The sequence below is a fragment of the Pseudomonas sp. XS1P51 genome, from assembly GCF_054897845.1.
In genome coordinates, this window is the sequence record NZ_CM142707.1 from 910,996 (window position 1) to 1,023,701 (window position 112,706).

Annotated in this window: 107 protein-coding genes and 3 pseudogenes (2 of these 110 only partly in view); 58 read left to right on the forward strand and 52 right to left on the reverse strand. The window is 59.9% G+C overall.

Annotation, left to right across the window (positions count from 1 at the left end; genetic code table 11):
• Positions 1-1,834: the 3' portion of a potassium transporter Kup gene (locus ACYZUD_RS04285; RefSeq protein ID WP_462022762.1), read on the forward strand. Its footprint begins 68 nt before the window's first position; only the last 1,834 of its 1,902 coding nucleotides appear in the window; the start codon falls outside the window, past its left edge; it ends in the stop codon at positions 1,832-1,834.
• Positions 1,835-2,117: 283 nt separating this feature from the next.
• Here the strand turns inward: ACYZUD_RS04285 and katG are convergent, their stop codons facing one another.
• The 6 genes from katG to ACYZUD_RS04315 all read right to left on the reverse strand — a co-directional run bounded on the left by katG (position 2,118) and on the right by ACYZUD_RS04315 (position 9,610).
• A complete protein-coding gene (gene katG, locus ACYZUD_RS04290) occupies positions 2,118-4,373 on the reverse strand; it encodes a catalase/peroxidase HPI (RefSeq protein WP_462022763.1) in 2,256 nt (751 codons plus the stop codon).
• A 430-nt stretch (positions 4,374-4,803) separates the two neighbouring features.
• Complete coding sequence (locus ACYZUD_RS04295; protein WP_462022764.1) at positions 4,804-5,817, reverse strand: proline racemase family protein; 1,014 nt, start codon at positions 5,815-5,817, stop codon at positions 4,804-4,806.
• 36 nt (positions 5,818-5,853) lie between these two features.
• The gene (locus ACYZUD_RS04300; protein ID WP_462022765.1) at positions 5,854-6,642 is read right to left on the reverse strand and encodes an ABC transporter permease; all 789 of its coding nucleotides are present in this window, start codon (positions 6,640-6,642) and stop codon (positions 5,854-5,856) included.
• Positions 6,639-7,481 (reverse strand): ABC transporter permease, encoded by an 843-nt coding sequence (locus ACYZUD_RS04305; RefSeq protein WP_462022766.1) that lies wholly within the window; start codon positions 7,479-7,481, stop codon positions 6,639-6,641. The genes ACYZUD_RS04300 and ACYZUD_RS04305 overlap by 4 nt, the downstream gene beginning before the upstream one ends.
• Complete coding sequence (locus ACYZUD_RS04310; RefSeq protein WP_462022767.1) at positions 7,478-8,545, reverse strand: ABC transporter ATP-binding protein; 1,068 nt, start codon at positions 8,543-8,545, stop codon at positions 7,478-7,480. Before ACYZUD_RS04310 ends, ACYZUD_RS04305 begins: the two co-directional genes overlap by 4 nt.
• Positions 8,546-8,560: 15 nt before the next feature.
• A complete protein-coding gene (locus ACYZUD_RS04315) occupies positions 8,561-9,610 on the reverse strand; it encodes an ABC transporter substrate-binding protein (RefSeq protein WP_462022768.1) in 1,050 nt (349 codons plus the stop codon).
• A gap of 108 nt (positions 9,611-9,718) precedes the next feature.
• Between ACYZUD_RS04315 and ACYZUD_RS04320 the strand changes: the two genes are divergently transcribed.
• The gene (locus ACYZUD_RS04320; protein ID WP_462022769.1) at positions 9,719-10,786 is read left to right on the forward strand and encodes a GlxA family transcriptional regulator; all 1,068 of its coding nucleotides are present in this window, start codon (positions 9,719-9,721) and stop codon (positions 10,784-10,786) included.
• 24 nt (positions 10,787-10,810) lie between these two features.
• Here ACYZUD_RS04320 and ACYZUD_RS04325 read toward each other — a convergent pair whose 3' ends face one another.
• From ACYZUD_RS04325 to ACYZUD_RS04335, 3 genes are read right to left on the reverse strand one after another with little or no spacing between them, the layout of a single operon-like run.
• The gene (locus ACYZUD_RS04325) at positions 10,811-12,847 is read right to left on the reverse strand and encodes an LTA synthase family protein (RefSeq protein WP_462022770.1); all 2,037 of its coding nucleotides are present in this window, start codon (positions 12,845-12,847) and stop codon (positions 10,811-10,813) included.
• Between the two features lie 31 nt (positions 12,848-12,878).
• On the reverse strand, positions 12,879-13,490 hold the full coding sequence (locus ACYZUD_RS04330; protein ID WP_462022771.1) for a hypothetical protein: 612 nt from the start codon (positions 13,488-13,490) through the stop codon (positions 12,879-12,881).
• A complete protein-coding gene (locus tag ACYZUD_RS04335; RefSeq protein WP_462022772.1) occupies positions 13,487-14,785 on the reverse strand; it encodes a sialidase family protein in 1,299 nt (432 codons plus the stop codon). Before ACYZUD_RS04335 ends, ACYZUD_RS04330 begins: the two co-directional genes overlap by 4 nt.
• Positions 14,786-15,321: 536 nt before the next feature.
• On the opposite strand from ACYZUD_RS04335, the gene ACYZUD_RS04340 reads away from it, so the two are divergent.
• The 4 genes from ACYZUD_RS04340 (at position 15,322) to ACYZUD_RS04355 (ending at position 24,847) form a co-directional block, all read left to right on the forward strand.
• A complete protein-coding gene (locus ACYZUD_RS04340; protein WP_462022773.1) occupies positions 15,322-16,404 on the forward strand; it encodes a hypothetical protein in 1,083 nt (360 codons plus the stop codon).
• Positions 16,405-16,492: 88 nt separating this feature from the next.
• Positions 16,493-19,531 carry a porin gene (locus ACYZUD_RS04345; protein ID WP_462022774.1) on the forward strand — a complete coding sequence of 1,013 codons (3,039 nt, stop codon included), beginning with the start codon at positions 16,493-16,495 and terminating at the stop codon, positions 19,529-19,531.
• 10 nt (positions 19,532-19,541) lie between these two features.
• Complete coding sequence (locus ACYZUD_RS04350; protein ID WP_462022775.1) at positions 19,542-23,447, forward strand: beta strand repeat-containing protein; 3,906 nt, start codon at positions 19,542-19,544, stop codon at positions 23,445-23,447.
• An 8-nt stretch (positions 23,448-23,455) separates the two neighbouring features.
• Entirely contained in the window at positions 23,456-24,847 is a 1,392-nt protein-coding gene (locus ACYZUD_RS04355) for an argininosuccinate lyase (RefSeq protein WP_462022776.1), read from the forward strand.
• 113 nt (positions 24,848-24,960) lie between these two features.
• Here the strand turns inward: ACYZUD_RS04355 and ACYZUD_RS04360 are convergent, their stop codons facing one another.
• Positions 24,961-25,701: an SDR family oxidoreductase gene (locus ACYZUD_RS04360; protein WP_462022777.1), complete on the reverse strand. Its 741-nt coding sequence runs from the start codon at positions 25,699-25,701 to the stop codon at positions 24,961-24,963.
• Between the two features lie 99 nt (positions 25,702-25,800).
• Between ACYZUD_RS04360 and ACYZUD_RS04365 the strand changes: the two genes are divergently transcribed.
• The gene (locus ACYZUD_RS04365) at positions 25,801-26,703 is read left to right on the forward strand and encodes an AraC family transcriptional regulator (protein WP_462022778.1); all 903 of its coding nucleotides are present in this window, start codon (positions 25,801-25,803) and stop codon (positions 26,701-26,703) included.
• Between the two features lie 43 nt (positions 26,704-26,746).
• Here ACYZUD_RS04365 and ACYZUD_RS04370 read toward each other — a convergent pair whose 3' ends face one another.
• Positions 26,747-27,577: an alpha/beta hydrolase gene (locus ACYZUD_RS04370; protein ID WP_462022779.1), complete on the reverse strand. Its 831-nt coding sequence runs from the start codon at positions 27,575-27,577 to the stop codon at positions 26,747-26,749.
• A 110-nt stretch (positions 27,578-27,687) separates the two neighbouring features.
• Between ACYZUD_RS04370 and ACYZUD_RS04375 the strand changes: the two genes are divergently transcribed.
• On the forward strand, positions 27,688-29,127 hold the full coding sequence (locus ACYZUD_RS04375; RefSeq protein ID WP_462022780.1) for an HD domain-containing phosphohydrolase: 1,440 nt from the start codon (positions 27,688-27,690) through the stop codon (positions 29,125-29,127).
• Between the two features lie 3 nt (positions 29,128-29,130).
• On the opposite strand, the gene ACYZUD_RS04380 is transcribed toward ACYZUD_RS04375, so the two are convergent.
• Positions 29,131-29,640 (reverse strand): Lrp/AsnC family transcriptional regulator, encoded by a 510-nt coding sequence (locus tag ACYZUD_RS04380; RefSeq protein ID WP_462022781.1) that lies wholly within the window; start codon positions 29,638-29,640, stop codon positions 29,131-29,133.
• A 166-nt stretch (positions 29,641-29,806) separates the two neighbouring features.
• Between ACYZUD_RS04380 and ACYZUD_RS04385 the strand changes: the two genes are divergently transcribed.
• The 9 genes from ACYZUD_RS04385 to ACYZUD_RS04425 all read left to right on the forward strand — a co-directional run bounded on the left by ACYZUD_RS04385 (position 29,807) and on the right by ACYZUD_RS04425 (position 37,447).
• Positions 29,807-30,823 carry a 1-aminocyclopropane-1-carboxylate deaminase gene (locus ACYZUD_RS04385; RefSeq protein ID WP_462022782.1) on the forward strand — a complete coding sequence of 339 codons (1,017 nt, stop codon included), beginning with the start codon at positions 29,807-29,809 and terminating at the stop codon, positions 30,821-30,823.
• 144 nt (positions 30,824-30,967) lie between these two features.
• Positions 30,968-31,432, forward strand: coding sequence for a transketolase (locus ACYZUD_RS04390; RefSeq protein WP_462022783.1), 465 nt, complete (start codon positions 30,968-30,970; stop codon positions 31,430-31,432).
• Positions 31,433-31,484: 52 nt separating this feature from the next.
• The gene (locus ACYZUD_RS04395; protein WP_462022784.1) at positions 31,485-31,904 is read left to right on the forward strand and encodes a hypothetical protein; all 420 of its coding nucleotides are present in this window, start codon (positions 31,485-31,487) and stop codon (positions 31,902-31,904) included.
• On the forward strand, positions 31,901-34,600 hold the full coding sequence (mdeB, locus tag ACYZUD_RS04400; protein ID WP_462022785.1) for an alpha-ketoglutarate dehydrogenase: 2,700 nt from the start codon (positions 31,901-31,903) through the stop codon (positions 34,598-34,600). Before ACYZUD_RS04395 ends, mdeB begins: the two co-directional genes overlap by 4 nt.
• Positions 34,601-34,640: 40 nt before the next feature.
• On the forward strand, positions 34,641-35,924 hold the full coding sequence (locus ACYZUD_RS04405; protein ID WP_462022786.1) for a dihydrolipoyllysine-residue acetyltransferase: 1,284 nt from the start codon (positions 34,641-34,643) through the stop codon (positions 35,922-35,924).
• A gap of 213 nt (positions 35,925-36,137) precedes the next feature.
• Complete coding sequence (locus ACYZUD_RS04410; RefSeq protein WP_150643097.1) at positions 36,138-36,338, forward strand: YbdD/YjiX family protein; 201 nt, start codon at positions 36,138-36,140, stop codon at positions 36,336-36,338.
• 158 nt (positions 36,339-36,496) lie between these two features.
• On the forward strand, positions 36,497-37,003 hold the full coding sequence (locus tag ACYZUD_RS04415; protein ID WP_462022787.1) for a GNAT family N-acetyltransferase: 507 nt from the start codon (positions 36,497-36,499) through the stop codon (positions 37,001-37,003).
• On the forward strand, positions 36,994-37,242 hold the full coding sequence (locus ACYZUD_RS04420) for an NUDIX domain-containing protein (RefSeq protein ID WP_462022788.1): 249 nt from the start codon (positions 36,994-36,996) through the stop codon (positions 37,240-37,242). Before ACYZUD_RS04415 ends, ACYZUD_RS04420 begins: the two co-directional genes overlap by 10 nt.
• Before the next feature lie 16 nt (positions 37,243-37,258).
• Positions 37,259-37,447 (forward strand): hypothetical protein, encoded by a 189-nt coding sequence (locus tag ACYZUD_RS04425; RefSeq protein WP_462022789.1) that lies wholly within the window; start codon positions 37,259-37,261, stop codon positions 37,445-37,447.
• Between the two features lie 5 nt (positions 37,448-37,452).
• Here the strand turns inward: ACYZUD_RS04425 and ACYZUD_RS04430 are convergent, their stop codons facing one another.
• The 3 genes from ACYZUD_RS04430 to ACYZUD_RS04440 are packed head-to-tail and all read right to left on the reverse strand — an operon-like array spanning position 37,453 to position 38,736.
• Complete coding sequence (locus tag ACYZUD_RS04430; RefSeq protein WP_462022790.1) at positions 37,453-37,731, reverse strand: Rho-binding antiterminator; 279 nt, start codon at positions 37,729-37,731, stop codon at positions 37,453-37,455.
• A gap of 4 nt (positions 37,732-37,735) precedes the next feature.
• Entirely contained in the window at positions 37,736-37,996 is a 261-nt protein-coding gene (locus ACYZUD_RS04435; protein WP_462025182.1) for a DUF2024 family protein, read from the reverse strand.
• The gene (locus tag ACYZUD_RS04440) at positions 37,996-38,736 is read right to left on the reverse strand and encodes a hypothetical protein (protein WP_462022791.1); all 741 of its coding nucleotides are present in this window, start codon (positions 38,734-38,736) and stop codon (positions 37,996-37,998) included. Before ACYZUD_RS04440 ends, ACYZUD_RS04435 begins: the two co-directional genes overlap by 1 nt.
• A 132-nt stretch (positions 38,737-38,868) precedes the next feature.
• Here ACYZUD_RS04440 and ACYZUD_RS04445 point away from each other — a divergent pair, with 132 nt between their 5' ends.
• From ACYZUD_RS04445 to ACYZUD_RS04455, 3 genes are all read left to right on the forward strand, one after another.
• Entirely contained in the window at positions 38,869-39,429 is a 561-nt protein-coding gene (locus tag ACYZUD_RS04445; RefSeq protein ID WP_462022792.1) for a MarR family winged helix-turn-helix transcriptional regulator, read from the forward strand.
• Between the two features lie 224 nt (positions 39,430-39,653).
• Positions 39,654-40,874 carry a helix-turn-helix domain-containing protein gene (locus tag ACYZUD_RS04450; protein WP_462022793.1) on the forward strand — a complete coding sequence of 407 codons (1,221 nt, stop codon included), beginning with the start codon at positions 39,654-39,656 and terminating at the stop codon, positions 40,872-40,874.
• 35 nt (positions 40,875-40,909) lie between these two features.
• Positions 40,910-41,542 carry a Vgb family protein gene (locus ACYZUD_RS04455; RefSeq protein ID WP_462022794.1) on the forward strand — a complete coding sequence of 211 codons (633 nt, stop codon included), beginning with the start codon at positions 40,910-40,912 and terminating at the stop codon, positions 41,540-41,542.
• A 28-nt stretch (positions 41,543-41,570) separates the two neighbouring features.
• Here ACYZUD_RS04455 and ACYZUD_RS04460 read toward each other — a convergent pair whose 3' ends face one another.
• Positions 41,571-42,482 carry a LysR substrate-binding domain-containing protein gene (locus tag ACYZUD_RS04460; RefSeq protein WP_462022795.1) on the reverse strand — a complete coding sequence of 304 codons (912 nt, stop codon included), beginning with the start codon at positions 42,480-42,482 and terminating at the stop codon, positions 41,571-41,573.
• 147 nt (positions 42,483-42,629) lie between these two features.
• Here ACYZUD_RS04460 and ACYZUD_RS04465 point away from each other — a divergent pair, with 147 nt between their 5' ends.
• The 7 genes and pseudogenes from ACYZUD_RS04465 to ACYZUD_RS04495 all read left to right on the forward strand — a co-directional run bounded on the left by ACYZUD_RS04465 (position 42,630) and on the right by ACYZUD_RS04495 (position 49,387).
• Complete coding sequence (locus ACYZUD_RS04465) at positions 42,630-43,436, forward strand: citryl-CoA lyase (RefSeq protein ID WP_462022796.1); 807 nt, start codon at positions 42,630-42,632, stop codon at positions 43,434-43,436.
• A gap of 77 nt (positions 43,437-43,513) precedes the next feature.
• A complete protein-coding gene (locus ACYZUD_RS04470) occupies positions 43,514-44,665 on the forward strand; it encodes a CaiB/BaiF CoA transferase family protein (RefSeq protein ID WP_462022797.1) in 1,152 nt (383 codons plus the stop codon).
• Between the two features lie 5 nt (positions 44,666-44,670).
• Complete coding sequence (gene leuC / locus ACYZUD_RS04475; protein ID WP_462022798.1) at positions 44,671-46,080, forward strand: 3-isopropylmalate dehydratase large subunit; 1,410 nt, start codon at positions 44,671-44,673, stop codon at positions 46,078-46,080.
• Positions 46,077-46,715, forward strand: coding sequence for a 3-isopropylmalate dehydratase small subunit (gene leuD, locus ACYZUD_RS04480; RefSeq protein WP_462022799.1), 639 nt, complete (start codon positions 46,077-46,079; stop codon positions 46,713-46,715). Before leuC ends, leuD begins: the two co-directional genes overlap by 4 nt.
• Before the next feature lie 242 nt (positions 46,716-46,957).
• Complete coding sequence (locus ACYZUD_RS04485) at positions 46,958-48,307, forward strand: MFS transporter (RefSeq protein ID WP_462022800.1); 1,350 nt, start codon at positions 46,958-46,960, stop codon at positions 48,305-48,307.
• A 640-nt stretch (positions 48,308-48,947) separates the two neighbouring features.
• Positions 48,948-49,139, forward strand: coding sequence for a type II toxin-antitoxin system RelB family antitoxin (gene relB / locus ACYZUD_RS04490; protein WP_462022801.1), 192 nt, complete (start codon positions 48,948-48,950; stop codon positions 49,137-49,139).
• Positions 49,129-49,387 (forward strand): annotated as a pseudogene (locus ACYZUD_RS04495) (type II toxin-antitoxin system RelE/ParE family toxin). Before relB ends, ACYZUD_RS04495 begins: the two are co-directional and overlap by 11 nt.
• Positions 49,388-49,551: 164 nt before the next feature.
• Here ACYZUD_RS04495 and ACYZUD_RS04500 read toward each other — a convergent pair.
• Positions 49,552-50,454 (reverse strand): LysR family transcriptional regulator, encoded by a 903-nt coding sequence (locus ACYZUD_RS04500; RefSeq protein WP_462022802.1) that lies wholly within the window; start codon positions 50,452-50,454, stop codon positions 49,552-49,554.
• 107 nt (positions 50,455-50,561) lie between these two features.
• Here ACYZUD_RS04500 and ACYZUD_RS04505 point away from each other — a divergent pair, with 107 nt between their 5' ends.
• Both ACYZUD_RS04505 and ACYZUD_RS04510 read left to right on the forward strand, forming a co-directional pair.
• Entirely contained in the window at positions 50,562-51,956 is a 1,395-nt protein-coding gene (locus ACYZUD_RS04505) for an MFS transporter (protein ID WP_462022803.1), read from the forward strand.
• Positions 51,953-53,227 carry a glucarate dehydratase family protein gene (locus ACYZUD_RS04510; protein ID WP_462022804.1) on the forward strand — a complete coding sequence of 425 codons (1,275 nt, stop codon included), beginning with the start codon at positions 51,953-51,955 and terminating at the stop codon, positions 53,225-53,227. Before ACYZUD_RS04505 ends, ACYZUD_RS04510 begins: the two co-directional genes overlap by 4 nt.
• On the opposite strand, the gene ACYZUD_RS04515 is transcribed toward ACYZUD_RS04510, so the two are convergent.
• Positions 53,211-53,519, reverse strand: coding sequence for a DUF7693 family protein (locus ACYZUD_RS04515; RefSeq protein ID WP_462022805.1), 309 nt, complete (start codon positions 53,517-53,519; stop codon positions 53,211-53,213). The genes ACYZUD_RS04510 and ACYZUD_RS04515 overlap by 17 nt on opposite strands.
• 211 nt (positions 53,520-53,730) lie before the next feature.
• Positions 53,731-54,012: pseudogene (locus ACYZUD_RS04520) on the reverse strand (phage infection protein); the annotation flags it as partial.
• A gap of 222 nt (positions 54,013-54,234) precedes the next feature.
• On the opposite strand from ACYZUD_RS04520, the gene ACYZUD_RS04525 reads away from it, so the two are divergent.
• Entirely contained in the window at positions 54,235-55,275 is a 1,041-nt protein-coding gene (locus ACYZUD_RS04525; protein WP_462022806.1) for a GGDEF domain-containing protein, read from the forward strand.
• Between the two features lie 15 nt (positions 55,276-55,290).
• On the opposite strand, the gene ACYZUD_RS04530 is transcribed toward ACYZUD_RS04525, so the two are convergent.
• The 4 genes from ACYZUD_RS04530 to ACYZUD_RS04545 form a co-directional block, all read right to left on the reverse strand.
• A complete protein-coding gene (locus ACYZUD_RS04530; RefSeq protein WP_462022808.1) occupies positions 55,291-55,890 on the reverse strand; it encodes an LOG family protein in 600 nt (199 codons plus the stop codon).
• A 124-nt stretch (positions 55,891-56,014) separates the two neighbouring features.
• Positions 56,015-57,433, reverse strand: coding sequence for a MocR-like pyridoxine biosynthesis transcription factor PdxR (pdxR, locus tag ACYZUD_RS04535; RefSeq protein ID WP_462022809.1), 1,419 nt, complete (start codon positions 57,431-57,433; stop codon positions 56,015-56,017).
• A gap of 24 nt (positions 57,434-57,457) precedes the next feature.
• Positions 57,458-58,297: an alpha/beta fold hydrolase gene (locus tag ACYZUD_RS04540; RefSeq protein ID WP_462022810.1), complete on the reverse strand. Its 840-nt coding sequence runs from the start codon at positions 58,295-58,297 to the stop codon at positions 57,458-57,460.
• A 16-nt stretch (positions 58,298-58,313) separates the two neighbouring features.
• Positions 58,314-58,922: an FMN-dependent NADH-azoreductase gene (locus ACYZUD_RS04545; RefSeq protein WP_462022811.1), complete on the reverse strand. Its 609-nt coding sequence runs from the start codon at positions 58,920-58,922 to the stop codon at positions 58,314-58,316.
• Positions 58,923-59,148: 226 nt separating this feature from the next.
• Here ACYZUD_RS04545 and ACYZUD_RS04550 point away from each other — a divergent pair, with 226 nt between their 5' ends.
• From ACYZUD_RS04550 to ACYZUD_RS04560, 3 genes are all read left to right on the forward strand, one after another.
• Positions 59,149-59,604, forward strand: a complete 456-nt coding sequence (locus tag ACYZUD_RS04550; RefSeq protein WP_462022812.1) for a carboxymuconolactone decarboxylase family protein — start codon at positions 59,149-59,151, stop codon at positions 59,602-59,604.
• Between the two features lie 82 nt (positions 59,605-59,686).
• Positions 59,687-60,007 (forward strand): DMT family transporter, encoded by a 321-nt coding sequence (locus ACYZUD_RS04555; RefSeq protein WP_462022814.1) that lies wholly within the window; start codon positions 59,687-59,689, stop codon positions 60,005-60,007.
• 101 nt (positions 60,008-60,108) lie between these two features.
• Positions 60,109-60,438 carry a hypothetical protein gene (locus tag ACYZUD_RS04560; RefSeq protein ID WP_462022815.1) on the forward strand — a complete coding sequence of 110 codons (330 nt, stop codon included), beginning with the start codon at positions 60,109-60,111 and terminating at the stop codon, positions 60,436-60,438.
• Between the two features lie 23 nt (positions 60,439-60,461).
• Here ACYZUD_RS04560 and ACYZUD_RS04565 read toward each other — a convergent pair whose 3' ends face one another.
• Positions 60,462-61,250, reverse strand: coding sequence for an alpha/beta hydrolase (locus ACYZUD_RS04565; RefSeq protein WP_462022816.1), 789 nt, complete (start codon positions 61,248-61,250; stop codon positions 60,462-60,464).
• A 118-nt stretch (positions 61,251-61,368) separates the two neighbouring features.
• Between ACYZUD_RS04565 and ACYZUD_RS04570 the strand changes: the two genes are divergently transcribed.
• Positions 61,369-62,313, forward strand: coding sequence for an aldo/keto reductase (locus ACYZUD_RS04570; protein ID WP_462022817.1), 945 nt, complete (start codon positions 61,369-61,371; stop codon positions 62,311-62,313).
• A gap of 13 nt (positions 62,314-62,326) precedes the next feature.
• On the opposite strand, the gene yghX is transcribed toward ACYZUD_RS04570, so the two are convergent.
• On the reverse strand, positions 62,327-63,214 hold the full coding sequence (gene yghX, locus ACYZUD_RS04575; protein ID WP_462022818.1) for a YghX family hydrolase: 888 nt from the start codon (positions 63,212-63,214) through the stop codon (positions 62,327-62,329).
• Positions 63,215-63,426: 212 nt separating this feature from the next.
• Between yghX and ACYZUD_RS04580 the strand changes: the two genes are divergently transcribed.
• The 4 genes from ACYZUD_RS04580 (at position 63,427) to ACYZUD_RS04595 (ending at position 68,593) form a co-directional block, all read left to right on the forward strand.
• Positions 63,427-65,964, forward strand: coding sequence for an S-type pyocin domain-containing protein (locus tag ACYZUD_RS04580; RefSeq protein ID WP_462022819.1), 2,538 nt, complete (start codon positions 63,427-63,429; stop codon positions 65,962-65,964).
• Positions 65,961-66,437: a DUF6392 family protein gene (locus ACYZUD_RS04585; RefSeq protein ID WP_462022820.1), complete on the forward strand. Its 477-nt coding sequence runs from the start codon at positions 65,961-65,963 to the stop codon at positions 66,435-66,437. Before ACYZUD_RS04580 ends, ACYZUD_RS04585 begins: the two co-directional genes overlap by 4 nt.
• A 108-nt stretch (positions 66,438-66,545) precedes the next feature.
• The gene (locus ACYZUD_RS04590; RefSeq protein WP_462022822.1) at positions 66,546-66,980 is read left to right on the forward strand and encodes a DUF6392 family protein; all 435 of its coding nucleotides are present in this window, start codon (positions 66,546-66,548) and stop codon (positions 66,978-66,980) included.
• A gap of 122 nt (positions 66,981-67,102) precedes the next feature.
• The gene (locus ACYZUD_RS04595) at positions 67,103-68,593 is read left to right on the forward strand and encodes a bacteriocin immunity protein (RefSeq protein ID WP_462022823.1); all 1,491 of its coding nucleotides are present in this window, start codon (positions 67,103-67,105) and stop codon (positions 68,591-68,593) included.
• Positions 68,594-68,632: 39 nt separating this feature from the next.
• Here the strand turns inward: ACYZUD_RS04595 and ACYZUD_RS04600 are convergent, their stop codons facing one another.
• Genes ACYZUD_RS04600 through glcD form a run of 4 tightly spaced genes read right to left on the reverse strand, consistent with a single transcriptional unit; the run spans position 68,633 to position 72,839 of the window.
• Complete coding sequence (locus tag ACYZUD_RS04600; RefSeq protein ID WP_462022824.1) at positions 68,633-69,034, reverse strand: heme-binding protein; 402 nt, start codon at positions 69,032-69,034, stop codon at positions 68,633-68,635.
• 20 nt (positions 69,035-69,054) lie between these two features.
• A complete protein-coding gene (gene glcF, locus ACYZUD_RS04605) occupies positions 69,055-70,272 on the reverse strand; it encodes a glycolate oxidase subunit GlcF (RefSeq protein WP_462022825.1) in 1,218 nt (405 codons plus the stop codon).
• Between the two features lie 3 nt (positions 70,273-70,275).
• Entirely contained in the window at positions 70,276-71,340 is a 1,065-nt protein-coding gene (gene glcE, locus ACYZUD_RS04610; protein WP_462022826.1) for a glycolate oxidase subunit GlcE, read from the reverse strand.
• Positions 71,340-72,839 carry a glycolate oxidase subunit GlcD gene (gene glcD / locus ACYZUD_RS04615; RefSeq protein WP_462022828.1) on the reverse strand — a complete coding sequence of 500 codons (1,500 nt, stop codon included), beginning with the start codon at positions 72,837-72,839 and terminating at the stop codon, positions 71,340-71,342. Before glcD ends, glcE begins: the two co-directional genes overlap by 1 nt.
• 233 nt (positions 72,840-73,072) lie before the next feature.
• On the opposite strand from glcD, the gene glcC reads away from it, so the two are divergent.
• A complete protein-coding gene (glcC, locus tag ACYZUD_RS04620; RefSeq protein ID WP_462022829.1) occupies positions 73,073-73,840 on the forward strand; it encodes a transcriptional regulator GlcC in 768 nt (255 codons plus the stop codon).
• Between the two features lie 123 nt (positions 73,841-73,963).
• Here glcC and ACYZUD_RS04625 read toward each other — a convergent pair whose 3' ends face one another.
• On the reverse strand, positions 73,964-75,727 hold the full coding sequence (locus ACYZUD_RS04625) for an L-lactate permease (protein ID WP_462022830.1): 1,764 nt from the start codon (positions 75,725-75,727) through the stop codon (positions 73,964-73,966).
• Between the two features lie 169 nt (positions 75,728-75,896).
• Here ACYZUD_RS04625 and ACYZUD_RS04630 point away from each other — a divergent pair, with 169 nt between their 5' ends.
• The 3 genes from ACYZUD_RS04630 (at position 75,897) to map (ending at position 77,281) form a co-directional block, all read left to right on the forward strand.
• Positions 75,897-76,133 carry a hypothetical protein gene (locus tag ACYZUD_RS04630; protein ID WP_462022832.1) on the forward strand — a complete coding sequence of 79 codons (237 nt, stop codon included), beginning with the start codon at positions 75,897-75,899 and terminating at the stop codon, positions 76,131-76,133.
• A gap of 87 nt (positions 76,134-76,220) precedes the next feature.
• A complete protein-coding gene (locus ACYZUD_RS04635; RefSeq protein ID WP_462022833.1) occupies positions 76,221-76,487 on the forward strand; it encodes a ParD-like family protein in 267 nt (88 codons plus the stop codon).
• Complete coding sequence (gene map / locus ACYZUD_RS04640; RefSeq protein WP_462022834.1) at positions 76,484-77,281, forward strand: type I methionyl aminopeptidase; 798 nt, start codon at positions 76,484-76,486, stop codon at positions 77,279-77,281. The genes ACYZUD_RS04635 and map overlap by 4 nt, the downstream gene beginning before the upstream one ends.
• A gap of 5 nt (positions 77,282-77,286) precedes the next feature.
• Here map and ACYZUD_RS04645 read toward each other — a convergent pair whose 3' ends face one another.
• On the reverse strand, positions 77,287-78,852 hold the full coding sequence (locus ACYZUD_RS04645; RefSeq protein ID WP_462022835.1) for an aldehyde dehydrogenase (NADP(+)): 1,566 nt from the start codon (positions 78,850-78,852) through the stop codon (positions 77,287-77,289).
• 6 nt (positions 78,853-78,858) lie between these two features.
• Complete coding sequence (locus ACYZUD_RS04650) at positions 78,859-79,485, reverse strand: cysteine hydrolase family protein (RefSeq protein WP_462022836.1); 627 nt, start codon at positions 79,483-79,485, stop codon at positions 78,859-78,861.
• Between the two features lie 99 nt (positions 79,486-79,584).
• On the opposite strand from ACYZUD_RS04650, the gene ACYZUD_RS04655 reads away from it, so the two are divergent.
• Complete coding sequence (locus tag ACYZUD_RS04655) at positions 79,585-80,094, forward strand: winged helix-turn-helix transcriptional regulator (protein WP_462022837.1); 510 nt, start codon at positions 79,585-79,587, stop codon at positions 80,092-80,094.
• 13 nt (positions 80,095-80,107) lie between these two features.
• Here the strand turns inward: ACYZUD_RS04655 and mug are convergent, their stop codons facing one another.
• Positions 80,108-80,626 (reverse strand): G/U mismatch-specific DNA glycosylase, encoded by a 519-nt coding sequence (mug, locus tag ACYZUD_RS04660; protein WP_462022838.1) that lies wholly within the window; start codon positions 80,624-80,626, stop codon positions 80,108-80,110.
• Positions 80,627-80,634: 8 nt separating this feature from the next.
• Positions 80,635-80,739 (reverse strand): annotated as a pseudogene (locus tag ACYZUD_RS04665) (TetR/AcrR family transcriptional regulator); the annotation flags it as partial.
• Positions 80,740-80,845: 106 nt separating this feature from the next.
• On the opposite strand from ACYZUD_RS04665, the gene ACYZUD_RS04670 reads away from it, so the two are divergent.
• On the forward strand, positions 80,846-81,748 hold the full coding sequence (locus ACYZUD_RS04670) for a LysR family transcriptional regulator (RefSeq protein ID WP_462022839.1): 903 nt from the start codon (positions 80,846-80,848) through the stop codon (positions 81,746-81,748).
• Positions 81,749-81,757: 9 nt separating this feature from the next.
• On the opposite strand, the gene ACYZUD_RS04675 is transcribed toward ACYZUD_RS04670, so the two are convergent.
• A complete protein-coding gene (locus tag ACYZUD_RS04675; RefSeq protein WP_462022840.1) occupies positions 81,758-82,162 on the reverse strand; it encodes a RidA family protein in 405 nt (134 codons plus the stop codon).
• Positions 82,163-82,506: 344 nt separating this feature from the next.
• Here ACYZUD_RS04675 and ACYZUD_RS04680 point away from each other — a divergent pair, with 344 nt between their 5' ends.
• A complete protein-coding gene (locus ACYZUD_RS04680; RefSeq protein ID WP_462022841.1) occupies positions 82,507-83,607 on the forward strand; it encodes a polyamine ABC transporter substrate-binding protein in 1,101 nt (366 codons plus the stop codon).
• 16 nt (positions 83,608-83,623) lie between these two features.
• Here the strand turns inward: ACYZUD_RS04680 and ACYZUD_RS04685 are convergent, their stop codons facing one another.
• The gene (locus ACYZUD_RS04685) at positions 83,624-84,571 is read right to left on the reverse strand and encodes a Dyp-type peroxidase (RefSeq protein ID WP_462025183.1); all 948 of its coding nucleotides are present in this window, start codon (positions 84,569-84,571) and stop codon (positions 83,624-83,626) included.
• Between the two features lie 144 nt (positions 84,572-84,715).
• On the reverse strand, positions 84,716-85,252 hold the full coding sequence (locus tag ACYZUD_RS04690; RefSeq protein ID WP_462022842.1) for a P-loop NTPase family protein: 537 nt from the start codon (positions 85,250-85,252) through the stop codon (positions 84,716-84,718).
• Positions 85,253-85,575: 323 nt separating this feature from the next.
• Between ACYZUD_RS04690 and ACYZUD_RS04695 the strand changes: the two genes are divergently transcribed.
• The 4 genes from ACYZUD_RS04695 (at position 85,576) to ACYZUD_RS04710 (ending at position 91,241) form a co-directional block, all read left to right on the forward strand.
• Positions 85,576-86,082, forward strand: coding sequence for a sigma-70 family RNA polymerase sigma factor (locus tag ACYZUD_RS04695; RefSeq protein ID WP_462022843.1), 507 nt, complete (start codon positions 85,576-85,578; stop codon positions 86,080-86,082).
• Positions 86,083-86,105: 23 nt separating this feature from the next.
• Positions 86,106-87,104 (forward strand): FecR family protein, encoded by a 999-nt coding sequence (locus ACYZUD_RS04700; RefSeq protein ID WP_462022844.1) that lies wholly within the window; start codon positions 86,106-86,108, stop codon positions 87,102-87,104.
• Positions 87,105-87,276: 172 nt separating this feature from the next.
• Positions 87,277-90,081 carry a secretin and TonB N-terminal domain-containing protein gene (locus tag ACYZUD_RS04705; RefSeq protein WP_462022845.1) on the forward strand — a complete coding sequence of 935 codons (2,805 nt, stop codon included), beginning with the start codon at positions 87,277-87,279 and terminating at the stop codon, positions 90,079-90,081.
• Positions 90,082-90,245: 164 nt separating this feature from the next.
• Positions 90,246-91,241 carry a cytochrome-c peroxidase gene (locus ACYZUD_RS04710; protein ID WP_462022846.1) on the forward strand — a complete coding sequence of 332 codons (996 nt, stop codon included), beginning with the start codon at positions 90,246-90,248 and terminating at the stop codon, positions 91,239-91,241.
• A 21-nt stretch (positions 91,242-91,262) separates the two neighbouring features.
• Here the strand turns inward: ACYZUD_RS04710 and ACYZUD_RS04715 are convergent, their stop codons facing one another.
• Positions 91,263-91,682 (reverse strand): hypothetical protein, encoded by a 420-nt coding sequence (locus ACYZUD_RS04715; protein ID WP_462022847.1) that lies wholly within the window; start codon positions 91,680-91,682, stop codon positions 91,263-91,265.
• A 285-nt stretch (positions 91,683-91,967) separates the two neighbouring features.
• Positions 91,968-92,204: a hypothetical protein gene (locus ACYZUD_RS04720; protein WP_462022848.1), complete on the reverse strand. Its 237-nt coding sequence runs from the start codon at positions 92,202-92,204 to the stop codon at positions 91,968-91,970.
• Positions 92,205-92,530: 326 nt separating this feature from the next.
• Between ACYZUD_RS04720 and ACYZUD_RS04725 the strand changes: the two genes are divergently transcribed.
• On the forward strand, positions 92,531-92,872 hold the full coding sequence (locus ACYZUD_RS04725) for a hypothetical protein (protein ID WP_462022849.1): 342 nt from the start codon (positions 92,531-92,533) through the stop codon (positions 92,870-92,872).
• A 308-nt stretch (positions 92,873-93,180) separates the two neighbouring features.
• Here the strand turns inward: ACYZUD_RS04725 and ACYZUD_RS04730 are convergent, their stop codons facing one another.
• From ACYZUD_RS04730 to ACYZUD_RS04740, 3 genes are read right to left on the reverse strand one after another with little or no spacing between them, the layout of a single operon-like run.
• Entirely contained in the window at positions 93,181-93,609 is a 429-nt protein-coding gene (locus ACYZUD_RS04730; protein WP_462022850.1) for a nuclear transport factor 2 family protein, read from the reverse strand.
• A gap of 41 nt (positions 93,610-93,650) precedes the next feature.
• Positions 93,651-94,829 carry a trans-sulfuration enzyme family protein gene (locus ACYZUD_RS04735; protein ID WP_462022851.1) on the reverse strand — a complete coding sequence of 393 codons (1,179 nt, stop codon included), beginning with the start codon at positions 94,827-94,829 and terminating at the stop codon, positions 93,651-93,653.
• On the reverse strand, positions 94,826-96,202 hold the full coding sequence (locus ACYZUD_RS04740) for a pyridoxal-phosphate dependent enzyme (RefSeq protein WP_462022852.1): 1,377 nt from the start codon (positions 96,200-96,202) through the stop codon (positions 94,826-94,828). The genes ACYZUD_RS04735 and ACYZUD_RS04740 overlap by 4 nt, the downstream gene beginning before the upstream one ends.
• Before the next feature lie 232 nt (positions 96,203-96,434).
• Between ACYZUD_RS04740 and ACYZUD_RS04745 the strand changes: the two genes are divergently transcribed.
• Positions 96,435-96,836, forward strand: a complete 402-nt coding sequence (locus ACYZUD_RS04745; protein ID WP_462022853.1) for a DUF1801 domain-containing protein — start codon at positions 96,435-96,437, stop codon at positions 96,834-96,836.
• A gap of 23 nt (positions 96,837-96,859) precedes the next feature.
• Here the strand turns inward: ACYZUD_RS04745 and ACYZUD_RS04750 are convergent, their stop codons facing one another.
• From ACYZUD_RS04750 to ACYZUD_RS04770, 5 genes are all read right to left on the reverse strand, one after another.
• A complete protein-coding gene (locus ACYZUD_RS04750; RefSeq protein WP_462022854.1) occupies positions 96,860-99,301 on the reverse strand; it encodes a TonB-dependent siderophore receptor in 2,442 nt (813 codons plus the stop codon).
• A 101-nt stretch (positions 99,302-99,402) separates the two neighbouring features.
• Entirely contained in the window at positions 99,403-100,371 is a 969-nt protein-coding gene (locus tag ACYZUD_RS04755) for a FecR domain-containing protein (protein ID WP_462022855.1), read from the reverse strand.
• Positions 100,368-100,874 carry a sigma-70 family RNA polymerase sigma factor gene (locus ACYZUD_RS04760; RefSeq protein WP_462022856.1) on the reverse strand — a complete coding sequence of 169 codons (507 nt, stop codon included), beginning with the start codon at positions 100,872-100,874 and terminating at the stop codon, positions 100,368-100,370. Before ACYZUD_RS04760 ends, ACYZUD_RS04755 begins: the two co-directional genes overlap by 4 nt.
• Before the next feature lie 96 nt (positions 100,875-100,970).
• Positions 100,971-102,293 carry an NTP/NDP exchange transporter gene (locus ACYZUD_RS04765; protein ID WP_462022857.1) on the reverse strand — a complete coding sequence of 441 codons (1,323 nt, stop codon included), beginning with the start codon at positions 102,291-102,293 and terminating at the stop codon, positions 100,971-100,973.
• Positions 102,294-102,317: 24 nt separating this feature from the next.
• Positions 102,318-103,244 (reverse strand): aldo/keto reductase, encoded by a 927-nt coding sequence (locus tag ACYZUD_RS04770; RefSeq protein ID WP_462022858.1) that lies wholly within the window; start codon positions 103,242-103,244, stop codon positions 102,318-102,320.
• A 216-nt stretch (positions 103,245-103,460) separates the two neighbouring features.
• Here ACYZUD_RS04770 and ACYZUD_RS04775 point away from each other — a divergent pair, with 216 nt between their 5' ends.
• Positions 103,461-103,709, forward strand: a complete 249-nt coding sequence (locus tag ACYZUD_RS04775) for a hypothetical protein (protein ID WP_462022859.1) — start codon at positions 103,461-103,463, stop codon at positions 103,707-103,709.
• A gap of 173 nt (positions 103,710-103,882) precedes the next feature.
• Positions 103,883-104,344, forward strand: coding sequence for a cupin domain-containing protein (locus tag ACYZUD_RS04780; RefSeq protein ID WP_462022861.1), 462 nt, complete (start codon positions 103,883-103,885; stop codon positions 104,342-104,344).
• A 22-nt stretch (positions 104,345-104,366) separates the two neighbouring features.
• Here ACYZUD_RS04780 and ACYZUD_RS04785 read toward each other — a convergent pair whose 3' ends face one another.
• Positions 104,367-105,797, reverse strand: coding sequence for an MFS transporter (locus tag ACYZUD_RS04785; RefSeq protein WP_462022862.1), 1,431 nt, complete (start codon positions 105,795-105,797; stop codon positions 104,367-104,369).
• A 135-nt stretch (positions 105,798-105,932) separates the two neighbouring features.
• Between ACYZUD_RS04785 and ACYZUD_RS04790 the strand changes: the two genes are divergently transcribed.
• Together ACYZUD_RS04790 and ACYZUD_RS04795 are read left to right on the forward strand one after the other, a co-directional pair.
• Positions 105,933-106,823, forward strand: a complete 891-nt coding sequence (locus ACYZUD_RS04790; protein ID WP_462022863.1) for a LysR family transcriptional regulator — start codon at positions 105,933-105,935, stop codon at positions 106,821-106,823.
• Positions 106,824-106,957: 134 nt separating this feature from the next.
• A complete protein-coding gene (locus ACYZUD_RS04795; RefSeq protein ID WP_462022864.1) occupies positions 106,958-107,560 on the forward strand; it encodes a pyridoxamine 5'-phosphate oxidase family protein in 603 nt (200 codons plus the stop codon).
• A gap of 6 nt (positions 107,561-107,566) precedes the next feature.
• Here ACYZUD_RS04795 and ACYZUD_RS04800 read toward each other — a convergent pair whose 3' ends face one another.
• Positions 107,567-107,827, reverse strand: coding sequence for a hypothetical protein (locus tag ACYZUD_RS04800; protein ID WP_462022865.1), 261 nt, complete (start codon positions 107,825-107,827; stop codon positions 107,567-107,569).
• Between the two features lie 444 nt (positions 107,828-108,271).
• Between ACYZUD_RS04800 and ACYZUD_RS04805 the strand changes: the two genes are divergently transcribed.
• Positions 108,272-109,339: a hypothetical protein gene (locus ACYZUD_RS04805; protein ID WP_462022866.1), complete on the forward strand. Its 1,068-nt coding sequence runs from the start codon at positions 108,272-108,274 to the stop codon at positions 109,337-109,339.
• Positions 109,340-109,355: 16 nt separating this feature from the next.
• Complete coding sequence (locus ACYZUD_RS04810) at positions 109,356-109,709, forward strand: DUF1428 domain-containing protein (protein WP_462022867.1); 354 nt, start codon at positions 109,356-109,358, stop codon at positions 109,707-109,709.
• A gap of 14 nt (positions 109,710-109,723) precedes the next feature.
• On the opposite strand, the gene ACYZUD_RS04815 is transcribed toward ACYZUD_RS04810, so the two are convergent.
• Complete coding sequence (locus ACYZUD_RS04815; RefSeq protein ID WP_462022868.1) at positions 109,724-109,918, reverse strand: hypothetical protein; 195 nt, start codon at positions 109,916-109,918, stop codon at positions 109,724-109,726.
• A gap of 60 nt (positions 109,919-109,978) precedes the next feature.
• Between ACYZUD_RS04815 and thpR the strand changes: the two genes are divergently transcribed.
• Positions 109,979-110,515, forward strand: a complete 537-nt coding sequence (gene thpR / locus ACYZUD_RS04820) for an RNA 2',3'-cyclic phosphodiesterase (RefSeq protein ID WP_462022869.1) — start codon at positions 109,979-109,981, stop codon at positions 110,513-110,515.
• A 280-nt stretch (positions 110,516-110,795) separates the two neighbouring features.
• Here thpR and ACYZUD_RS04825 read toward each other — a convergent pair whose 3' ends face one another.
• Both ACYZUD_RS04825 and ACYZUD_RS04830 read right to left on the reverse strand, forming a co-directional pair.
• Positions 110,796-111,893 (reverse strand): polyamine ABC transporter substrate-binding protein, encoded by a 1,098-nt coding sequence (locus tag ACYZUD_RS04825; RefSeq protein WP_462022870.1) that lies wholly within the window; start codon positions 111,891-111,893, stop codon positions 110,796-110,798.
• A 204-nt stretch (positions 111,894-112,097) separates the two neighbouring features.
• Positions 112,098-112,706, reverse strand: partial view of an ABC transporter permease subunit gene (locus ACYZUD_RS04830; protein WP_462022871.1) — the 3' portion only. It continues 276 nt past the right edge of the window; the window shows 609 of its 885 coding nt (coding positions 277-885); the start codon falls outside the window, past its right edge — the gene reads right to left on this strand; the stop codon is at positions 112,098-112,100.

The window sequence follows — 112,706 nt, forward strand, 5'->3', positions numbered from 1 at the left end:
CGCTGCTGTCGGCGTGGTTTACGGGGACATCGGCACCAGCCCCCTCTACACGCTGAAAGAAGTATTTTCCGGCCACTACGGAGTCCAGGTGAACCACGACGGAGTACTGGGCATTCTGTCGTTGATTTTCTGGTCACTGATCTGGGTCGTCTCGATCAAGTACGTGCTGTTCATCCTGCGTGCCAATAACCAGGGTGAAGGCGGCATTATGGCGTTGACGGCGTTGGCCCGCCGCGCGGCAGCACCTTATCCGCACATGAGCAAGGTACTGGTTCTGCTCGGCCTGTTCGGTGCGGCACTTTTTTACGGGGACAGCATGATCACCCCGGCTATTTCGGTGCTCTCGGCGGTTGAAGGATTGCAACTGGCGTTTGACGGAATAGAGCACTGGGTTGTGCCCTTGTCAGTGATCGTGCTGGTGGCGCTGTTCCTGATACAGAAACATGGCACGGCTCGAATCGGCATCCTGTTTGGCCCGGTCATGGTGCTGTGGTTTGTGGTGTTGGGTGCGCTCGGGATCTACGGTATTTTTCAGCGCCCCGAAGTGCTGCAAGCGCTCAACCCCGCGTGGGCCGCGCAGTTCTTCGTGGCTCATCCAGGAATTGGGGTGACAATTTTGGGCGCTGTCGTGTTGGCTCTGACCGGTGCTGAAGCGCTGTATGCCGACATGGGCCACTTTGGTCGCAAACCGATTTCTCGTGCTTGGTTCATTTTGGTGTTGCCGGGGCTGGTACTCAATTATTTTGGCCAGGGCGCCTTGATCCTGGAGAACCCCGAGGCCGTGCGCAACCCGTTCTATTTGCTCGCGCCTGGCTGGGCACTGCTGCCGATGGTCGCGCTCTCCACCCTGGCCACCATCATCGCTTCTCAAGCCGTGATCTCTGGCGCTTTCTCCCTGACGCGCCAGGCCATCCAGTTAGGGTACGTCCCTCGCATGTTTATCCAGCACACCTCCAGCCAGGAACAGGGGCAAATTTACATCGGCACGGTCAACTGGGCGTTGATGGTTGGTGTCGTGCTGCTTGTTATCGGCTTTGAGTCGTCCAGTGCGTTGGCCGCTGCCTATGGGGTCGCCGTGACGGGCACCATGCTGATTACCACGCTCTTGTCTTCGGCTGTCGTGCTGCTCCTTTGGAAAACGCCGCGCTGGCTGGCCATCCCGATGCTGCTCGGTTTTCTGCTGGTAGACAGTCTGTATTTCGCGGCCAACGCGCCGAAGATTTTTCAGGGCGGTGCCTTCCCGGTTATCGCCGGCATTGGTCTGTTCATTTTGATGACGACCTGGAAGCGGGGCAGGAAGATCATTGTTGAGCGGCTGGATGAAACCGCGCTTCCACTGCCACTGTTCATCGCCAGCATCCGTACGCAGCCTCCCCATCGCGTGCAGGGCACGGCGGTTTTTCTGACGGCCAGGGCAGATGCTGTTCCGCATGCGCTACTGCACAATCTGCTGCATAACCAAGTGTTGCATGAACAAGTTGTGCTGCTCACCGTGGTGTCCGAAGACAGTCCTCGCGTGAGTGCTGACAGGCGGTTTGAGGTTGAAACCTATGGTGAAGGGTTCTTCCGAGTCAGTCTGCACTTTGGTTTTATCGAGGAACCTGATGTGCCCCAAGCGTTGAGTCTCTGTCACTTGAATGAGCTGGACTTCAGCCCGATGCGCACGACCTATTTCCTCAGCCGGGAGACGGTGATCCCAACCAAGCGCATGGGTATGGCGCGCTGGCGTGAGAGTTTGTTCGCGTTTCTACTGAAAAACGCCAACAGCAACCTGAAGTATTTCAACTTGCCACTGAACAGGGTGATTGAGCTGGGGACTCAGGTGGAGATGTAGGGATCTGATCCGTATTTTCCTTCGCCATCTGCATCTGTAATGCACACAGCCTTCGCCTCACAATGACAGCACGGTCGGCAGTTCCATAAACAACTGCACCGCCAACTCATTATTTCGGAGGCCCCATGGCTAAGATGGCAATTTTCCTGGGTGGATTTCTGGTGTTGACCATTTTGATTGGTGTTCTTGCCACGATCTCGCCCGTTTAGCCACTTCCAGCGATCAGCAAAAAGCACAACGCCTCCACAGGGAGGCGTTGCGGGTTTCAGCAGTATCGCCTGCGTTACTTGAGATCGAAACGATCCAGGTTCATCACCTTGGTCCAGGCCGCTACGAAGTCTTTAACGAACTTCTCCTTCGAGTCGCTGCTTGCATAGAATTCGGCCAATGCCCGCAACTGCGAATTTGAGCCAAAAACCAGGTCGACACGCGTACCGGTCCACTTCACTTCACCGGTTTTGCGATCCCTTCCTTCAAACTCTTCATTAGCCTCCGATACAGGTTTCCATTCCACACCCATGTCCAGCAGGTTCTTGAAGAAGTCGTTGGTCAACGCTTCCGGCTGCTTCGTGAACACGCCGTGTCTGGTCTGTCCGATGTTGGTGTTCAGCACGCGCAGGCCGCCAATCAGCGCCGTCATTTCTGGTGCCGTGAGTGTCAGCTGTTGCGCCTTGTCGATCAGCAGTTGCTCGGCGGGGACGCGGTAGCGGGTCTTGAGGTAGTTACGGAAGCCATCGGCGATAGGTTCGAGGAACCCGAAAGATTCAACGTCCGTCTGCTCCTGACTCGCATCCATCCGCCCCGGTGTGAAAGGCACCGTGACGGTGTGACCGGCATTTTTCGCCGCCTGCTCGACGCCGGCACTACCGGCCAACACGATCAGGTCTGCCAGGGAGATTTTCTTGCCGCTGTTGTTGAACTCGCTCTGAATGCCTTCGAGTTTAGCCAGCACGTTCGCCAATTGATCAGGCTGGTTGGCTTGCCAGAATTTCTGCGGGGCCAGACGCAGGCGGCCGCCGTTGGCACCGCCGCGTTTGTCGGAGCCGCGGAAGGTGGAAGCCGCCGCCCAGGCAGTAGACACAAGCTGCGAGACGGTCAGGCCCGAAGCGAGGATTTTGCTCTTGAGTGCGGCGACGTCGCTGTCGTTGACCAGAGGATGGTCGACCGCTGGAATCGGGTCTTGCCACAGCAGTTCTTCGCTCGGCATTTCAGGGCCGAGGTAGCGCGAGAGTGGCCCCATGTCGCGGTGGATCAGCTTGAACCAGGCGCGGGCGAAGGCGTCGGCCAACTGATCCGGATTTTCAAGGAAACGCCGCGAAATCGGCTCGTAGATCGGGTCGAATCGCAGCGACAGATCGGTGGTCAGCATGGTCGGATTACGACGTTTGGACGGGTCGTGAGCGTCGGGAATGATGCCGGCACCGGCGCCGTTTTTCGCGATCCACTGGTGCGCACCGGCCGGGCTTTTGCTCAGTTCCCACTCGAAGCCGAACAGGTTTTCCAGGTAGTTGTTGCTCCACTTGGTGGGCGTGGTGGTCCAGGTCACTTCCAGGCCGCTGGTGATCGTGTCGCCGCCCTTACCGGTGCCGAAGGTGCTCTTCCAGCCCAGGCCCTGCTGTTCGAGGCCCGCCGCTTCGGGCTCGGCCCCGACGTTGTCGGCAGGCCCTGCGCCGTGGGTCTTGCCGAAGGCGTGGCCGCCGGCGATCAGTGCCACGGTTTCCTCGTCATTCATTGCCATGCGCGCGAAGGTTTCGCGGATGTCCTTGGCCGCAGCGACCGGGTCCGGGTTGCCTTCCGGGCCTTCCGGGTTCACATAGATCAAACCCATTTGTACTGCGGCAAGCGGATTTTCCAGATTGCGCCCCTGGTCGGTACGGCTCTCCTCATTTTCCCCTGGCTCAGCCACCAGTGGACCTTCGCCGGGCTCTTGCATGGGTTTGTTTTCTTTGCCGTAGCGCGTGTCGCCACCCAGCCATTTGTTTTCCGAGCCCCAGTAAACGTCTTCGTCCGGTTCCCAGACGTCCTTGCGACCACCGGAAAAACCAAAGGTCTTGAAGCCCATGGACTCCAGCGCGACGTTGCCGGTCAGGACGATCAGGTCGGCCCAGGAAATCTTGCGGCCATATTTTTGCTTGATCGGCCAGAGCAGCCGACGCGCCTTGTCGAGGCTGACGTTATCCGGCCAGCTGTTGAGCGGCGCGAAGCGCTGTTGACCGGAGCCTGCACCGCCACGGCCGTCACCGGTGCGATAGGTACCGGCGGCGTGCCAGGACATGCGAATGAACAGCGGCCCGTAATGACCGAAATCTGCCGGCCACCAGTCTTGCGAATCGGTCATCAGCGCATTCAAGTCTCTCTTGAGTGCTTGAAAGTCCAGGGTTTTGAATTCTTCGGCATAGTTGAAGCCCTCGTCCAAGGGATCAGTCAGGGACGAGTGCTGGTGCAGGATCTTCAGATTCAGTTGGTTCGGCCACCAATCGCGGTTCGTCGTGCCACCGCCAGCGGCGTGATTGAACGGGCATTTCGATTCATTTGCCATGTGTGAGCTACCTTTGGTCGTGTTCATCCGGCTATCCGGCCCGGGATGGGCGTTGAATAGCAACGAGTGGAATCAATGACATAGGCTGCAGGGCCAGCAGTTTGATCAACTGATTGTTTTGACCACACGGGAATTCTGAACAGCGGCAATCGAGTTGCCTGCGCGGTGGCCCACGGAAGGCCTAGTCAAGCTTCGGACTCATTCCTGTCTCCTTATCAGCACTAAACCGGCCAGCTTATGACGCCAGCGCTGGATTAAGGTTAGACCCCAGTAGGGGAGTCAGCTAATAGGAGGAGTATTGGAGCCTGATAGGCAGAATCTTTTACTCGTGCGCTCGGGATTGGCGCAGAACAAAACGCCCGATGCGCTGCAGCGGGCGTTTGGGTACAGCCAATAAGATTTTAGTCGAGGATCAGCCGTTCAGTGTCGATCAGTTGACCACGAAGCCTGCCCCAACCGGGTCATTACGCTCAATCACCCAGCGTGACGTTCCCAGGATGCTGGCCGTGCCCTTGACGGTCGGGCGCACCGCACGTGTGCCGTTCAGGTCCACTTCACCCAGCAGGCAGCCTTCGAAGGTGCCGCTGCCCAGCAGGCCTTCGGACAGAATGGGTTGATTCAGGCCCAGTTTCCCGCGTGCCTCGAACATCGCCATCATCGCGCTGGTGCCCGTGCCGCCAGGGGAGCGATCGAGCTGGCCGGCGCTGAAGACGTGAACGTTCTTGTAGAACGCGCCTTCGATGGTCGCTGGGTGCCAGAACGTGATGAAGTTGAGGTCGTTGATGTGCGCCTCGGTGGGGTGCTGGATTTTCAGCTGTTTCTGGATCTGGTCGCGGGCCAGCAGGCCGAGGCGCGACAGCTCGCTGCCGTTTTCCGGGCTGATACGCAGGTCGCAATTGGTCAGGTCGACGATGCCGAAGTAGTTGCCGCCCCAGACCAGGTCGGCTTTCAGGTCGCCGTAGCCGGGCAGATGAACCGGAATATCCTGCGCGGCAACGTAGGCCGGCACGTTTTCAAAGCGGGTCCAGAGTACGTTTTCACCTTCCGAGGCGACCTCGGCCACGACGAGCCCGGCGGTGGTTTCGAAGCGGATTTTGGTGATGCCATCGGCGCCGCGTGGCACCAGGCCCAGGGCGACCATCGCCATGCTCACGGCGATGGTGCCGTGACCGCACATGTGCGAGTACACGCTGCCGTCCATGTAGATCAGGCCGGCATCGAACTCACTGCTTGAAGGCGGGGTGAGAAACACGCCAAACATGTCCTTGTGCCCGCGAGGTTCCTGCATCAGCGCCTTGCGCAGCCAGTCATAGTTCTGCTCCAGAAAGGCACGCTTGGCCAGAATGCTGGAACCGGCGGGGTAGGGAATACCGCTGTGCACGATGCACAGTGGTTCACCTTCGGTGTGGGTATAGATGACATCGAACGTGTCTTGCATGCGCATGACTGAACTCCTGGCTTACGGGATGTACGAGGGGGGTTATTTGCGTTCTGACAAAAGGTCGAGACCGATGCACAGATCGAGAATGATCACGGCAATCACGACGACGACGATGGTTGCGCCGGAGGCGGAGGCGATGGTCGGGTCGACGGTGTACTGCACGTAGTTGAAAAGCTTTACCGGGATGGTGTTCAGGTCCGGGGTCGTGTTGAAGATCGACAACTCCACGTTGATCCAGGACGAGATGAAGGCAAAAATCGACCCGGTGACGATCCCCGGCCGGATCTGCGGCAATACCACAAAGAAGAAGGTGGCCCAGGGTGTGCCGCCCAGATCGCTGGAGGCTTCTTCCAGTGCGCGCTGCTCCGGCGTCAGCATGGACAGCACCGAACGCAGCACGAAGGGCGAGATAATGACCGTGTGGCCGATCAGCAGCGCTAGAAAGCTGCGGGTCAGGCCGAAGTAACCGCCGAACTGCAAGAGTGCCGCGCCCAGTACGATGTGCGGAAACACCAGCGGTGAAGTCAGGGCGGCGAGGATCGCGCCTTTACCGGGAAAGTTGTAACGCGCCATCGCCAGGGCGGCCGGTACGCTGAGCAGCACCGCAACGCCTGTCGCCGCCAGGGCCAGCACGGTGCTGGTGGCGAACGAGGCCACATAGCTCGGGTCGCTGAGCATTTTGCCGTACCAGTCCAGCGTCCAGCCTTGGGGCGGAAACGCGAGGAATGACGAGGCGGTCAAGGAGGTGCCGAGAATCACCACCAGTGGCAGCAGCATGTAACCGAGCACGGCCCAGGCAATCAGTCGAACCAGCATTCGAGTCATCATTGGTTGCTCCCTCGGATGCTGCCGACACGTCCGGCCAGCCCGACCATGACCAGGGTAAAGATCAGCAGCACGACACTCAGTGCGCCGCCGTAGTTGAAGTCGAAGACCGAACTGTATTGCTGGAAAATCAACATCGAGAGCACGGAAATGCGGCCCCCCGAAAGCAGGGCAGGCGTGACGTAGGCACTGGCCGCCAGGGTAAACACCATGATTGAGCCGGAGATGATCCCGGGCATGGTCAGCGGCAACACCACATGAAAAAAGGTGGCCCGAGGACTGGCGCCGAGATCCTCCGAGGCTTGTTCGTAGGCCGGGTCGACCTGCGCCAGAGCGTTGCCGGCTGCCAGCACGATGAAGGGCAGCAGGATGTAAACCATACCGATCAGGATGCCCAGTTCAGTGCCGAGGAAACGTACCGGTGTGTCGATCAGGCCTGTTTCAAGCAGGCTTTGGTTCACCAGCCCCTTGCGTCCCAGCAGCACCATCCAGCCGAACGAGCGGACGATGTTGCTGGTGAACATCGGCACCACCAGCAAGATCACACAGGCCCGACGCCAGGCGCGCCACTTCACGACGCGCACCAGGTACCACGCCAACGGGTAGCCGAGCAGCAACGAGATCAACGTGGTCAGCGCGGCGATGCGGAAGGTCACCAGAATCACATCCCAGTGATATTGATCGCCCAGCACCCTGATGTAGTGGTCCAGCGTGAAAGTCTGATCGGCGCCCTGGGTCAGACTGGCGAAGATCACCACGGCGAACGGTGCAAGAAAGAACGCCGTGAAAAACGCCAATGCTGCAAAGAGCATCAGCAGCGGAGCCAGCGTCTTGCGTTTCATACTTGTTCCCCGATCAAGTGCAGATGAGCGGGATTGAAGCCCAGGCGCACGACACTGCCGGCCATCAGGTCGGCGCTGGGGAAGCCCATGGTGCGAGCCACGATCGGCTGCCCGTCAATCTGCGTATGGATCAGGGTGTGGCTGCCCACGGTGACGATATCGGTCACGGTCCCGTGGATTTCGTAGCAGTTGGCGGTCTCGGGACTCGATGCATCCAGCACCTGCAGATGCTCGGGGCGCAGCACGGCCACCCCGCGTGGCAACAGATTCTTTGCGCTGCTCAACATCGGTTTGTGCCGGATCGCCAGGCGAATTTCACCGTTGTCGCTGGCCTGATAGCCGATCAGGTTGGCCTCGCCGATGAAGTCCGCCACGAAGCGCGAAGCGGGTGCGCTGTAGATCTCGCTGCTGGAGCCCGTTTGTTCGATGCGCCCCGCATTCATCACCACGATGCGGTCGGCGATGGTCATCGCTTCTTCCTGATCGTGGGTGACAAAGATGAACGCGATGCCGAGCTTCGCCTGAAGATGCTTGAGTTCCAGCTGCATGCGCTTGCGCAGTTTCATGTCCAGCGCCGAGAGCGGTTCGTCGAGCAACAGCAGTTTGGGTTTGTTGACGATGGCGCGTGCCAGCGCCACACGCTGCTGCTGTCCGCCGGACATGCCGCGCGGAAAGCGATCTTCCAGCGCTTCCAGACCGACCAGCGCCAGTGCCTCTCGTGCCTGTTGCCGTGCTTCGCTGCGATTGACGCCCTGGCGCCGTGGTCCGTAGGCCACGTTTTCCAGTACGGTCATGTGCGGAAACAGGGCGTAGTTCTGAAACACGGTATTCAGCGGTCGACGGTACGGGGGCAGTCGGCTGACGTCCTGACCATCGATCGCTATCGTGCCGGAGTCGGGCTGCATGAAGCCGGCGATCGAGCGCAGCAAGGTGGTCTTGCCACAACCGCTGGGGCCGAGCAGGACGATGAACTCGCCCTGCTCGATATCCAGATGGATGTTGTCCAGTGCCTGGAACGGCCCAAAGCTTTTGCAGACGCTGTCTATGCTCAACAAAACTGACATTGCAGACCTCTTGAGCTAGTTGGCGGAGACTTTGCGGTTCCAGTCGTTGGTGATGCTCGCGCGCTGCGCGTTGATTTGGGCCCAATCGAACAGGCGCAAGTCGGCAACCGAGCCACCCGCGCCCCACGGCAACTTGCGGGCCACGTCTGCGGAGACTTCCACGCCTTTGACCGCCGGCCCCAGGTAAAGCTTGCCGGCCAGGCAGGACGCCGCTTCCTTGGTCAGCGCGGTATTGATGAATTGCTCGCCGGCCTTGCTGTTACGCGCGCCCTTGATCAGATGCAGGCGAGCGTCAGTGGCCCAGGCGCCTTCCTTGGGAATGGTGAAACCGATGGGCGCGCCCTTATCGATCAAGTCCCAGGCGCCGACGTTGAAGTGCGCGCCGATGATCGCTTCGCCACTCTGGAAGGCATTGGTCGCCGCGCCTGAGCTGTCGAAGAAGAGCGCGGTGTCCAGTGCGCCCAGCTTGGCGTAGACCGGCGCCAGATCGGCTCGGTCTATGCCCCACACATCAGCCATGAAGAATACGAACGGCACCCCGGAGGAGTTGGCCGGCGAGGGCAGGGCAATGGCTCCGGCGTACTCCGGCTTCCACAAATCCTTCCAGCTGGTGGGCGCTTCCGGGACTTCCTTGGTGTTGTAGGTCAGTCCAAGGGAGTAGTAGCCGCTGCTGACGGCAAAGGTGTGGCCCGCATCGGAGTACACCGCTTTATCCACGACGTTCTTCAGGTTGGGAATCGCAGCCGGGTCTAGATCGGCGAGAACGCCGGCGGCATAGGCGAGTTCGCTGATGCCGCCGTCCATCCAGGCTACGTCGATTGTCGGGCTGGATTTTTGCTGCTGGAGTTTGGCCAGGGTGGTGGTTGCGGTGCCGACTTCCGCAGCCACGGGAATCCCGGTGGCTTTCGTGAAAGGTTCTGCAACACAACTGAGGAACGCCTCACCCCAGTTGCCGCCATACAACGCGACGGTCAGCTTTTGCTGTTCCGCCATGGCGCCTTGTGAGGAGATGCAGCCGGCCAGTGCGAGCGCGACTGTGATTTCATTACGAGTCTTCGTTCTCATCTCATGTCCTCTTGGGGCGTTGTTTTAATGTTCCCCGTGTCTGCATCTTGCTCGTAAGGTCGATGCGAGCGCTTGCACTCTGGGGTCTTAAAGTTGAATAGTTAGGTCATGCCCAAAATGACTCAGAACCATCACGACTTCCACGTTGCACCCGATCGGCCCGGAGCCGAGGCGGGTAGTCGTCCGCAATTGTCGGTAGGTTTGGTCCTGCTGGATCAATTCACGCTGGCAGCGTTTTCAGGTTTTGTGGATGTCCTGCGCTTGTCCGGTGACCTGGGGGGCGGCAGTCGGCAGATCCATACAGCATGGCGTGTGATGAGTGTTGACGGATTGCCGCGAACTTCCAGCGCGGGCATCGTGCTTGAGGTGTCCGGGGGGCTGGCGGAGAACCTCGGGGAGTTCGACTATGTGGCCATTTGTGGCGGCAACGATTACCCCAATACCCATTTGCCGAATAACTTGCGTGATTGGTTGCAGCGCGCAGCGAACAGCCGCACACGGTTATTGGGCATCTGCACGGGCACGTTCGCGCTGGCGCAAGCGGGGGTGGTAGGCAATCGTTCGGTGTGCGTGCACTGGAATGTGCTGGATGCGTTCCGCGCACGCTTCCCGAAGACGCCTGCGGCGGTCGATCATCTGTTTATCGACGAGGGTGACCTGATTACCTGCGCCGGCTCAACCGCCGCGATCGACCTGGGCCTGTATCTGGTGGCCCGGCATTGCGGGCGTGAAAAAGCCCAGCAGGCGGTGCGGCACATGATGTTGCAGGGGATTCGCCAAGGGCGGCAGCCACAGGCGCATTTCTATGCAAACCTGGCGGATATCAAGGATGAGCGCGTTCGACAGGCCGCGCACTATATCGAGCAACGCATGGACAGTTTGCCCACGCTGGACGCGATTGCGCGGTATGTAGGGCTTGGGCGGCGGCAGTTGACACGCGCATTCCAGCAGTCGCTGGGGATATCGCCCATGGAGTTTCAACGTTCGTTGCGCGTTGAGTACGGCGGCTGGTTGCTGGTGAACAGTCACAGCAGCATCACTCAGATCGCCATGGATTGCGGCTTTTCTGATGGTGCGCATTTCTCTCGTGAGTTTCGCGCCCGATTTGGCGTGTGCCCGCGTCAATTTCAGCGCCAGGCCGGTTCGTCAGAGGCACCGCGTCTATCTGAACCCTAGACGCGGCCTCGCTGGAACAAGCCGTTACTTGCGCACGTTCTGGTACAGCATCAACCGTGAGGTTTCATGCATGGCCCGGGTCAGCTGGGTCAGGCGCTTGAACTCTTCCGGGTTTTTCTCGGCGACGTTGTCCAGCGGTGTCATCGAGGCCAGGTCGTGCAGGGTCGGCGAGCTGCCGTCGTGCTGCATCTGCACCATGTAGTGCTGAGTAACACCGGCAATGATCGGGAACGTACCTTCACGCAGTACCAGCGGCACCACGCGTTCGCCCTCGGGCGCTGGCTGCTGAATATCCCGGCCCATACCGCTGTTGCGGAACTCAAGGCCGGCCATGCCCGCCACGGTTGGCAGCAAGTCCACCAGGCCGACCGCTTCCTTGACCGTACGCGTGCCGAGCAAGGCCGGTGCGTGGATGATCATCGGTACTGCGTTGCTTTCCAGACCCAGCTGTTCATAGGCCGGTGCCAGGAACGGGATCTGCGCGATACGGGTGTTGTGGTCGCCGAACAGCACGAAAATCGTGTTTTCGTACCAGCCGCCTGCCTTGGCGATTTCCATCAGGCGTCCGATGTTGAAGTCCAGCAGGCGCACGGCGTTGTACTGCTCGACACTGCGCGACCCGGCGGCCTGGACTTCCGCCAGGGTAGGGTGCTTGACCTCGAATCCATCATTGGTCTTGGGAATCGTGAAGGGGCGATGGTTGCCGGCCGTCTGTACATACGCGAAGAACGGCTTGTCCTTGGGCAGCGTTTGCAGGATCTGGTCGGTTTCTTTGAACAGATCCAGATCTGAAATCCCCCAGACGTCCACCACCGGGGATTTCCAGTCCCGCTCGTCGAACAGGCGAACCCCGTCGATGCTCTGCCGGATCAAGGCATTCATGTTGGCCCAGCCGGAGTTGCCACCAATGGTGTAGAGCTTCTCGTAACCGGTGAAGGCATTGATCAGCGTGTGCTGCTGGGTGATCAGCGGATTACGCGTCGCGGTTTCCTGGCGCGTGACGTCCGGGACTCCGCTAATGCTGGCCCAGACGGTTTTTGCCGTGCCGGTCACCGGAACATAGAAGTGCTCGAAGAACCAGCTCTGGGTGGCCAGGCGATCGATATTGGGCGTCGGATTGATCGGGTTGCCATAGGCCCCGACGGCGCTGGTGCCCAGCGATTCAAGCATGACGAACATCACGTTCGGCGGACGGTTACCCGGAACCATGTAGGGTTGTGGCGCCTGGTGACGGACGAAATTGAGGGTTTGCGGATCGGGCTGGTCGACGCCCAGGTAGTTGGCCATGACCGGATAGAGTTCGCGCACTTGCGCTTCGTCATAGCGCGACTGGCCGACCTTGACCGTGTCGTAGAGGAAAATCACCGGGTTCAGGCCCAGCGCGGCAATCTGGTTATTGCCCGAGAAGAATGCATCGCTCCAGCGCAACGGCACAGGGTTTTCAAGGTTCATGTTCTCGACACGACCCAAAATGCCCAGCAGCACCACCACGACCATCACCACGCCACCCCACGTCGCGGCGAGTGGGTGAATGCGTTTGCGGGGGCGGTCCAGCGTCAGGCGTTCCCAGCGCACCAGCGCCAGGGTCACCAGCGCGACCGTTGCCAGCCAGCCCAGTGAAATCCAGATGACCGGGTAGGTTTGCCAGACCATGTCACGGGATATCTGCGCATCCTCGATGAAGCGCAGCACCGTGGCGTTGATCCTCACGCCCAGGTAGGCGTAATGGCCGAAGTCGATGATATAGACCAGCAGCAGGACGCTCAGGATGGCCAGCAGATACACCCGTGTGATGCGGCGAAGCAGGCGGCTGCCGATAAGATTCCAGCGAGGGATCCAGGCCAGCAACGCCAACGGCAGCATGACGAGGATGGCCAGGCGAAGATCGAAACGAAAGCCGATGCCCAGGGTTTCCATGACGGCATTTTCGTCAGTCAGGGCTTTGGCGTCGAAACCGGAAAAGCCGAAAAAGAACACCACCCGCAGCAGGGCAAACAGCGCAAACGCAATCGCTGTTGCGCCTAGCCAGTAATGCAAACGTCTCGAGTGCAGCCAACCCATCCATGTTCCCCTGTCAAAAAGTCATTAAATCTTAAACGGATCTGTGGCGCGCCGAGCCGAGCAGCGTGCTTAGCCGACCATAGGTCCAGCGCGTGGCAAGCACCAGCAATGCCAGGCAGCAATACAGACCCAGCAGCGGATCAACCAGGTAATCCCAATAGTTGTGCGAAGGTTTTATCCCGGCGATGAAGGCCAGGGTCGCGCAGGCCAACATCACCACCGCCAGGCCGTTGCGCAGGTAAAACAGGCCCAGCGTGAGCAGTGCGACGACAATCAACAGGGGGCGTGGGCTGAAACCAAACCGGTAAGGGTCCAGGTCACTCAAGCCCAGGGTCGCCGGGTACAGCACCAGGGCCATGACCGCGAAGATGATCAATACGCCGGTGTGACCTTGTTGCGCCGGCGGGAGGAAACCCAGCCGATACAAACAGCCCCACACCATGAACACCAGGGTGGTGACCGCAAGGTCATCAATGTGGCTACGCAAGTAAGCGGCCAACGACAACCCGTCCAGCGGTATGAAGCTGGCGGCCAGCAAGGCGGCCAACAGCGCGATACGCAAGGCCTTGTTCAAACCGAAAGAGGGCAGCAACAGGAAAATGATCATCGCGAAGCTGACGTGGGCTTGCCATAGATTAATCATTTGAGACGCTCGGACAGCCACGCATCGTTGAAGGTGACGTGCTTGATGAAAGTGTTGTTCCAGGAATAAACCAGGTGATACATCCCGTCGGGACTGCGGATGAAGTAGGGATACTCAAATTCAAACTCACACCCTTGGCTTTTACAGACACGGCCGTCGAGGTTGTTCAGGAACTGTGCCTCCAGCGGTTGGCGCAATGCGCCACTGGAACCGCGGAATTCATTGCCGATGATTTCCTTATAGGCCTCGGGTGAAAACGGAGCGCCCAGCGGATCGGGTGATTTGTCCAGGTCCCGCAACGAGCGCCAGTCATCCATTTTGGCGTCGGTGCCATAAAGACTCAGCTTGAAACGCCCTTCCTGCAGGTCATTGAGCGCCACCAGCAACCCATGTTCCGGCGTCGCGACGGCTGCCAGCGAGGAGTTCGGATTCGATGGATCAAGCGGGTAGGGCTCGCTCCAGGTTTGCCCGGCATCTTCAGTGCGGGTCGCCAGCACACGGTGGTGGATGTTGCCGGCATAACGCAGCAAGGCAATGCCGCGCTGCCCATCCAGCGGAACGACCGTGGGTTGCAATGAGTTATTGCCATGGCTGATGCGGTATTTGTCGATCACATCACCGTCTGCGCTCAAGTACAGGTACTCGGCAAACTTGCCCAGAAATTCGTGGTAGACCGGCAAGCCGATGGAGCCGTCGGCATGAAACACCGGTGCCGACCGGACCAGGGTGCTGATGTTCAGGAAGGGGGACGTGATCAGCTGGCGCGGAGCGGACCAATGGCCACCAAAGTCGTCTGAAACCATCACATTGACTGCGCTACCGGCCCAGCCGCCCATGGACACGGATACATAGAACAGCCACAGGCGATTGTCCGGCGCGAGTGCAACGACCGGGTTGCCCAGTTTCCGGATGTATCGTCGAGTGCCTTGTTGGGTCGAATCCCGAGTCGCCAATACCTGTTCCGCTCCCCACTCGCCGCTGCTTGCGTCGAAACGTGCGGAACGCACCTGAACATCGGCTGCACCTTCGCGTGTGCCGGCGAACCAGACCGCCATCAGGCTACCGTCAGGCAAGGCGGTTACCGCTGAGGAGTGCACGAAGTCCACCAGCCCGGATGAGGCGAAACGGCTGGTATAAATAGGCTTGGCCACCTTGTCAGCCACGGCCATCACCGGACTCATCAGGGCAAAGGAAGAATGCACAGGGGCAGGGTGGGTGAACCAGGCAGCCGCAAAGAGGCAGGAAAGGGCGAGGTATGCACCGAAGGCAGGAAGGCTGGCGAGTGTGATGCGCATAGTTAAGACTGAACATCTCATGGCTCGATCAAGCCGCGTAACGTAACACTCGGTAGACCAATATCGGGTTTTATGACTGCCTAATTTGTAAGCAAATGTGTGTAGCTCGTTGCGGCGTCGGCGAGCAACATCCGATTGGGAGGCTGAGGCGGCCGCATTAGACGGATTGCGTTTCGAATTCTGCGGAATTTATCGGTCATCGCGCCGCTGGTCGCAAAGTCGGGCCCGAACAGAGGCGAGCGGCTGCAGTCCCTGATGCCTTCGACGCAGCAATCCCTGCAATGCGTCGAAACTCGATATTTTTAAAGTATCGAGATCGTTTTTTTATGTATTTTTCATCGATTGGCACCGCTGTTAGGATTCAAAAAAAACAAGAGAAGTGCCTGGCTTCGCGACCGGGAGATCCCACAAACAGTGGGGTGATAACGCTCCGCCGCGAACACATGCCCATCCTGTTTCCGAACAGCCGTACAACGAAAGGGTTAGTTGCATCGAACCGATGCCGCACCGTTCGGAGTATTAGCGCAGAGGGTGCCATGTTCTGTATTTTCAAAAGCCAGCAATCGTCGTTCACCTTTACCAAATCCCTGGCCTCAGTGCTTGGCACCGTGACCCTGGTCGGGGCGATCACATCCTCTCCTATCTCTGAAGCCCAGGGCGAAGTCGTCGGCAAGCGCGTTGACGAATCCTCGCAGATTCTGCGACTGGGCCGCGACAGTGGTGCCTATCCCTTCCGGGTCTACGCCAACGCTGATCTGTATCAACCACCGAAAAGCATCGAGCGCGCGGTGGTGATCCTGCACGGTGTGCAGCGTGATGCCGACAAGTACTTCGAGACCGGCCGCAAGCTGCTGGACAATGCCGGGCTGTCAGCCGACCGGACGCTGTTGCTGGCGCCCAATTTCCTGACCCCGACCGATCCGGGTGTTGGCGATGACATGCCCATGTGGCCTCGTGATAAATGGATGCATGGCATCGAATCACAGTCGGGGCATACCGGTATTTCGGGTTTTAAAGTGCTGGACGATCTGGTCGGTTACTTGTCCGACCGCCAGCGTTTCCCGGCGCTGAAAGAAATCGTCATGGTCAGCCACTCGGCCGGTGCGCAACTGATGCAACGCTACGCGGTGGTCAACAATCTGGACGCCGGGCTCAGGATCAGTGGCATCCACATTCGTTACATCATCGCCCGCCCGTCCAGCTATCTGTACTTCGATGACAACCGCCTGCAAGCAGGGGGATTTTCACCGGTGGTCACGGTGATCTGCCCCAGCTACGGTCGCTATCGTTATGGCCTGGAAGGTGCCCCGGCGTACTTGCAGGCACAGCACTTGTCGGATCAGCAACTGTTCGCCCGGTACGCCGCTCGCGACGTGACTTATCTGGTCGGGGCAAAGGACAACAACCCCAATAGCCGGGTGATGGACAGTTCTTGTGGCGCCAATTTCCAGGGGCAGACACGGGTCGAACGCCAGCTCGTGTACATCGCCTACGAACGCTTCCTGGCGAAAAAATGGCAAACGCCCATCAACCATCCACAACATTCGATCCAGGGGCTGGGGCATAGCGCGCCTCAATTGTTTCGCGACGAAAAAGTCGCCCGCATCATTTTCCCCTGAACACGCGGCTTTATTGATTCAACGCTGACTCGTCACGGCTGTGCGAGTCGGACATGCACGTCCTCGATAAAAATAATAAGAGTGATGTATGAGCAAAAACGATCTGTTCAGCAGGGCGTCGCGGGCCTTTGGGCCCGGCCGTCTGACCTTTCTCGCGGCGGCCTTGATCGCCGCCCAGGCCCAGGCCGATACGCTGCCGTCCTCCGGCACCCTGTTCGATGCCAACCGCGACGCCCTGCGGCCGACCGATAGCGCGCAGCCCGCGACACCAGGCAGCGTGCGTATCGAAAGCCAGGACGCTGAGCCGCAAACCCAGGCTGACGCGGGTGCCGCCTCATCGATGAAGCTTGAGGTTAAAGGATTTACCTTCAGCGGCAACCGTGAAGTCAGCGACGCTCAACTGCAAGCCCAGCTCAAGCCCTACACCCAACGGGTCATGGACCTCAACGGCCTGCGGGAAGCGGCGGCGCAGGTCACTGCGCTGTACCGTGCCCGTGGTTATCTGGTGGCCAGGGCGTATCTGCCGGCCCAGGAAATCCAGAACGGTCAGGTCACTATCGGTGTTCAGGAAGGCGTGATCGGCTCGGTCGTCGCCATGCCGGGACCGAACGTACGCCTGCGCCCCGGCATGCAGCAGCGCTTCGTCGATGCCTTGCAGCCGGGCACGATCATTCGCGAGCAGGACCTGGAGCGGGTGCTGTTGCGTCTGTCCGACATCGCCGGTGTCTCGGTGCGTGCCATTTTACGACCGTCACAGCAGCCGGGCGCTGCGGACATCGTGCTTGAACTCAGTGAGATGACGGCCTTCACTGCTCGCGCGGCCATCGACAACTACGGCAACTATTTCACCGGCTCCAATCGGCTGACGTCCAGCGTCAACCTCAACGATGCCTTCGGGCTGGGTGAAACCTTCACGGTCAACTCGCAGAACTCGTTCGAAGGGCTGGAGATCAAGGGTGTGGGCTTCCAGCAACCGCTGGGTGCCAGCGGCGTGTCCATCGGGGCCAATTACGCGGAACTGGAATACTCGATCGGCAAGAACCTCAAAGCCATCAATGCCGACGGCACCGCCAAGGTGTCTTCGGTATTTCTCAACAGCTCGCTGCTGCGTTCGCGGGATACCAACATCAGCCTCAACCTGTCCGAGGAACATCGTCATTTCGAGGACGAGGCGGGTGATTTCATGGTGAAGAAGTCGGCAGTGTTCCGCAGCGCCGCGCTTTATGGCAATTGGAATGACGGTTGGCACGGCAGCAACCTGTGGAGCCTCGCCTTCGGTGTGGGTGATCTGGAAAAGAACACCGCCGTCGATGCTGCGCTGGACGATTTCACGGCAAAAGCCGCCGGCACCTACAAGAAAACCAACGCATCGTTCAGCCGCCTGCAGACCCTGGGTTACGGCTATTCGCTGTACGGCTCCATCGCCGGGCAGTGGGCCGACAAGAACCTCGACTCTTCGGAAAAACTCAGCCTCGGCGGACCCAATGGCGTGCGTGCCTACCCGGTCGGCGAAGCAGCGGGGGACGAGGGAGTCCTGGGGCGTCTGGAGTTGCGTAAATTCCTCGGCACGTTCCACGGCGCGATTGCCGAGGGCGCGTTGTTCGCCGACGGCGGCAAGGTCCGCGTCAACAAGAATCCCTGGGACAACAGCGAAAACGACCTGACCCGCTACGGCTATGGCGTGGGCGTGAACCTGTATCACAAGGAGTTGGTGATGAACGCCAGCCTGGCGTTTTCGCCGGGGGACAATCCGACCAGCGACGACCGTGCGGCGCGACGCCTGTGGTTCTCGATTTCCGGCTCGCCCCAGGCCTTCGCCGGGCTGGCCAGCGACCTGGGTTCCAAGGGCGAGGATTTCGGCGTGGCCGAAACCCAAACGGTGTTCTACGGCTCGCTGGGTATCGTCCCGGAATACGTCGCCCACCACGGCGCGACAGCGGCCGCGCCCGCCAACCAGAGCCGGTTGGCCACCCCCAACGGGCGCAACATGGCCAGCTACTGGCGGGCTCGCGACAATGTGTCCAACGTCGGTGTGCACAGCGGTTATGCGCTGACCGACGACTGGAACCTGCTGTGGCAGCTGGAGTACGGGATTTCCCTCAACTACACCGGCAGCGACGACCCTTCGGTGGTGCAGTCGGCGTCCCCGAGCGCCAAGCTGCGCAACTCCGGCGCGGCGTTCAACAATGATCAGTTCGGTACGTTGCTGTACGGCATCTGGGACATGCCATTGAAAGAAAGCACCACCGACCTGGACCCGTTCCATGGCAAGACCAGTGCTGCGTATTACAACATCATCGGCTCTCCCGGCTTCAGCACCAGCCTGGCCACCAACGTCAACGGGCCGGCCGGCACCGCTGATGAGTCGAACAACGATGACGCCGCGTTCAACCGGCGCCAGGCCGGTGTCGTGCAGTACTGGACGCCCGAGTGGTATGGCCTGCAACTGAAACTGGCGTACTCCAACAACGGCACCCGTTCCGCCGCCGATGTCGGCAACGGCTACATCTATGGCGGCAGCCTGACCTACACCCATGGCGGCTTTACCGCGATTGTCGCCGCCGAACGGCACGTCGATTATTTCGGCGTCGCTTCGCTGGGGCGCAATGCCCGGGGGGTGGGCAGCACCACGCATGTCACCGACGGTACTTCTTCAGACGACTTCAGTTTGCGTTATGGCCTGGCCTACGACTTCGGCGACACCAAGCTGTCGCTGATCGCCGACGACTTGTCCTATTCCGAAGACGGCGTGATCAACAACAGCACCACCTCCAGCGACCTGTCCGAATACCGCCGCCGCGCCTACCTGGTCGGTATCTCCCACAACATCGGCGCGTGGCAGTTGCGGGCCAGTTACGCCAAGGCGTTGCCGGGCGAGTGCTCGATGATCGCCGCCCGCGAAATCGACTGCGACACCCACGGCATGGGCGCGACCCAATACGCCGTGGGTGCCACTTACAAACTGACCAAGAACACCGATCTGTTCGGTCAGTACGTGGTGCTGAAAAACCAGTCCCTGGCCAACTACAACTTTGCGCTGACCGGGGTTTACGCCGCCAGCGGTTACGCGCCTGGCGCCGGCACCACCATCAGTGCCATCGGCACCGGCATCAACTATTCATTCTGAGGAGAAGGCTGTGAGCAACGTTCGATCAAACCGCACCAGTCGCCAGAGGCTGCCGCGTCTCAAACCCCTCAGCCATGCCGTGCTGTGCGCGATTTACAGCCTGGCGCCGTTGCCGGCCCTGGCGCTGGACAGCAACGCGCTGCCCACGAACGGTCAGGTCGTTGCCGGCAGCGCCACCGTCAGCAGCAACGGCAACGTGATGAACGTCAACCAGGGCAGTGATCGCGCGATCATCACCTGGAATACGTTCAATATCGGCAGTGGTGCACAGGTCAACTTTTACCAGCCGGGTACTTCGTCGGTAGCCCTGAACCGGGTGACCGGCAGCGATGGCTCGCAGATCCTCGGCCAGTTGAATGCCAACGGCCAGGTGTTTCTGATCAACCCGTCCGGCGTGCTGTTCGGTGCCGGTTCGATGGTCAACGTTGGCGGGTTGGTGGCCAGCTCGCTGGACATTTCCAGCAGCGATTTTCTGGCCGGACGCAACGTGTTCTCCGGCAAAAGCCAGGGGGCCGTGATCAACCAGGGCGTGATCACCGCCGGTGACGGCGGCAGTGTCGCACTGCTCGGTGCCCAGGTGCGCAACGAAGGCACCGAGGTTGCCCGGTTGGGTTCGGTGGTGCTGGGCGGCGGTGAAAAAATCACCCTGGACCTCAATGGCGACGGCTTGATCAACCTGGAAGTCAACGACCCGGCAATCGGTGCCAGTGTCGTTAACCGGGGGCTGTTGCAGGCCAACGGCGGGTTGGTGGCCCTCAGTGCCCGCGATTCCCAGGCCATGCTCAGCAACGTGGTGAACAACGAAGGGGTGATCGAGGCCCGCAGTCTGCAGCAACGCAATGGCCGTATCGTGCTCGATGGCGGCAGCCACGGCGTGGTGGTCAACAGCGGCACCCTGGACGTGTCCGGGCGCAACAGCGGCGAGCGGGGCGGCAATGTCAGCATGACCGGTGAATACGTCGGCCTGTTCGACAGCGGCCGGATCAACGCCGATGGTGATGTGGCGGGCGGCACCGTGCTGCTGGGCGGCGACTATCAGGGCAGCAACGGCGTTCACCAGGCAACGTCCACCTTCGTGGGCAGCGACGCCCGCATCAGTGCCGATGCCCTGAGCAACGGCAATGGCGGTAAAGTCATTCTCTGGTCGCTGGACAGTACGCAGTTCCATGGTGGCATCAGCGTCAAAGGCGCTGGCAGCCAGGGCCGTGGCGGGTTGGTGGAAACCTCCGGGCATGCCCTGGAAGTCACCGGCATCGTTGACCTCAGTGCGGTGTCGGGCAAGGGCGGCACCTGGCTGATTGACCCGTTCAACATCAATATCACCGCGCCCGCCAGTGCTGGCGGCGCCACCAGCACCAGCCCGTTTACCTCAAGTGGCGCCAGCAGTTCCAACCTCAGCTCGGCGGTACTGAACGCGTCGTTGTCCGAAGGGGCGAACGTTATTGTGCAAACGACATCGGTGGGCGGTACGTCCGGCGATATCAACGTGCTGGACAACGTCAAGGGCGTCGGCAACGCGACACTGACGTTGCAGGCCCACCGCAACATCGTGATGACCAATACCAGCATCAGTAACGGCAACGGCAAGACGCTGAATGTGTCGCTGTATTCGAACTACAACAACACCGGCAACGGCTCGGTGGCGTTGAGCAATGCCACCATCAGCACCAACGGCGGCAACCTCACCATCAGCGGTGCGGTGCAGCCGAACCAGTCCTGGGCCAGCACCAACGTCAGCAATGGCAACGGTATTTCCCTGAGCAACGGCACACGCATCACCACCAGCGGCGGCAACGTCACGCTGCGCGGCGCCACATCGTCGACCCTGGCGGCCGGCTCCACCGCGACGGCGGTGAACATTCGCGGCAGCAGCATTGATGCCGGTGGCGGCAACATCAGCATCACCGCGCTGCAAGCGAGCACCAGCGGAACCGGCGATGCGTTTGTCCTGACCGCTGGCAGCAGCCTGCTCACCACGGGCATCGGTTCGATCACGGTCGACAGCACTAACCTGGGCAGCGGCAACGCGACACGAATTTTCAGCACCAACAACAGCATCGCCGCCACCGGTTCCGGGGATGTGACCCTGCGCGGCAATGCCTCCTCAGGTTATGGCGTGCTGGTCTGCGCGACGGGCGCGTCCTCCACGCAGAGCCTGAGCGTCGGCACGGGGACGCTGACGGTCCAGGGCAATAGCGCAACGGGCCGGGGCGTTTACCTGGCCGCGTCGGGTGACGGCGCCGTCAACCTGAGTTCCGCGCAGGGCGGCGATATCGTTCTGGACGGCCACAGCAACGCGAGTTACGGCACGATCCTCAACTCCACCGGCGCCACGTCGTCGATCAACCTCACCACCGATGGCAACATCACTCTTTCCGGTACCACGGAGGGTGGCACCACACCGGCCCTGGCGCTGATCGCATCGGGCAGTGGCACGGCGACGACGCCGGGCGCGGGTATCAACATTGCCAGCAGCAGTGGTGATGTCCTGCTCAAGGCCAATCACAATACCGTGAGCACCTCGAGTGGCTCGTTCAAGGCCTTGTCGCTGGATGCCGGTGGTGATTATTCGACGATCCGCGTCTCGACCCAGACGGGTAACCTGACCCTGGATGGCACCAGCGTGTCCGGGCGTGGTGTCGACATTGCGCCGTCGGGCGCCAACGCCTCCATCGACCTGTCGACCGGCAGCGGCGACATCAACATCATCGGCAAAAGCACCACGTCCTTCGGTGGCTACGGGATTTTCTTCAACTCCACCGGCAACTCCAAAGGCGTCAACGTCAGCAGCGGTTCCGGCGACATCACCTTGCGCGGTGATTCGGTGGGGACCTCGGATGCCATCGCGCTGGGCGGCAGCACGGGTAAGGGTGTTTCCAGCAACCGGATTACCTCCCAGGGCGGCGACATCACCCTGATCGGCAACTTCCACTCGCCCAACAGTGCGGAGCTGGACCACGGCATCGCCATCCTCGCCGTCAACAACATCCTGCAAACCACCGGCGACGGCAACCTGACCCTGATCGGCAATGCCACCGATGCGGGCAGCGGCGTCGAGGTCTACGGCAATGGCAAGGCGCAGCTCAGTGTCGAAAACGGCGCATTGAGCATCACCGGCAGGAGCGGTGCGGGCGATGGCATCGGCTTGTTGACCGGGCAAAACGTGATCCAGGCAACCGGCACCGGTTCGGTCGCACTCACCGGGCAATCCCGTGGCGGGGTCGGCCTCAATATCTACCCGTCAGGCAGTAGCAGTTCGCTGACGCTGTCGACCGTCAGTGGTGATCTTTCCCTGACTGGCACCAGTGCGGCCACGTCCTCTGGGGCTGGCCTGAGTATTCGCAGCGGCGCCTCGGGGCCGGCCAACGGGGTGAAAATCCTGTCCGGCAGTGGCGACATTCGCTTGTCGGGGACCGCGCAAGGCAGCGGCGACGGGATTGCCTTCAGTGCTTCCAGTGCCAACGGCTACAACAGCGTGGCCACGGGGGCCGACGGCAACCTCAGCCTCATCGGTAGAAGCGCCAGCGGCGCGGCGTTGAGCTTCGACGACGGCAATAACAACCTGCAGGTCGCCGACGGTTTGTTGCTGGTGGATGTTGATACGCCGACCGGCAACTACATCACCCACACGGACGACACCACCAACCTGTCCGCCAGCGGCAGCGGCGCCGTGGTGATTTCACGCGGTGGCCTGGTCAACAGCAGCCTGTTCGACGTCGCCACCGCGCCGACCACCCAATACATGCAAATGCAGATGGCCCAGGGCGTCTGGAGCCAGCCGCTGAACCCCGATTACCACCTCACAGCCATGGGCAGCGTTGCCGACCAGGTGAATATCGATGTTGCGCAATGGCCCGACATCGCTGCCGCCGACACGGCCGGTCCCCGTTCTTCCAGCAAAACCGAGCGAGAGTAACCCCCCCAATGAACTATTCCCAAACCCCTCTGCGTCTGGCTATTCGCATGGCCCTGTTGCCGCTGGCGTTGAGCATTTCCCTGGGCAGCGTCCAGGCAGCCGAGAAGAAAGAAGTCCACGACTACTTCTACTACCTGGGCGAAATGAACAAGGCGTCCACGGTGATGGTCATCGAAAACAACATCGTGCCCAAGGACCTGGGCAAGAAGATCGTTTCGGCGGTCGATCAGGTGATCAAGGACGGCGACAAGCCCGGGGCCGAGCGTCCGGCGGACTATCTGGACTACGAGCCGCTGATTCTCAAACTGGCCGGCCCCGATGGCTCGCGCATGCATTCGGGCCGCAGCCGTCAGGACATCCTATCGACGACGCGTCGCCTGATGCAGCGTGAGCGTGCGCTGAACCTGCTGGAGTCGATGAATCAGACGCGGGCCGCGTTCCTCGATCTGGCGCAGAACCACATCGACACCATCGTCCCGGCCTACACCAATGGCGTTCAGGCGCAACCCACCACCTATGCCCATTACCTGCTGGGCTTCACCTCGGTGTTCGATCGCGACACCGAGCGGCTGCAACAGGCCTATGCGCGCCTCAACCTGAGCCCGCTGGGCAGCGCGGCGCTGGGCACTTCCAGTTTTCCGGTGGACCGCAAGCGGTTGTCGGACCTGCTGGGTTTCGATGCGCCGGTTGAAAACTCCTATGACGCAACGCAACTGGCGGCCCTCGACACCGGCATGGAGCTGACCGGCGTGTGCAGCAGCGCCGCACAAACCATCGGCCTGATGGTGCAGGACATGCACATCCAGTATCACCAGCCTTATCCGTGGATCATGATCCAGGAAGGCCATTTGACCGGCACCAGCAGCATCATGCCGCAGAAGCGCAACCCGTATGTGCTCAACCGCCTGCGCCTGCAAGCCAGTGACATCGTCGGTGGAGCGGTCACGTACGAATTTGAAGGCCACAACGTGTCGTCGGGCATGCCGGACTACAAGCGTGACCAGGTGGAGAAAACCCTCGACCAGACCACCCAGGCCTTCGACTTGATGACTGATATGCTGGGCAACCTGATCATCGACAAGAAGCGCGCCTTGCAGGAAGTCGACGCCGACTACTCGACCACCACCGAGCTGGCCGATACGCTGCAACGCGAGTCTGATGTACCGTTTCGCGTAGGTCATCACTTTGCCTCGGACCTGGTCAGCTACGGGCGTCTGAACAAGATCAAGCCTGCCGACATCCCGTTCGACCAGGTGCGCGTCATCTACGGCAAAGCGCTGCAAGCGTTTAACATGCAAGGCTCGCAGTTCCCGCTGACCGAGGCCCGGTTCCGCGAGGCACTGACGGCGCAGAACATGGTCGGTGCCAGCAAGGGGCTGGGCGGGCCTGGCGTTCTCTGACTCGTGTGGCATGCCGGCCAGCTTCGCCAATGGCGTGTTCGTCGGCGAACACGGCTCGTGGAACCGTAACCTACAGGCGGGCTACAAGGTGATGTTTATCCCGTTCGGCGTGGCTAGCGCAATTCGCTTAGCGCGATTGCGTCTGCACCGGCCGGGAAGCGCAGTTGTCCCGTCGTATCGTTTGCCGCACGCCACACGGCCTCGGCCACGTCACCCTCAGTGGTGACCGCCGAACCACCGAGCGAACTGAAGATACCTTGCGCAATCGGCGCATAGCGCTCCGGAATCAGCCCCGCCATGCGTGCCTCGCCGTTGGCAGTAAAGCGTGTGGTCGGGGCATAACCCGGTTCGACCAGTTTTACCTGCACATTGAAAGCCTCGAGTTCGAGGGCCAGTGAACCGGTAAACCCTTCGATGGCCTGCTTGCTGGCCGTATAGACGGCGACCATCGGCATCGGCGCGAGCGTCGCGCTGGAGGTGACATTGATCACGACACCGGAACGCCGGGCACGGAACAGGGGCAGTACGGCCTGAGTCATGGCCATCACCCCAAAGGTATTGGTTTCGAACAGCTCGCGCGTGGTCGCCATGGGCGTAGCTTCGAACGCACCGAACAGGCCGATGCCGGCGTTGTTGACGAGCACGTCGATGGGGCCGCTGGCTTCGAGCACGGCAGCAATGCTTTCAGGTTTCGTCACGTCCAGCGCCAGCACTCGCAGGCGATCGGACTGAGGCAGGACGTCTTCGCGCGGCGTGCGCATGGTGGCGATCACGTTCCAGCCCTGGGCATGGAAATGACGCGCAGTCTCAAGGCCATAGCCGGACGAGCAACCGGTGATCAGAACAGTCTTCATTGGATATCTTCCGGGTGGTTTATGTGGCAGCCACGATAGCGACCGTAGGCAGGACTCTCTATAATCGCCAGTCCATCATTCATTCGTGTTAGTCCATACATGAGCGATCCTCTGTCCGATGTCATCGCATTGCTCAAGCCTCGGGCCGTGTTCTCCAAGGGCATCAGCGGCGCCGGTCTTTGGGGTGTGCGTTACTCGGCGTTCGGCCTGCCGAGCTTCTGCGCCGTCCTCGAAGGAAGCTGTCGTCTCGCCGTAGACGGGCAAGAACCCCTGACCTTGGAAGCGGGTGATTTCCTGCTGTTGCCGAAGACACCCGGATTCACCCTGTCTGGCTTCGATCCGGTCGAGCCCGTGCCTATCGATCCGCTGCAAGGTGCCACGCAGACCGCCGAGCTGCGCCACGGCAACCCTGAAGGGCCGCCCGACGTGCGCCTGCTCGGTGGCCATTTCGTCTTCGAATCCGCCGAAGCCGATTTGCTGGCGGCGATGCTGCCGGCGCGGTTGCATGTGCGGGGCGTCGAGCGTCTTTCGACACTGGTGCGGCTGGTTCGCGAGGAGTCGATGGAGCAAGGCTCCGGGCGCGAACTGATCCTCACCCGCTTGGTGGAGGTGCTGCTGATCGAAGCGCTGCGTTCGACATCCAATGAGCACACGCCGCCGGGGCTTCTGCGCGGGCTGGCTGATCCGCGTCTTTCGGCGGCCCTGCGGCAGATGCATGGCAATATTTCGCAGGCGTGGACGGTGCCTCAACTGGCGGACATCGCGGCGCTTTCGCGTTCGGCTTTCTTCAAGCGCTTCACGTATACCCTCGGCCAGGCGCCGATGGAATATCTGCTGGCCTGGAGGATGGTCGTCGCCAAGGATCTGCTGCACCGCACGGAGATCGGCATGGACGAGGTGGCCGAGCGGGTCGGTTACCGTTCAGCGAGTGCATTCAGTACGGCGTTCAGTCGGCATGTGGGCCTGCCGCCGAGTCATTATGCAAAAAGGCGCGCGCCATAACGGCGCGCGCCTTTTTCGGTTTTAGGGTATTTGGGCGGTCGGCTCAAACCCCGTTCTTGGTGTTTTGCGGGCCGCGTGGCTGCGACGTTGCATCCGCCACGTCCGGGGTCTTGTCCTGGGTCTTGTGGACCGCCTGGATGATGACCTTGGCCACGTCGCCAGGGCGCGACTGCTGCGGCACATGGCTGGCCTCGACTTCGGTGACTTGTGCACCGATTTTCTTGGCGAGCGCACGTTGCAGATCGGGTTGGATCATGCGGTCCTCGCGGGCGACGACGAACCAGCTCGGCTTGTTCTTCCAGGCCGCGACGGTGGTTTTGTCGTCGAATGCCGAGGCGCGGATCGGTCCTTGTGTGGCGGCCATGACGGCGGTTTGTTCAGGCGGCAGATCCTGAGCGAAGCCGGTGGCCATGCCTTTGGCGGTCATGTATAGATAGCCGTTTTTGTCGGGGGCGATTTCGCTCACGCCGGACGGCGCGGGGTAGTCCTTGCCCACCTCTTTGCTGGCTTGACCGGCATCCGGGGCGAAGGCGGCGACGTACACCAGGCCACGGACTTTCTTGTCGGTGCCGGCCTGACTGATCACGGTGCCACCCCAGGAGTGTCCAACCAGCACGACGTCGTTGTCCTGGTTATTCAAGACGCGCTGAGTGGCCGCCACGTCGTCGGCCAGGGAGGTCAGCGGGTTCTGCACCACGGTGACCTTGATGCCTTCGGCCTGCAACAGCGGTACGACCTTGGCCCAGTCGGAGCCGTCGGCGAAGGCGCCGTGCACGATCACCACCGAGGGTTGCGGGGTGGCGGCATGGCTGGCGACGGTGAACAGTGAAGTCGTCATGGCGAGTGCGAGGGCGATAGCCTTGGGTTTGAACATGGTGAGATCTCCTGTGTTTGGTGAGCCCAGTTTCAGCAATACTCGGATGTTCCGGTATCGGTCGTTTATCCGAGGCCAGGCAAAATTCACGCGAAGGGATGGAGCGCTTTATGGTGGGGAATGACGGCATCGAGCTGGAGAGTGCGATCCTGGCGTTGTCCATGGTGGGCGACCTGAGCATGGGGCAGCCCTTCGACCAGTCACGCCGCACGGCGCGGCTGGTGCAGTTGCTCGCACAATCCTGCAACGGTGCGGGTGAACACACCGAGGTCGCGCGGCAAGTGGCCTTGCTGCGCTGGTCGGGGTGTACCGCCAATGCCGAAGGCTTCACCCGTCTGCTGGGCGATGATGTCGAGGGCCGCAACGCCATGCTCAGCCAGACGCTGGGGGCAGCCGGCCTGCGTGCCATGCGCAAGTCGGCGCCTCTGGCTCAGGTGCATTGCGAGGTGTCGGGTGACATCGCGCATACGTTGGGCCTGAGTGCGCCGGTCGAACTGGGGCTGCGGCATGTGTTCGAGCAGTTCGACGGTGAAGGCAAACCCTTTGGTTTGCGCCATCCCGAAGTGCCGGAGGTGGTGTATCAGGTGTTGCTGGCGGGGGACCTGGAAATCCTCTCGCGGGTTCACGGACTCGACGCTGCACTGGAATGGATTGCGACCAAGGGTAATCGCCGTTATCCGGCATCGCTGGCCGCCGAGCTCTCGCGAAATGCCGAGGACTGGTTGCAAGCGTTGCGTGAGCCAGACGTTGCTCTTGCCGAGCCCCGTGAAGACGCAGTGAAAGTACCGCTCACGCTGGTAGGCGACGTGATCGACCTCAAGTTGCCCTGGCTGGCGGGTTACTCGCGTCGGTCGGCCGAGCTTGTACGGGAAGCCGCCAGGCTCTGGGGGCTTTCGGAGCAGTCAGCCGAGCAGACAGGGAAGGCTGCGCTGGTGCATGGCATCGGTCGGGCGGCGGTTTCCAACCGAATCTGGAACACGGCAGGCGCTCTGCTGGATGGCGATCTCGAACAAGTACGCCTGGTACCTTACTGGACGTCGCGCGCATGCAGCCAGATACCCGAGCTGGCGGTACCGGGGCGACTGGCTTCCAACGCTTACGAACGACTGGATGGCAGCGGCTACTTTCGCGGTCTCGATGGCGACGCCCTGCAACCCGAACATCGTTTGCTGGCGGCAGCCCTGGCCTGGCAGGCGTTGTGCTCCGGGCGCCCTTGGCGACCGGCCTTCAGTGAAAATGACGCGGCGCGTGTCTTGCTCGACGAAGCCGCTCAGGGGCGCTTCGACCCTCGGGCCTGCCAGGCGGTCATCGCTGCGGCGCGAGGCGAGAGCGCTGTGGCGGCCTGTAAGGAAAGCAGCAGCCCGTTGACCGAGCGTGAGACGCAAATCCTGCGCGGCATCAGCATGGGCGGGAGCAACAAAGAGGTGGCGCGCCAGCTCGGCATCAGCCCGAGCACGGTGCGCACCCATGTCGAGAGCGTGTTCCGCAAATTGCAGTGCACCACCCGCGCGGCTGCGACGCTGAAGGCGCTGACCCTGGGGCTGATATGAGCCTCAAATGGGTATGTGTGGTGTCGACACGACCTGGCGCAAACCCATGAACGAACGGATCTGCCGAACCCCGGGCAAGTACAGCAACTGCTCCGCGTGCAGCCGGTTGAAACTATTGCTGTCCTTGGTTCGCAACAACATGAAGTAGTCGAATTCCCCCGTCACCACATGGCATTCCATGCAGCCGGAGACCTTTTGTGCCGCTGCTTCGAAGGCTGCGAAGGATTCTGGCGTGGAGCGATCCAGCACCACGCCGATCAACACCACCATTCCCGCATCCAGCGCTTGATTGTCCAGCAACGCCACGATGCCCTTGATCAGGCCCACCTGTTTGAGGCGTTCGACGCGCCGCAGGCAGGCCGGTGCACTCAGTTTGACCTTCTCGGCGAGCGCCACATTGGAGATGGAAGCATCGCGCTGCAGGGTCTTGAGAATGGCGCGGTCGGTCCGGTCAAGCGGGTGCGGCTCTGCGGCTGAGGCGCCGGATTTTTTATGTGTGTTTGTTGCTTTCATATGGGTTTCTACACAATAAAGTTATGTTCTGATTCTTATATTCGAAATTATGCTTCTTTAATTGATGGAAACTTGCAACACATATTTTCAGGTTTCTTCTTAATATTGGTTGCATCGAAGCCCCCCTGAAAGAGCTTGGATATCCCACCATTTAAGGAGCAGCGTCATGAACCTGAATCGTTTTAAACGTTATCCGTTGACCTTCGGTCCTTCTCCCATCACCCCCCTGAAACGCCTCAGTGAACACCTGGGCGGCAAGGTCGAGTTGTATGCCAAACGTGAAGACTGCAACAGTGGCCTGGCCTTCGGCGGGAACAAGACGCGCAAGCTCGAATACCTGATTCCCGAGGCGATCGAGCAGGGCTGCGACACCCTGGTCTCCATCGGTGGCATCCAGTCGAACCAGACCCGCCAGGTGGCGGCCGTCGCCGCTCACCTGGGCATGAAGTGCGTGCTGGTACAGGAAAACTGGGTGAACTACTCCGACGCCGTGTATGACCGGGTAGGGAACATCGAGATGTCGCGCATCATGGGCGCCGATGTACGACTTGACGCCGCCGGGTTCGACATCGGCATCCGACCTAGCTGGGAGAAGGCCATGAGCGACGTGGTGGAGCGGGGCGGCAAGCCGTTCCCGATCCCGGCGGGTTGTTCCGAGCATCCCTATGGCGGCCTTGGCTTCGTCGGCTTTGCCGAGGAAGTACGGCAACAGGAAAAAGAACTGGGCTTCCAGTTTGACTACATCGTGGTCTGCTCCGTGACCGGCAGTACCCAGGCGGGCATGGTCGTCGGGTTTGCTGCGGACGGCCGTTCGAAAAGGGTGATCGGCGTCGATGCCTCGGCCAAGCCCGAGAAGACCAAGGCACAAATCCTGCGCATCGCCCAACACACGGCTGATCTGGTGGAACTGGGCCGCGAGATCACGGAGGACGACGTGATTCTCGATACGCGCTTCGCCTATCCGGAATATGGCTTGCCCAACGAAGGGACGCTGGAAGCGATTCGCCTTTGCGGCAGCCTTGAGGGCGTGCTGACAGACCCGGTGTATGAGGGCAAATCCATGCACGGGATGATCGAGATGGTGCGTCGTGGTGAATTCCCTGAAGGCTCGAAAGTGCTTTACGCGCACCTGGGCGGGGCGCCTGCGCTGAATGCCTACAGCTTCCTGTTTCGCAACGGCTGAAAAACTGTGGGAGCGAGCCTGCTCGCGAATGCGCTATCACAGGCAACATTGATGGCGACTGATCCACAGCTTTCGCGAGCAGGCACGCTCCCACAGGGGCCATGACATCAGGATCAAACCCTTCAAACCGCCGGGAGTACCGCCATGCAGGCGACATCGCAATCCGCAGTCTGGATCAAGGAACCCTCGGCGGATGCCGGGGTGGTCATCGTGACCAGCGCCGCGTTGCCCAAATACATGATCGACAAGCTGCACGTGGCGATCGACGACTGGGACCAGGTGGCTTACCTGGTCGTCACGCAATCCAGGGCGTTGATGCTCGACTGGTTGCGGGTCGGCTCCAATCCGGAGCAATCAAGTCTGGTCGATGGGTGTGATGCCAGCCAATTGCTGTGCTCCGTCTCCAAAGGCAGCTTTTTACTGGATGTCGAAGTCGGCGCGGTGCCTGGCCTGACGTGGCTGGGGTCCGTCTGCGGCCACCCGTTGCGCGTCGTCGAACTGGGAACAGTCGCGTCATCCAGCGCGGCGATGGATCGACAGGTTGAAGAAGTTTTATCGGTGACCCGACGTCTGGCGAAAAGCGTGCTGCAGGAGCGCGGTGTCATTTAGTGAATGTCCTTGTCCTGCTGAATCAACCACTCCAATAAGAAAGGCAACGCCTATGAGCCAAACTGCCGACCGTCGTAACACCGCCCGGAAGTGGATGCGCGAGCCGTCAAGTTGCACGCGCATCGTTGTGATCGCCGCAGGACTCGACAGTGAACATATCGATTTGATTCACCACAGTTTCAGTTGTTTTGAAAACATTGCACTGATGCAGATTGATGCTGCGCCTATTAACGTCGGAGTGTTTGAAGCGCCCATAGCCACGTGTGATTACTGTCTGGTCGTGGTCGGCGAACTGGATAAACGCTACTTACGCCATTTGCCCAAGCGCAGAATCAGTATTTACCCGATCGCCGAGGACGCCACGACCGAGCGTTCGGTCATTGAAGCGGTGGAGCACGTTAAAAGCCTTGCCCGAGCTACCCCGCCACCTCGCGGTGATATCGAAACAGCCCTTTGCAGGAGATGCCCATGAACCCGTCCGATCTTCACGCCCACTTGCCGGGCCAGACAACGGAAGACGCCCAGGAAATCGCTGAATGGCGCGATGCGTTGCTATCCGTCATTGCCCATGGTGGAGCCGGGCAGGCCAAGCAAATCATGGACATGCTGGTCACGCTGGCAAGCGCCTCCGATATGGGCTGGCGGCCCAACCACGGCACGCCCTACATCAATACGATCAGTGTCGAGCAGCAACCGGTGTTTCCGGGTGATCTGGCCATGGAAGAACGCCTGGCCTCGATCATGCGCTGGAATGCCTTGGCCATGGTTGCCAGGGCCAATCAGGCCTATGGCGAACTGGGCGGTCACATCGCCAGTTATGCGAGCGCCGCCGACTTGTTTGAAGTGGGCTTCAACCACTTCTTCAAGGCACGCACCGAAACCAGCGGCGGTGACCTGGTGTTCTACCAACCGCACTCGGCGCCAGGCGTCTATGCGCGCGCCTTTCTTGAGGGACGCCTTGAGGAAAAAGATCTGCAGCACTATCGGCAAGAGATCGGTGCGCGTGCCAATGGCGCCCGGGGATTGTCGAGCTACCCGCACCCCTGGCTGATGCCGGACTTCTGGCAGTTCCCGACCGGTTCCATGGGCATCGGTCCGATCAGTTCGATCTACCAGGCGCGCTTCATGCGTTACCTGGAGCATCGCGGCCTGCAAAACACCGCCGGGCGCACCGTTTGGGGGGTGTTTGGCGACGGTGAAATGGACGAACCGGAAAGCATGTCGGCCCTGACACTGGCGGCCCGAGAAGGGCTGGATAATCTGGTGTGGGTGGTCAACTGCAACCTCCAGCGCCTGGACGGTCCGGTGCGTGGCAATGGTCGCATCATCGACGAACTTGAGGCGCTGTTCGGTGGTGCTGGCTGGAACGTCATCAAGCTGGTCTGGGGCTCCGACTGGGATGGACTGTTTGCCCGGGATAAAGACGGCGCGCTGGTCCAGGCCTTGTCCGCAACCGTCGATGGCCAGTTCCAGACGTTTGCCGCAAAAGACGGGCGCTTCAACCGTGATCAATTCTTTGGCCAGAACGAAGCATTGGCGCATTTGGCCCAAGGCCTGACCGATGAGCAGATCGATCGCCTCAAGCGCGGTGGCCACGATGTGGTGAAGATCTTTGCGGCGTATCAAAGCGCGATGCTTGAGGGCAAAAAGCCCACCGTGATTCTGGCGCAAACCAAGAAAGGCTTCGGCATGGGTGACGCCGGGCAGGGCAAGATGACCGTGCACCAGCAGAAGAAGCTCGACAGGGAAGCGTTGATCGCGTTCCGCAACCGTTTCAACCTGCCGTTGACCGATGAACAGGCCGCCTCGCTGAGCTTCTTCAAGCCCGCCGACGACAGTGCCGAAATGCGTTACCTGCATGAGCGCCGCCGTGCGTTGGGCGGGTATATGCCATCGCGGCCCGTCACTTCCGAGTCATTGGCCGTACCTGACGTCAACAGCTACGCCGGGTTTGCCATCGCCGCCGAAGGCAAGGAAATGTCCACCACCATGGCCTTCGTGCGGATGCTCAGCGGTTTGCTCCGGGACAAGCAACTGGGGCCGCGCATCGTGCCGATCGTGGCGGATGAGGCGCGCACCTTCGGCATGGCCAGTTTGTTCAAGCAGATCGGCATCTACTCCAGCGTGGGGCAGCGCTACGAGCCAGAGGACATCGGCTCGATCCTCAGTTATCGAGAGGCACTGGATGGCCAGATTCTCGAAGAGGGCATCAGCGAGGCCGGCGCCATCAGTTCCTGGGTAGCGGCCGCGACCAGCTATTCGGTGCATGGCCTGCCGATGTTGCCGTTCTACATCTACTACTCGATGTTCGGCTTCCAGCGCATCGGCGACCTGATCTGGGCGGCGGCGGATCAGCGGGCGCGGGGGTTCCTGCTCGGCGCCACGGCCGGGCGCACGACGCTGGGCGGCGAAGGCTTGCAGCACCAGGATGGCAATAGTCACTTGATGGCTTCGATGGTGCCCAACTGCCGCGCCTACGACCCGGCGTTCGCCGGTGAGTTTGCGGTGATTCTGGATCACGGCATGCGCCAGATGCTGGAGCGTCAGGTCGACGAGTTTTATTACGTCACCTTGATGAACGAAAACTACCCGCAGCCCAACCTTCCGGAAGGCGTTGAGCAAGCGATTATCAAGGGCATGTATCTGTTCGCCCGGCATGAAGTCGAAGACGCACGGGGCAGCGTCCAGTTGCTGGGCTCCGGCGCCATCCTCGGTGAGGTGATCGCCGCCGCCGAGTTGCTGGCCAGCGACTGGAACATCGACAGCGAGGTCTGGAGCGTCACCAGCTTCACCGAGCTGGCGCGTGATGCCCGTGAAGTGGAGCGCTGGAATCGCCTTCATCCAGAACAACCTGCGCGGCGCAGCCATGTGCAGGAGTCGCTCAACGACTCGGCACCGATCATTGCCTGCACCGATTACGTCCGTGCCTTGCCGCAGTTGATCTCAAGTTACCTCAAGGCCCGTTACACCGTGCTCGGCACCGACGGTTTTGGACGCAGCGATACCCGCAGCCAGCTGCGCAGGTTTTTCGAAGTGGACCGCTATCAGATTGTCTTGAGCGCGCTGACCTCGCTGGTTCACGAAGGGCGCCTCGACGCCAGTGTCTGTGCCGAGGCGATTGCACGGTACGCCATCGACATTGACACCGCGGCCCCTTGGGAAGCTTGAAGCCGGATTCGCGGCAGAGTCGAATTTTCAGGAAATGGTTATGAAGAATGTGCATGAAGTTCGTATGCCCGACATCGGCGATGCCAAGGATGTCGGTGTCATAGAAATCCTCGCCAGGGCGGGCGATGCGGTGGTCGAAGGGCAGACCCTGATCATTGTCGAGACCGACAAGGCGTCCATGGAAATTCCGTCGCCGCAAACGGGCGTCCTGCAATCGTTGGCGGTGAAGCTGGATGACAAAGTCAGTGAAGGTTCGCCGATTGCCTTTATCGAGTGCGTTCAGCAACCGTTGGAGCCCGCGCAATCGGCGGTTCCTGTGCAACCTGTTGCGGCGCCAATCGCCGAACCCGTTGCACTACTTGCCGAACCCGAGCGGGTCGTTTCAGCGCCGTCGCCCACCGACACGAATGATTCACCCACGGAGTCGCCGCTGGCATCGCCCTCGGTGCGCAAGTTCTCTCGGGAACTGGGTGTTTCGCTCACGGCCATTCAGGGCACAGGGCTGCGTAATCGCATCACCAAAGAGGATGTGTTGGCCCATGTAAAACGTGCGCTGACCTCCCAGGTGCCCGCCGCAAATGCTCAGCCGCTGGGCGGGTTGCTGCCCTGGCCGGTGGTTGATTTCGCCAAGTACGGGCCGGTGGAGCGCAAGGCACTTTCCCGGATCAGGAAAATCAGCGGGGCCAATCTGCATCGCAACTGGGTGATGATCCCTCACGTCACCAATCACGACGACGCGGATATCACGCTGCTCGAACAGTTCCGCGTGCAGGTGAACAAGGAAAAAGCGGACAGCGGGGTAAAGCTGACATTGCTGGCGTTATTGATGAAAGCCTGTGCGGCGGCGCTGCAAAAATTTCCGGAGTTCAATGCCAGTCTCAATGGCGATGAACTGGTACTCAAACGGTACTTCCATATCGGTTTTGCCGCCGATACGCCAGAGGGATTGGTCGTCCCGGTGATCAAGGATGTGGACCAGAAAGGCGTGCTGGCGATTGCCCGGGAAATGTCGGAGCTGGCGGCCAAGGCCCGTGCGGGCAAGTTGAGCGGTGCCGATATGAGCGGCGGGTGCTTTTCCATCTCATCGTTGGGCGGGATCGGCGGGACTTATTTCACGCCGATCATCAATGCGCCCGAGGTGGCGATCCTGGGGGTGGGTAAAAGTGTTGAGAGACTCGCGCTGGACGGCGGGCAAGTCGTTGCGCGGACCGTTCTGCCACTGAGCCTGAGTTGGGATCATCGCGTCATCGATGGTGCCGCAGCGGGGCGGTTCAATGCCTATCTGAGCAGTGTCCTGGCGGATTACCGCAGGCTCGCCCTGTAGGAGCTGACGAGTGAAACGAGGCTGCGATCTTTTGATGTTGTGTTTAAAGAGCAAGATCAAAAGATCGCAGTCTCGTTTCACTCGACAGCTCCTACACAGCTCCTGCAGTTCTGCCGGGGATACTTGGGAATACAAATTGCCCGGGCGCTGACACATTGCAGATACATGAGCGCGGTTACATGGGACCGTCCAACACCACAGAGAGACACTGCCATGTACCGCAAACTGCAGCATGCCGCCAAGTTCCTCAGCCAGAGCGCGCGCTTGATGGTGGGCGTCCCGGATTACGACAACTACGTCGCGCAAATGGCATTGAATCATCCAGACCAGCCGGTCATGAGCTATTCAGCGTTTTTCCGTGAACGTCAGGAAGCACGCTACGGCAACCGGACCTGCACGACGCGGTGCTGCTGAACGCCGGTTGATCGGCAGCCACCCAAAAAGCCCCGTCCCTTTCCAGAGGGCGGGGCTTTTTTCGTTTTCGAGACCGGAAGGCCGTCCGGATGCGACCGCTTTTATCCGGGGCCTGCAATCAGTAATCTGTCACACCGACATTTGGATGGAGCCAAATCATGCTACTCACCCACCGCCCTGTCAGGGCTGAAGATGTTCTGGCGATCTGCAACTTCCCTCAAAACCCTCAAGAGCTGTTTTTTATGTTTCCGAAGGCGCAGTACCCGCTGACGGACGCCCAACTGCTTGCATCGATTGCCCAGCGTTCTGACTCAACGGTGGTTGAGGAGAACGGTTCCGTTGTTGGTTTTGCGAACTTTTATAAGGTTGAGCGTGAGGGTGTTTGCGCGATCGGCAACGTGATCGTGTCCCCCAGGGCCCGGGGAAAGGGAGTGGCGAAGTTTTTGGTGGAGACGATGGTGGCGCTGGCGTTTGACCGTCACCGGGCCAGTGAAGTGCAGCTTTCGTGCTTCAACGAGAACACGGCGGGGTTGCTGTTGTATCCGCAGCTCGGGTTTGTGCCGTTTGGGATTGAGGAACGGCTGTCGTCAGACGGTCGTCGGGTAGCGCTTTTAAACATGAGGTTACTCACCCAAGCCCAGCCGATGGACATTCCATGCGCGTAGACAAGGCTTGTCCGGTAGTGCTGCGCAACATCGAGCAGCTGGAGATCTTGGCGTTCCGTCATCCGTTGGCAGGTCTGCAACTGGTCAAGGGCAGTGTTGAGCCGGGAGAGTTGACTGGCGCAGCGGCTGTCCGGGAGTTGTTCGCGTTCTTCTGGCATCCGTTGGCGAGCGAGCCCAGTGAAGAATGGCATCAGATCTTTAAGGATGCCCTGGCGTTTTTAAGGCAGCGCATGCGTTGAGCGTGCGGTGTTTTAAATGGCCTCTGGACTGTTCTCGCCCACCAAGGGGATTCTCGGGCGTTTTCATGACGCGACCGGCCACAACTTCAGCCGCTCGTTCGACCAGTCGGCCGCGATGGCCCTGCCTTCGGCCAATGTCCAGCAATGGCAAAAAAGCCTGATGCAACTGGCCGCCACGGCGGACGTGATGCTCGACCCCAACTGACAGGGCTAGAAAGAGCAGGCCGCACCTTGAAGCACGACGCGTCCAAACTGCGCATTATCGTCTAGCGGCGTCACGGCCAGTAGTTGATCCAGGCGGATCTCCTGTTGGCCGTTTGCCGTTTCAACGACAAGGAATTCTTCCTTGGTGCTAGCGGTTCGCGTCGTCAGCGCTTTGGCGACCAGGCGCTCACCGTCGATCAACTCGACATCCAGTCGATATCCGCGCAGGCAGGCGATCTCCAGATAGTCGTGCAGATCGCAGTTCAAAGGCTGATACGCGTTCATGTCGTTACTCCTGGCAACCTTGCAGTTTGATGATGTAGTGACCTTGCTTGCTGATCGCCTCGGCCACCACCGGGTTCGTCGGTTCAACGTGGCAGAACCGGCAAATATTCTGAGAAATATCTTCGTCCTGAACGCCCTGTTCATCAAGGAACCGGCGTGCGTACGACTTCGCCAGTTCAGCGTCGTTGCTGTCGATCAGCACATCGAAATGCAGGTAACGTCCGTCTTTGGTGCGCACGTGGGTGTCGAATATTTTGATGGTCATCATTTGCTCTCCTTCAGTTTCCAGGTGCCGGGCAGGGACAGGTCACCCGAGGCGATGTCATAGACGCTGCTGACGCACAGCAGCGGGTTGTGCAGGTCGGCGTTGACCTTCAGTGCAGCGGTGACGCCGTCGTAGTTGAAGCTTTCGGGGAAACCCACGGCCGCCAGTGGCACACGAATCTGCGCGGCGTTTTTTGCGACGCTCAGGTCGTAGCCGGGGGAGTCGATGTAGATGGGCGCGCCCGGCCACGTCGCTGGCAACTTGGGTTTCGCATCCTTAGGGATGTCACGCACTTTCAGGCCACCGGGCCCGCAGCTTTCGTCCTTGGTCAGGACCACCCAGTGGGAATGCCAGAGGCCACCGTCGTTGTCCTTCTTGCCGTCCTTGTTTTCGTCCAGTTGCGGGGTGTCATCGAAGTCCGGGTGCGACGTCAGCGCCAGGGCGAGAATGCCCGATTTCGCTTCAAACCCGACCGCCGAGCTGTCCAGGCTGGTCGGCCAGACATAGCTGTAAACCTCGGCACCGGCGAAAGCCCCTTTGGGGGCAGGCACTCGACTGCCGGCCTTGCCGTCGACCAATTGTTCAAACACCAGGTTGCTGCCGTCCTTGAAGACGCGGGTCTGCACGAGGTCGAACGCGGCGTCGGCTTTGCCTTTCTCGCTGTGAATGCCTTCCGGGCCGTGAGCCCACGCCTGTGAGGCGAGAAGGGTGCTGATGGTCAGTGCCAGTGCGGTTTTCATGGATGCCTCCATCTCAAAATGCGTTGAATTGTTGTTTCGAATCGATACCACAAAGCCTACGGTAAAGCCGGCCTTTGTCAATATGGTTTTTATTCGATACTATTTATCAACGCTCTTGATCAGGAAATACCCGTGTTATTTGATCTGCTGGAAAGACTGTCGAGCCTGACGCGCGTCTGGTTCCGCGAGCACCCCAAGCTGACGGATCTGCAGCCGATTCAGTTGAGTGCCCTGATGTATCTGGGGCGCTGCAATCGCTACTCCAATACGCCGTTGGCGGTCACTGAATACCTGGGGCTGACCAAGGGCACGGTGTCGCAATCGCTCAAGGCCCTGGAAAGCAAAGGCCTGCTGATAAAAACCCAGGACGCCAAGGACAAACGCAGCGTGCACCTGGAGTTGACCGCACCGGCCCGAACGCTGCTGGATGCCGTGACACCACCGGATTTCCTGGTCGCCGCCGCCCGGCGCATGGGCGCGCGTGCACAGGATCTGGAAGGGCTGCTGCTGGAGCTGTTGAGGAACATTCAGCAAGGGGAAGACGTGCCGGGTTTCGGGCTTTGCCGAACCTGCCGTTTTCATCAGAAGGTGGCAGGGGCGGCTTTTTGTGGGTTGACCCAGGAACCGCTGAAGTCGAGGGAAATCGATTTGATTTGTCGGGAGCATCAATTGCCCCAGACCACAGAGGATTGAGTAAAGCGGTGTTTGATAGGGCCTCATCGCGAGCAGGCTCGCTCCCACAGGGATTTGTGTTTTGGATCACTATCGCGCGAGCTACACAAAACCTGTGGGAGCGAGCCTGCTCGCGATGGGGCCCTATCAAACGCAGAAAACCCCGGCCCAGTCCTCATCCTGCCACGTGACTAGACTACCCAGAGTTACCCAACGGCAGGAGCAACAACCGTGACGCCACTCCTATGGACTCATTGATCACCGCAGCGGCACGAGCCCTCGCAGCCGGCGATCCGCTCGGCGCACTGGACCGGATCGCCTTGCGCGACGACGCACCGGCGCTCGCGCTGCGGGGCATCGCGATGGCGCAGCTCGGCGATCTGGTTCGGGCGACGGCGCTGGTGAAACGTGCGGCGCGGGCGTTTGGCCCCAAAGAGGCATTGGCCCGGGCGCGGTGTGTGGTCGCCGAGGCCGAGATCGCACTGGCCTCGCGGGATCTGGGCTGGCCGGTGAAGGCGCTTGAGTCGGCGCGGTTGACGCTGGAGGCTCACGGGGATCGGGTGAACGCCGCTCATGCGCGCTATCTGCAGATTCGGCGATTGTTGCTGATCGGACAGCTCGACGAGGCAGAACAAAGGCTGGCCGAGCTCGACCCCGCCCCCTTGCCACCGGCATTGCGCGCTGCTCATGAACTGGTCGTGGCAGGTATCGCCATCCGACGCCTGCAATCGCAAGCGGCACGCGATGCACTCACGAGGGCCGAGCATGCTGCCGGTCTGGCCGGTATCCCGGCACTGACCGCCGAGGTCGAAAACGCGGCGCTCATCCTGGACACTCCCGCGGCGCGCCTGATTGCCCATGGCGAAGAGCGGCCAGTGTTGCTGGATGAGGTTGAAGCGTTGCTCGCCTCCAGGTCGTTGGTCGTGGACGGGTGTCGGTACTGCGTGCGAGGCGCCGGTATGTCGATTTCCCTGGCCACGCGCCCGGTGTTGTTCGTCCTCGCACGGATGTTGGCCGAAGTCTGGCCCGCCGACGTATCGAGGGAAACGCTGATCGCCCGGGCCTTCCGATTGAAACTGTCTGATGAGTCCCATCGCGCACGGTTGCGCGTCGAAATAGGACGGCTGCGCGCGGCACTGAAACCGTTGGCCGGCATCATCGCAACCCAACACGGCTTTGCGCTGGTGGCATTGGTTTCGTCCGATGTTGTGGTGCTGGCGCCACCCGTCGACGAGAAGCATGCGGCGGTATTCGCTTTCCTCGCGGAGGGTGAGTCGTGGTCGAGTTCGGCCCTGGCGCTGGCCCTGGGTGCCAGCCAGCGAACCGTGCAACGGACACTCGATACACTGGCGGCTACGGGCAAGGTGCAGTCGTTCGGCCGTGGGCGTGCGTGTCGCTGGATGACGCCGCCGGTGCCGGGTTTCGCGACGACCTTGTTACTCCCGGCGCCACTGCCGAGTGACTAGGATGAACGCCACTACCCCCTGACGAGGAAGCCCACATGAAACGTTCAACCGCTGAAGTCCTCCGTGAGTATGGCCCCTTTGCCGGTGTCGACAACGTGCACGGCGTGACCTGGGACGGTCAGCGCGTCTGGTTCGCCAGTGGCGAAAAACTCAACGCCCTCGACCCGGCGAGCGGCAAGACCCTGCGCTCGATCGACGTCGCCGCCGATGCAGGCACGGCCTTCGATGGTGAACACCTGTTCCAGATCGCCGAGGCGCGTATTCAGAAAATCGACCCGAGGACGGGGCGGGTGATCAACAGCATCCCGGCACCCGGTGGCGGCAACGATTCGGGACTCACCTGGGCCGAAGGCACGCTCTGGGTCGGCGAATACCGGAGCCGGAAGATTCATCAGATCGACCCCGAGACCGGGGAGGTGCTGCGCACGATCGAGTCCAACCGCTTTGTCACCGGCGTGACCTGGGTCGAAGGACAACTTTGGCATGGCACCTGGGAAGGAGACGAGAGCGAGCTGCGGCGGGTCGATTCGAAAACCGGGGAGGTTCTTGAGAGCGTCAGGATGCCGGCCGGTGTCGGCGTTTCGGGTCTTGAATCGGATGGCCGTGATCGGTTCTTCTGCGGCGGCGGTGGCAGCGGGAAGGTGAGGGCGGTTCGCCGGCCCTCATGAAAGAACGGTCAGGTGCCGGATCAGCCTCTCAGGATTTTGCCTGAGGTTTGACACCCCCGGCACCTGACTCCGTTGCCCGGCGCACAATCGCGGCAAACTGTTTAATCGCCAGGTCGTCCGAGCCGCCCCGTTTCCACAGCAGCCCCGGTGTGCGGATCGGGGTCGGGTTTTCCAGCGCGACGACACTCAGGCCCTCGGGCAACTGGATGGATTTCTCCCCGACGATCCCGGCCAGGTCTGTCTGCCGGATCAGTTCGATCATCGGCATGATCGTGTTCATTTCCGCGACGATCAGCGGTTCCGCACCTGCCGCACGGAAACATTCATCCAGCTGCTGGCGGGTGCTGAACGTCTTGGGCAGCAGCGTCATGCGCACGTTATGCAGCTCGAGCATGCGCACACAACGACGCTTGGCCAGCGGGTGTTCGTTGTTCACCACCAGCACCATTTCCTCGTTGTAGAGCGGCTCGAACCAAAGTTCATGCTCACCCTCGGGGCGGTAGGCGATACCGAGATCCAGATCCCCCGATTCAAGCCTTTCGACAATTTTGGCCTGGGACAGCTCTTCGGCAGTCACCCGTATTCCGGGGTTGCGCGATAGAAAGCTCGCCACACACTGAGGCACCAGGCGTGTGTTGAAGCTGTAAGTCGCACCGATGCGCACGCTTCCCACCATCGAACCCGCTGGCGTGCTGAGTGAGTTCACCGCGATGTCGATCTGCCGGAGTGCCGGTGCGACTTGTGCCAGCAGCGTATCCCCAGCCTCGGTGATCACCACGCGTTTGCCGACACGATCAAACAGCCGAACCCCCAGCTCATCCTCCATTTGCTTGATCTGATGGGACAGCGTCGATTGCGTGACGTGTGTCCGGTCAGCAGCGCGAGTGAAGTTCAGTGTTTCAGCCAGGGCCGAAAAGTAACGCAGGTGACGGAGTTCCATGGGTGACCTAACCAGTGATGGCATCGATGGTTTTTATGGGAATTTATCATTTTTACGCAACGTTGATAGTCATTAACCTGAAATCACTCAAGCCACTCTCGCCTTCGCTCAAGGGCTTTTTTGCTCAACCGCTTTTAGGACAACCCCATGAAAATCGGTAAAGAAACGATTCCACGCAGTGCCATTTGCACCTCCAACGAAGAGACCATCGTCGTCCGTGGAATGGACCTTTGTCGCGACGTGATCGGCCAGTTTTCCTTCAGCGAATACTTCTTCACGCTGCTCACCGGTCAGAAACCGAGTGCGGCCACGCTGGCGGTGCTGGACGCGACACTGGTTGCCATTACCGAGCACGGCCTGGTGCCCAGCGTGCAAGCCGCGCGCATGACCCTGGCCGCTTCGCCGGAAGCCATGCAAGGCGCCGTCGCTGCCGGCTTGCTGGGGTGTGGGTCAGTGATCCTGGGGGCGTCCGCCGATGCGGGTATGCTGCTGGAACAGGTCAAGCAGCGTATCGATCAGGGCGAATCGATGAAGGCCGCCGCTCAGACCGTCGTGTGGGACTACCGGTCGGCGAAACGTCCACTGCCGGGTTACGGCCATCCGCTGCATAAAGAGCGTGATCCACGGGTGGCGGCGTTGTTCAGCGTGGCTGAAAAGGCCGGTTCAGGCCTGACCTACGTAAACATTGCCGAGGCCATAGAAAGCGTCATTCCGGACATTGTCGGTCGGGAGTTGAAACTCAACGTCTCCGCCGCCATCCCGTCGGTGCTGCTGGGCGCAGGCTTCCCGCTCCAGGCGCTGCGCGGCGTTCCTATCCTGGCGCGCAGTGCCGGTCTGGTTGCTCACCTCTACGAAGAGATCAACACGCCGATCGGTTTTGCCCTGTCTTACCAGGCGACTCGCGAATACCAGTACACCGGCGACGTTCCAGCCGGGTTCAAAACCCACGATTGAACCGTAGTGACCCCGCTGCGAGACACACGCCTTTCAAGATTTTTGCGTCCCGTCGGGCCGCGCCAGGAGTTTTAACAATGACCAAGGTTCTCTCGGGCATTCGCGTCATCGAGCAAGGTACGTTCATCACCGGCCCGAACGCCGGCATGCTGCTCGCCGATCTGGGCGCGCAGGTGATCAAGGTCGAGCAGCCCGGTAGCGGCGACCCGTTCCGCGCCTTCCAGGGTGGGCTCTACAGCCCTCACTTCCAGACGTATAACCGCAACAAGCGCAGCGTCACGCTCAACACCAAACTGGAAGAAGACCTGGCGATTTTCGACCAGATGATCCGCGATGCCGACGTGTACATTCAGAACTTTCGGCCAGGTGCAGCGGAACGCCTGGGGGCGGGCGAAAAGCGCCTGCGCGAGATCAACCCCCGGCTGATCTACTGCGCGATCAGCGGTTTTGGACAGGACGGGCCGGCCTCCAAACGTCCTGCCTACGACACCGTCGCACAAGCCGCGAGCGGCTTTTTGAACTTGCTGATAAACCCGGCCAACCCGCGAGTGGTCGGCCCGGCCATGGCAGATTCGCTGACTGGTTTTTATGCCGCCTACGGCATCCTCGGCGCATTGTACGAACGCAACATGACCGGCGTCGGCCGCACTGTCGAAGTGTCGATGCTGGAGTCGATGTGTCATTTCAACCTGGATGCTTTCACCCATTACTTCGCGGCCGACGAAGTCATGGGGCCCTACAGTCGTCCCAGTGTTTCCCAGTCCTACGTGTTGCAGTGTGCCGATCACAAATGGGTGGCGTTGCACATGTCGTCGCCGGAGAAGTTCTGGCAGGGGCTGGCCAATGCCATTGAGCGCCCGGACCTGTTCCAGGACCCGCTCTATTGCAACCGGGACATGCGCATCAAGAATCAGGAGCTGCTGATTGATCTGCTCGGGGAGGCATTCAAGCAGTTCCCCCGTGCCGAATGGTGCCGTCGCCTGGAACTGGAGGACGTGCCTCACGCGCCGATGTACGACACCAGCGAAGCGTTGGAGGACCCGCAAGCCCGGCATCTGCAGCTGGAAATCAGTGCACCGCATCCGGTTCACGGCCAGTGGCGGACGGTCCGTTCGCCGGTGACGTTTGATGGTCAACGTTCCCTCGACGTGACCGCGCCGCCGGTCCTGGGCGAGTACGACGCCGAGATCCGACGCCAGTACGCCGCTGGCGATTGCCAGAAGGCTTGAAGACCATGCCCGCCACCCTCTACGACAAACTCTGGCACAGCCATGTCGTGCACCAGGAAACCGCCGGTGAATGCCTGCTCTATATCGACAGGCATCTGATCAATGAAGTGACGAGCCCTCAAGCATTCGAAGGGTTGCGGGCGGTGGGTCGCACCGCGTGGGACCCGACCAGCATCATTGCCACGGCCGATCACAACACGCCGACCGAGCACTGGGAGCGAGGGATTGAAGACCCGCTCGCCCGTCAGCAGGTCGAAGCGCTCGACAGCAACATTCGGCAGAGCGGTGCCCTGGCTTACTTCCCGTTCCGGGCGGCGGACCAAGGGATCGTTCACGTCGTCGGGCCAGAGCTGGGCGCCACCCAGCCGGGCATGACCATTGTCTGTGGCGACTCCCACACGTCGACTCATGGTGCCTTTGCCGCACTGGCGTTCGGCATCGGCACGTCGGACGTCGAGCACGTGTTGGCGACTCAGACGCTGTTGCTGCACAAGTCGCGCAACATGGCCATCCACGTCGAAGGCCAGTTGCCCGACGGTGTTTATGCAAAAGATTTGGCGTTGGCGATCATTGCCGAAATCGGCACGGCCGGCGCCACCGGCCACGTGATCGAGTTCCTGGGCAGCACCGTTCGGCAACTGTCGATGGAAGCCAGGATGACCCTGTGCAACATGGCCATCGAAGCGGGCGCGCGAGCAGGGCTGGTCGCGGTCGATGAGGTGACGATCGACTATCTGAAGGGCCGGCGCTTTTCCCCGCCGGGACCGCAATGGCAGGCCGCTGTCGAGTACTGGCGAACCCTGTTTTCCGATGAGTCAGCCGTTTTCGACCGAACCGTGCGCATCGACGCCAGCCATGTGCGGCCAATGGTGACGTGGGGGACATCGCCGGAGATGGTGGTGAGCATCGAGGGCCTGGTCCCCGACCCGCAATGTGAAGCGGATCCAATCAGGCGTCAGGGCATGGAGCGCGCACTGCGCTACATGGATCTTGTTCCCGGTACGCGCATGAGCGATATCAGGATCGATAAAGTATTCATTGGCTCGTGCACCAATGCCCGTATCGAAGACTTGCGTGTTGTCGCGCACATCATCAAGGGCAGGAAAGTGGCAGGCAGCATTGTCCAGGCCTTGATCGTGCCGGGGTCGGGGAGCGTAAAAAGGCAGGCGGAGGCGGAAGGGCTCGACGCTGTTTTTCTGGCCGCCGGGTTCGAATGGCGTGAGCCGGGCTGCTCGATGTGCCTGGGCATGAATGCTGACCGCTTGATGGCCGGCGAGCGTTGCGCCTCAACCTCCAACCGCAATTTTGAAGGCCGTCAGGGCATGGGCGGACGCAGTCATCTGTTGAGCCCGGCCATGGCGGCTGCGGCTGCGTTGACCGGCCGCCTGACGCCTGGCGTGGAGGTCTCGCCATGACTCCGTTTGTCAGAGAGCAAGGCCTGCTTGCCTTGCTGGATCGCAACAATGTCGACACGGACGCGATCCTGCCCAAACAGTTCATGAAGTCGATAAAACGCAGCGGCTTCGGCCAGCACGCCTTTGACGAGTGGCGATATCTGGATGCCGGTGAGCTGGGAATGGACTGTTCGAGACGGCCACTCAATCCGGATTTCGAGCTGAATCAGCCGCGCTATCAGGGCGCATCCGTTCTGTTGACGCGGGCCAATTTCGGTTGCGGTTCATCCAGGGAACACGCGCCATGGGCGCTTCTCGAGTACGGCTTCAAAGCCATCATCGCCGAGAGTTTTGCCGAGATTTTTCGGGCGAACTGTTTGAAGAACGGGATCCTGACGCTGACGCTGGATAAACACATCATTGATCGAATGTTCAGCGCGGCCAGAGCGCAACCTGAGTTTCAAGTGGCTGTGAACCTGGATGAGTGCACGGTCAGAAGTTCGCTCGGCACATTCAATTTCAATATCGAATCAAGTGTTCGCCAGAAGTTGCTCAACGGTTGGGACGATATTGAATTGACGCTTAAACAGGCCGAAAACATTCGCTCATACGAAACACTTCGGCGGCAGTTGCGACCCTGGTTGTCGCCTGGTTGATCAGTCCAGTGTCTGCATTTTTTAAAACCGCGAGAGGGTTCTCTATCGAATAAAAAAACTCCTTATCGGTGCCGTCGATCAGGAGCAGTTGAATTCTGAATTTCCAAGCAGGTGGTCATTTATATACCGTTGCAGTCGCAACCATAAATCTCCACCTGGAATGCCTCATTCCCGTGGGATGTCACCGCCCGTTGGCGATGCCATTGCCACACCCAAAAATCCTGGCAGGAGATAACAAAAAAATGACAGATCAGGCCAAATTCATCGCGGGTAGCACGTTGCTATCCGATGCCGAGCCCAACACCCCGGAGCGTTCGCCGGCTGCCGTCGATGCCTTGTTCAAACGCGTGGCGTTGCGCCTCATGCCCTTTCTATTTGTCTGCTACGTGCTCAACTACATTGACCGCGTCAACATCAGCTTCGCGCACCTGCAGTTCCAGGCCGACCTGGGAATGAGTGCGGCCGCGTACGGGTTCGGCGTGGGCATCTTCTTTGTCGGCTACATCCTGTTTGAGGTGCCAAGCAATCTGCTGCTGCGCAAGATCGGCGCGCGCAGAACCATTTCCCGGATCATGGTGCTGTGGGGAACCATCTCGCTGTCGATGATGTTCGTGCAGTCCGAGACGCATTTCTACGTGGCCAGGCTGGCGCTGGGTATTGCCGAGGCGGGTTTTTTCCCTGGCATTGTCTATTACATCTCGTCCTGGTTCCCGGATCGTCATCGCGCAAGGATCATGTCGTTCTTCGTGCTGGGTATTGCCGCGTCCGGCATCGTCGGCGGGCCGGTTTCCGGTTGGATTCTGGGGCACTTCGACGGCTTCCACGACCTGCGTGGCTGGCAATGGCTGTTCCTGCTCGAAGGGTTGCCGCCCATCCTGATGGGCATCTGGGCGTTCTGGTATCTGCCTGATCACCCCCGCGAAGCCAAGTGGCTGTCGAGCAAGGAGCGGGAACTGTTGATCTGTGAACTGGAGGCTCCCGCACCCCATGCCACCAAGGCTGACCACAGTTTTACCGCCGCACTGAAAAACCCGCGGGTGTACGTCTGCGCATTCGGCTGGTTCTCCCTGACCTGGGGCGGAAGCATTCTCAACTTCTGGGCGCCGGCGATCATTCGCGATGCCGGCATCACCAACTTTCTGCATGTCGGTCTGCTCTCGGCGATTCCCTATGCGGGCGGGGCGCTGTTCATGATCCTGGCCAGTCGTCATTCCGACCTGCGCAAAGAGCGCGTCCTGCATTTCAGCGGTCTGGAGATACTCTGCGCCGCCGGTGCCATCGGCCTGGCGATGATGCATTCGAGCGTCACCCTGGCCATCGCCAGCCTGACGGTACTGGCGGCCGGTTACCTCGCTTGCATGGCGATTTTCTGGACCATTCCTACGCGCTTTCTCGCGGGCACTGCGTCGGCGGGCACCATCGCGCTGATCAGTAGTATTGGCCAGATCGGCTCACTCACCGCCGGCTCGGCGATTGGTTGGCTCACCAGTGCGACGCAGAATATGTCCGCCGGTATTTACCTGGCGTCCGGTGTGCTGGTATTGGGCAGTCTTGCCATTGGCTGGTTATTGCCACGACTTGACCGTCGTTAATCCATAGATGCCGCACTTCGCCTGTGCTGGTTGTACAGGTTGCTTAATAAAGTTTATTGAGTTGGTTATTTCTGCCCAGGACTAAAGTGGCGCGGGCGATTTGTCGCGGCTAATTTTCAAAGTTTCAACTAATGACGTCTGTTTCGAAGCACGTGAATGCGACACCCGTTAAGTAACAAATGCAGAGACTGTGTGGGGGAGCAAGCTCCCTCGCCACAGGGGGCGGTGGCTACAAAACATAGGCCTAATAAGGCCTGCAAACGGTAGCGCTCTGTGACTAGTTACCGGCTACCAAACCCGATCACTGATTTTCAGCGACCGGGAAACGATAGAACCCAGGCCCAAGGCGCACAAGCCGGCGGATGCTTGAGCACCTGTAGGCAACGGCGCAACGCGTTGTAGCTTTCTAGAAGTAACGTTGAGTGCCTTTAAACACGAGTGCTGCAGCGAATAAATTCGTAAAAGGATTGAGGAATTTTCTGACGGTTTTTTAGGGTTGGCCGTCGGAAGCATGGCGTTTACTATTCTGATCTGAGTGGAGTAGCCAACCCGGCGCCTGGCGAGGTGTACTTCATCCAGACGGCGACGACAACGAGCCATATACCGATTAGACTGGTACGCATTGACCCCGGAGGCTACGATGAGCGCCCGACTTTCCCCTATCGTTTCAGAGTTCGAAACCGAAGAGCAAGCCGCCAGCTATGACCGTTGGTTCCGTGCCAAGGTACAGGCTTCGCTGGATGATCCTCGCCCAAGTATTCCGCACGATCAGGTGATGGCTGATATGCGAGCCCTCATCGAATCAAAGCGCAACAAGCACGATGCTGGTTGAGTGGCGGCCCGAAGCGCGGGCTGAACTCTGGCAAATCCTAAATTATATTGGCGACCGTAACCTTGTAGCAGCTAGTGAGCTGTACCAAGCCATAGAGGCCGCTACATCAGCCCTTCCTGAGCATCCCTACCTCTATCGATTTGGTCGAGTACCCGATACTCGGGAAATTGTTGTGCATCCCAACTTATCAAGTGACGGACCGAATCGAGATCTTGAGCGTTTTGCATGCCAGGCAGGAATACCCCTGATAACACCTGTACTTGAGCCTTGGGGGGCTTCGTAAAATGAGGCGTTAAGTGCGGCCTGACGCTCCTTGTGGTTGTGTCAGCCTGTCCCGGAGTCGCCCTGGTTTATCTCGCCCTAGGCTGTGCACTTATCTCACTCCTGAACAATAAAAGTCCGCTCAATCCCTCTACCCCCCCCATCCCTCCCGCACCGCCGTGCGAATCCCCTCCAGCAACATCGCAAACGCCGGGTTGTCATTGTTCTCGCGCCAGATCAAGTGCAGCTCGCTCTGCACACCTTCGCCCAGATCAATATCGCGAAACACCACGTTCTTGAACACCACACTGGTGGCGCAGCGCGGCACCAGGGCCAAACCCATTCCGGCGTTGACCAGCGCCAGAATCGTCAGTGACGAGCCCAGCCATTGCACATATTCCGGCGCCACTCGGGCAGAGCGGAGCATGCCGGTCAGCAGTTCGTTGAAGGGCGGGTAGGCGGCGTGGGAGTACATTAGGAACGGTTGCGCGTCGAGGTCTTTGACCGACACGGTTGGTGTGCTGGCCAATCGATGGTTGCTGGGCACGGCCAGTACAAACGGTTCGCGCACCAGGCACTCGGTGGCATAGCCCGGCTCCAGCAGCGGTGCGCGGACAATCCCCAGATCGATACGACGAGCGCGCAGGGCTTCGTGCTGCTGGTAGGTGTTCATTTCCGACAGGTCGATTTTGACGTGCGGCTGTTTGAGCCGCGCTTCGGCGATGACCTTGGGCAGGAACTCGTACACCGCGCTGCCGACGAAGCTGATATTGACCGAGCCGATGTCCCCTTCGGCGAATCGACGGGCCGTCACGGCGGCTTGTTGGGCACGCTCCAGCAGGTTCTGCGCTTCGATGAAGAACGCGCGGCCGGCGGCGGTCAGGGCGACGCTGCGGGTGGTGCGGGTGAACAGCTCGACGCCCAGGTGATGCTCCAACAGTTGAATCTGTCGGCTGAGGGGCGGTTGCGTCATGTTCAGGCGTTCGGCGGCACGCCGGAAGTTGAGTTCGGTCGCCACGGTGGTGAAGCAGCGCAGTTGCGTCAGTTCAAACATTGATCTAATCCAGGTATCAATCGAATGCCAAGTTAGATTAGACGGGATCAATGCCCGCGTCCATGATCGCCCCGTCCCTAAAAAAACAATGATCGGGAGTTTGCCCTTTGAATACCCTCCAGAATCCGGACCCGACTGTGCTTGCCCGCGCAGCGGCCAAAGTGAAGCGCCATGTGCTGCCGTTGTTCGTGGTGATGTTCATCGTCAACTACATCGACCGGGTCAACATCGGTTTCGTGCGCAGTCACATGGAAACCGACCTCGGTATTGGCGCCGCAGCCTATGGCTTGGGTGCCGGGCTGTTCTTCATCGGTTACGCGATCTTCGAAGTCCCCTCCAACATGCTGCTGCAACGCTACGGTGCCCGCGCCTGGTTGACGCGCATCATGTTCACCTGGGGCGCGGCCGCCATGGCCATGGCCTTCGTGCGCGGCGAAACCAGTTTCTATGTGCTGCGCTTCATTCTCGGCGCGGCCGAAGCGGGTTTCTTCCCCGGCATCATTTACTACTTCACCCAGTGGCTACCGTCGACCGAACGGGGCAAGGCCATGGCGATCTTCCTCAGCGGCTCGGCCATTGCCTCGGTGATTTCCGGTCCGGTGTCCGGCGCGCTGCTGCACGTCAGCGGGTTCAGCCTGCACGGCTGGCAGTGGATGTTCCTGATTGAAGGTTTTGCTTCCATCGTGCTGTGCGGCTTTGTGTGGTTCTGGTTGCAGTCCCATCCGCGCGAAGCGAAATGGCTGAGCGTCGAAGAAAAAGGCGCGCTGGTAGGCGCCATCGCGTTGGAGCAGCAGGCTCGCGAAGCCTCGCAAACGGTCAAGCCGTCAATGTTCAAGTTGTTGGCCGACAAGCAGATTGCGCTGTTCTGCTTCATCTACTTCTCCATTGCCCTGACCATTTACGGCGCCACGTTCTGGCTGCCGAGCATGATCAAGAAGATGGGCAACCTCGGCGACTTCCAGGTCGGCCTGTTCAACTCGATTCCGTGGATCATCTCCATCGTCGCGATGTATGGCTTTGCCGCCATGGCCAGCAAGTGGAAATACCAGCAGGCCTGGGTGGCGGTGACATTGGTCATCGCTTCTTTCGGCATGTTCATGTCCACCACTGGCGGGCCGATTTTCGCCTTCGTCGCCATCTGTTTTGCTGCCATTGGTTTCAAGGCTGCCTCGGCGTTGTTCTGGCCGATTCCACAAGGCTATCTGGACGCCCGCATCGCCGCAGCGGTGATCGCGCTGATCAACTCCATCGGCAACCTCGGCGGGTTCGTCGCCCCGACCGCGTTCGGTTTCCTGGAGCAAACCACCGGCTCCATCGAGGGCGGTCTGTACGGTCTGGCGGCCACGTCGCTGGTGGCGGCGGTGGTGATCTTCTTCGCTCGCACAGCACCCCGTGGTGACGCACTTCGTGCGCTGACCGGCAAACCTGCCGATGACTCTGTGCCACAAAAATCTATCCGTAACACAGCTTTGAAATCTGATCCAAAGGGAGCTGCCTCTTGAAAATCAAACGAGTCACCGTCACCCCCATTGCCTTCCGTGATCCACCGCTGCTCAACGCCAGTGGCATTCACGAGCCCTTCGCGCTGCGCTCGATCATCGAGATCGAGAGCGACAATGGCTACATTGGCCTGGGTGAAAGTTACGGTGATGCCCCGGCGCTGTTGATCCAGCAGCAACTGCAAGACCAACTGATCGGCCTCGACCCGTTCAACCTCAATCAGCTGCGCAGCATCGTGCAAGCCACCGTGGCGGCGAACAAACCGGTGAGTATCGCCGGTGCAGAACTGGCACCGGGCTCCCATGCCAGCAAAGCAGTGAGCAACGCGTATTCGGCGTTCGAAGTGGCGTTCCTGGATTTGCAGGCACACTCGTTGAACGTGCCGTTGGTGGACTTGCTGGGCGGTGCGATCCGCGACGAGATTCCGTTCAGCGCCTATCTGTTTTTCAAATACGCCCAGCATGTTGATTCGCCCTACAAGCCGGACAGTTGGGGCGAAGCCCTGAACGAAGAGCAGATCGTCGCCCAGGCGCGGCGCATGATCGAAACCTACGGGTTCAAGAGCATCAAGCTCAAGGCCGGCACGCTGCCACCGGAGCACGAAGTGTCGTGCATCAAGGCGCTGAAAAAGGCTTTCCCCGGTTATCCGTTGCGCATCGACCCGAACGGCAACTGGTCGCTGGAAACCTCGATTCGCATGGCCGAGCTGCTGGGCGACGACCTGCAATATTACGAAGACCCGACGCCTGGCCTCGATGGCATGGCCGAGCTGCACAAGCGTACCGGCCTGCCATTGGCGACCAACATGGTGGTCACCGATTTCGATGAGTTCCGTCGTAGCGTGGCGTTGAACAGCGTGCAGATCGTCCTCGCGGATCACCATTACTGGGGTGGCCTGCGTGACACTCAGGCACTGGCCAAGATGTGCCAGACGTTTGGCCTGGGCGTGTCCATGCATTCCAACTCGCACCTGGGCATCAGCCTGATGGCCATGGCCCATGTCGCCGCCTCGGTGCCCAACCTCGACTATGCCTGCGACACGCATTACCCCTGGCAGGAACCGGATGAAGAAGTGATCAAGGGCGGCAAGCTGCCCATCGTTGATGGCTGCGTGAAGATCACCCGCGCCCCGGGATTGGGCCTGGAGCTGGATCGCGATCAACTGGGCAAGCTGCATGATCAATACCTGACCTGCGGCATTCGCCAGCGCGATGACGTGAAACAGATGCAGCGTTACAAGCCGGAGTGGAAGGCGGTCAAACCGCGTTTTTGAGTCCGGTCAGCAGGCGCTCGATCTGCGCCAGCTCCCAGGTGCTGAGCAGGCTGACCGGGTCGGTGCCGTAACGTTGCCAGCTGTCGAACACGCCCTCGCGGCCGTCCGGGCTCAGGCAACGTTGGCAATGGCGCAGGTGGCTACCGTCGAAATCGAGGGTCAGGTGCCAGCCTTCGACTTCGACCTGAACCCGGTCGGGTTCGGACAGTTCGTCGAGGCGCCGCAATGGATAAATGCCCAGGGCAGCGTCTCGCAACAGCTGGTAAACCTCGCGGGCGGTCAGGGCTGGCACAGATGTCTCCGATGGGTGAAGGTGCCGTTGCGTCATGCCTGGCATCAGGGGGCACAGGATAGAGTGTGTCCTCGAGCCTGTCAGCGGATGGACGATCACTTCGTCTGCTGGCGCTGCACCTTGGGCGAAGACTGATTTATCGTGTGTACGAAAAAGCCCGGCTTTTCAGGCCGGGCTCTTTTTTGGGTGCTGCTTTAAAGGCATTCATTCATGCAACGCGACGTTCGATCAAACGATCGGAACCACCTTCGGCCACACGGCGTTCGATCAAACGATCCGAACCACCTTCAGCCACACGGCGTTCGATCAGACGATCGGAACCACCTTCAGCCACACGGCGTTCGATCAGACGATCGGAACCACCTTCAGCCACACGACTTTCAATCAGACGATCCGAGCCGCCCTCAGCGACAACCGGGTGAGCAGAGGTAGCGGCGAAAGCGTTAACTGCAAAAACCGAGAAAGCGATGCTGAGAAGGACTTGGCGTTTCATGATGATGTGCTCCGGGGTGTAGTTGTTGGGTATGGAGGCGATGTTACGCCGCGGAATTTTTAAGAGAACTTCATTGAAATGATGGTGACTATCGACGTCGGCAATGGATGGGCAAACCCGTCAAATTGCGTTGCCGTGCACGTCGGGATAGCCGTTTTCCATGCGGATGGTTATGCTCGCAGCGTTTTGCATTTGCCAATCATTAACAACCACAGTGATGTTATGAGCCAATCAGAGACGCGTGCGACTGTCCTAGCGCTGTACCCGGAAGATTCCCGCGAGGCCGCGGCGCTGCTCAAACAAGCCGTACCCCTGATGGTTCGTCACAACATTCCGCCCAATCCCGTGCACTACGCGCTCTGGTACACCTACAGCAAAGGTCAGGAGCCAGAGCTCAATCGTCACCTGGACAGGGTGGTCAAGGACTTCGAGAGCTTTCCTCCTGAATCTGCCACCAAACTGTTTCGCGACTACATCATTCGTGACGAGCTGGAGGACGCCCGGGCCGGGCAGCAACAGGCAATCAATCTGGTCGATGACATGCAGCGCGACGTTTCACGCAGCGTGGAAGGCAATCTCAACTTTCAGAACAGTCTGGGACGTTGCCTGGAAATGCTCGAAGCGCCCGTCAACGAGCGCTTGCCGGACATTTTGAGCGAACTGCAACAGAGCACCCAGCTCATGCAGACTCAGCAAGAACGCTTCCTCACCCAGCTGCACTCCGCTCAAAACGAGATCAAAAGCCTGCGCGGCAAGCTTGAACGTGCACAATTGGCCGCGACACTCGATGGCCTGACCGAGCTCCTCAACCGGACGGCCTTCACTCGCTTGCTGGAGCAGGCACTGAGCAATGCCTCCCAGGGCGTGGCGCTGGTCATGCTGGATATCGATCACTTCAAACTGTTCAATGACCAATACGGCCACCCGTTAGGCGACCGCGTGCTGCAACATGTCGGCCAGGTGTTACGCAGTTCGCTGCCACCCCATGCCATTGCGGCGCGCTACGGTGGTGAGGAATTTTGCGTCATTCTGGAACAATGCCCCGACCTCACGACTGCCGGGGCGTTCGCTGAGCAGCTGCGCCTGAAGATCCAGTCGTTACGGATCAAGGCGCGTGTCAACGGCAAGGTCCTCGATACGATCACGGCGTCCTTCGGTGTTGCCCTCGCTCAACCCAGTGAGAATCTGGAAAGCCTGTTGACTCGTGCGGATGACGCGCTTTACCAGGCCAAGCGCAACGGGCGTAACCAGGTGCATCGGTAGTCGATAAACAGCGGCTCAAGAACTCGCAGGACCGATCCATTTCGTGACCGTGGGGGCTTGCCACTGCTCCAGCGCATCGATCAGTGCCGACGGGTCGGTATCGAAGATCAGCATCTGGTTGTGTTCGGTTTTCATGAAGCCTTCGTTCACGGCATGGTCGAGAAGGCTGCGAACCGGATTGAAAAAGCCGCTGATGTTCAGGCAGGCGACGCCTTTGTGGTGTTCGCCCAGTTGCGTCAGGGTCGCGACTTCAAACAGCTCTTCAAATGTTCCCAGGCCACCGGGCAATGCAATGAAGGCATCCGCGCAGTCGCTCATGCGCGTCTTTCGGCTGCGCATGTCTTGCGTGACTTCATGTCGGGTGAGCCCGCCATGAAGATGCCCGAGGTCGAACAGCAGGCGCGTGATGATGCCAACGACTTCACCGCCCTCGGCGAGTACGGCATCGGCCATGACGCCCATCAGGCCCTTGTCGGTGCCGCCATAGACCAGGCGTATTCCGCGTTTTGCGATTTCCCGACCCAAGGCCTGGGCACCTGCCATGTATTCGGGGTTGAAGCCGTAGTTGGAGCCAGAAAAGACAGCAATGCTTCGAAGTGGGGAAGGCGTGGGCATTGGACGGTTCCGCTTGAGGGTTGGCAAAGCGGCCATGGTCCGTCTCTTTGGATTCGCGAAAAAGGTCCAAGAATGGGCTTTTTGATTGAGCCATGACCCTCGTCAGGTTGGCCGAGCTATCCCTTCACATCAGCTCAAGAATGCGTTTTCCAAGCTGTTCGGCGGTGTCTTCCGAGTCGATATTGGCAAAACCGAGCAGCAGCGCGGAGTCTGTCTGTGCCCCGATACTCCAGTCGCTCAGGGCCTCTGCGTAAATGCCCGCTTGTTGCAGGCGCTCGACCAGCGCGTGATCGGACTGTTGTGGCGTCAATCGGAGAATCAGGTGCATGCCTCCCGGCTGGGCATCAATGCGGATGCGCTCGCCCAGCGCTTTCTTGAGCCCCCTCGCGGTCGCCTCCCGGCGTTCGCCGTAGAGTTTTCTCATGCGCTGGATATGGCGGGCAAAATGGCCCTCTGTCACAAACGTTGCGACGATGGCTTGCGTGAGTTCCGGGCAGCCTCCGAGGAATACCTGGCTGACGTGTTCGAATCGCTCAACCTGCGCGGGCGGCACAATCAGGTACGCGAGCCGGATTCCGGGGAACAGCACCTTGCTGAAGGTACCGGCATAGAGCACCCGGCCATCGCGATCCAGGCTCTTGAGCGCGGGCAGCGGGCGGCTGATGTAGCGGTACTCGCCGTCGTAGTCGTCTTCGACAATCCATGCCTGCTGCCGGGTTGCCCATTCAAGCAGCTCCAGCCGTCGCGGCAGCGACAGCGACACGCACAGAGGGCTCTGATGGGCCGGCGTGACGACGGCCGCCCGCGCGTTCATTGCACTGTTCACTCCTTGCGCGACCCGCATGCCGTCCTGGTCGACCGGAACGGGGGCAACCTCTATCTGAAGGTGTGCCAGCAACTGCCGGGTGGGCAGGTATCCCGGGTCTTCAACGAGCACGCGGTCTCCAGGTTTGAGAAGCGCGTGGGCGATCAGGGCCAGTGTGTTGCGGTATCCCGACGTGATGAACACTTGAGAAGGCGAGCAGGTAATCCCCCGCGCGACTTGCAGATAGGTGGCAATCGCGGTTCGCAACGAATCCAGCCCCAGTACCGACGGATTGGCCATGTCCGGGATCCGAGTGGCGCGAACGCACCGTGCGCCGATTTGCGACCAGATTTTCCGTGGAAAGGCATCCAGCGCAGGCAGGGCCATCTGGAAGGGCAGGACCGGCGCCTTATGCCTGATCGAGGTGCTGGCAGCCCCCTTGAATGTGGATTCCGCGCGGGCAGAGGGTCGCCTGATGTTGATACCCGGCGCCACCACCGTGCCGGCCTGGCCACGAGGAAGGATGTAGCCTTCCGCCGTCAGGAGTGAATACGCGGTATCGATGGTGCCTCGGGCCAGGCCAAGTTCTTTGGCCAGTGCCCGAGCCGCAGGTATCCGGTCACCCGGTGTGAGCAAGCCGTCACTGATCGCGCCTCGGAACCGCCAGTAGATTTGCCGGTAAATCGGTTCCGGAGAGTCTGGATCGAGGGGTGAGAAGCTGTTGATCTTGGTTGTCATGTTCTCGCCAGTACGTGCGTCCCGTTATTGTTCGCCAAGGAAGTTCAGCAGGATGGCATTAAAGTCAGCGGGTGCTTGGATGAACGCGAAATGACTGGCGTTGGGCAGTATGGCCAGGCCGGCTCCCGGGATGGTGGCTGCCATGTACTCCGTGTGCTCACGTTTGATCGCCTCATCGTGGTCCCCGTCGACAATCAGCACCGGAGTTTTGATTTTCTTCAGGTCGGCATCGCTCCATTCAGGCTGCGTTGCCCACATATGACTGATTTGCTCAACGAACTGATCAAACTTGTCTGGCGTCGGGGACAGCTTTTTATATTCCTGTCCGGCACGCTCGATATAGGCCGCAAACACCGGGTTTTTTTCAACGCCAGGGATGACACCCGAAGTGGTCGAGTTGGCGGCGAAGGCGAATATTTTCCCGACGCGCTCGGGGTGACGTATCGCCAGGTCCAGCCCCAGGATCGCCCCGTCACTCCAGCCCACCACGTCAGCCTTGGGGATTTTCAGATGGTCCAGCACGGCCACGACGTCATCGGCCATCAAATCGTAGCCATAGGCTTGCGCATCCCGGCTGCTGCGACCATGGCCACGGCTGTCCAGCAGAACGACGGTGTGATGCGGGGCAAGGACGTCGACCTGATTGCCCCAATAATCGGAGTTGGCCAGGCCGCCATGCAACAGGATCACCGGTGATCCCTGGCCGACGACGCGGTAGAACAGCCTGGCGCCGTTGGCGTCGAGGTACCCGGATTTAGCGGCCGTCGTAACCTGCGGCGTCGCTGGAAGTGTTTCCCAGCGCTCGGAAGCCTGGGCCATCGAAAAGCACATGCACAGCAAAGCTGCAGCCAGGAATCGGTTCATCGTTGTCTCCCTATGGTCATTGAATCGAAGAGAAATGCGCTTGCAGCGTTTGATCGGTCTTGCTCCGGGTCTGGGCGACAACCTCCGGGCCAAAGGCTGTTCCTTCAACGGTGAAGAACGTCAGATCATGCAGTCCGATCATGCCCAGCACGGCTTTCAGATACGGTGTCAGAAAGTCTGGCTGACGTGGGTTGCCCCCTGAAAATCTTCCGCCCGAGGAAATGGCGACAAAGACCGGGCGGTCGCGCAGCAAACTTGTTTTTCCATCCGCACCCACATTGAACGTGCGACGAACCCGAGCGACATGATCGATCCAGACCTTCAGCGTAGAAGGTACGGTGAAGTTGTGCATGGGCGTAGCGATGACCACGACATCGGCACTGTCCAGTTCCTGAATGAGTGCTTCCGATCGGGCGATGGACCCCTCCTGAGAGACGTCTGCAGCAGACTGTTGGGACGTCGCGTAAGGCTCATCGACAGGCAATAACTCGCCATCGCCCACCCTCCGGCTGATGACCGTTGCCGTTGGATCGCTCTTGAGTAAAAAACCAATGATGTTCTGGGAGAGCCGATGGCTCTCGGAGGCTGGCCCGCGAGGGCTGCAACTGACGTGCAGGATGTTCATGATTCACCTATTTCCGGTTCGCTGATCTGCAGCGTGGGACAGGCAATCATTCTAGGAAGCTTATGACCCATGCCAAAGGTCCATGAATCAGGCTTTCAACTGGTCCATGATTTTTGTCGGCAGGCAAAGATCATGGCCTGCAACTGAAGATGGATCATGGACCTTATCAACCAGGCCAAGAGACAGCACGATGGAGTCCCTCAACCCGTAAACACAAGGATTCATCATGAGTACTCGTCTCGACTACGCCAAGGCTTCACCTGAAGGTTACAAGGCTTTCGGAGGGGTTTATGTCTATCTACAGAACAGTGGTTTGTCCCACGAACTGATCGATCTGGTCTATCTGCGGGTATCGCAAATAAACGGCTGCGCCTTTTGCATCGATATGCATTCGCGGGATCTGGTCAAACTCGGCGTTACGGTAGAAAAACTTGTCCTGGTCCCTGTGTGGCGCGACGCAGGCGACGTATTCAGTGCCCGCGAACGTGTCGCACTGAGTTGGGCAGAAACGGTCACTCGCGTCGCCGAAACCGGTGTTCCCGATGCGGACTATAAAGCTGCTGCTGCCGAGTTCAGCGATAAAGAACTGGCTGATCTGACTTATGCGATCGGCCTGATGAACGCCTTCAACCGATTTGGCGTCACGTTCCGTTCGATCCCCGCTGCTGCCGGCAAAGCTTGAACAATCCCCTGAGTCATTAGAACTCTCATCATGTCTCGCCGGGCTGCAACGCCTGGCGAGTCAACCAACGGAGCTTTTAACCATGGCATGGTCACTGCTTGGCCTGGCGGGCATTCTCGAAATCGCTTTCGCCTTTTTCATGAAGGGTTCTGACGGTTTCACACGATTGACCCCTGGATTACTGGCGGCCGTTACCGGCCTGTCGAGTGTCTTTTTGCTTTCCCTGTCGCTGAAAACACTGCCGGTGGGGACTGCCTATGCGGTCTGGACCGGTATCGGCGCGGCAGGTACCGCGATTCTGGGAATGGCGGTGCTGGGCGACGCCACCACGCTGCTGCGGATTCTGTGCATTGTTGTCATTTTGGGCGGTGTTATCGGACTCAAACTGGTCTCAGGGAATTGATGCCAGCGTGATATCCCGGATATAAGGCATTTTGCTGGCCCCGCTGGCACCAAGTAGTCGCCAAAATCACTTCATTTTCAGGTGGTTAGGGCGGACTTTAAATGCGCAATGTATGGATTACGCTGATTTCGCTGGGCCTGGCGAGTGTCGCCGTTTCTGTCCAGGCCAAAGAACTGAAGTCGAATGACCAGTTCATGTGCAGTTGGGGCGCGGGTACCGCAGCCAGGGCCCAGGAACTCAAACTGTCGGGGGTCTCGTTGTATGCCGCGCGCCAGAAAATACAGGCCTACAAGTTCAACAAGTCGTGGATGCGCATGATGGCCATGGGCATTACCGAGCAAACCTATGACAGCCCGTCGCGAATCAAGCCCGCTGCGCTGCGGCAGAGCTTCTACGAAGATTGCGTCCGGTATAAGTTGGCGCGTAAATGATGAGGTGGCCCGAAAGCGGCCACTTACAACCCATCTCCCATCAGCTTCAGGTACTCGGGGCTCTCGGATATCGAATTGTGCCCCACACCCGGTATGACCTTCAGGGTCGCCACACCGTTGGCGAAGTGCCTGTAGAGTTTTTCCGTGCTTGAGCGCGGTATGACTTCGTCGTGCTCCGCCGTGATCAACAGCGTCGGCACCGTAATGTGAGCAGCGTACTTCCACGATTCAAACTTGTCCTGTAGCAGCCACTTCACCGGAAAAATCGGGTACTGGCGCACGGCGAGGTCTTCAAGGCTGTTGTAGGGCGTGACCAGGATCAGGCGCGCTGCCGGGCGTTGGCTGGCGAGGCGCACGGCGACGCCCGAGCCCAGGCTGCGACCGACCACCGCGATCTGGGGATGGGTGTCGTAGACCTTGTCGAACAAGGTCATGGCATCGCGCGAAATCGCTTCCTCGGAAGGCGAACCGGAGCTTCCACCGAAACCTCGGTAGTGAAGCAAGTAGAGCGCATGGTCCGGGAACGCCTGCGAGAACTCCGGCAAGTTGCGAGACACGTCCTCGGCATTCCCCCCGAAATAAATCAGCGCATTGGGTCCGTCGTGCGGTCTGACGCTGACCAGCACCTGCGCATCGGCCACTGACAGCCTGAGCAGCGTTTCGGGTGTCCCGACGGCGCGGGGTTGCGGGAAGTAGATCAAGGCGCGCTGAAACACGAACAACGCGGCACAGAGCGTCAGGTACAACGCGGCAACGATGACGATGAGATACACCAGGGTGCGCGACATTCGGCTAACGTTAGTGGGGGGCATTGACGGGTCTGGCCTGAAGACTGCTATCGCTTGATCGATGTCAGAGTGTAGCTGAACGATGGCCGCACGCGCCGACCCTGGACGGCGGAGGAGTGCATCGAGGGGGAAGGGCCATGCCATGAGCCACACTGATGGATACACGCGTCGACAAATACTCACGCTGGCTGCCGGTGCTACGGCGGTTTTCACCTTCGATCCGGCCTTTGCAGCATCCGCGCCGTCGAAGGAAACAGGAGGCAAGAACATGCTGACCCGCGCCATTCCTTCCAGCACCGAGCCATTGCCCATCGTCGGCGTGGGCACTTATCGCGGCTTTGATGTTGCGCCTTCCGATCCTGCCTACAAGAACCTGCCCGCCGTTCTCAGTGCATTGTTCGAGAAGGGCGGGACGGTGATCGACAGCTCGCCCATGTATGGCCGCGCCGAACAGACCACGGGTGAACTGCTGTCGATACATCGCCCGCGTTCGCCGGCGTTTCTGGCCACCAAGGTGTGGACCCGTGGTCGCGAGGAAGGCATCGCGCAGATGGAGCATTCCTTCAAACTGCTGCAGACCGATCGTATCGACCTGATGCAGATTCACAACCTGTTGGACTGGAAAACCCATTTGCCCACCTTGCGCAAATGGAAGGAAGAAGGGCGCATTCGCTACATCGGCATCACCCATTACGCCGCGTCGGCTTACGATGAAGTGGAAGCGGTACTCAAGGCCGAGCCATTGGACTTTTTGCAGATCAACTATGCGCTGGATGATCGTGGCGTCGAGAAACGCATCCTGCCGCTGTGCCGCGAGCGGGGCGTGGCGGTGATCTGCAATCGGCCTTTCGGCGGCGGTGATTTGCTCGCCCGATTGAAGGGTAAACCTCTGCCGGGATGGGCGTCGCAAGTGGGCGTCAACAGCTGGCCGCAACTGGCGCTCAAGTTCCTGCTGGCGCATTCGGCGGTGACCTGCGTCATCCCTGGCACCGGCAACCCGCGTTACATGGCGGAAAATGCCGGTGCGGGTTTCGGCCCGATGCTGACGGGGGCGCAGCGCGAACAGTTGATTGATCTGGTGGGGTAGGCGCGCAGCCGCGCTAAACCAGGTATCGCCGAAACCAGCCCAGCGTCCTGTCCCAGGCAAGTTTGGCCGCGGCCTCATCGTATCGGGGCGTAGAGTCGTTATGAAACCCATGGTTGGCGCCGGGGTAAATGTAGGCTTCATACGTCTTGCTCGCCGCTTTCAGCGCTTGCTCATAGGCGGGCCAGCCTTCGTTGATGCGCGTGTCCAGTTCGCCGTAGTGAAGCATCACCGGCGCCTTGATTCGGGAGACATCCTTGGCCTCTGCCTGTCGGCCATAAAAGGACACGCCAGCCCCCAGTTCCGGATAAGCCACCGCCGCGGCATTGACGACGCCGCCGCCATAGCAGAACCCGGTGATGCCGACTTTTCCGGTGGTCGCATCATGTTTCATCAGCCACTCGATGGCCGCAAAAAAGTCATTCATGAGCTTTTCAGGGTCGACAGTCGCCTGAAGCTCCCGACCTTTGTCGTCGTTGCCGGGATAGCCGCCGACCGACGTCAGGCCATCGGGGGCGAGCGCGATGAAACCGGCCTTGGCCACACGCCGGGTGACATCCTCGATGTAAGGGTTGAGCCCGCGGTTTTCATGCACGACCATCACCGCCGGCACCTTGCCGGTGGCTTTGGCCGGGCGTACCAGATAAGCACGGACCGGCCCGTTACCTTTGGGGGAAGGGTAGGTGACGTACTCGGCGATGATGTCCGGGTCGGTAAATGCCACTTGCTCGGCCAGCGCATAGTTCGGACTGAGCGCGGCAAGCAGCGCGCTGGCCGTCAGACCGCCCAGGGTGAACAACGTCGCACGGTCCAGAAACTCCCGCCGGTTGATCTTGCCGTGGGCGTAGTAGTCGTACAGTTCGAGCAGTTCCGGGGCAAAGTCTTTCGCAGTCAGACGGGGCATCGGTGCGCTTCCTTTTGGGCGGCGGTTGTTCCCTGTCAGTTAAGCGCATGAGGAGGTTTTTTGTAGGCCCGCGAATGGCCGGCGAGTGATCGCCCATGCAGACGGTTCAACACCCCCCGTTACTTGAAAAAGTCTGCTGCGCGATAAATATGTACCGCACCTGATTATCACCCCATCGACATGCTGTGCCCCTACAGACAAGGAGAGACTGTATGGCACAACGATTCAACGATGGAACGTCAGGAGATGTCGTCATCAGGTCCGGCCCGCCTGCTTCTGGCGGCGGTTGGGGTGGCGGTAGTGGCGGCGGTGGCGGTAATCGGGTCGGGGCGTCCGGCAATTTTGGTGGTCCTAGTGCCAAGACCATCGCGCTCAGGAAGGCGGCCAACAGGGCACGGGAAGCCAAGGCTGCGAAGGACAAGGCAGACGCGGCGGCACGCGCTCAGGAACTGGCACGTGCCCAGGCGCGGCAGCAATTGCTCGCGGTACTGACCCAGCGTCATGGCACCTTCAGAACCGAGCTCGACGGGCGCTTTGCGGTCAGGGCCGAGCAACTCACGCAATCAATCGAGCATGAAATCGCTGCTGCCGGACGCCCACATACTGGTGAGTCCAGCGAACGCTGGCAGCTGTATCTCATCACCAAAGACAAGAGCGAAATCGATGGGCTGATCACCCAAAAAAACGCGCAGCTCAACGACAAAAACGCGATTGCCACCGCATTCGACGGGCACGATCCACTCACCCGCACCGCTGACGACTACCTGACCCGACTCAAGCAGTTCGGTGATGCGCTCATGAGTGGCCATCAGCTCTGGGAGGATGCTTACAACGCGGCTCATGAAGCCCGGTTGCTGTCGGCGCAACTCGATGCGCTCAACGACAAATCCAACGCGCTGGCCACGCATCATGCCGAGCAGACCATCGTCTGGCGCGAGCGTGAGGCACTTTGGGAGCGTCATCGTCAGTACGCCCAACAGCGTGACGCGCGCATTCGGTTCAAGCAACAGGTTGATGAGGATGCACGCCTTGAACGGGTCAAGCAGGCCAACACTTTTCATTTGCCTGTCACATCGTCATCGCTTTCTGCCGGGGTAATACCCAGCCACGGCGGAGAATGGATTGATTCCGACAAACTGGTAATAGCCGTTTCGCGTGCAGTCACCGCATTGGGCTCCGTCGCAGCGACGCTCACGGTAGGGCAAACCGCGATATTCATGGCGGGGATCGCCTATCCCAGCGAGTTGGGCAACGGCGAGTTGACCCCTGAACAACGACATCAATTGTCCGTGGCCGTCCCGGCTGAAGCCCTGGAACTTCATGACCGTCAAGAACTGCAGGCCGCTGCCGACGCAGGCGACTCGGTGGAGGTTGAATACCGGTTCAAACCCGTGGCCGCGCCGGAAGGTACCGCGATCATCGTTGTCGGTTCGGGTGGCGATATCGATTCTCGCGTCCCGGTCGTGAATGCAGTGCTTGATCCGCAGACAGGCATCTACACCGCCGAGATCCCCGGGTCACCGACCAGACATGTGCAATTCACGCCAGACGCCACGCCTCAAGCGGACATCACCAGCCAGGCTCGACTGACCGTCACGGAACCGCAGGTTCAGGACATCCCGGCGGGTGTTGACTGGCGCATCCAGGATTGCATTGTCTGTGTGCCTGGTCTGCCACCGACCTACCTGTCCTTCAACGTTCCGCCCATGGGCACAGGTGTTGTCAACGGAACCGGTCAAGTGGCGACGGCTGATTGGTGGAAGAGCGTCAGCCAGGCAGCAGGAGCAGCGATCCCGAGTCAGATTGGCGACCAGTTCCGAGGTAGGGAATTCAAGTCGTTCGAGGCGTTCGATGAGGCGTTGTGGCGAACGATCGGTGAACACTCGGCCCTGACCCATCCACTCGATGAGGTGAACAAAAAGCGAGTTGAACAAGGCTTCGCCCCGTACGCGCCGAAAAGCACTTGGGTGGGTGCAAGCCGCGAATACGAATTGCGATATCAGGAGCGGCCGGAGTTCTGGGCCGATCCGTTCAACCTCGACAAAGTCAGCATCAAAACACCGCAAAGTGCCGAAGGATGGTTGGGCATCGTACCGGCGGTTGTGCCTTGGCCGATTCCGCCTGTTGGCACCTGGACACCTTTGGTGCCGCCGGGCAGTGAAGATCTGGGTTCGACGACTTCGCCAATCCCGTCGATCCCACCGGTGGTTTATCCCGGCAACCCGGCCATCCCGGTCCTACCACAAAACGAGACATTTCCGGCGGTTGACGAAGGGGAGATTGGTGCGATTATTCCTGGGTTCCCGGGGGATATGGAACTGCCTTCGCCCGGACTGGTTTTTGTTGGTCCGCCGGTTGAGCCGCTGGAAGTGGGGCCGTATAACGAGCTCAGTGGTCGGAGCAGAGGAGATGGGTTGGATATTGACCATATTCCTTCGCGGAGAGCGCTGGATAGGTACATAAAGCGGAATTTCCCCGATATTGATATGTACGAACGCGAAGATTTTCTAAAAAAAGCTCCGAGCATCGCGATACCTGCTGAAGTCCATCGAAGATTCAGCGAAACCTACGGAGGTCGAAATCAAGCATCCAGACAATTGGAAGACGCAGAAAATCTGCGGATTGCAGTGGATAGAAATTTCGACGCTGTCAAAGTTGGTTTGCTTGAGCAAGGTTTTGATGAAAAAGACGTCGATGCCGCTCGCTTGAAATTACATGAACTCCACAGTGAACAAGGATGGTACTTATGAGTGCGGTAACGATAGAACGATGGATAAAAGCGCTAGGGGCAACTCATGATGAATTGATTGCTCAAGGTATTGCTTTCAATCAATCACCGAAGGCGTTGTATCCCGATTGCGATCTATTGGATATGGCACCTGAGATTGGTCTGAGCCTGACCTTTTGGGCAGAAACCAAGCGTCTTGAAACCTTATTTGTCACTCTTAAAAAATCCACACCTTCAACCGTCGAGTACAAGGGTGAGCTTCCAACGCCATATAAGCTGGCAATGACCCAATCCGATGTCCATGCACTCTTCGGCGAACCAATGGAATCAAAAGGCCCAATCAAAATGCCCCAACCGATGGGCCAAACCGGCGGATGGGAATCCTATCCCCTTGATCCGGTGGCTCATCCCGGCAAAAAAGTTGTATTTCAATACACCGCTGAGATGGAAGTGAAAACGTTGGTCTTCACCTTGATTGACAAAGGTCACGAGTAAATTTCAACAGGCACTTGCTCATAAGGAAAGGGAAGGTTTTTCAGAGGTTGAGCTTGATAAGGCACTCGAGCAGCTACATTCTTTAAGCAAAGAGCAGGGGTGGTACTAATGGATGCTATTACCATAGGTCGCTGGATTAAGGGGTTAGGTCAGTCATACAGGGCGTTAGTTGAAAGCTCGGTAATTCCTAATATGCCCTTGCAGGAGCTCTATTCGGGCCGAGATTGGCTCGATATTTCTCCGGTTCCAGGTGTGGAATTCAGCTTTTGGGCAGAGACGAGCAGGTTGGAGAAGGTGTTTGTAACTTGCATGGAAACAATGCCTGGTATCACCATTTATGAAGGAGGTATGCCGGAACCATATGAGAAATTAATCACTCAATCCGATGTCCACGCACTCTTCGGCGAACCAATGGAGTCAGAGGCCCCATCAAAATGCCCCAACCGATGGGTCAAACCGGCGGATGGGAATCCTATCCCCTTGATCCGGCAGTTCATCCCGGCAAGAAAGTTGTATTTCAATACACCGCTGCGATGGAAGTGAAAACGTTGGTCTTTACCTTGATTGACAAAGGTCACGAGTAATTTCCAACAGGCACTTGCTCATAAGGAACGAGCAGGTGCCTTCGCATTCCGCGACTCGATAGAAACAAGGAAGAACCCAAGATGGAACTTAAAAACACACTCAAGGATTACACCGCTCCGGAATTCCAGGCATTGGTCAACAAAATCTGGGCCGTTGACCTACCGAAACCGGAACATGACCGACTGATCAACCATTTCGACCGGATCGTCGGTCATCCCCGAGGGGCCGATCTGCTGTTCTACTCGACGGACAAGTCGAACACTAACAGTCCGGAAGCCGTTGTCCACCACGTCAGGACATGGCATCACCAACAAGGAATGCCAGCGTTCAAAGGCGAGGACATTCCTGTCGCCAAACCACCTGTTGCGCCACTAACCCCTTTGGCCAGAAGCCTGGCCGAGGTCGAAAAAATCGCGGCGGATGTGGCTGTCTCAGGTCAGGTCGTTGAAGAGGCTTTCGGCCATTTCGAGCTACAGATCAGGAACTTTCAAAGTCAAAAGAGCACTCGTCTGGAAATCTCCCATCAGGAAACCGGCATGCGCGCGCTGGAACATGTCCAGCATGAAGCACTGATAGCCGTCAGACAGTTTGAGTCCTGGAAAATGAGAGTGGAATTCCTCCAAAGCGGCGCTCAGCGCAACCTGACCTATGCACGATCCGACCAAACGCAATGGCAGAGTATCGTGCAGCTGATCAACGCCACCCATGATCGCTACATCTCTCGGCTGGCAAGCGTTTCCCAACGACATCGCGTTCTGCATGATGAAGCGGAAGCATTGCTAATGGAGGCGCAACAACACTTGATTCATGCGCGTAGTTCTTCACAAACGATGCACACGATCAGCACTTCGCTCGCTTTCGCCGATAAACGTCCCGACCTTTTGCTGACGGGCGGTTCACCCGAGCTGCTGGCGTCTCAGCAGGCGGATCTGCTAAAAGCGCTACGCTCGGCTGTTGCCGAGTTTTCCTGGCAGAACACCTCAGGCGAACCGGACACTGGAAACCAGCAGGCTGGCGTATTGAGTTTTGCCTTTTCCAGTCGGGCAGATACTCAGCTTTTCGGTGTTAGCGTCCCCTTGTCCGAGCTTCTGCCCATCGAAGGACAGGATTGGCAGCACCTGGCTGCGAACCAGGCCGAGGTCGATGTACCTTTTCGCATGAGCACTGCGGCAGTCCCCGCCAAACCCGGCAAAATGTTCCAGGGTTTGCGCGAGATTAAAATGCTGTCGCAGGTGTACGTCATGGCGTGCAGTGGCTGTCGTTCGATCTCTGGCGTCAGGGTCAGAGAGGTGAAACAAGATCGGCACAGGAACAGTTTCAGTTTTTCTCCTGAGGGTTCTTCAGTCGCTATCCACTGGGCTGCGCCGATTTCCCTTGAAGCCGGTCCGGGCGCAACACCGACCCAACAGCGTCGTGCGGGGTTTGTTCAGTCCGCGCGAGTGCCGACAATTGAGGTCAATGCAGAGCAGGCGCACGACCGGTTTGACGACTACATCCTGGTATTCCCCACTGAGTCAGGGCTTGACCCGCTTTACATCGTTTTCAACGATCGACCTCGACCGTTGACCTGAAAGGTTTGAGCGGGTGACGCGGGGCATCGGAACGATCCATCAATGCAGACACTGCGCCCCAACCCTTGCCACTTGTGCATCCTGCTCGGCTTTCACCCCGGACACCCCGACCGCGCCGATCACCTGACCGTCGACGATGATCGGCACGCCACCTTCCAGGGAAGTCAGCAACGGCGCCGACAAAAAGGCGTGGCGTCCACCATTGACCATCTCTTCATAGCCTTTGGATTCGCGCCGACCCAGCGCGGACGTGCGGGCCTTTTCGGTGGCGATGTAGGCGCCAATCGGTGCGCAACCATCGAGGCGTTCGAGGGCCAGGGGGTGGCCGCCGTCATCGACAATCACGATGGTCACGGCCCACTGATTGCTCTGCGCTTCGGTGCGTGCGGCAGTGAGGATCTGGCTGACTTCGGTCTGGCTCAATACGGCTTTGCTTTTCATGGCGGTTCTCCAGTGTTTGGTCAGGGCAATGCGGCTTCGACCAGTTCGATCCAGTGCCGGACCGGGGTTCGGCCCGCACCGTCGAGGTGGGACTGACAGCCGATATTGGCCGTGACAATGACTTCGGGGTGCCCACTTTCCAGCGCGTTCAGCTTGTTGTCGCGCAGTTGCCGGGACAGTTCGGGTTGGGTCAGCGAATAGGTGCCCGCCGAGCCGCAGCACAGGTGACTGTCGGGCACGGACGTCAGGTTGAAACCCAGGCCCGTCAGAATAGCTTCCACCGCGCCGCCGAGTTTTTGCGCGTGCTGCAAGGTGCAGGGGCAGTGAAAGGCCAGGCGCTGATCGCTGTGGATGCCGAGTTTTTCCAGCGGCTCGTCGCGCAGCACTTCAGCCAGGTCCCTGGCCAGCGCACTGACCTTTTTCGCCTTCTCGGCATAGGCCGGATCGGCACTGAGCAGGTGCCCGTAGTCTTTGATGAAGGCCCCGCAACCACTGGCGGTTTGTACGATGGCTTCGGCACCGCTTTCAATGCCCGGCCACCACGCGTCGATGTTGCGACGGGCGCGATCAAGGCCGGCCGCTTGGGCGTCGAGGTGATAATCCACGGCGCCGCAGCAGCCTGCCTCGCGGGTCGGTGTGACGCTGATCCCCAGTCGATCCAGCACGCGTGCCGTGGCCGCGTTGGTATTGGGTGACAGACTCGGCTGCACGCAGCCTTCAAGCATCAACACCTGGCGGGCGTGGCGAGTGGTCGGGCGCGGCTTGGCCGGGTAGAGGCGGCGAGGCAACTTGATCTGCAAGGTGTTGGGCAGCACCGCGCGGAAAACCTGGCCGCTGCTGACCAAGCCTTTGAACAGCCCCGGATTGGGCACGACGCTACGCAATCCCTCGCGCAGCAAGCGCTGGCCGAGTGGACGCGGCACCGCCGCATCGACTACCGCCCGGCCGATGTCCAGCAAGTTGTGGTAGTCGACGCCGGAGGGGCAGGTGGTTTCGCAATTGCGGCAAGACAGGCAACGATCCAGATGCTGTTGGGTTTTCTGAGTGACCTCATTGCCTTCCAGCACCTGCTTGATCAGGTAGATGCGACCCCTCGGTCCGTCCAGTTCATCACCGAGCAATTGATACGTCGGGCAGGTGGCATTGCAGAAACCGCAGTGCACGCAGGTGCGCAGGATGCTTTCGGCTTCTTCGGCGCGGGGCAGTTGGCGTGCGGTTTCGCTCAAGGTGGTCTGCATGGGTCAAAGCTCCGCGTACAGGCGACCGGGGTTGAAGATGCCCCGGGGATCGAGTTGTTGCTTCAAGTTCCGGTGGTAGAGCATCAGTGCGGCTGGCAGCGGTTGGAACGGGCTGTCGATCAGGCCGTGGCTGTAGCAGGTCACATGCCCGCCGACCTCTTCGACAACCTGGCGAATGAAGGCCGCTTCGGCGGTGGACTTGAGCCAGCGCTGGGCGCCACCCCAATCGATCAGTTGCCGGCCGGGCAGGGAAAGCCGCGGTGTGTTGTGCGGGACGGACAGGCGCCAAAGCGGCTGATCCTCGTCGAAGAAACTCAGCCGGTGTTCGTTGAGATCCGCCCAGTACGATGAATCCAGAAGCTCTCCGCCCAAGCGGTCATGGGCCGCCGCCACTGAACCTTCGCCACCCTCAAGTCGCAGGTGCAGGCGCTGGCCGTCGTGACATGCGGCGCTGATCGGCAGCGGTTGCTGGCCCCATTCCGCGAGGCGAAGCAAAGCGCGATCACTGTCCATGTCCAGGCTGATGCTCTGGCATTGACGCGGTTTGGGCAGGACCTTGAGGGAGACTTCGGTGATCACGCCAAGCGAGCCGTAGCTGCCGGCCATCAAGCGCGACAGGTCGTAGCCGGCGACGTTTTTCATGACTTCGCCACCGAAGCGCAATTGCTTGCCGTGCCCGGTGATGACCCGTGTTCCGAGGACAAAGTCCCGAACGGAGCCTGACCATGGACGCCGTGGTCCCGATAACCCGCTGGCGATCATCCCGCCCACGGTGGCGCCCTCACCGAAGGACGGCGGTTCGCAAGGCAGCATCTGCTGCGTCTCGTCCAGCACTTCAGCAAGCTCCGCCAATGGGGTGCCGCAGCGGACGGTGATCACCAGTTCGGTCGGGTCATAGCTGACGATGCCCCGGTGGGAACGCGTGTCGAGGACTTCACCCGCGACGATACGCCCCAGGAATGCTTTGCTGTTGGAGCCCTGGATGCGCAGCGGGGTGGCGTTTTGCAGCGCCTGGTTGACCTGCTCCAGCAGTGCGCCGCTGTCATCGATATCGTGTTCTCCGCGCATCAGAAACGCTCCAGTTCAGGGAAGGGCAACTGACCCATGTGAACGTGCATGGCGCCAAACTCGGCGCAGCGGTGCAGGGTCGGGATGTTCTTGCCGGGGTTGAGCAAGCCACTCGGATCGAATGCGGCTTTGACGGCATGGAACACGGTCAGCTCATCACTGTTGAACTGCGCGCACATCTGATTGATCTTCTCGCGGCCCACGCCGTGTTCACCGGTAATGCTGCCGCCGACTTTCACGCACAGTTCAAGGATCTTGCCGCCCAGGGCTTCGGCGCGATCAAGCTCACCTGGTTGATTGGCATCGAACAGAATCAGCGGGTGCATGTTGCCGTCACCGGCGTGGAACACGTTGGCCACCCGCAGGTCGTACTCGGCCGATAACGCGGCGATGGCATGCAGCACGCCGGGCAGTTCGCGGCGCGGGATCGTCCCATCCATGCAGTAGTAATCCGGCGAGAGACGACCCACCGCCGGGAAGGCATTCTTGCGTCCGGCCCAGAAACGCACACGTTCGGCCTCATCCTTGGCCAGGCGCACTTCGGTGGCACCGGCCTGTTCCAGCACCTGGCGCACGCGGTCGCAGTCATCGTGGACGTCGGCTTCAACCCCATCGAGTTCGCACAGCAGAATGGCTTCGGCGTCGACCGGATACCCGGCGTGGATGAAGTCTTCGGCGGCGCGGATGGCCAGGTTGTCCATCATTTCCAGACCGCCAGGGATGATGCCGGCGGCAATGATGTCACCCACCGCGCGACCCGCTTTTTCAACGGAATCGAACGCCGCCAGTAGCACCTTGGCGGTCTGCGGCTTGGGCAGCAGTTTGACCGTGACTTCGGTGATTACCCCGAGCATGCCTTCGGAGCCGGTGAACAACGCCAGCAGATCGAAGCCGGGTGAGTCGAGCGCATCGGAACCCAATGTCAGGTGTTCACCGTCGACGGTCAGGATGTCGACCTTGAGCAGGTTGTGTACGGTCAAACCGTACTTGAGGCAGTGCACGCCGCCGGCGTTTTCCGCCACATTCCCGCCGATTGAACAGGCGATCTGCGAGGAAGGATCCGGCGCGTAGTACAAGCCGAACGGTGCCGCCGCCTGGGAAATCGCCAGATTGCGCACGCCCGGCTGAACCCGTGCGGTGCGGGCGGCAGGGTCGATGTGCAGAATGTTGTTGAAGCGCGCCATCACCAGCAGTACGCCTTTTTCCAGCGGCAATGCACCGCCGGACAAACCGGTGCCGGCACCGCGGGCGACCACCGACACTTGCAGTTCATGGCAGAGTCGAAGCACGCCTTGCACCTCGTCGAGGCGGCGTGGCAGCACCACCAGCAGGGGCGTGGTGCGATAGGCAGAGAGACCGTCACATTCGTACGGCTTGAGTTCTTCCTGCTGATGCAGGATTTCCAGATCCGGCAGCCGCGTTTGCAGGGCCTGCAGCAGCGCGGTTTTGTCGACGTCAGGCAGGACGCCATCGACGCGTTCGTCGTAGAGAATGTTCATATCGGTGCACGACCCTCGCTTGTTCTTATTAGAGGTCTGTTTCCGGATACTGCTCACTTGCATCATTGGCCTGGGGCGTTCTACTGTCTATGCGTTGTTTGACTGGTCGAACCAGTTCCTTAATCGCCATTTTTTTTATCGATTCAAAAAGAACATTTAAAACAATTGGATAGGTTTGTTAGTGCTCGTCTTTGATTTTTCTCGTGGAACTGGTCGTACCAGTTGGAGGTTCAATGGACAGCGTAGAAACGGGCCGTAACCCGCAAGTCGCCGACGTGGTCTGTGAGCGCATCGAACGGCTGATCGTCGATGGGGTGCTGAAGACCGGGCAGCTGTTGCCATCGGAGCGTCGCTTGACCGAAAAACTCGGCGTGTCCCGCACCGCACTTCGCGAAGGGCTGAAGCTGCTGCGTGCTCGCGGGATCATCAAAACGGAGCAGGGCAAGGGTTCCTTCGTTGCCGACCTTTCCGGTCATGCTGCCACGTCACCGCTGATGCACTTGTTCAGCTCGCAACCCCGCACGCTCTACGATTTGTTCGAAGTCCGCAGCCTGCTCGAAGGCGAATCTGCGCGCCTGGCAGCCTTGCGCGGAACCGACGCCGACTTCATCCTGATCACCCGCAGCTACGAGGCGTTGCTTGATGCCCACAGCCGTTCGCTGGATGCGGCGGCTCACGCCCGGCTCGATCATGCGTTTCACCTGGCCATCTGCGAGGCCTCGCACAACCCGGTGCTGGTGCAGACCCTGCGTTCGTTGACGGACTTGCTGCTCAGCACCGTGTTTGCCTCGGTCAACAACCTCTATCACCGCGAACCGCAAAAACGTCAGATCGACCGTCACCACGCACGGCTCTATAACGCCGTCACCGGTCGTATGCCGGAGCAGGCACGCAAGGCGGCCATCGCGCACATCCAGAGCATCTGCGAAAACCTCAAGGAAATCGAAAGCGAAGAGCAACGTCTGGTGCGGGCCACGCTGCGGCTTGAGGGGTGGGCGTAAGGCCCAGGTATGTTCACTTAAGCTCGCCACAGGATTCTCACTGGCCAAAAATGAGCTGACGTGAACAGCATTGCAGCCCTGCCCGGGCGATAAACCCGGGCATGGCTGACAGGTTTGCGTCGATTATTTCCCGCCCACCACCATGCTGCTGAACGGCTCCACATACGCCTGCAACGTCACCAGGCCACCGACCAGAATGGCCAGGATGATGGAGTGGAAGAACACGTAGCGCAGGATCTCCCCTTCATGGCCGTACCAGCGCGTGGCGGTCGAGGCCACCACGATTGACTGGGCGTCGACCATCTTGCCCATGACCCCGCCGGAGCTGTTGGCGGCGGCCATCAAGACCGGGCTGAGCCCCAGTTGCTCCGCCGTCACCCGTTGCAAACCGCCGAACAGCACGTTGGAGGCCGTGTCCGAGCCGGTCAGGGCCACGCCGAGCCAGCCGAGCAGGGTGCCGAACATGGGGTAGAAGATGCCCGTCGCGGCGAACGCCAGGCCCATGGTCGCATCCAGCCCTGAATAGCGGGTGAGGAAACCGAGGGCGAGCATCGCGACGATGGTGATCAGCGAGTAACGCACCAGCCAGATCGTTCGCAGGTAATGGTGAATCAGTTGCGGGATCGAGTAACCCATCAGCAACCCGCCGAGGATCGCCGACAGCAGGATGCCGCTGCCGGTGGCCGTGAACCAGTTGAACTTGTAGATCGCCTCTTCGGTTTTCGGCGCAGGCACCACCGGTGGAACTTTCTCGATTTGTTGGTGAAGGGTGGTGAAGGTCAGCGTCGGGGCGAAAATCGGGTTGGCCTCGCGCATCGGTTTGCCTTGCGGGTCGAGTTTGGCCGAGCTGGTGACCGGATCGATTGCCGCACGGGTATCGAACATGTTCTTGAAGCTTTGAGTGCCCCAGGCGAAGACGAACACCGTGAGGACGATCCACGGCATCCAGGCACGCATCACGGCCGAGCGGTTTTCGCTGTTGAAGTTGGCGGTCGCCGTGGGTTGTACGTCGTGTTCATCGTCAATTTTTGAGTTGTCTACCCGCCCTGACAGCGCGGCGGAGGTGTGGATGGTGGCCGGTTTCCAGACCTTGATGAAACCGGTCAGGCAGGCCATGGAAATCAGCGCGGCGATCACGTCCACCAGCATCGGCCCATGATAGTTCGACACGAGGAACTGCGGCACGGCAAAACTGACCCCGGCCACCAGAATCGCCGGCCAGATTTCCAGCATCTTGCGCCAGCCGGCGAAGGCCCAGATCAACCAGAACGGCACAATTACCGAGAAAAACGGCAACTGCCGACCGACCATCATCGACAGCTCCATTTCATCCAGCCCGGTGACCTTGGCCAGTGTGATGATCGGTGTGCCGAGAGCGCCGAACGCCACGGGCGCGGTGTTGGCGATCAATGCCAGGCCAGACGCGGCCAGAGGCGAGAAGCCCAATCCGATCAGAATGGCCCCGGTTACCGCAACTGGTGTACCGAAACCGGCGGCCCCTTCAAAGAAGGCGCCGAAACAGAAGGCAATCAGCAGCAATTGCAGACGTCGATCGTCGGTGATGCGCGCCAGGGAATCCTGCAGCACCTTGAACGAACCATTCTCCGTCGTCAGCCTATGGAGGAAGATGATGTTGAGCACAATCCAGCCAATCGGCAACAAGCCGTTGGCGGCACCGTACAGTGCGGCCGAGCCGGCCATGTTCGCCGGCATGCCGAAGGCGAAGATCGCAATGAGCAAGGCTGAGGCCAGCGCCATCAGTGCTGCCAGATGCGCCTTGATATGGAAAAACGCCAGGGCTGCCAGCATCACCACGACCGGCACTGCCGCCATGATGGTTGAGAGCACCGGGTTACCGAACGGATCGTAGATTTGCTGCCAGACCATGTTCCACCTCTGCTTTTTTGTTGGGAGTGCAGACCCCGGAGGGGCGGTGGCTTCTAGTATAGGTGGCATTACGCCGCTGTCCTGTCGGGCCTTTCAGTGGTCCGTACTGAGCTAACATGGCCACTAGGTGAATGCGCTACTCGGACTCAACGACGAGAGGAATGCAGCAATGACTGAACGCCACATGGTCCACACGGAGACGCTTTCGAACGGATGCAGGATCGAGGTTAAAGCCGAGATATTGAGGGACGGTTCGCTGAAGATGTTCATCGGTGTTTACCGCCCGGATGGCACGGCGGTGTCCGAGAACCACGACCCGAGACCGCATCTGCTGGACATGGAGGCCGCGCTGGACTGGGGCATCGATATCGCCAAAGGCATCGGTAACAGCCAGAGAACGTTGTGAGTAAAGGGTCCATGAAAGCTGAAATTGCGATTCCATACCACTATCAGATAATATACGTTTCATATGCATTTCATATCGGATGGTTCTGTGGGTATCGTAAAAATTTCAGAAGGCATGCACGAAAATCTGCGTGTCGCCAGCAACGCGCTCAGTCGCTCGATCAATGCGCAGGCCGAGCACTGGATGCGCATAGGGATGCTGACGGAGTTACATCCCAATCTTGATCACAGCGACATCTGCCGATTGCTGATCCGTGCCGAACAGGCGGGTGGCCTGGATCTGCAACGGTTGTGCGCACTCGCTGACCTTTCGCAAAGCCCCGAGGCTCATGCGGTATCGGGAGCCAAGCAATGAAGGCGCACGTCCCGATCAATTCGCCTGCACAAATCGCCCAGTCTGGCGTGGCGGGCAGACTGGCCGCCGAAGTCCTGGCGATGATTACGCCCCACGTCAAAGCGGGGGTGACCACCGACGAACTCGACCGGCTCTGTCACGACTACATCGTCAACGTGCAGAAAGCCATCCCCGGCAATGTCGGCTATCACGGTTTCCCGAAAACCGTATGTGCCTCGGTCAATCAGGTGGTCTGCCATGGCATTCCTTCGGCCAGGGCGCTGGAAAATGGCGACATCGTGAACATCGACATCGCCGTCATCAAGGATGGCTGGTACGGCGACACCAGCCGCATGTACTTCGTGGGTGAACCCAGCCCAGAGGCCCGACGCCTGGTAAAGACCACCTACGAAGCCATGTGCGCCGGGATTCGGCTGGTCCGCCCAGGCGCAACCCTGGGTGACATCGGCCACGCGATTCAGAGCGTGGCCGAAAAGGCTGGATTCAGCGTGGTGCGCGAGTACTGCGGTCACGGCATCGGCAAGGTCTACCACGATGAGCCGCAGATCCTTCATTACGGCTATCCGGGCCAGGGCCTGAAGCTGAAGACCGGGATGATTTTCACCGTCGAGCCCATGCTGAACGCCGGCAAACGCCATGTGAAAACCCTGGCCGATGGCTGGACGGTGGTCACCAAGGATCACTCCCTTTCCGCCCAATGGGAGCACATGGTGGCCGTCACTGACGACGGCTTCGAAGTATTGTCCCCGTGGCCGGACACGTCCGATGAGTATCCGGCCATCGTTTGCGCGTGAGGTTTTTATTGACCGTCGACGCTGTGAGGCAGCTCCAGGAGGTTGGCTTCGCGCAATGACTCAGGCAGCAGCGCATCCGGAAAACCCTGGTAGGCCACCGGGCGCAGGAAGCGGTCAATCGAGGTCATGCCCACCGAGGTGAAGCGACTGTCTGACGTCGCCGGAAACGGTCCGCCGTGAACGGTGGCGAATGTCACTTCCTGTGGGTGCGCGAAGGCATTGACGACGATACGCCCGGTGCGCCGCTCCAGGACGGGCAGCAAGCGCCGGGCCAATTGCAAATCGCTTTCTTCCAGGTGCATGGCGGCGCTGAGTTGGCCCTTGAGCGAGCGTGCGACGGCGAGCAGCTCATTCTCATCCGTGACGTTCACCAGCAGCGCCGACGGACCGAAGACTTCTTGGGCCAGTAGCGGTTCGGCCAGGAAACGCTGGCCGTCGACTTCAAGCAACACCGAACCGCCATCAAACGCCGCAGTCGATGCCGAGCCTTCGGCGACACGATTTGCGCCGGCGTTCTCCATGGCGGCCAGCCCGCTCAAATAGGACGCATGAATCCCCGGCGTCAGCATCGTTCGCGCCGCCGCCTCGGTCACGCGTTTCACCATGGCGGCACGCAGTGCTTCAAAACCAGGCCCTTTGATTGCGATCAGAATGTCGGGCCTGAGGCAGGCCTGCCCGACATTGACCAGCATGCGCTCGATAAAGCCATCGCCGATCTGCGCACCACGTGCGGCCAGCGCATCGGGCAGGATGAACGTCGGGTTGACGCTGGTCATCTCGGTAAAGACAGGGATGGGATCGGGACGTTGCTGCGCACGACGATACAACGCCATGCCGCCATGCTCGGAGCCGGTGAATGTCACGGCCTTGATCAACGGATGATCGACCAGGGCTTCGCCGATTGTGTTGCCGGCACCGCGAACCATCGAGAAAACACCCGCTGGCAGTCCGTGTTCTTGCACCGCTTTACGGATGGCCTGCGCTTGAATTTCCGAGGCGCCCGGGTGAGCGTTATGGGCTTTCAGGATAACGGTCGCGCCCGCCGCCAATGCCGACGCGGTATCGCCACCGGCGACCGAATAGGATATGGGAAAGTTGCTCGCGCCGAAAATAGCCACCGGGCCGATCGCCATTTTCTGCAATCGATGATCCATGCGTGGACGTGGCTGACGATCCGGCTGCGCAGGGTCGACGGACAGTTGCAGGAAGCGGCCTTTGCGCACGACCTCCGCGAATTGGCGAAACTGGGTCGCGGCTCTTATGGCCTCGCCCTCGAGCTGGGCCTCAGGCAAGCCCGTTTCGAGTGCGGCCCGTGCGGCCAGCGGCTGACGAACCGCTTCGAGATTGTCGGCAATGCTGTCGAGGAACGCCGCGCGCCGGGCGAGGGAGGTATGGCTGTAGCTGTCGAACGCCGCGTCGGCAAGTGTTGCCGCCTGGTCGACTTCTGCGACGCCACCCAAGGCGAAATCCGGCTCGATAAACTGATGGCTGGCGGGATTGAGCGCCTTCAGGGTCCCTTCAGTGGCCGGGACATCGTTAGCGCCGATAATGAGGTTTCCTGTCAGTTTCATCGGGTATCACCGCTGTGCCAGGGAGGCGATGAGTTCGTCCGTCGCGACAATGGCGTGGGCGAACGTGGGGCCGTTCAGTTCATGGGCGGCATGCATCATTTCCGGCTTGAGCGCGGCGGTCGCGTCACGCACCAGTGTGACGTGATAGCCGAGTTCTACCGCGTAACGGGCGGTTGCCTCGATGCAGGTATTGGCCAGCAGGCCCACAATGATCACGTGCGTGATGCCCTTTTGCTTGAGGCGGAAATCAAGGTCGGTATTGGCAAAACCGCTCGAACCCCAATGCTCCTGGACCACGATGTCGCCGTCCTTTGGCGCGAAATCGGGGTGCCATTCGCCGCCCCATTCGCCGCGAGCGAAGTGATGCATGTGCATGACCTTGCACTGCGTGGGGCTTGGATGATTCCAGTCTTCGTAGTCGCCTTGCTCCCAGCGGCGGTGCGGTACGATGACCACCGGAATGTCGAGGGCGCGGACGGCGCGGTCGAGGGCGCGCAGGTTGTCGAGCAGGCCGACTTGCTCGGCAATCGGTTCTATCAGGGGATAAACCTTCCCGCCTTCCGACAGGAAATCATTGTAAGGATCGACCAGCAGGTAGGCGGTCCTGTCGAGGGGATAGAGTGCGTTCGACATGCGATATTCTCCACGGGTTTTGAGTGAAGAGTGCCGGTGGCTTGCTTCGGCACCTTATTGATATGATAATCATAGTAACTGTGAAAGAGGCAAGTCCGTATGTCGATAAACACCCGTGCTCCTGAAACCCTGTGCCCGATTGCACGGGCCGAGGCAGTCGTGGGCGACCGCTGGACCGTGCTGGTCCTGCGTGAGTTGTTCATGGGGACCCATCGTTTCGACGAGATCCAGGCACAGACCGGCGGAACCCCGCAAATGGTCGCCGCGCGTCTGAAAAACATGGAGGCTGACGGGCTTGTCGAACGCCGCCCCTATAGCGAGCGGCCGCCACGCTACGAGTACCACCTGACCCCGAAAGGGGACGCGTTCTATTCGGTGGTCCTGGCGCTGCGGGCCTGGGGAGAAACCTGGTGCAAATCGGAGGAGGAAGAGTTGGCGGTCGTGTATACCCACAAAACCTGTGGCGAGCCCGCCGGGCTAGGCCCGCTTTGCGAACATTGCGGCGAACTGTTGCGCCGTGACGAACTGATCAGCACACCCGGCGACGGCTACACCGCAGAACGACAGGCACGGCGCGAGGCCTTCAAGGGGAATCGAATCCAGCAGTAAGGCACCACGCCTGCTAAATCCGATGCTCGCCGGCTGCCAGATAGAGTTGGCGGTACGCGTCCACCAGTTGATCAAGGGTGAACGCGCGATTTCGCCCGCTGGGATTGGGCAGGACCCAGACCGAGGCATTACCAAAGGTCTTTGATTGAAGCCCCCACGTGATGTCTCGTTGACCGGATAACGCGCAATAGGCGGCTTTACCGAGAAACGCCACAAAGCGCGGCGCATGGCGCGCGATCTTTTGTTCAAAGTCTGCAGCGGCAGCGATGAACTCATGGGAGGACAGCTGATCCGCTCGCGCCGTAGGCCGTTCAACCACGGCCGTTAACCCGCACTGATACTGCAAGATCGTCCGATCGTTTTCCGGGTGCACTTCCTCCGGGGTAAAACCGGCGAGATGCAGCGTGCGCCAGAAACGATTGCTTCTGCCCGCAAAGTGATGCCCTTCGGCGGCAGCAGTCATGCCCGGATTAATGCCGCAAAAAATCACTGCAAGATCTTCAGCAAGAATGTCTTCAAGTCGTTCGCCCACCCTAAACCTCACACACCGCAAATCACGCTGACTGCACTGCGGGCAAGTTCCGTCAATTCAGCACGGGATTTGCCCGCCCGTGCGCGTATCGAAATGCTATGCAGCAGGGATGTAACATTGAATAGACGCGTTTTCGAGCAAAAAATGAAGAGCCAGCCATTACTGTGCAGATCCATGGATAATAAGGCCGCACGTTCATCACCAGGCGGGTAGACGACAGTGAACCAACTTTTGGCCATGCGAGCGTTTGTGCGTGTTGTGGAGACAGGCTCTTTCAGCCGCGCAGCCGACCAGTTGGCGCTTCCACGCTCGACGGTCAGCAAGCTGATCACCGACCTCGAAAAGCATCTGGGCATCAAACTGATGCATCGCACCACCCGCGCGGTGACCACCACATCGGACGGGTTGGAGTACTACAGTCACGCCATGCGTCTGATTGCCGAACTGGACTCGGTCGACAACGCGGCGCGTGGGAAAGAGCTCAAGCCGGGCGGACACCTGAGAGTGGATGCGCCGGCATCCTTCGCCAATTGCCTGCTGATACCCGCGCTACCGGATTTTCATCGCGAGTATCCCGATATCACCCTCGCGCTGGGAATCAGTGACCGACCGGTAAACATCGTGGGCGAGGGCGTGGACTGCGTGATTCGAGCCGGCCGACTGGATGACATGATGATCGGGCGCAAGGTCGCCGAACTTCAGTACGTCACATGCGTGGCACCTGCTTATCTTGAGCGCATGGGGACGCCTTCCACGCCCATCGACCTCCAGACACACCACGTTCAGGCAGGCTACTTCTTTGCCGTGACGGGGAAGCCCGAACCGCTGATTTTCGAAAGTGGGACTGATCGATATGAAATCAATCACTGCGTATTTTCGACGAATGACGGTAATGGCCTGAAGGAAATGATGCTCGCGGGCGTCGGCATCGGGCAGCACTTCAGGCACATTGTTCAGCCCTATCTGGACGCGGGCCGGTTAGTCCCGATTCTGGAAGACTGGTCGCGACCGGCCATGGCGCTTCATATTGTCTATCCACCCAATCGACATCAAACCGCCAGGTTAAAAGTGTTTATCGATTGGGTGATTCAGACCTTCGGCGAAGTGTCGTCCATTAACTGATTGGTGGGGTCATTCAGGGACAATGGCGGTCACCCGGATTTCAATGCGCATCGTTGGAAGACCAAGCGCCGCGACCCCGACTTGCGTCCAGATCGGGGCGTGATCGGGCATGTAATGGCGATAGAGCCTGGTCACCACCTCGTTAACCTCCGGGGGGAAACCTCCCACATGGTAGGAATTGACGTGGATGACATGCTCCCAACCCGCGCCCGCAGTCGCCAGGGTTCGCTCCAGGTTGCGAAATGCCTGAGCAATTTCATCCGCGAGCGATTCGGGAATTTGCAGCTCGTCATCCCAGCCGCCCTGGCCTGAGGTCTCCACTCGATTGCCAATCTTTACCGCTTGCGAGTAGTGCGATGCGTTGCGCAGGGTTTCCCCATAACCGGGAGTCACAAAAAAATCGGGCGTGTTCATGGTGTTCCTCTATTCAGTACGTTGTGGACCTGATGCTAGGGGAGCGAGTAGAGGAACAAAATCCCTGGTTTCTGCCATCACTGTTCATGTGCATGGATAATCGAAGGGGTATTTTCCCTGTGATGCCTATACATCCGGACATTCATATTGGCCATTACGATCTCCTTTTGGCCGACCTCACACTATGAACTCACAAGTCCGTCAGCAAGAATCAGATCAGCGCTACTGATTCAGAAAAAACCACAAACAGAATTTTGATCTTCCTTGCCCTTGGCTGATTTGAAGGCCGCCTGCCGTGTACAGAACATAAAAACCATCGAGCTACACACTTGGGGAAATAATCCATGGTCACTATGAAACGCATACTGGGCGTCACAGTTTGTGGGCTGACGCTACTGGCCAGCGCAGTGCACGCCGAACAACGCGAATTGCGGGTGTACAACTGGGCGGATTACATCCTGCCGTCCGTGCCCAAGGACTTCGCCACAAACAGCGGCATCAAAGTGACCTGGGACACCTTCGACACTAACGAGTCTCTGGAAGCCAAGCTGCTGACCGGTAACTCGGGGTACGACCTGGTCGTGCCGTCGAACCAGTTTATCGAAACCCAGATCAAGGCCGGGGTGTTCCAGAAACTGGACAAGTCCAAGCTGCCGAACTGGCAACACCAGGACCCTGCGCTTCTCAAGTTGCTGGACAAGAACGACCCCGGCAATCAGTACGGCGTGCCTTACATGTACGGCACCGTGCTGATCGGTTTCAATCCGGCCAAGGTCAAAGCGGCGTTGGGTGACAATGCACCGGTGGACAGCTGGGATCTGGTGTTCAAGCCCGAGAACATGGAGAAGCTCAAGTCCTGTGGCGTGGCCATGCTCGACTCACCCTCGGAAATCCTGCCGCTGGCTCTGCACTATCTGGGGCTGGACCCTAACAGTCAGAACCCGGCCGACTACGAAAAAGCCAAAGCGCTGATGTTGAAGATTCGTCCCTACGTCACCTACTTCAACTCTGCCAAGTACATGACCGACATCGCCAATGGCGATATTTGCGTGGCCATCGGCTACTCCGGCAGCTTTTACCAGTTTGGCAATCGCGCCAAGGAAGCCGGCAACGGCGTGGTTGTTGATTGGCGCCTGCCCAAGGAAGGCGCGCCGATCTGGTTTGACACCTTTGCCATTCCAAAAAGCGCGAAGAATGTTGACGAGGCCCACGAGTTTCTTAACACCCTGCTGGACCCGAAAGTCATCGCCCCCATCAGTGACTTTCTCGGTTATCCCAATGCCAACAAGGATTCGATAGCGCTGATCAACAAAGAGATCACGGGCAACCCGAACCTGACGCCGACCAGCGAGGCGTTGAAGACACTCTATGTGGTGCAACCGTTACCGCAAAAACTTGAGCGGGTTCGTACTCGCGTCTGGACCAGCATCAAGTCAGACAAGTAATGCTCATGTACAAACCCTAAGGTTTGCGATCAGCCAGCTCTTCCAGCAGGTCTGATGAAGGAACGAAGAACAAACCACCGGTGACCGCCGTGCTGAAATCAAGCAGGCGGTCATAATTACCCGGTGGTTTGCCGACAAACATGTTCTCGAGCATCTGTTCAATGGGGTCAGGTGAGCGCGCATAGCCTATGAAGTAAGTGCCAAACTCTCCTGCGCCAGGTCGGCCGAAAGGCATGTTATCGCGCAAGATCTTCACTTCTTGCCCGTCTATGGTGATCGTCGTCAAAGCGCTGTGCGAAGAGGTCGGTTTAACCGAATCATCGAGTTCGATATCGGACAGTTTGGTCCGCCCGATAATCCGCTCCTGAGTCTCGACGGATAACGCGTTCCAGGCGGTCATGTTGTGCAGGTACTTCTGCACCAGCACATAGCTACCGCCGCTAAACGATGGATCTTCATTGCCCACAATCGTGAAGTTGACCGCCTTGCGGCCGACTGGATTTTCGGTGCCATCAACAAAGCCGATCATGCTGCGCATATCGAAATAGCGAAAACCCTGAACTTCATCGACGACCGAAATCGCCTCTCCAAGTGATGAGAGTAACTGCGTCGCCAATTCAAAACAGAGGTCCATCTGGTCTGCACGGATGTGCAGCAAAATATCGCCGGGTGTTGCCATAGCTCGACGTCCCTCTGCACCGAACTCGCGAAACGCATGCAGTGAAGCAGGGCGCGGGCTGCCAAACAAGGTGTCCCACGCGGTGGAACCGAAGCCGCAGATACACGACAGATTGCCGGAGGGAACACGTTTGCCCACCGATCGCGTGAGGGCCGCGACGTCTGCGCACCAGGCACGCACTTGACTGGCAGCCTCACTGCCGGGAACTAACGTTGCAACGATAAAAATCGCACTGCTGGTGATGGGGTTACAGACGGACTGCGGCTCAGGAGTTGGGTTATCCATTGGCGTTAGCGGTGTCATAGAGCGTTCCATGAGCGGTCGGACAAGGTTGAAAGACATTAGCAGAGAATGGTTGCGGGGTAGCAATCGACCCGGAGCGGACCTTGACCGTCGGTAAATGCCGGGATAACGAAAATTACGATCCGTCTATTCAAGGCAGGCTCCAGGCGTTGCGGACAAGCTATCGAGAAATGCCGCAATCTGCCGGGGACCACGCAAGTGCGCCGTCGGAATCTGCGGGCCTATAGCCAGGCGCACCGCCTCGATACCCGGGCGGTAGCCACGATCGAAATTCCATACGAAGTTCAGGAAGGTCAGGAACGCCCGATCAAGCTTTTCTGTGCAGCCTGCGGCAAGGTCAGGCCGAGGACGGTTCATCACGCTGCGCATGATTACCCGGGTCAAACAGATGAACCGCGGCGTATCAAGCCAGATGATCAGGTCGGCACGGGGCAGGCGAAGGTCGAAGGTACGCCGGGCATAGTTGCCTTCACAAATCCAGGCATCCGATGCGATCGCTTCGCGAACCCTTTCGCGGAACTGCTCAGCGTCGGGTTCGACCCAGCGGGGCTCCCAGAACAGCGTATCCAGGTGCACGACGGACAGGCTCAGGCGCTTGCCGAGAATGCGGGCGAGGGTAGATTTGCCGCTACCGGCGTTACCCAGAATTACAATCCGTTGCATGGGGACTTCCTGTCGCGAAAAAAGCCGGCAATTATGCAAGTTTTGGAGAGCCAGTTAAAGGCTGACGGGTGGGGCAACCGCACCCCAGGAATGAAATTTGCGTTGCTACTGCGCTTCCTGAAGAGGACAAGAACTCGCCTCAGCCATGTCCACATTGAACGCCCGCTTCTGGTCGATAGCCGCGGATCGCGGAGAAGGGCACACCATCACTCAGCATGTGTAGCCGCCAATAATAAACTTAAGTCTCATTTGTTAATGCTTCTCAATTGACTTAAGATCGCCGCGCCTGTCAGGCAGTCATCGTGTTTACAAGCGTGGTCGTTGTGTCAGAACACAGTCAAAAACTTGAACTCTATCTCTCCCATCGCAAAGCGTTGGTGGAGTATGCGTCGCCGATCGTGGGCTGCAGGTCCAAGGCTGAAGACGTGGTTCAAGAAGCCTGGCTGCGCTTCAATGAAGCCACCACCGACCGCATACCTTTGGCTCAGCCGGTGGGCTACCTGTACCGCATCGTGCGTAATCTCGCCTTTGACCTGAACAGGCGCCTCACCCTGGAAAACCGACACCCGGCCAGCGAGGACGAACTCGAGGGGTTGCCTTCTGAAAATCCTTCGCCAGAATGCGAAGCGCTTTACAGCGACGAATTGCAGCAGCTGCAAAATGCCTTGGCCCGATTGCCGGAGCGGTCTCGCCAGGCGTTTGTCATGCACCGGTTGCACGGCATGACATTCAAGGACATCGCGCAACGCTTGGGCATTTCATTGAGCCTTGCCCATCAACTTGTTCGTGACGCGCTCACCTACTGCTCGGAGCAATTGAGTGATGACTGAAAACACTCCACAGGCACGCCCGGGTGCGTAACTCAAACCCTGCAACACCCGCATCGGCGGGTTCTAGCCCCAAGGATCCAGTCTGGGAAACGGCACTGGACTGGCTGCTGCGCGTGCAAGAAAATCCGCACGACAGCGCGCTGCAACAAGGCCTTCAAACCTGGCTTGAAGGCTCTCCTGATCGACTGCGGGCGTATCGCAAGGCCGAGAAAGTATGGCGGCTGAGCGGGCAATTGATGGACCACCCGACGTTCGATTGCCCCCTGCCTGCGCCGACAGCGGCCCCGGTAAGGCGACGCCAATGGCTACGCCGCGTGGTGATCAGCAGCGCCGTGGCAGCTTGCGCCATCGTGATGGTGTTGCCGGACTGGCGAGGCATCAATGCCGATTACCGCAGCCCGGTCGGCGAACACCGTGAGGTGACCCTGGCCGATGGCAGCGTGGTGGAACTGGACAGCGGCAGCGCGATTGATGTGCAGTTCACACCCGATAAACGCCGGGTAACGTTGCTGCGCGGGCAGGCGTTTTTTTCCGTGAAGTCACAGCCTGATCGAGCCTTCGAAGTGGCGGCAGAAGCGATCACGGTCACGGTCACCGGCACTGCTTTTGCCGTAGAGCTAGCTCCCGACACCATTGACGTCAGCGTGGCAAACGGCTCGGTCAAGGTTGCAGACAAGCGTCGGCAAAACGTCGCGCTGGAACCACTCAAACCGGGGCAGGGCATCCGGTTCCTGCGGCAGGGCGAGGGCATCCAGCGCACACAAATTCCCGTGGAGCAGATCGCTGCCTGGCGCCACTGGCAGATGCTGGCGATCGATCAGCCCCTGAGTGAAATCGTTGCGCGAATGCGCCAGTACCAATCCGGGCTGATCGTGCTCAATGACGAAGCGCTGGGCAGACGCAAAATCACCGCCGCGCTCGATCTGCGTTCGCCCCGGCAAGCATTGCAGGCGGCCATCGCGCCGCTGGGCGGCAAGGTGAAAGAGCTGAGCCCCTATGTGCTGACGGTTTCTGCCGACTGAGCACTGCGCTCCAATCCTTCTGCCAATGCATAACCCAGGAGTCGCCGTGTCATCGACTCCACGTTTTTTTGTTTATTTCTGGAAATCCTGAAACCCCGTTCGTTGTTACCCATGAAAGCTACTGATAAGGATTCGCATTAGCGGGTCTGAACTTCATTCTTCAGGTAACCGAATGGCCCGTTCGAAGCGTTTCGCCGACACAACGTCGCAGTTCCCCTTACCCAAATCCAGTGTGCTCGCCTTGCTGATCGCCGTGCCGTGCCTGGGGTATGGCGCCGCCCCGCAAGCCACTTCGCAACCGCATGCGGCTTCGGCACAACGCACCTATTCATTCGGCATTCCTGCCGGGTCATTGACCGAGGGCCTGATGATGTTTGCCCTGCAGTCCGGGGTGCAAGTCAGCGTCGAAAGCGAGTTGCTGCAAGGGCTTTCGACCGGAGCGGTGAAAGGTCGGCTCAGCCTGGAACAAGCGCTGGCCCGGCTGCTCGATGACAGCGACCTTACATGGCAGTACAGCAATGACAACGCCATCTCCATCTACAAGCGCGAGGCCGTCGATGTGCTGCAACTGGACAGCACCCGGATCAACAGCCAGGCCGTCGAGTATCAGGCCGAACGGACCATCGATCGGCGCACGATCGAGTCGCTGCCCACCGGTAACGGCGACATCACCAGCCTGCTGCGCACCAACCCCAGCGTGCAGTTCGACGACAGCCAGCTCAGTGGCAAGACCCCCGGTGAAATCAGCCCGGCCAACGTCAGCATCAACGGTGCACGTTACTGGCAGAACCTGTTTGTGGTCGACGGCATGAGCATGAACAACGACATCGATCCCGGTTCGAGCACCGACAGCTATGACCAGGTGGCGGGCCGCAGCCAAGGGCTGGCCCTGGATACCGACCTGCTTGAAGAGATCAAGGTTTACGACAGCAACGTGCCTGCTTCCTACGGCGGTTTCAACGGCGGGGTGATCGAGGCCAACACCCGCAACCCCAGTCGGGACCTGCACGGCAAGGTTTCGGCCCAGATGACCCGCTCGTCCTGGACCCGCTATCACGTGGATAAGGACGACCCGGCCCTGGAGGAGTTCGAGGCAGGATTCGGCACTGGCAATCAGCCTGAATTCGACAAGCTCATCACCCGCGCCACGCTGGAAGGCTACCTGACCGATAATTTTGGCTTGATGGGCAGTTTCTCGCGAAAGGACTCCACCATCCCGACGCGCACGTTTGCCCTGAGCCACAACACAGTTCAGGCCAACGAGGAACATGAACAGACCCGCCGCATCGACAACTATTTCTTGAAGTCGGTGTGGCAAATCAACGATGACTGGGGCCTGGATGTCAGCCTGACCCACGCCCCGGAAACCGCACACACCTATGGCAGCAATGCACTGTACTCGGGCAGGGACACCACCGCCGGTGGCGACAGCGTCAGCGCACGTCTGCTATGGAACGCGCCGTTGGCCAGTGTCGAGCAGGTCCTGAGCTGGAGCCAGCTGGAAAATTCCCGCTCATCAGAATCCGATTACCTGATCGCCTGGCGTTCCTCGACCACCAAGAACTGGAGCGGCTCAACCACGGCCAGTGAAGGCGGCATGGGGGACATCGAACAAGAGCAGAAAAGTCTGGGTTACAAGCTCAAGGCCGACTGGAACAGCTTTCGCACCTATGGTCTGGAACACAGCCTGCAAACCGGCCTGGAGCTGTCGCAAAGTTCGACCTTCTATGACCGATCCACACCCTACACCAGCTACTCCGTTGCGGGGATGGCTCAGACTTCTACCTGTGTGGGCAGCGACCCATTGTGCTCGGTCGGCAGAACAGTCAACGGCTGGAATGGGCAGTACGCAAAAACCAAAACCGTCACCCAGGGCAAAATCGGGTTCGATACGCAGTCCTGGGCGGTATTCCTTCAGGACGACATGCGCTGGGGGCGCTTGAAAGTCAGGCCGGGCGTGCGTGTCGATGCCGATGACTACATGAACAAGACCACTGTTGCCCCACGGCTGGCGGTGGAGCTGGACGTGTTCGGCGACGGCCAGACCCGCCTGATCGGCGGTGCCAACCGTTATTACGGGCGCAACCTCTCGGCCTACCGATTGCGTGACGGTGTTGCCGCTCTGCAGAGCAACTACAGCCGGGCCAGCCAGACCTCGAACTGGGTCTACAGCGGCCGCGTGGCCAACGGTGCCAAGTTCAACGAGCTGGAAATTCCCTACGACGATGAGTTGACCCTGGGCCTGACGCACATCCAGTGGAACACCGAGTTCGCGCTGAAATACGTCAACCGCAAAGGGCGCGATCAAATCTCCCGTGCCTGGGGTTCACAGATTGGCCAACCCAGTACCAACACCAAGGAATTGGCCAGCAATTACTTCACGTACTACAACGGTGGTGAAAGCGAGTCAGACATCTACACCCTGACCATCACCCCGTTGCGCGATTTCTCGCTCTGGGGCACTCGCACCAACGGGCAACTGGCTTTGGACTGGACCGATGTGCAGAACTCGGGCTTGTCCGACTACACCACCAGCATTGGCTTGCTCTATGTCGACGATCCGATCATTCAGTACCAGGGCACATTCACGAATTACTCGGAGCGTCCCGCTGACAATTACAACCGCCCCTGGACAGCGCGCCTGACTACCCTCACCGAAATCCCCAGGTTCAACTTGAACTGGAGCAACTTTTTACGTTACAGCGATGGCTATCGACGTATTGGCCCAACCGGCAAAATGGTCGCCTACAACGGCCAACAGGTGCGCGTCTGGGAAGAAGTCGATTACTCGGGTGCGCTGACCTGGAACACCCGACTGGCCTGGGAGTTGCCCACCGCCAGGGATCAGGCACTGTTCGTCAATCTGGACGTGAGCAACCTGTTGGACAAAGCCATCGTCAGCAGCACAGACAGCGACAACCAAGCCACCTACGAGGTCGGCCGCCAATTCATGGTTGAAGTGGGTTACCGGTTTTGAACACGCCAGGATCCGGCTGCCGGTTTAACGTGAGGCCGTTGAAACACGCCATTCTGATCGCTGCCTGGTTGGCTTGTTCGCTGACCGGGGCACAGGCCCATGCGGGCGAACCTTGTGAAGCAGAGGCTGCGGAACTGGCCGCTTATCAAGCATGTATCGCCCGAATGTACCGCAAGCCTGTCGCGCAATGGCCTGCGCCACAGATTGACGCGGATGTGGTCTGGCAAGAAATGGGACCCTTGCCGGCGCGGGCACCGTCACCAGCGGAAAACCCGTTTACGGAGGCCAAAGCCACCTTGGGTGAGCACCTGTTCAACGACCCCAAGTTATCTCGTTCAGGCCAGATAGCCTGCGCCTCGTGCCACGAACCCGACGAAGTGTTCGCTGACGGACGCCGGGTGTCGTTTGGACACGACCGTCAAGCCGGTCGGCGCAATGCTCCGAGCCTTGTGATGAGTGGCTTTGCCCGGCAACTGTTCTGGGACGGTCGCAGCCCCAGCCTTGAGGCCCAGGCCTTGGCCCCTATCGTCGACCACACGGAGATGGCGTTCACCGCCGACGAACTCCTCACGCGACTGAACGCTGACGCCCAATACCCCAAGCTGTTTGAGCAGACCTTTGCGTTGACGGGGCCGATAAAGGTTGAACAAATTGCCCAGGCATTGGCCACCTACCAGCGCACACTGGTGACAGCCACCCGCAATACCGCATTCGAACAGCTCCTGCGCGGTCGCCTGCAACGCATGAGTGATCGGCAGTTACATGGCCTGCACCTGTTCCGAACTCAGGCCCGCTGCATGAACTGTCATTTCGGCCCGACCCTGAGCGACGATCAATTTCACAACCTGGGGCTGACCTATTACGGCCGCAGATATGAAGACCTTGGACGCTACGAAGTGACAGGAAAAACGCAGGATGTCGGTGCCTTCCGCACTCCATCGCTACGCCTGATCAGCAAGAGCGGGCCGTGGATGCACAACGGTCTGTTCGTCAACATGGAGGGCACGATTGCCTTGTACAACACCGGCATGCCCCACCCGCAACCCGCCGAACAACAGAAAAACGATCCGCGGTTTCCCAAGACCAGTGAGCGCTTGAAACCTCTGGGCCTGGACCTGGACCAGCGACGGGCCCTGAGCGATTTTCTCGACACGCTGTGAAGCGTGTCGATTGATTACTGCCTACACAGATACATCAACACCCACACGAGCCAGCAGCCACTCCTGATAGACCGCAGCGCTGGTAATCGATAAATCGCCATCGTTAGCGTTGATGGTTTTCTCTTCAAAACGTCCGATATCGATCATAGGCTGGAGGTCTTCTTGCACATGCGAAGCGTCGCTTTTGCTGAGGGCCTGCACATCGGGCAGTTCGATAGAGTTGCTTTTCGCGTCGAACGTTGCCCGGCCTGGATCAGGTTTATAGCGGGCTGTCAGCTGTTCCAGATTGCGTTCTGTCTCGCGAAAACTTTCATCGATCTGTGCCTGGACTTCCGCTGTCGCATTGGCGACCTGGATCTTGCCGGCGGTCACCTTGCCACTCTCCAAAGACCTTCTGAGCCCATCAACGTACTGCAGAGGAGGTAAGTTGCTTCCGATCATTTTGACACTCCTTGGTTGGTAACCGAGTAGCAACGCAAAAGTCAGGCCATTCGCTTAGTACTTGTTCTTCAGGGCGTTGGTGGGTCGCTGAGGTGAGTCGGAGGCACTCGCTTGCCGAGAGCGGCAAAGCATTGCCAGAGAGTCAGTAAAACTAGTGGGGAGAATTTTCTGTGGGTTCATGGGCATTCTCGAACTGCTGCTTATGGCCGATTGCAGCTAACGCCCACTTTTGACCAATGCTGCGGCGCAGTTCAGGGGGAGGTCGAGCCTGTGTGTGATCGGGCGCTAAAGCCACGTATTTACCACTCTTCGATCCAGCTCCTCCCAATCCGCCATGCCCAACACGCGTGTGGTGTTCAACCCGCGCAAATAACCGCGCAACTGATTGGCGGTGGCCCGCGCAAGCTCCGGGTCGGGCGCGTTTTCGCACAACAGTACGGTTTCGTACTGGACCAGGTACTCGGCCACCCGGTCACGGAAATCAGGCAAAACGGCGTCGCGGATCAGGTCAAAAGTTCTCAAGGAGAGATCCTCATTAATCTTCTCTAGTTGTGATTGAGTGTGCAGCCGTCTGCACGGCGCGCAACTATTGCTAGAAGTAATAGTGACCATTACGAAACGCAAGTTCTACTTTGCCGGTAATAGTCGGAAAATCACCTCCATCGAACGCGCGGCTCAAGAAGTAGCGCGATGAAGGCAGTGAGCCGACTGGCTCTGGTCAGTCCTGATGACGGGCGGATCGGTCACTGCACCTGACTGAACACAGACAACACAAATGGCAATGGCGGCGTCCGTGACGCAATTCCGTTGCTGAATGAACCGAACCTTTTATTTTCAGGATGAGACTGATGCGCCCTTTATTCGTGCCTGTCATGGCGTTTGCCTCTTTGTTGCTCGCCGGTTGTGCCTCCACGCCGAACGATCCGACCCTGACCTTGCAGACCAGCAAGACCCCAGCCCAATACGCCGACTGCGTCGTACCGAAATTGCAGCGCAGCGCGTTGAACCCGACTGTCTCGCAGACTCAACGCAGCTACCGGATCGTGGTGCCGAGCAAAGTCTCGGCGGACAACGTGCTGGAAGCCTACAAGGCCGGGAACGGCGGCAAGGTATTCATCTACGAGCGGCATTTGCTGGCCTCGAATTTCCTGCCTTCGAGTTTTGAACGTGCCGCACAGGAATGCATCTGACCCCGTCCGTAAACGCTTTTCATAGCGCTCCTTTGGTTGGCCGCAACCAACCAATTTTTTGCCCCGCACCGCATTCGGTTGCGGGGCTTTTTTTTGTCTGCGAGTGTACATTTTAAAGGGCCGCTAACGACCCACCGCGGACGGCGGAAGGATCGCGAGACGGCTCACTTATTCCAAAGCGGCCATCGTCTGGCCGCTTCAGGATATGCCTTACGGATCAAGGGAATTTGGCGTCCGCGATTGCAATGGCTACCACCTTGCATTTACGCAGCGCTTGGCCGTCGGGAGCCCGGAGTGAGGCGCCGTGCTCAGGCTTTGCTGGCCGCCAGGTAAGCGCCAAGACGCTGTCCCATTTGCTCGCCCAAGGCTTGCAAACCACTCAAGGGACGGACCATTACCTCGAACTCAATGATCTTTCCTTGTTCATTGAACCGGATCATGTCGATCCCCTTTAACTCTTTTCCACCGACTTTGGCGCTGAATTCCAGGACGACATTCAACCCGTCCGCGGTCGACAATTCGCGGTGGTACGTAAAATCCTCAAACACGTCGAACACCGTGGTGAGAATCATCGAAACCACCGCCGCCCCCGGGTAGGGCGTGTGAGCCATCGGTGAGCGGAATACCGCCTTGGGGTCCAGCAATTCGGGTAATGCGTGCAAGTCGCCCTTGTTGATCATCTCGTGCCACTGGTTCAAGGATGCTGCGGCGTTGGGATGCAGTTTCAGTTCAGACATGTTCAACTCCTGTTTTTTTTATTGTTCTGCAAATTCCAAGCTTAAATCCGTGCCAATGCCTGGGCCAGGTCGGCGCGCAGGTCTTCGACATCCTCGACGCCCACCGACAAACGCACCAGCGCATCGCCGATGCCGAGCTGCGCGCGGGTTTCTGCCGGGATAGTGGCGTGGGTCATGATTGCCGGATGCTCGATCAGGCTTTCCACTCCACCCAGGCTCTCGGCCAGGGCGAAGATCTGCACACTTTCGAGGAAGCGTTTGGCGCCGGCCAGGTCGCTGTTCAGGTCGAGGGAAATCATCCCGCCGAAACCGCGCATCTGCCGTCGAGCCAGTTCGTGCTGTGGGTGCGACGCCAGCCCCGGATAGTAGACGCGCGCGACCTGCGGCTGACGCTCCAGCCATTGCGCCAGTTCAAGCGCGTTGCTGCAGTGGCGTTCCATGCGCAGCGCCAGGGTCTTCACGCCGCGCAACGTAAGGAACGCGTCGAACGGCCCGGCGATAGCGCCCACCGCGTTTTGCAGGAAGCCCAGGCGCTCGGCCAGTTCCGCGTTCTGCCCGACCACCGCGATGCCGCCGATCACGTCGGAGTGGCCGTTCAGGTACTTGGTCGTCGAGTGCAGGACGATGTCGAACCCCAGCTCCAGCGGGCGTTGTATCCACGGGCTGGCAAAGGTGTTGTCGGCCACACAGATGATGTCTCGATCGCGACAGATGCGTGCGATGGCGGCGAGGTCGGTGAGGCTCAGCAACGGGTTGCTCGGCGTCTCGACCATGACCATCCGCGTGTCGTCCTGCAGCGCTGCTTCGAAGGCCGACAGGTCGGTCAGGTCGACGAAGCTGAAGCGATGCCCGGCGCTGCGCCGGCGCACTTTGTCGAACAGGCGGAACGTACCGCCGTACAGATCGTTGCCAGAGACGATGTGCGAACCGGCGTCGAGCAGTTCGAGCACGGTGGAGATCGTCGCCAGACCCGAAGCGAAAGCGAAGGCTTGGGTACCGCCCTCAAGGTCCGCCACGCAGCGTTCCAGGGCAAAGCGCGTCGGGTTGTGCGAGCGCCCGTAGTCAAAGCCCTTGTGCACGCCGGGGCTCTGTTGCAAATAGGTGGAGTTGGCGTAGATCGGCGGCATCAGCGCCCCGGTGGTAGGGTCCGGCGTCTGTCCGGCGTGGATCACCCGGGTGCCAAAGGCGCGTGGCGGGGCGGTTTCATCGTGCTGGCTCATGCAAGGGATCTCCGTAAGTGATTGAGCAGGTCGACGCGGGTAATCAGGCCATGGAATCCCGAGGTGTCGGCGATGATCGCCACCAGCCCGCGGTCGAGTTCGGCCTGCAGTTTAGCCAGACTGGCGCCAGGTGGCAGGGTTTGCAACTTGTCCGTCATGACACTGGCCACGGTCCTGCTGAAATGCTTGGCGTCCTGGTGCACGCCCAGCAGAATATCGGACTCGTCGATCACGCCGACCAGCCGCTGCCCGTCCACCAGCACCGGCAGTTGCGACACATCCGCCAGGCGCATGCGCTGGAAAGCAGTGAGCAGCGTATCGTCCGGGCCCACGCTGATCACCCGGCCATCCTCGAAGCGCCGCGCGATCAGGTCGCGCAGATCGCCGTAGTGCTTGTACTTCAACAGGCCCTGATCGTTCATCCACTGGTCGTTGTAGACCTTCGACAGGTAGCGGGTGCCGGTGTCGCAGACGAAGCTGACCACCCGTTTCGGTTCGGTTTGCTCGCGGCAATAACGCAGGGCCGCTGCCAGCAAGGTGCCGGTCGAAGAGCCGCCGAGAATGCCTTCGGCGCGCAGCAGTTGGCGGGCATGATCGAAGCTTTCCTCGTCGCTGATCGAATAGGCCTTGCGCACGCTGGAAAGGTCGGCAATCGACGGAATGAAGTCTTCGCCGATACCTTCCACTGCCCAGGAGCCGGGCGTGACGAGGGTGCCGCTACGGCTGTATTCGGCCATCACCGAACCGACCGGATCGGCCAGCACCATTTCCAGGTTCGGTTGCACACGGCTAAAGAAGCGGGTCAGCCCGGTCAGCGTGCCGGCCGAACCGACGCCGACGACGATGGCATCCACATCGTGCTGAGTCTGCGCCCAGATCTCCGGCGCGGTGCTGCATTCGTGGGCCAGCGGGTTGGCCGGGTTGTTGAACTGATCGGCGAAGAACGCGTCGGGAATTTCCTGCGCCAGCCGAGCGGCGACGTCTTGGTAATACTCGGGATGGCCCTTGCCGACGTCGGAGCGGGTGATGTGCACCTCGGCGCCCATCGCCTTGAGGTGCAAAACCTTCTCGGTGGACATTTTGTCCGGCACCACCAACACCACCCGATAGCCCTTGGCGCGGCCGACCAGGGCCAGTCCGAGGCCGGTGTTACCGGCAGTGGCCTCGACAATGGTGCCGCCCGGTTTGAGGCGGCCATCACGCTCGGCGGCGTCGATCATCGCCAGGCCGATGCGATCCTTGATCGAGCCGCCGGGGTTCTGCGATTCGAGCTTGAGGAACAGCGTGCACGGGCCGGTATCGAAGCGGCTGACGCGTACCAGCGGCGTATTGCCGATCAGTTCGAGTACGGCGGGGCGGGAGTCGTTCGGCATGTCTTCACCTCTCTGCGAGCATCCGCTGTGGATGGACAGCAACCGGCGCCAGGTCATCGCGCGCCAGTCGCGAGTAATGCATCGCTTGGACCATAGGCCGCGATTGCATCATCCGCAACCGTCCACAGCCAACCGGTAGCGTCGCCGCCGAAACAGCAAAACCTGGAGAGATTTCGCAAGTCGGCAATACTCAAGCGTCGGTCGAAGGACAACCATGACGAAGGGGGCAGCCATGAAGAAAGAGAACACGGATGCAAAGGCAGAATCAGCCTCGGCGCTGATCGATGCGCGAATCACGGAGCTGAGTGACTGGCGGGGCGAGACGCTCGCCAGAGTCCGGGCGCTCATCAGGCAGGCCGACCCGGACGTGGTCGAGGAGTGGAAGTGGAGAGGCGTTCCCGTTTGGTCACATGCCGGAATCCTTTGCACCGGGGAGACGTACAAGAGTGTCGTGAAGATGACCTTCGCCAAGGGCGCCTCGCTGGACGATCCTTCAGGTCTTTTCAACGCCAGCCTCGAAGGCAACACCCGAAGGGCCATCGATCTCCATGAGGGTGAGCGCATTAATGAACCGGCATTGAAGGCGCTCATCCGCGCCGCCGTGGCACTCAATACGAGCGGCCGCTCACGCTAAAGCGGCCGCCCCGTTTTTCAATGCTAGAACGTCGGGGTGTATTTCACGCTGAACATGAGGTTACGCGGGTCACCGAAGTTGTTGTTGCCATTGAGCTGGTCGTAGCCCGCCGTGTAATAGTGCTTGTCGAACAGGTTGTTGGCGTTGAGCGCCAGCCCGATCTCCGGCGTGAGTTGGTAGCCAACACGGGCGTTCCACACCGTATAACCCGGCACGTCGTAGGTGCGTTCATAACCCAGCGTATGGCTTTGGGTGGTGAAGCCCACACCGGTGCTGACCCGGTTCCAGTCGCCGCTGAACTGGTAGTCGCTCCAGACCCGCAGCATGTGTTTGGGCGTCCATTGGCTGAACACTCGGCCTTCGTTGACCGGGTCTTCCAGGTACTTGGTGGTGTTGTAGGTGTAGCCGGCAAACACTTGCAGACCACTGAGTACTTCGCCGCTGATTTCGGCTTCGACCCCCTGGCTGCGCACTTTCCCCGATGCCGTCGAGCAATACCAACCGTCGCAGGCGAACCCCGAGGCTACGTCGTTGACGGCACGGTTCTCCTGGTCATAACGGAACACCGCCAGGGAAGTGTTGACCCGGCCATCCAGCAACTCACCCTTCAGGCCGACTTCGTAGTTACTGCCGATCACCGGCTTGAGCACCGTGCCGCTGGCGGTGCGTGAGGTCTGTGGTTCGAACACGTCGGTGTAGCTGGCATACACGGCCCATTCGCGGTTCAGGTCGTAGACGATGCCGGCGTAGGGCGTGACTTCTCCGGTTTCGTTCGTGGTGCTTGGGGTATCGGGGGTCACGACGTTGCTGAACGCTTCCTGGGTCCACGACTTGTAGCTGTAGTCGTACCAACTGACCCGCGAGCCGAGCACCAGGGTCAGCGGCTCGAACGGCTTGACCCGCCAGCTGCCGTACAGGCCTTTTTGACGGATGTCGTATTTGCTCGGCGTCGCGCGGCCACCGGGGGTATTGAGCAAGCCGTCGTAGCTGATTTCCGGACGGTTGTGATCGATGCCGAAAATCGTGTCGGTACTGTCGTTGAAGGTTCGAGCGAATTTGTCGTCCGAAGTCAGCTTGGCGTAGTTGCCGCCAACCATGATTTCCTGCTGCATGGACAAGGCTTCAAAGCGGCCGGTGAGGTTCATGTCGAGGCCGACCTTGGTGGAGTCGAAGTCCGTCACGAAGTCAGCGTATTGCACGCCGCTGCCGTCAGCGTTGAGGCCGTCGTCGATGCTTTGCAGGCGTTGGTTTTTCGCGCTGTTGTCTTCAGTCATGCGTACAGCACCGATCTTGAAGGCCCAGTCGTCGTTGAAACGGTGTTCCAGATCGGCATAGACGGTGGTGACGTCGATTTGCGAGTGATTCCAGCGAGCGCCGGTGTAGGTCGAGCGTGACACGTCGATCGGGTCACCGTTAGCGTAGCGGGGCAGGCCGCGGATCATCGGACGCGATTCTGCGTCGGAGTGGCTGACGGCCAGGCCCAGGGTGGTGTCTTCGCGCAGATCGAAGTCCAGCGCACCGTACAGCGAGTGGGTCTTGCTCCATTCGTAGTCGATGAATGAATCGCTCTGGTCTTCGTCGGCCACGAAGCGTCCACGCACGGTGCCGGTCTGGTTCAGCGGCCCGCCAGCGTCCAGTTGCAGGCCGTAGTGATCCCAGGAGCCGGCCTTGCCGGTGAGGGTCACGGTCGGTGCGCTCTGACCGCGTTTGCGTACAAGGTTGATCGCACCGCCCGGGCTGCCGGTGCCCTGAAGCAACCCGGACGCGCCACGCAACACTTCCATGCGATCGAAGAAAATCAGGTCCTGGGTGGCCCAGTTACCCAGCGCGTAGGTGTTGCGCGGGATCGGCACGCCATCGTATTGCCAGTCGTCGATCTGGAAGCCACGCGAGGTCAGGATCATGCCTTTGCCCACCCCTTGAACCCCCACCAGTCCGGTGGTCTGGTTGGCCGCGTCCTTGAGATCGGTCAGGCCCTGGTCGTCCATTTGTTTGCGGGTCATCACCGTGACCGACTGCGGAATTTCCTTGAGCGTGTGGGTGCCCTTGCCGATCGTCACCGCCCGCGCGGCGTAGGAACCCGAGCCTTCGGTGGTGGCGTCGGCGCTGCGTTCAACGATGTTGGTGACGCCCAGTTGCAGTGCGGCGTTGCTGTCGGGAGCCGGCTCGACGCTAAAGTTGCCTTGCTCCGTCACCCGCAGCTGCAAGCCGCTGCCCGACAGTGCCTGGTGCATTGCCTGTTCGGCGGGCATCTGGCCGATCACCGCCGGTGCCTGTTTGCCCTGCACCAGCGAAGGTTCCAGTGAAACGATATACCCGCTCTGGCTGGCAATGGCATTCAGCGTGTTGGCGAGGGGCCCGGCCGGCAGGTTGAAGGTCAGGTTTTGCGCCTGCGCCAGGGCAGGGCTCGCCAGAGTTGCCAATGCAATGGCGACGCAAAGGGGGTGGGGCCACGGGTTGAACACAGCATTCTCCTGATCGTGTGGAAGTGTCAGGAGATAGGTGGGATGAGAAATGAAAACCGGACACGAATGAGAGTGATTTTCAAAAAAAATCTTCAGCAGGACTATTTCGCACGAATCAGCGTCAACCAGGGGCTGTAGCGATCCACCCGAATGGGCAGGGTTTCGGCCAGTGCGGTGAAGGTTCGATCGGGGTCGTTGAGCGGGAACACACCCTGCACGCGCAGGTTGCGAACCTCGGGGGCGACGCGCACAAAGCCGCGATTGTAAGGGCGTAACGCGTCGACGACTTGTTCCAGTGGCTCGTCCAGCACGTTCAGCCGTCCGCTGAGCCAGTCCGCGCGATGGCGCTGGTCGCCAGCAACCGGGGCAATTCTCCCGGCATACAGCAACGCTGACTGACCTTCTTGCAGATCAAGCGTCGTGCCGTCGAACAACCGGGCCTCGACCGAGTGCTGCAAGACCACCACGCGACTCGCGTCTGCCTCCTGAGCGACCAGGAAACGCGTGCCCAGCGCGCGTATTTCACCTTGGGCGGTCCGCACGCGCAGTGGGCGTAGAGGATCGGCCGCGACCTGAATCACCAGTTCGCCGTGACGCAGAATCACCAGCCTCTGCTTGTCATCGAAGCGCAGATCCACCGCGCTGTTGGCGTTCAGGCTCAAACGGCTGCCGTCCGCCAGTGTGAAGTCCTGACGCTGGCCGCGCCCGGTGTGCAGGTCAGCCAGTAGCGAGTCACCCAGCGGGCTGCGGGCCCCCAGCCACAAGCCGCCACCGAGCAGGCCAAGACCGGCAATCACACGGAGCGCATCACGCCGCGAGCCATGGGGTTGCAGCAGCAGTTGCCGTGCTTCGCCGGCCTGACCGGGCACACGTCGATCCAGGGCGCGAACCGTGTTGAAGGAACCACCGAGACGTTCCTGCAAGGTGGCCCAGGCCTGGGCGTGTGCAGGGTCCATGACCAGCCACGCGTTGAAGCGCTCTTGCAGTGCGGCATCGGGCTTGCCGGCACGAAGGCTGACCATCCAGTCGATGGCCTGCTCGCTGACGGGGTCGAGGCGCGGCTTGCTCATGGCAACACCTCGCTCAGGTAGCACTGACGCAACGCCTGTTTCATGTAGCGACTGACCGTGCGTTCCGACAGGCCCAGCTTTTGCGCAATCGCCACGTAACTCAGACCGTCCAGTTGGCTGTAAAGGAAGGTCGCCTTGACGACCATCGGCAAGCCGTCGATCGCCCGGTCGATGGCGACCAGCGCTTCGATAAGCTGCAGCTGTTCTTCGGGAGACGGGGCTACCGATTCGGGCAGTGTGGACAGGCGTTCCAGGTAGGCCAACTCCAGCTTGCGCCGGCGATGGCGATCGAAGATCAGCCGTCGGGCAATCGTCGACAGGTAAGCGCGAGGTTGCTCGATGCTGTCGGGATCAACGCGGGCTGTCAGTATCTGGCAAAACGTATCGGCGGCGGTGTCCTCGGCGTCCGCGTGATTGCGCAGGCGTTGCTGAATATGCTGCAGCAGCCAGCGATGATGGTCGCTGAAAAAGAAGCCCAGCTTGCTGGTCGGAGGAGGTTGCACCGGTCGGCTTTCCAGATGTTAGTGTGAATCGTTCTCAATAATAGCCGTGTGTTGATCGCCACTGCAATCGTTGCCTTGGCCAATAGCGGGCGCCACTCACGTCGCGGGGGGCGATTCGCGGTGAGCACGGGTAGCTTCGCGGTCGGTGCGTTGGCCCAAGTACCAGCCCGTCAGCCCCCAAAGTGCCGCACACGCCGCGCCCACCAGTGCTACCAGAACGGTGCCTTGGCCGAGCATGTCGAGCAGGCTCTTGGCCCAGCCGCTGATCGCGTCGCCACCGCGATAGACCACGGTGTCGATGAAGTTTTTGGCCTTGTATTTGGTTTCAGCGTCCAGCGGTGCAAACAGCATTTCGCGGCCGGGGCGGATAAACGCGTATTCGCCGATCCGTCGCACGATCATCAGCCCCGCGAGCATGGCAAAGGTCGGGGCCAGCGCCAGCCCGATAAAGCCCACGCAGACCAGCGCCGGCACGGCGGCCAGCAGGGCGCTCACACCAAAGCGCTGGGCGATGCGCCCGGTGATGAACAGTTGCGAAACCAGCGCGCCGGCCTGCACCGCGACATCGATCAGGCCGAACACGCGAATCTGCTCCTCGCGTGTGCTGAACAATTCGGCCACCAGGCGTGCTTGTTCGAAATACAGAAAAGTACTGGCCGTGGCCAACAGCACGACGAACAGGCACACCCCCAGCAGATACGACGAGTGCAGCACCCGCATCATGCCGCTGAACGGATTGCCGGCCACCGGGCGGTGCGGGCTTTCAGCGGGCACTGCACCCGGCCGCCCAGCACCGCCGCGCTCGCGCCAGGCCATCAGGTAGTGCTTGAGCACCAACGCCAGGAGCAGCAACACGGTGCTGAGCAATACCAATCCGGCTTGACCCAGCAGGTTGATCGACAACGCGCTGATTGCCGGCCCCACCAGCCCGCCGACACTGGCCCCGGCGGCGATAAAGGCAAACAGGCGCCGTGCCTGGGCGCCATCGAAAGCATCGGCCATCAGGCTCCAGGCCACCGACACCACGAACAGGTTGTAGACCGAAATCCACACGTAGAACGTTCGCGCCACCCAGACACTGTCGTCGTGCAGGGCAAAGGTCAGCGCGAACAGCAGCAGGTTGACGCTGAAGAATCCGTACACCCAATCGACAAACTGCACCCGCGGCACCACTGAGTTCAGCCAACCGAACAACGGCACGGCGATCAACATGACCACGAAGGTAGCCGTGAACAACCACTGCAGGTGCTCGACACCGGCCTGGATGCCCATGGCCTCGCGAATCGGGCGCAGCATGAAATAGCCACAAAACAGGCAGAAGAACAGGGCAAAGCCCGCCAGTGCCGGCAGCAGTTCATCTGGCTGGGCGTTGATGGCCCGTGCAGCCCGGAGCGTCAGCCGGTGGTCGACAAAGGACAAGGGCAAGCTCCTGCAATGAAGTGATCAGGCAAACAGGCCGACGATGCGCTCGCGCTGGGCCGCGTCCGGCAGGCGACCCTGGCCCGCCAGCAAGTTGTCGGCGGCATACTTCGGGTTGCTCGTGGCCGGAATAACCGTGGTGATGGCCGGGTTGGCGAGCACGAACTTGAGCATCAACTGCGCCCACGAACTGGCATCCAGCTCGGCGACGGCCCAACCCGGCAGCGGCTTGCCCTTGACCTTGGCAAACAGGCGCCCGGCTTCGAATGTGCGGTTGGCCAGCACGGCCACGCCGTTGTCGACGCACCACGGTAGCAGGCGTTTCTCGGCATTGCGCGCATCGACGGAATAGTTGACCTGAACGAAATCGACTTTTTCCTTTTGCAGCACGGCGAGCAGGTCGTCATGGGCCGATTCGACGTAATGGGTTACGCCAATGTAGCGGATGCGCCCCTGCTCCTTGAGTTCCCGCAGCAGCTGCAACTGGGTCGTGGTGTCTTGCAGGTTATGCACCTGGATCAGGTCGATGCGCTCGGTTTGCAGTTCCTTGAAGGACTGCTCGATCTGGCGCATCCCCGCCTCGCGACCTGTCGAGGAAACCTTGGTGGCAATGAACGCCTTGGCGTGAGCCCCGGCACGGGTCAGCAGTTCGCCGGTCACCGCCTGGGCATCGCCGTAGCTGGGCGCGGTGTCGATCACTTTTGCGCCACCGTTCAACAGCGTCTTCACCACGTCCAGCGCGGCATTCATCTCGCTGGAAGCGATGTCGATATTGAACGTTCGTGAAGTACCCAGGCCGATCACCGGCAAGTCTTCGCCCGTGACCGGGATCTTGCGCATCAGCAGGGGGTTGGCCGCAAAAGCCGGGAGCAGCGGATACAGCGCCGCCATGGTGGCGACGGCGGAGCTGGCGTGAATGAAATCGCGACGGCTGAACGAGTGGGCTGGCATGCGAAGACTCCTTTCGTTCGTGAATGACAAGTGTGTGAACGATAGAAGCATATTCAAGCGCAGGGTGCGGACATGCAGGGACGAGGGGAATGAGAAAGTTTTGCAAATCATTTCCCACAAGCGCGGTTGCTACGCGGTCACACCTCTCGTCGGCCCTCATGAACATCTGTCGAACCCGATCGATCCATTCAAAAACAGCGCCGGGATTCCACTGTCATGAACTCATTCAAAAACCTGCTGACACCGGCCCAGGAACGAAGACTTCGTGCACTGGATTTTTGGCATCGGGCGCTCGAAGACATCGCGCTGCGCCGGGAATCTCCTGATGCTTATCACGAAGAACTGCTTCGCCAGACGGATGAAATGGATCGTCAGGGATTCGTCAGCTGGGAAGAGTGGCGGGACCTGCGAATCGAGGCTGATCAGGCGTATCTGCGCTCGGTAGCGGGGGAGGACTATCACTGAAACGGGAAGCTGGCGTGTCCAACCGTCCAGTTTGTATCTGAACGTATAAAGCGCTTCGAAAGCTACCTGCGCATACAAATCCATGGTTTTCCGACACCTGCGCGATACACAGTGGCCTCGTAATGAGGGCGTTGTAGCTGCGGCAACCGCCGCGCACTCATCGGAGAAATGCCATGTCCAGTATCAATATCCACACTGCCAGCATGCTCGGCGTCGCCTTAGCCGTTTCTGCGGCGGTGGCTGCATTTTCGGGCTTCTCTCAAGCCGGGGAAGTGAAGGCTCCCGCCGAGGCGGCTCCAGCAAAAAACTGGCAGGCCGGGCTTCACCGCACTGATCTGCTGCGCAAGGATCTCGACGTTTCCGGGCGTGAGGTGATCCAGGTTCGCGTTGATTTCGAGCCAGGTGTCACATCCCCCAACCACTCTCATCCCGGCGTGGAAGTCGCTTACGTCATCGATGGCACGTTCGAGTATCAACTCGAAGGGCAGCCACCTATAACGCTCAAGGCTGGTGACTCCTTGTACATCCCTGCCGGCACCCCGCATATCGCGAAGAACGTCGGTACCAGCAAAGCATCCGAGCTGGCGACGTACATTGTGAAAAAAGGCGAGCCGCTGGTCGTGATCAAGCAGTAAGCCCGCGTGGTGGGGAGGCCCGTTACCGAGGGTCGCGATGCTTCCCCAAAACCCGGCTTCCCAGCGCAACGCCCAGTGCGACAGCGATCAAGCCCAGCGCCACGGCGAAGGTGGTCCTCATCCCGTAAGCAACGGCTTCGGGCTGCGCGATGGTGATGTCAGCCGACGCCGAGGCGAGTGCGAACACCGCGCCTAATGCGGATGCCCCGGTGATGAGCCCAAGGTTTCGCGACAGGTTGAGCAGGCCGGAAACCACACCTCGCTGATCTGGCAAAACATCGGCCATGACCGCGGTGTTGTTGGCCGTCTGGAACAGGGCATAACCGAGCGTTATAACGACCATGGGCGCGACATAGCCGCCGATGCCGAACGTCTGCGGCAGCATCGATAGCGTGAGGCAACCGGCTGCCATGGCGGTGAGTCCTGCGAGCGTCATGCGTCGGGCGCCGAAACGGTCGACAATTTTGCCTGCGGGCACACCCGTCAGTGCCGCGACAAACGGCCCGACTGCCTGGGTCAGTCCGACCAGAACGGCATCAAGTCCCAGGGCATGGGCGAGATAGAAAGGCCCGACTACAAGCGTCGCCATCATCACCGTCGCGACGAGTGTGCTCATGGCAAGGCTTGCGCTCAGTTCCGGTTCGCGAAACATCGCCAGGCGAATCAACGGAGAGGCGACTCTCGCCTCTGTGCACACAAAGAGGCTGGCGCCGAAGCCCGCCGCCACCAGCAAGGCAATATTGAGCGGCCCGAAACTGCCGCGTCCGATCGTCATGGCCAGGGCATACGCCGCGAGCGTCAGCGCCAGCAGCAACGTGCCCAGCGAGTCGAAACCGGCACGATTGGTTGTGGGCGACGGTCGGTCTGCGGGCAGGTAGCGATGCGCGAGCAGCAGCGTCACCAGGCCCAACGGTACGGAGATCAGGAAAATCGCCCGCCAGCCGAATCCGGCGATCAGCAGGCCACCGAGCGACGGCCCCATCGCGGTGCCAATCGCCGACATCGTCCCGAGTAAACCCATGGCGCTGCCGGTTTTTGCCTTCGCCACCGTTGCACCGACGAAAGCCATGGTCAGCGCCATCATGATTGCCGCGCCGAGGCCCTGCAGCGCCCTGGTGCTAATCAACAGCCACAGCGTCGGCGCCAGGCCGCACAGGCCCGAGGCCAGCGTGAACAAGCCGATTCCGCCGAGGAGCAGCCGCCGACGACCAATCAAGTCACCGAGTCGACCGACGCTGACGATCAGGGTCGTGATGGCCAACAGGTAAGCGATGACGATCCACTGGACTTCCTGGAAGGTCGCGTTGAATACCTGTGCCAGGGTTGGCAAGCCGACGTTGGCGATGCTGGTGCCGAGCGAAGACAGCAACATCGACAGCGAGAGACTGACCAGTGCCCAGCGAACTGAAGCAGTCGGTTGCGCGGTGTCTGCTACTGCAATGGTTGATTTCATCCTGTCTCTCTTTTCTGGCCACTCCCGAAATGGAGCTGTCAGAAATGTACGCCCGGGCCTAGCATGGCGAAAGGCGCACCAGTTGCAGTTGATTCGTGCGCTAAACGCCATGTCACCAACGCTGCGAGGCGATGCATGTCTACTCCCGATTTCAATTTGTTGGTCACCCTTGATGTGCTGCTTGCAGAAGGCAGCGTTGCGCGTGCAGCCAAACGCTTGCGGCTGAGTCCGTCGGCGATGAGTCGGGCGTTGGCGCGGTTGCGTGAAACGACGGGCGACCCGCTGCTGGTGCGGGCCGGACGGGGCCTTGTGGCCACGCCCCGGGCGCTCGAACTGCGCGAGCGGGTCAGTCAGCTCGTGCAGGAGGCGGAAGCGGTGTTGCGCCCGGCTGAGCAACCCGACCTCAAGCAACTGATCCGAACGTTCACGCTGCGCACCAGTGAGGGGTTTGTCGAGAATTTTGGTGCAGACCTCATTGCCCGCGTCGCCGAACAAGCACCCGGCGTGCGCCTGCGTTTCATGCACAAGCCTGATAAAGACAGCACGTCACTTCGCGACGGGACAGTCGACCTGGAAACGGGCGTGGTGGGGAAATCCGCGGGTCCGGAGTTGCGCACGCAAGGCTTGTTCCGCGACCGTTTCGTTGGGGTTGTACGGATGGGGCACCCGTTGAACCAGGGCGAGGTCACCCCCGTCCGTTATGCGGCGGGCCGCCACATCAGTGTTTCCCGGCGGGGGCTCGACAAGGGGCCGATCGATGCAGCCCTTGAGCCGCTTGGACTGGAGCGGCAGATCGTGACCATCGTCGCGGGCTTCTCGACCGCCCTGGCGCTCGCCCGGGCCACCGACCTGATCGCCAGCGTTCCAGAACGGCATACCGCCAACCTGCGTGCGGGAATGCACAGTTTTGAGCTTGCGCTGCCGTTGCCGCCATTCACCGTTGCAATGCTTTGGCACCCACGACTGGATGCCGATCCCGTGCACCGCTGGTTACGCGGCTACCTTCGGGAGGTCTGTGCGCAGTAGTCTCAATGGACCTATGAAATGATCTGTAAGTGGGTCTAGGGATGGGGCCAATTAGTCCCTATCCTGCCCGGACATCCCTACGGAAGAATGTCCCATGACTGAAAAAAACAGGCCCGTCGTCGGATCGCTCTCGAGTGCGACGAGCCCCTGCGAGGGCCGATTACGAGCGTGCGACGCTCAACGCCATCGTCGACGCTGCCTACGTTTGTCATTTGGCATTTGCCGATCAGCGCGGCACGCACTGTATCCCCACGGCATGCTGGCGTGAGGGCGACTACTTGTACATTCACGGCTCCAATGGCAGCCAGATGCTCAAGGCTGCGGCCGAGGGCGCGCAAGTGTGCATCACCGTTACCCACCTTGATGGCCTGGTACTAGCGCGCTCGGCGTTCAGTCATTCGATGAATTTTCGTTCGGCGATCATTTATGGCGTATGTGAGCCGGTGGAGGGCGAACACAAAGCCGAGTCGCTGGATGCCCTGGTGGAGAAGATCGCACCGGGGCGATCCCGGGAAGCACGCCCCGGCAACGCGCAGGAAATCGCCGCGACCACGGTGTTGCGTGTGTTGCTGAGCGAGTTTGCCTGCAAGATCCGCACGGGAGGGCCGAAGGACGCAGATGCTGATCTGGATTTGCCGGTCTGGGCGGGTGTGCTGCCCATCAAGTTGGCACCACTGCCTCCGGTGCCGGAGGACAGCGGAATGGCCGCGCCGGCCTATGTGACTGAATGGGTCTGACGCGTTTTAGAAGGTGAACGAGCGGGACGCGTTCCGGGCCAGTTCGACATCCAGCAGATGCTCAACCAGCACATCATTCAAAAACCGGAACTGATCATTGAGCCCGACCACTTCATTGCTGAAATGGTTGGTGGCGGCCGGCATCAGCAGCGCCTCGAAGTTTTTGTCGAACACCAGTTCGAACGTTTTGCGGGAAACGAATGACTGGGCGTAGTAGTTGTTGCCGAACACCGGGAAGCTCACGGCGAGGCTGACGGTGTGGATCATGACGAGCACTCCTCGGACAGGACGTACCAGGAAAAAATGCTCAGTGTGACGGCCGTCAGGGCCAGGCAGGTCAGGAGATGGATCATCATGATTCGCCCCTCCGATGCGGGGTTTTACGTTGGGTTGAGATTGATCCTACGCTGACGGTTTTTGAGCGGAAGGCATTCGCGGCGATGGTGAATATCGACATCAGTGATGGTCGGTTTTTTGGGTGATTTCGGGGGCCTCATCGCGAGCAGGCTCGCTCCCACAGTGGTCCGTGCTGAAGCGCTATTTTTTGTGAATGAACGCTGATCCCCTGTGGGAGCGAGCCCGCTCGCGATAGGGTCCTGAGCCCACCCTCGATCTCCAGACGAACGGGCGCCTAGCGCCACCTATACTCAAATCAGAAGGCTTCTGACCACCGAATATCCTGTTCGGGGAAGACTGTAGGACACCGCGATCTTGAACCTGCGTTCGCTGATCGTCGCCGCGTTGGTGGTATTGGCGGGATGCGTCACGCCTGCGCGCGCCCCGGTGGAAGTCACGCCGGTGGTCATTTCCCAGAGCACCTGGCAGCAGGTGGACCGAGAGATTGTCGCCGCATCGCAATCGGCCACCGAGCAGACAAAAATCTACGCGCGCGGCGCCATGGATTACTGGCGAACGCGGGTCTATCAGCTGACCGAAGAGAACTTCATTCCATGGTTCAGCAGTTACTGGACCCAGGAATGGCTATCGATGAAAGTCAGCTGGTACACCCTCAGCGCCAAAGGCGAGCAGGATGCCTCGGCCAAGCGCCTGGCGGCCTATCTGCTGGAGCAATACCAGGAGCGCGTGCTGGCACCGGTCGCGGTGGAGATTGATCCCGACCAGATTCTCGGTCTGGCAACGGTGTTCTACGTGGATATTCTTCAGGAAGAACTGCAGCGGATCTCCCAACGCCACGGTGTGCCGATGGCTCAGCTCAACGGCCGTATCCAGAAAATTCCCGCCATCGCCCTGGGACCACCGCCCGCGCGCGATGCGTCGTTGTATCAGATCGTGCACACCCAACCGCTGAGCACATTGCCGGCCTACGCGGCGTTGATCGACAAAATCCACAAGGCCGGCGGCGACAGGGGGGTGGATTCGACCGACACCGCTATGGCGCCAGTGGCCAAGCGCGCCAGCCAACGGATGGAGGCCGAAATGGCGCCGCGGGGAGCAGCCAGTGCGGTGGCCGCGGCGGCAGGGAGACTGGCGGGAGGATTGATTACCGTGGGCGTGGCGGGTATTCGCGCCATGATTCAGGCCAACGACCGGCCGGACAGCGAGGCGCTGATTCGCAGCAGCCTGGGCAACACGTTCGACAAGGCCTGGCTGAAACTGGTGCAGAACCCGACCACCGGCGTGATGGCCGGCACGCTGTACATGGCGGCACAGATCGAAGGCAACCTGGCGGGAAGCGCCGAAGTACCGTCGGTCAGTTCGGGCAGTGGGGCTGTCGATTGGAGCCCGACCGAATCGACTAACCAGCAGATCGCCCCATAAACCAAGGAGAACGACCATGTCTTACGTTGATGGCTTCATCGCTGCCGTACCCACCGCCAACCGCGAGAAATTCAGGAAACACGCCGAAACCGCCGCCGTCATTTTCAAGGAAAGCGGTGCCCTCAGCGTCGCCGAATGCTGGGGCGACGACGTCCCTGATGGCAAAGTGACCTCGTTCCCCATGGCGGTCAAACTCAAGGACGACGAAACCGTGGTGTTTTCCTGGATCGTCTGGCCCGACAAGGCCACCCGCAATGCCGGCATGGACAAACTCATGACCGATCCGCGCATGCAACCGGACGTCAATCCCATGCCGTTCGATGGCCAGAGGCTGATCTTTGGCGGTTTCGAAATGATCGTGAAGGCGTGACACCCACGGCAGGATCACTCCAGCGTCGGGGCGGTCCTGCAACTCTTGCGATTACGAATCTCGCTGTCCGTCGGTCGCTCTTTGACGAACTCTAAGCGCGGTTCCCCTTCGTTGTAATGAACCAGCCAGCCCCATTCCAGCTCGGACTCATCCTGGCCGGGTTTCGGTGGCACGGCCCACCATGGCTCTTTGCTGATGATCTCTCGCATGGCCCCCTCCAGTTGAATCGGTTGCATGAACTATAACTTGGATGTCAGGAGGTGCCATGTATGAGCGACGAATCCCATGAGCCCGTCAAACGACTGTTTTTCGCCCTGAACTGCGCGCCTGCCCAGCGCAAGGCGATTGCCCAATGGCGCAGTGATCTTCAGCTCAGGAGCGGGCGCCCGGTGCCGGCGGAAAACTTTCACCTGACGCTGAAGTTTCTGGGCGCTGTTGCCGTGGCGCAGATCGCGGAAGTCTGCACGGCCGCCGCGAACATTCGCGTGCCCGGTGTGCCTTTGAAGGTTGTGCTTGATCGCCTGGATGTCTGGCGCAGGGCAGGAGTGTTGGTGCTGGCGCCAGAGCAGGCGCCGCCGGAGCTGTTGCGTCTGGTTTACGCGCTGGAGCAGGCGATGTTGCCGTTCGGGTTTGAAGACGCACCGAAGGAATTCCGCCCGCACCTGACCTTGATGCGTGACTATCGAGTGCCGGTGCCTGAAGCTCCCACCCCACCGGAGTTCTTCCTGCGCGCCGATGACTTCACCTTGTTCGAGTCCCATAAAGGGCGCTATCGGGCATTGGCGCAGTGGCCGCTGGTTCCGTAATGGCAGCCACAAAAAAAGGCGCCCGAGGGCGCCAAACTTCACCTTGACCGAGGGAGCCGGGTGAGGCCGTTCTTCAGAGAGGAGTGCAGCGGTGGTAAGGCGCTGCGTGAACGGAAAAGGTTAATGCTGATTTCTGTGTTGAATGTTAAGGCCTCATCGCGAGCAGGCTCGCTCCCACAAGGGATCGGCGTCGCACACAAATCCGTGTTCCACCACGGCCCACTGTGGGAGCGAGCCTGCTCGCGAAGCAATTTCAGCTTCAGCGGTAAATCCGAGTGCATTACTTGCCGAGCTTCACCCGCGTCCAGCCGCGCGTCATCACCCGCTGAACGCCAATCGGCATATCCGGAATCGCATACAACGTCGCCATCACGGCCTGCGGCGGATACGACCCCGGATCATCCCGAATTGCCTCATCCACCAACGGCGTCGCCGCTGCGTTGGCGTTGCTGTAGCCGATGTTGTTGGTGATCTCGGCAATGATGTCCGGGCGCATCAGGAAGTTCATGAACAGGTACGCGTTGTCGACGTTCGCCGCGTCCCGTGGGATCGCGACCATGTCGTAGAAGCTGCCGGCGCCTTCTTTCGGAATGCTGTAATCGATCTTCACCTTGTCCCCGGCCTCCTTGGCGCGAGCCTTGGCTTGCAGCACGTCACCGGAGTAACCGACCGCCACGCAGATGTTGCCGTTGGCGAGGTCAGAGATGTATTTCGACGAATGGAAGTAAGCCACCGACGGGCGAATCTTCATGAACAGCGCTTCAGCTTCGGCGATCTGCGTCTTGTCCTGGGAGTTCACCGGATAGCCCAGGTAGTGCAGGGCGGCCGGGAGCATCTCGGTCGGCGAATCGAGGAAACTGATGCCGCACGCTTTCAGTTTTTCGGCGTTTTCCGGTTTGAACAGCAAGTCCCAGGAATTGATCGGCGCATTGGCACCCAGCACTTCCTTGACCTTGGCCGGGTTGAAACCGATGCCGATCGAGCCCCACATGTACGGGAAGGCATGACCGTTATCCGGGTCGCTGGCGGAGGCGTTTTTCAGCAGGACCGGGTTGAGGTTCTTCCAGTTCGGCAGCTTCGACTTGTCCAGCTCCTGATAGACGCCAGCCTTGATCTGCTTGGCCAGGAAACTGTTGGACGGCACGACGATGTCATAGCCGGATTTTCCCGCCAGCAGGCGTGCCTCAAGGGTTTCGTTGCTGTCGAACACATCGTAGGTCACGCGGATGCCGGTCTCGTCTTCGAACTTCTTGACGGTGTCCGGGGCAATGTAATCCGACCAGTTGTAGACGCGCAGTACCTTGTCATTGGCCTGGGCGCCAGTAGCCATTGCGCCCAATAAGGACAGTGTCAGCAGAGTCCTGCCAAACATTTTCATCGGTACAACTCCATTTCTTTTTTTATTCAAAATCACACAGCAAAAATGCAGTGAACACAAAACCCGTGGCGAGGGGGCTTGCCCCCGTTCGGCTGCGAAGCAGTCGTGAATCCAGGCGACTCGGTGGGCCTGAAACAACGCAGGGGCCGCTTCGCAGCCCAACGGGGGCAAGCCCCCTCGCCACAGGTTGGTGTTCACAGAGCACTACGCCGTCGCTTCCACCATTTGCTTTTTAGGTGGCTGCCAGGATTCGCTGGCGGTCTGGTCCATCGCTTCCTGGATCGCCCGTTTGCGGGTGGCTTCGGCGCGGCGGCTGAAGTACCAGACCATGAAGGTCACGATCGAAACCGCCAACAGAATCAGGCTGGCCACAGCGTTGATCTCAGGCTTCACACCCAGACGCACCGCCGAGAACACTTCCATCGGCAGGGTCGTGGAACCCGGGCCGGACACGAAGCTCGCCAACACCAGGTCATCCAGCGACAACGCAAACGACATCATGCCGCCGGCCGCCAGTGACGGCGCGATCATCGGGATGGTGATCAGGAAAAACACCTTGAACGGCTTCGCCCCGAGGTCCATGGCCGCTTCTTCGATGGACAGGTCCAGCTCACGCAAACGTGCCGAAACCACCACCGCCACATACGCCGCACAGAACGTAGTGTGGGCGATCCAGATCGTCACCAGCCCGCGTTCCTGTGGCCAACCGATCAACTGCGCCATGGCCACGAACAGCAGCAACAGCGACAGACCGGTGATCACTTCCGGCATCACCAACGGCGCCGTCACCAAGCCACCAAACAACGTGCGGCC

Excerpts from the sequence above, each read along its gene's own strand:
- ACYZUD_RS04420 (WP_462022788.1), top strand. The coding sequence starts at position 36,994 with ATGCGCGTAGACAAGGCTTGTCCGGTAGTGCTGCGCAACATCGAGCAG.
- leuD (WP_462022799.1), top strand. The coding sequence starts at position 46,077 with ATGACTCCGTTTGTCAGAGAGCAAGGCCTGCTTGCCTTGCTGGATCGC.
- ACYZUD_RS04405 (WP_462022786.1), top strand. The coding sequence starts at position 34,641 with ATGAAGAATGTGCATGAAGTTCGTATGCCCGACATCGGCGATGCCAAG.
- glcD (WP_462022828.1), bottom strand. The coding sequence starts at position 72,839 with ATGAACATTCTCTACGACGAACGCGTCGATGGCGTCCTGCCTGACGTC.
- glcC (WP_462022829.1), top strand. The coding sequence starts at position 73,073 with ATGGACAGCGTAGAAACGGGCCGTAACCCGCAAGTCGCCGACGTGGTC.
- ACYZUD_RS04540 (WP_462022810.1), bottom strand. The coding sequence starts at position 58,297 with ATGAACCGATTCCTGGCTGCAGCTTTGCTGTGCATGTGCTTTTCGATG.
- ACYZUD_RS04625 (WP_462022830.1), bottom strand. The coding sequence starts at position 75,727 with ATGGTCTGGCAGCAAATCTACGATCCGTTCGGTAACCCGGTGCTCTCA.
- ACYZUD_RS04370 (WP_462022779.1), bottom strand. The coding sequence starts at position 27,577 with ATGTTCAAACCCAAGGCTATCGCCCTCGCACTCGCCATGACGACTTCA.
- ACYZUD_RS04525 (WP_462022806.1), top strand. The coding sequence starts at position 54,235 with ATGAGCCAATCAGAGACGCGTGCGACTGTCCTAGCGCTGTACCCGGAA.
- ACYZUD_RS04470 (WP_462022797.1), top strand. The coding sequence starts at position 43,514 with ATGACCAAGGTTCTCTCGGGCATTCGCGTCATCGAGCAAGGTACGTTC.
- ACYZUD_RS04485 (WP_462022800.1), top strand. The coding sequence starts at position 46,958 with ATGACAGATCAGGCCAAATTCATCGCGGGTAGCACGTTGCTATCCGAT.
- ACYZUD_RS04365 (WP_462022778.1), top strand. The coding sequence starts at position 25,801 with ATGAGCGATCCTCTGTCCGATGTCATCGCATTGCTCAAGCCTCGGGCC.
- ACYZUD_RS04570 (WP_462022817.1), top strand. The coding sequence starts at position 61,369 with ATGAGCCACACTGATGGATACACGCGTCGACAAATACTCACGCTGGCT.
- ACYZUD_RS04555 (WP_462022814.1), top strand. The coding sequence starts at position 59,687 with ATGGCATGGTCACTGCTTGGCCTGGCGGGCATTCTCGAAATCGCTTTC.
- yghX (WP_462022818.1), bottom strand. The coding sequence starts at position 63,214 with ATGCCCCGTCTGACTGCGAAAGACTTTGCCCCGGAACTGCTCGAACTG.
- ACYZUD_RS04730 (WP_462022850.1), bottom strand. The coding sequence starts at position 93,609 with ATGTCTGAACTGAAACTGCATCCCAACGCCGCAGCATCCTTGAACCAG.
- pdxR (WP_462022809.1), bottom strand. The coding sequence starts at position 57,433 with ATGACAACCAAGATCAACAGCTTCTCACCCCTCGATCCAGACTCTCCG.
- ACYZUD_RS04310 (WP_462022767.1), bottom strand. The coding sequence starts at position 8,545 with ATGTCAGTTTTGTTGAGCATAGACAGCGTCTGCAAAAGCTTTGGGCCG.
- ACYZUD_RS04325 (WP_462022770.1), bottom strand. The coding sequence starts at position 12,847 with ATGGGTTGGCTGCACTCGAGACGTTTGCATTACTGGCTAGGCGCAACA.
- ACYZUD_RS04550 (WP_462022812.1), top strand. The coding sequence starts at position 59,149 with ATGAGTACTCGTCTCGACTACGCCAAGGCTTCACCTGAAGGTTACAAG.
- ACYZUD_RS04585 (WP_462022820.1), top strand. The coding sequence starts at position 65,961 with ATGAGTGCGGTAACGATAGAACGATGGATAAAAGCGCTAGGGGCAACT.
- glcF (WP_462022825.1), bottom strand. The coding sequence starts at position 70,272 with ATGCAGACCACCTTGAGCGAAACCGCACGCCAACTGCCCCGCGCCGAA.
- thpR (WP_462022869.1), top strand. The coding sequence starts at position 109,979 with ATGAGCGACGAATCCCATGAGCCCGTCAAACGACTGTTTTTCGCCCTG.
- ACYZUD_RS04340 (WP_462022773.1), top strand. The coding sequence starts at position 15,322 with ATGTTCTGTATTTTCAAAAGCCAGCAATCGTCGTTCACCTTTACCAAA.
- ACYZUD_RS04305 (WP_462022766.1), bottom strand. The coding sequence starts at position 7,481 with ATGAAACGCAAGACGCTGGCTCCGCTGCTGATGCTCTTTGCAGCATTG.
- ACYZUD_RS04740 (WP_462022852.1), bottom strand. The coding sequence starts at position 96,202 with ATGCCGAACGACTCCCGCCCCGCCGTACTCGAACTGATCGGCAATACG.
- map (WP_462022834.1), top strand. The coding sequence starts at position 76,484 with ATGAAGGCGCACGTCCCGATCAATTCGCCTGCACAAATCGCCCAGTCT.
- ACYZUD_RS04645 (WP_462022835.1), bottom strand. The coding sequence starts at position 78,852 with ATGAAACTGACAGGAAACCTCATTATCGGCGCTAACGATGTCCCGGCC.
- ACYZUD_RS04465 (WP_462022796.1), top strand. The coding sequence starts at position 42,630 with ATGAAAATCGGTAAAGAAACGATTCCACGCAGTGCCATTTGCACCTCC.
- ACYZUD_RS04375 (WP_462022780.1), top strand. The coding sequence starts at position 27,688 with ATGGTGGGGAATGACGGCATCGAGCTGGAGAGTGCGATCCTGGCGTTG.
- glcE (WP_462022826.1), bottom strand. The coding sequence starts at position 71,340 with ATGCGCGGAGAACACGATATCGATGACAGCGGCGCACTGCTGGAGCAG.
- ACYZUD_RS04630 (WP_462022832.1), top strand. The coding sequence starts at position 75,897 with ATGACTGAACGCCACATGGTCCACACGGAGACGCTTTCGAACGGATGC.
- ACYZUD_RS04440 (WP_462022791.1), bottom strand. The coding sequence starts at position 38,736 with ATGAAAACCGCACTGGCACTGACCATCAGCACCCTTCTCGCCTCACAG.
- ACYZUD_RS04715 (WP_462022847.1), bottom strand. The coding sequence starts at position 91,682 with ATGATCGGAAGCAACTTACCTCCTCTGCAGTACGTTGATGGGCTCAGA.
- ACYZUD_RS04430 (WP_462022790.1), bottom strand. The coding sequence starts at position 37,731 with ATGAACGCGTATCAGCCTTTGAACTGCGATCTGCACGACTATCTGGAG.
- ACYZUD_RS04735 (WP_462022851.1), bottom strand. The coding sequence starts at position 94,829 with ATGAGCCAGCACGATGAAACCGCCCCGCCACGCGCCTTTGGCACCCGG.
- mdeB (WP_462022785.1), top strand. The coding sequence starts at position 31,901 with ATGAACCCGTCCGATCTTCACGCCCACTTGCCGGGCCAGACAACGGAA.
- ACYZUD_RS04355 (WP_462022776.1), top strand. The coding sequence starts at position 23,456 with ATGAACTATTCCCAAACCCCTCTGCGTCTGGCTATTCGCATGGCCCTG.
- ACYZUD_RS04410 (WP_150643097.1), top strand. The coding sequence starts at position 36,138 with ATGTACCGCAAACTGCAGCATGCCGCCAAGTTCCTCAGCCAGAGCGCG.
- ACYZUD_RS04590 (WP_462022822.1), top strand. The coding sequence starts at position 66,546 with ATGGATGCTATTACCATAGGTCGCTGGATTAAGGGGTTAGGTCAGTCA.
- ACYZUD_RS04780 (WP_462022861.1), top strand. The coding sequence starts at position 103,883 with ATGTCCAGTATCAATATCCACACTGCCAGCATGCTCGGCGTCGCCTTA.
- ACYZUD_RS04500 (WP_462022802.1), bottom strand. The coding sequence starts at position 50,454 with ATGTTTGAACTGACGCAACTGCGCTGCTTCACCACCGTGGCGACCGAA.
- ACYZUD_RS04815 (WP_462022868.1), bottom strand. The coding sequence starts at position 109,918 with ATGCGAGAGATCATCAGCAAAGAGCCATGGTGGGCCGTGCCACCGAAA.
- ACYZUD_RS04330 (WP_462022771.1), bottom strand. The coding sequence starts at position 13,490 with ATGATTAATCTATGGCAAGCCCACGTCAGCTTCGCGATGATCATTTTC.
- ACYZUD_RS04320 (WP_462022769.1), top strand. The coding sequence starts at position 9,719 with ATGCCCAAAATGACTCAGAACCATCACGACTTCCACGTTGCACCCGAT.
- ACYZUD_RS04565 (WP_462022816.1), bottom strand. The coding sequence starts at position 61,250 with ATGCCCCCCACTAACGTTAGCCGAATGTCGCGCACCCTGGTGTATCTC.
- ACYZUD_RS04790 (WP_462022863.1), top strand. The coding sequence starts at position 105,933 with ATGTCTACTCCCGATTTCAATTTGTTGGTCACCCTTGATGTGCTGCTT.
- ACYZUD_RS04460 (WP_462022795.1), bottom strand. The coding sequence starts at position 42,482 with ATGGAACTCCGTCACCTGCGTTACTTTTCGGCCCTGGCTGAAACACTG.
- ACYZUD_RS04705 (WP_462022845.1), top strand. The coding sequence starts at position 87,277 with ATGGCCCGTTCGAAGCGTTTCGCCGACACAACGTCGCAGTTCCCCTTA.
- ACYZUD_RS04725 (WP_462022849.1), top strand. The coding sequence starts at position 92,531 with ATGCGCCCTTTATTCGTGCCTGTCATGGCGTTTGCCTCTTTGTTGCTC.
- ACYZUD_RS04690 (WP_462022842.1), bottom strand. The coding sequence starts at position 85,252 with ATGCAACGGATTGTAATTCTGGGTAACGCCGGTAGCGGCAAATCTACC.
- ACYZUD_RS04800 (WP_462022865.1), bottom strand. The coding sequence starts at position 107,827 with ATGATCCACACCGTCAGCCTCGCCGTGAGCTTCCCGGTGTTCGGCAAC.
- ACYZUD_RS04675 (WP_462022840.1), bottom strand. The coding sequence starts at position 82,162 with ATGAACACGCCCGATTTTTTTGTGACTCCCGGTTATGGGGAAACCCTG.
- leuC (WP_462022798.1), top strand. The coding sequence starts at position 44,671 with ATGCCCGCCACCCTCTACGACAAACTCTGGCACAGCCATGTCGTGCAC.
- ACYZUD_RS04810 (WP_462022867.1), top strand. The coding sequence starts at position 109,356 with ATGTCTTACGTTGATGGCTTCATCGCTGCCGTACCCACCGCCAACCGC.
- ACYZUD_RS04755 (WP_462022855.1), bottom strand. The coding sequence starts at position 100,371 with ATGAGCAAGCCGCGCCTCGACCCCGTCAGCGAGCAGGCCATCGACTGG.
- katG (WP_462022763.1), bottom strand. The coding sequence starts at position 4,373 with ATGGCAAATGAATCGAAATGCCCGTTCAATCACGCCGCTGGCGGTGGC.
- ACYZUD_RS04450 (WP_462022793.1), top strand. The coding sequence starts at position 39,654 with ATGGACTCATTGATCACCGCAGCGGCACGAGCCCTCGCAGCCGGCGAT.
- ACYZUD_RS04825 (WP_462022870.1), bottom strand. The coding sequence starts at position 111,893 with ATGAAAATGTTTGGCAGGACTCTGCTGACACTGTCCTTATTGGGCGCA.
- ACYZUD_RS04345 (WP_462022774.1), top strand. The coding sequence starts at position 16,493 with ATGAGCAAAAACGATCTGTTCAGCAGGGCGTCGCGGGCCTTTGGGCCC.
- ACYZUD_RS04770 (WP_462022858.1), bottom strand. The coding sequence starts at position 103,244 with ATGCCAGCCCACTCGTTCAGCCGTCGCGATTTCATTCACGCCAGCTCC.
- ACYZUD_RS04775 (WP_462022859.1), top strand. The coding sequence starts at position 103,461 with ATGAACTCATTCAAAAACCTGCTGACACCGGCCCAGGAACGAAGACTT.
- ACYZUD_RS04600 (WP_462022824.1), bottom strand. The coding sequence starts at position 69,034 with ATGAAAAGCAAAGCCGTATTGAGCCAGACCGAAGTCAGCCAGATCCTC.
- ACYZUD_RS04335 (WP_462022772.1), bottom strand. The coding sequence starts at position 14,785 with ATGCGCATCACACTCGCCAGCCTTCCTGCCTTCGGTGCATACCTCGCC.
- ACYZUD_RS04380 (WP_462022781.1), bottom strand. The coding sequence starts at position 29,640 with ATGAAAGCAACAAACACACATAAAAAATCCGGCGCCTCAGCCGCAGAG.
- ACYZUD_RS04455 (WP_462022794.1), top strand. The coding sequence starts at position 40,910 with ATGAAACGTTCAACCGCTGAAGTCCTCCGTGAGTATGGCCCCTTTGCC.
- ACYZUD_RS04785 (WP_462022862.1), bottom strand. The coding sequence starts at position 105,797 with ATGAAATCAACCATTGCAGTAGCAGACACCGCGCAACCGACTGCTTCA.
- ACYZUD_RS04685 (WP_462025183.1), bottom strand. The coding sequence starts at position 84,571 with ATGGATAACCCAACTCCTGAGCCGCAGTCCGTCTGTAACCCCATCACC.
- ACYZUD_RS04390 (WP_462022783.1), top strand. The coding sequence starts at position 30,968 with ATGCAGGCGACATCGCAATCCGCAGTCTGGATCAAGGAACCCTCGGCG.
- ACYZUD_RS04545 (WP_462022811.1), bottom strand. The coding sequence starts at position 58,922 with ATGAACATCCTGCACGTCAGTTGCAGCCCTCGCGGGCCAGCCTCCGAG.
- ACYZUD_RS04415 (WP_462022787.1), top strand. The coding sequence starts at position 36,497 with ATGCTACTCACCCACCGCCCTGTCAGGGCTGAAGATGTTCTGGCGATC.
- ACYZUD_RS04530 (WP_462022808.1), bottom strand. The coding sequence starts at position 55,890 with ATGCCCACGCCTTCCCCACTTCGAAGCATTGCTGTCTTTTCTGGCTCC.
- ACYZUD_RS04560 (WP_462022815.1), top strand. The coding sequence starts at position 60,109 with ATGCGCAATGTATGGATTACGCTGATTTCGCTGGGCCTGGCGAGTGTC.
- ACYZUD_RS04295 (WP_462022764.1), bottom strand. The coding sequence starts at position 5,817 with ATGCGCATGCAAGACACGTTCGATGTCATCTATACCCACACCGAAGGT.
- ACYZUD_RS04315 (WP_462022768.1), bottom strand. The coding sequence starts at position 9,610 with ATGAGAACGAAGACTCGTAATGAAATCACAGTCGCGCTCGCACTGGCC.
- ACYZUD_RS04580 (WP_462022819.1), top strand. The coding sequence starts at position 63,427 with ATGGCACAACGATTCAACGATGGAACGTCAGGAGATGTCGTCATCAGG.
- ACYZUD_RS04650 (WP_462022836.1), bottom strand. The coding sequence starts at position 79,485 with ATGTCGAACGCACTCTATCCCCTCGACAGGACCGCCTACCTGCTGGTC.
- ACYZUD_RS04745 (WP_462022853.1), top strand. The coding sequence starts at position 96,435 with ATGAAGAAAGAGAACACGGATGCAAAGGCAGAATCAGCCTCGGCGCTG.
- ACYZUD_RS04300 (WP_462022765.1), bottom strand. The coding sequence starts at position 6,642 with ATGATGACTCGAATGCTGGTTCGACTGATTGCCTGGGCCGTGCTCGGT.
- relB (WP_462022801.1), top strand. The coding sequence starts at position 48,948 with ATGAGCGCCCGACTTTCCCCTATCGTTTCAGAGTTCGAAACCGAAGAG.
- ACYZUD_RS04385 (WP_462022782.1), top strand. The coding sequence starts at position 29,807 with ATGAACCTGAATCGTTTTAAACGTTATCCGTTGACCTTCGGTCCTTCT.
- ACYZUD_RS04395 (WP_462022784.1), top strand. The coding sequence starts at position 31,485 with ATGAGCCAAACTGCCGACCGTCGTAACACCGCCCGGAAGTGGATGCGC.
- ACYZUD_RS04360 (WP_462022777.1), bottom strand. The coding sequence starts at position 25,701 with ATGAAGACTGTTCTGATCACCGGTTGCTCGTCCGGCTATGGCCTTGAG.
- ACYZUD_RS04435 (WP_462025182.1), bottom strand. The coding sequence starts at position 37,996 with ATGACCATCAAAATATTCGACACCCACGTGCGCACCAAAGACGGACGT.
- ACYZUD_RS04425 (WP_462022789.1), top strand. The coding sequence starts at position 37,259 with ATGGCCTCTGGACTGTTCTCGCCCACCAAGGGGATTCTCGGGCGTTTT.
- ACYZUD_RS04680 (WP_462022841.1), top strand. The coding sequence starts at position 82,507 with ATGGTCACTATGAAACGCATACTGGGCGTCACAGTTTGTGGGCTGACG.
- ACYZUD_RS04595 (WP_462022823.1), top strand. The coding sequence starts at position 67,103 with ATGGAACTTAAAAACACACTCAAGGATTACACCGCTCCGGAATTCCAG.
- ACYZUD_RS04710 (WP_462022846.1), top strand. The coding sequence starts at position 90,246 with ATGTACCGCAAGCCTGTCGCGCAATGGCCTGCGCCACAGATTGACGCG.
- ACYZUD_RS04655 (WP_462022837.1), top strand. The coding sequence starts at position 79,585 with ATGTCGATAAACACCCGTGCTCCTGAAACCCTGTGCCCGATTGCACGG.